The following is a 101,014-nucleotide window of genomic DNA, read 5'->3' as shown; positions in this document are numbered from 1 at the left end:
CCGCAAACTCCGTGCCAGTCCCTAACGTCCCGTTGGGACTCAGGGTCAGGGAACGTCGTCTCCCCTAGTTCGTTATACGAAATCGCAAGAAAACTTCCCTAAAATTATAAAAAAGAATTTGACTTATCTCATTTTGAGATATTTTTGGATGAAGTGCATATTATCAGCTGGAAGAAACTTGATGATTTTATAAATAAGCATCCTAATGCTGAATCTTCACTCAAAAGCTGGTTTAAAATTGTTAAAAACACATCTTTTAAAGATTTTAATGAATTAAGAAAAGTTTTTAACTCTGTTGATCAAGTTGGTAATCTTACAGTTTTTAATATTAGTGGAAATCATTTTAGATTGATCGTAGCTATTCATTACAATCGACAAAAAGTTTTTGTACGGAATATTTTAACTCATAACGAATATGACAAAGGTAAATGGAAAAAGGAGAATTTATGATTCAAGATATTGAAAAAGTTAAGAATGTTTGGCATGATGTTAAAGATATTCTCTCTGTTCCACACACTGATAAACAATATAAAAAACTTGTGAAAGTTTTAGATGAACTTATTGATGAAGTTGGTAATAATGAAAAACATCAACTTGCTCCTCTTCTCGAAACCGTTGGTAATCTGATTGAAGAATATGAAAATGATCACTTTATTCAGCCTAATGCTGAACCAGTTGAAGTATTAAAGTTTCTGATGGAAGAAAATAATCTTACTCAGAAGAATTTAAGCATTTTGGGTAGCCAAGGTGTTGTTTCTGAAATATTGAATGGAAAAAGAGATTTAAATGTTCGGCAAATCAAGGCTTTGGCTGAAAAATTCAATATTTCTCCCGCTGTTTTTATATAATCTTTTAAATTGCGACTTCGTATAACAGCGACTAACCGCTTCGCTTCGGGACTTGCGCCCTCGCTCGGTCTACGACACATAGGCTTTTGTCACTCCTCTTGCTTACGCAAGCATCGCGCCAATCCCTAACGTCCCGTTCGGGACTCAGGGCCAGCCTACGTCGGTTAGTCTAGTTCGTTATGCGTAATATCTGAAAATATTACATTTTTGAATTGATGAGCAACCACTACATAAACAAAACATAAAGTATCATGGCAGAATACGATTATATAGAAGGCAAGAAAAGAATAGATGAAATTCTAGATAACAAACTAGAAGTAATTGAAAAAGACGAACTTCCTAATGATTCCGATTTTACTTTCAAAAATTCTTATTTTAGTTGGGTTACTTCGATTTTCGTAGATATCAGGGATTCAAGTATACTTTTTTCTGATCAGGATAAGCCAAAAGTATCTAAGATTATAAGATCTTTTAGCTCGGAAGTAATCGAAATACTTAGAAAAAATGATTCTCTAAGAGAAATTGGAATTAGAGGAGATTGTATCTATGGAATATACACAACTGAATTAAAAAGCAAAATCTATGATATTTTTGAAATGTCTATGTATATCAACACATTCATGAAAATGCTAAATAAGCTCTTAACTAAAAAAAGTTTACCCACGATAAAAGTCGGGATAGGTTTATCGACATCCAAAGAACTAGTAGTAAAAGCAGGTCGTAAAGACACAGGAATTAACAGTAAAGTCTGGATTGGAGAAGCAGTCACAAAAGCATCAAATTTATCTTCATTAGGAAATAAAACTGGCTACAAACCAATAGTATTATCAAATAACACATATATCAACATAATTGACCAATTCATAGAAAAATGCGGCGACAATTCGAAATCATGGTTTGACCAAAGTACGCACAATGAATACGGAATAATCTATGACGCCAATCTAATATTAACAGAATTCAATGATTGGATCGAAAAAAATATATAAAAGAGAAACACATGAAGAAACTCGAATATTTGCATGCAAGTCTACTTAACATTCAGGAGTTAATCAGATTTACAGATCAGAAAGTAGCAGCTGTATTAGTCATATGTGGAATACAAGTCTCTGTTTTTACGGAAGCCCTAAAAAATGTTAAATTGAACTTAGATATATTAAATTTACATTTTTTTATCCTTTTTATTCTTTCATTTTTATTCTGCATCTTAATGATTTTGATACTATACTATAGTATTTTCAGAGTTCTCAAGCCTGGTTTTGCAGAAAATTATACAGGCAATGAATATTCCGTTTTTTATTTCGAACACATAGCCCTAAACAACAAAATCAAATTGGAAAACGCTATTAAAAAGCTAACTAAACAAAAGCAAGAAATTGAACTAAAAGATCAAATTTTCGAAATAGCGAAGATTTTATATAGGAAAAACAAGTCTTGCTCTTCCATCATGTACCTCCTTTTTTATAGCATACTTGATCTATCTGGGTTCTTATTCTTTTCAAAATTTAACTTAGATTTTATTTAAAAAAGCAGATACTACGCATAACAGCAGGGAAACGCTGCGCTTCGGCACTCACGGCCTCGCTTGGGCTACGCCACATTCCCTTTCTGTCACTCGTTTGCATCCGCAAACTCCGTGCCAGTCCCTAACGTCCCGTCGGGACTCAGGGTCAGGGAACGTCGTCTCCCCTAGTTCGTTATCTGCAATCACCAGAAATTAAACAGCCATGAATACAATAACAACATTAATAAGAGACTTATTTTCACCACTCGCAAGTATACTTGGAGTATTCTTAACTTTATACTTTGGTATCTTCTATGTTCCATCCTATATAGAAGAGACAAAGAACGAAAAAATCGAGAGAATGAATGAAGCCTTAATCGATAGAATACAAGAAATTGTATACAATGAGAAAAACCTAGACGAAGAATTTATTGCTACAATGATAAAAGGATTAGAACTAAAATCTAATACAAAATACCCTTTCACAACAAAGGAACTTCTTACTCAAACCCAAGAGAGCTTCATTAATAATCGATTTATACCTATAATACAAAGATATAAATATTTTAATCAAATTCAAATACTAAAAGAATCATTTATTGAAAGACCAGTTAAAGAAATAGAAAACAAGAGTGAATATGACCTCCTTAGTGTTTTTTCGACTATTCTATCTGTATTAATAACAATCTTAAGTACCTTTGGAATTTTTCTAAAAAATAAGAGAAATAAAGAAATAGAAATTGAGACTCAAATAATAAAAACAACAGATAAAATTGCTGAATCTATATTCAAAGCAGTTGAATTTGAAAAACGAATACTTGATTTACTTAATAGATTAGAGATACCCATCGAAAAACCAAACTCGCAAGAAATGGGTTATGATTGTTCCATAAACATAAGAAACACCAAATATTATGTTGAAATTAAATCGACACGAAATCCAATTTCAGTGTCTAAGGTAGAGCAAATTATTCAAAAATTGAAAATTTTGGAAGGGAATTTTATACTAATTTCAAATAGTAGATTAAGCCAACCTGCTCATAATTTAATACAAGAATTTAACAAATCAAACAAATTTAAATTCATATCAATTGCTACTGATGATTTCGAAGAAATTGAAGAAAAATTAAAAAACATTTAGTTAACTGGTGACTGCAGATAACAGCAACTTAACGCTTCGCTTCGGCACAAGGCCTCGCTCGGTCTGCGACACATAGGCTTCTGGCACTCCCCTTGCCTACGCAAGTGTCGTGGCCAGTCCCTAACGTCCCGTTCGGGACTCAGGGCCAGCCTACGTCGGCTAGTCTAGTTCGTTAATTGCAATTAGTTGATCTTCAGAAGAAAACGCGCAAATTTTTTAAGAGGGTTTTGTCGATTAACGCTTTGGAAGAGAACAATTAAAACTGTCCTCTCCATTAAAGTGCAGTTAAAGATTTTTGCTTTTTAAGATTTAAGAGAAATTTGCGCTGGATTGTAGGACCCTTTCGACTTTTATCTTATTCTATACTAACTAACTGCAATTAACAGCGCCTTAACGCTCACTCGGGCTCTTTTCCACTGCGCCTCAGATTTCTGATGAAATCTAGGCTTTGTGGGACCCTCGCTCGGCCTAAAGGCACATTCCGTGTTACGCTAACGCCTCCTACAGAGGCTCAGCTACACGGAACGTCGTTAAGGCTGATTCGTTATACGACATTTCGAAAAAATAAATTTGGAGATACAACATGTTTTTTGTAATAGGAAGACCAAAATCACTAGAAGATCTAAAGGGGATAATCGAACAAAATGTTGGTGAACTAAGAAAAAACACCTCTATTGCGGTGATCGATGATGAACCATTTATTTCAGGAAATAACTTACGGGATAGAGATTTTAACATAAAAGAAATAGGTGATATAAAAGCCATTCAGTCAATAGCATCTTATCCAGTCGTATTATGCGATATAAAAGGTGTTGGAGCTGCATTTAAATCCGAATACGAGGGAGGATATATAATTTCCGAGATTGTAAAATATTTCCCACATAAAGTAGTAATTGCATATACTGGGGAAAGATTTGATCCTACTTACAATAAATTCTTTCAACTTTGCGACTTTACGATGAAGAAAGATAGTACTTTAGACGAATGGGCTGATGCATTAGATCAAGCGATAAAAATAGCAGTAAATCCCATAAATCAATGGATAAAAACAAGAAACCGTCTACTTTCAATGGGAATATCTTCTATAAATTTAATCAAAATTGAAAATGCTTTTGTAAACAGCGTCATCACAAATGAAAATAAATTTCATAACCAAAAAGTTCTAAACATTTTGCAAGCTGATATGAAACAGATTATGTTAAATTTAATTGCGAATGTAATTACAAAAGGAATTGGTATTTAAAGAATGCTTCCATTCTATAACCGATATGATAAAAAAATATATCACGGAACTGTATTCTCATTAAATTCATACTGTAGCGAGATCTTTGGTGATAAATGCATAAGGCACTATGAAAAAATTAATAAACCAGGTATAAGTATATGTCCATATGGTTATAACACGATAGTCACAGATATCCTCAAAAATAAAATCTACAGCTCCCTCTTAATCAAAGATAAATTTAACGATAAGAAATTATCATCAATCAAAAGTAAAAACAATTTTCTCACAGAAGAAGAGGTAAGAAAAGCAATATCTGTAGAATCAAATCAAGAAGCTACATTGTTACAAATAAATGATGACAAAGCACTAATAACGGATGTTTTTCACGAAGTTCGTAAAATCAATAGAGACTTGGTCACTCAAAGTACCGAATTATCGAAAATATTACATGAACAATATAACGATGACGATGCAACAAGCCATTTAAATTTGATTCGAAATATTCTTGCATCGACGAACCTCTTATCTATCAGATTAGATTCGTATGAATATTTTCACAATCCAGAGGCGATCACGACTGCCAAATTATCAAATATATCAATATACAAGAAATTTGATAAAGTTAAAAAAATTCTCTATACAACATGCAAATTTAAAAAAATTCAAATAAACCTAAATGGATATTCAAAGATGACAATCAACGGATTCCAAATATTTGATATTCTACCATATATTCTAATTGATAATGCCGTCAAATATTCACCATCGATGGAAGAAATAAATATAACTTTTGATGATAAATTAAAAAAAATTGAAATTGAAAATATTGGTCCAGAAATAGATCCCACAGAATTACAAAAACTTTCACAGAAGGGATTTCGCCCAAAAAATTCGCTAGGTTATCAAGGCACTGGAACAGGATTATTTTTAGCAAAGCAGATTTGTAAGCTACACAATATAGAAATAAGCTTTAATAGTAAATTCGCATACAAAGTTTCAAGTATAAATGAAAATCACCATAAATTTAATGTAACTTTAGATTTTCGAAACGTCGTATAACAGCGACTAACCGCTTCTCTTCGGGACTTACGCCCTCGCTCGGTCTACGACACATAGGCTTTTGGCACTCCTCTTGCCTTCGCAAGCGTCGTGCCAATCCCTAACGTCCCTAGTATTCCCCCAAATAATTGGACATTAAAATAAAGCCTTCGCGAAGGAGCAATATGAATCGCGAAAGAAGAGGCTATCCTCATGAGTTTAAAATTGAATCGGTAAAACGTTATCTAGAAAATGGAAGAAGAGCCAAATATACTGCAGACGAATTAGGTATACCTGAATCGACTCTTAGGGAATGGAGAGATAAATATATGACTGAAATCAAAAAAGAAACTAGTCCAGTTACAGTTAAACAGGGGAAAAAAGAATTTGAGTCCATTCTTAAAGAAAAGGAGAAACGAATCCAGCAACTTGAAGAAGAGGTTCAGATATTAAAAAAGTCAATCGGCATTTTCACAAAGGACTCACGACAAAAATAGGAAAGTATCAGTTTATCAAAGATAACAAATCCTGTTTTAAAGTGGTGAAAATGTGCAAGGCGTTAGAAGTCTCAAAGAGTGGTTTTTATAATTGGAAAAATCGAAAGTTAAGTAGAAGAAAAGTATTTAATTTACTCTTACTTACTGAGATAAAACAAATTCATACGGAGTCATTTGAAATTTATGGAAGTCCTAAGATACATAAAATTCTGTTATCAAAGGGGTATCTATGTAACAAGAAACTAGTTGAACGTTTGATGAAAATAACTAATTTACGTAGTAAAACTGTCAAAAAGTTTCATCCCACTACCACTAAGTCAAATCACGGTAAAAGTATATCACCCAATTTATTAAAGAGGAATTTCACAAGCAAAATGCCTGGCTGTGTTTGGTGTTCAGACATTACCTATCTAGAAATTAATGGTAGATGGTTTTATCTAACAACTATTATAGATTTGTATAATAGGGAAATAGTCGGCTGGGAATTAAGTGAGAGCTTAGAAACAAATTCTTTAATTTCGTGTTTAGATAAAGCGGTTAAACTTCATAAACCAAAACGAAACTGTATTTTTCACTCTGATCGGGGAATTCAATATGCCTCGAAAGAATTCAGAATGAAATTGAATGACAATAAGATGAAGCAAAGCATGAGTAGGAAAGGTGATTGTTGGGACAACGCAGTTTCTGAGTCCTTTTTCAAAACGTTAAAGTCTGAATTAATTAGGCATGTTAAATTTAAAAGTATAGAAGAAGCAAAGAAGAATCTCTTCTTTTATATCGAAATATTCTACAATCGAAAAAGAATCCATTCTACTTTAGGCTTTACTTCCCCTATTGCATTTAGAAAGTTATATGAAAAGCGATGTGCTTAATTTACTGTCCGAAATAAACGGGGAATACCACAGGGTCGGGACTCAGGGCCAGGGAACGTCGTCTCCCCTAGTTCGTTATACGAAATCTCCAAAAACCATCCCAAAAGGGACAATTAATGAATTGCATTCATATCGGATCGGCTCAAAATATGATTATCCGATATGAATCTCACCCTACTAAAAAGCATTCAGGGAAAGAAGAAAGAACTCGATAAACTACGACCTTTACCCGTTGCCATTGTAGATAAACTTAGAGAACAATTTTACCTAGAATGGACATATAACTCTAACGCTATCGAAGGAAACACACTTAGCTTACAAGAGACTGATTTAGTTTTAAGGCAAGGTATTACGATTGGAAATAAAAGTCTTAGGGAACACTTCGAAGTCATCAACCATAAAGAAGGAATTGATCATATAGAGAAAATTATAAAGAAAAAGACATCAATTTCCCTTAATTTAATTCGTGAAATTCACGGTATTATTCTAAAAAATATTGATGATGAAGAAGCAGGAGTTTTCAGAAGAACAAATGTGCGTATCACTGGTGCTACACATATTCCTCCAAGTGCTGCAAAAGTTTATAATCTTGTTGATGAGCTTGTCGAATGGTATTACATCAATAACAAAAAATTATCTATTCCTGAACTTGCTGCTTGGTTTCATTATAAGCTAGTTTTTATTCATCCATTTATTGATGGAAATGGAAGGACTGCTCGATTACTGATGAATTTAATTTTAATGCAAGAAGGATTCCCGCCAGCAGTTATACTCCATCTTGATAGGAAAAAATATTACAGAGTTCTTCGAGAGGCAGATAATGGAAAAACTTCGGGCTTTCTAGACTTTGTAGGTAAGTCTATAGAAAGATCTCTAATCATTTACTTAAACTCGATTAGAACCGATTCGCCAAAAAACAAACAAGGATATATTACTTTAAAAGAAGCTACAAAATATTGCGATTATTCATTAGAATATCTTTCGCTACTTGCAAGAACAGGGAAACTTTCCGCTGTTAAATTCAATAGAAATTGGATGACTACAATTCAAGCAATTGAAACTTACTTGGAGGAAGTCAGCCCAAAAAACGAATAAGATTCAATAGAATGGAGACTTCGTATAACAGCGACTAACCGCTTCACTTCGGGACTTACGCCCTCGCTCGGTCTACGACACATAGGATTCTAGCGCAATGTTAAAAAATATGCGATAAAAACTATTTAAAATCCTGAAAGAAATAATAAGATGGAGAGTTGAATTTATTGATAAGACAGGTAAATCTGATACTCCGATTTGATAAAATTAAAACAAGACTCATTAACTGCTCATTGAGACCAAAGATACCCAGATCCTCTGAGCAACAAGGAAATGAAATTTGCGATCACAAAAAAAACCTCTAGAAACTAACAGAGACAAATAGTCCATAACAAATCCAACCCAAAGGATATCAAATTCATTTAGAGCGAATTTATTTTTTACAGAAAGGGAGTGACGAAAATTTAAATTTTATTATAGTTTCCCAAGTGAAATCAATTTCTATTCCTAATTTCACTGTATAGATATCTACGAAGGAATCTAAAACGATGAATAATAAAAGAAAACTGTCTCAGAAACAATCTGAAGAAATCATCAAAGAGTTAAAAATTCGTTTTGATAAAAATAAAAGCCGGCATCCAGATATAGAATGGAACAAAATAGAAAGTAAGTTAGAAACCAATCCAGACAAGTTATGGTCTCTCTATGAAATGGAAAAAACAGGAGGGGAACCAGATATTGTAGGTTATGATAAAAAAACAAATGAGTATATTTTCTACGACTGTTCTCCTGAAACCCCCAAAGAGAGAAGAAGTATTTGTTATGATCGTAAGGCATTGGACTCAAGAAAAGAAAATAAACCCAAAAGTAGTGCCTTAGAAATGGCTGCTGCTATGGGAATCCAATTATTAACTGAAGAGGAATATAAAGAGTTACAAAAAATTGGAACCTTCGATGCAAAAACATCTAGTTGGATATTAACCCCTTCTAATATTAGGAATTTGGGTGGGGCATTATTTGCAGACTTCCGTTACGGAACGGTATTCATATACCACAATGGTGCAGAATCGTATTACGCTGTTAGAGGGTTTCGCGGTTCTCTTCGATTGTAAAAGAATTCAATGTCAAATTTATTTATAAACAGGTTGATTGCTCTTGAAGAACATCAAAACCGATGGGAAAATTTTTCAGTTATTGATACTAACTATGAAGAAACATATCGTAAATATTCTCAAACTGGACTTGCGATAAAACCAAATGATATTGTTTGGTTCCTACGACAAATAAATAACAAAATCTCACTTTGCTCTGGAACATGGGGAACCAAACAATCTTTTGCCAAAGATCGCTTAATTACAACCACTCAATCTGAACATATACTTTCTTCATCCTTTTGGGAAAAATATTCAGACAATCGTTGTTTAATTCCAGTAACAGCTTATTTTGAATGGCAAATGCAACGTAACGGCAAAAAACATAAATTTAGAATTGAGTTTAAAGATAAAAACTCTTACTTTGCAGGAATCTGCGGAACAAAACCCGATGGATTACAAAATTGGGTTACGATCGTCACACAAGTAGCCAACGAAAAAACAGCAGAAATCCATAACTATGGAGATAACAAACATAGGCAACCAGTTGTGATTCAAAGAGGAAATCAAATCCTATGGTTAAATTCTAAAATAACAAACAACTTTGATTTACAGAAACTAATAACGCAATTTCAGTCAGATGAAATAATCACCGAAGATTTAGATTATGAACAAACGTTATTTGGATGATACTAAGTAAATAGTTTACTTAGTATCATCGCCAATTCCTGCCACTATTCCGGTCTAGTTGCATGGCAAAGAAATAAAATATCAGTCTTTTCGATTGATAAAGATGGGTTCATACGAACCCTTCTTTATTTGATTCAATTCATATCATCGATCTTAATATCATCGGGTGACGGCCGTCCAACACCGAGTTCGACAAACTCACGTAGACTGAGTAAAAAAGTCGCCCATTTCATACTACAATGAGCTGTGAACTCGTTTTCCTCTCTCCAATCCCGATGACGAAAATACAGAATTGTCATTTTTTCTCCATCTGGTGTTTTTCCAGAACTCAATTGAAAATCGATATGAGAACCAATCCAATCCTCTGGACCAGAATTACATTCCCATAACAATTGTTTGGGATCTAATTTTTGAACTTTCATTTCGATCGCATTTCCATGTCCAAATCCAAACTGGATGGATTCACCTACGGAAGAAATACCTGTAACAAAACTTCCATTCACCTCCCTAGTCCACCAACTACTTAGCCCATTTTTTGTGGTAAGCGCTTCCATCACCTCCCTTTCTCCAGCCCTAATTCCTACTTTATGGTAAATCCCATTCATAAAATTCTCCTTAATTTTCTTTTTCTATTTGTTATGTTTTTATAAAACTATTCTAAAATTGATTTCATCCAATGACTCAAACCGTCGAGTATACTTCTCCAACCATGGTTATGCATTTTAATTTGAAGTTCACTGCTTAGGTCTTCATGAATCAAAGTAACTAAGGTTGTTGTTTTTTGTTTGTTATTTTTTGTTTCAAGTTTATTATCCTTTACTTCTTCAAAGGTAACAGTAACAAGAGTATCGCGGTTTTCCGTGGCATGAGAGCGCCAAGTAAATACTAACTTATAAGGTTCTTCAATAGTAATGTATTCGCCATAATGTGGAAGGATTTTGCCATCAAGTTCCATGTTAATTAAAAATCGACCACCTGGCCTCGGATCCATAGTTACGGATTCAATACCAATACCTTCTCCCGATAAAAACCAAAGAGAAAAATCTTTAGCGTTCAGCCAAGCTCTGAAAAGTTTTGTTGGATCGGCACTAATTCTTTTTTCGACTCTTAGAACTTTTTGGTTCATTTTCTTTTTCCTCTAAAAAATTTTCCAGCCTTGCCAGTTTGTTTGTCCAAAACTCTTGATGATATTTAATCCAATTGGTTGCTTCTAAAAGAGTTTGGTTTTGTAATTCCAGACGGAAACTACGCCCATCTTCGGGGGCACGAATTTTCCTTACAAGTTCCGCGTCGGTAAGCACTTCTATATGTTTCGCAACACCCGCAAAAGACATTGCAAAGGGTTCTGCCAGTTCGGAAATACTGAGCGAACCCTTACGAAGCCGAATCAACATTTGCCTTCTCGAATGGTCTGCCAAAGCGGCAAATACTCGATCTAAAATTTGTTCCTTTTTTCTCAATTCAACCATTTAGTTGAATAAATCAGTTCGTTTTTTTTAGTCAAATATTAAACCATTTGGTTTAATATTTTTTTTAAGAAATAAATACCGGTCGAAAGTATATTTAGAGAATTAAATATAAGTTTGGTAAAAGAAAGCTGCCAAGAATACAGGTTTGTTTCCTCAAGGATTTATTTTATATAAGATTTACATTGGAAGATAGAAAAGAAAACCTATCCTTTAGGAAGTGGATATGAACTGGATTTTGCTCTTGGTTGCTGGTCTTTTTGAAGTAATGTTTGCTTTTTGCTTAGGAAAGGCAAAAGAGGCTACTGGAAATGAAAGTTATCTATGGTATTTGGGATTTTTTATCTCATTAACCCTTAGCATGGTATTACTCATTATAGTAACGAAAGAATTGCCAATTGGTACAAGTTATGCGGTCTGGACAGGAATCGGAGCTGTAGGAACTGTGCTCATTGGTATTTTATTTTTCAAAGAACCAACCGAATTTTGGCGACTTTTTTTTCTATCTACCCTCGTTTTATCGGTAGTTGGATTGAAATTCGTGTCTCACTAAAATATCTAACATTATCAATCAAAATGGCTAAAAATGTGAACAAAACGGAATGGATTCCTCTTTTTTTAAAGGACACAAAAGAGAAGTTATTTGATAGATTTGAATTACCTCTGACAAATGTTCAGATAGAATCAGAAAGTAATGAATATGATGCCTGCCATTTCCAAGTTAAAAATATCAAAATAAGATACCGTAAAGCAAAAATTACTCCAAAAAAAACTGGGTTATTCGTAACTTTATGGAAAAGAAACCAATTAGGTATAACGGAACCTTTCGATAAAAAAGATAATACAGACATTTACTTAATTTCAACTAACCAAAAAGGTAAAATAGGATACTTTATTTTCACTAAACAAGTATTAAATGAAAAAGGAATCCTAACAGGTAAATATGAAGGCAAACGCGGATTTCGTATTTATCCATCTTGGGACAAACCAAACAACAAACAGGCAATAACGACACAAAACTGGCAAAAACTCTACTTCGCAGACCTAACTGAAAAAGACACGGATTTAGATTCGATTCGAAAGTTATTCAGTTTATCTAAATAGAAGTTCAAATTCCTTTTCTTATTGATTAAAAGTCAAAAATCATAATTTAAAAAAAATTAGTCTTTAAGAATCAAATAAATTTAGAATGGTCGGTATACCTTGAATTTTTCTTTACCGCCAATTTAGAATGAAGAAAACGGTGGTATGAGTCAAATTTTTCGTAAAAACTTAACCACACACCATTTCGATTTGGACTGGAACCGCCATGTCACAAGTAGAACATACGAAAAATTTGGTTATGATGCGAGATGCGATGTTTTAAAGGAATTTGGATATTCCATAGAACTAATGTTAAACTCAAATATTCGTTACCTTCCAGGATCAACCTATGTTAGGTTTTTAGACCAACAATTTGCAGATTCGGAGGTCACAGTAGAATCACAAATATTCCGCCTGGATACAGGAATTCTATTGTGGAAACAAACCATATTAGGATCGAATGGGAAAAAAGCCTGCGAATTAGAAACAACATCTAGTTTAGTTCAGGATGACAAAATCATTCAGATTTTAGCCATTCCAGAAATTGATATAGATCCTCACAAGTTTACCATCCATCCAAAACCAACCAGACAAAATACGGCCGAACACAATTATTATATTCCTTTTAGCGATATGAACTGTTTTTGGAATTTACCTTCTGATTCAATATGGAAAATTTTTGAAGAAGGTCGTTTTTTATTTTTTAAAGAAATTGTAGATTTGAGTTTAATCAAAGAAACAGATGCTACTACATTCTTTATGGGTGGAGAAATTTTAATCAATAAACAACCCGAGCCAGGCTCACATGTAAAAATTTTAAGTTGGATTGAAAGTTTTGAAAAAATTCGTTTTTACTTTAGACAAGATATCATCGATTTAAATGGAAACTTATTAGTCAGCATGAAAGACGAACAACTGTTTGTATCTCTTTCAAAGTCTCGTCCTAGAAAAGCACCGGAAGCATTCTTCAATAAAATTGAAAGGTTTATTGAATGATTGGAGTTTTTTGTTTGAGGAGGATTTCCTCATCTGTTGTTAACTCCCGATAATTGCCTATCGGTAAAGTTGGATCTAATACCAACTGTCCCATTTTCATTCGTTTGAGATAAACTACTTCTTTTCCCAAACTTTGAAACATTCTTCTAATTTGCCTATATTTTCCTTCTTTCAACCAAACTGTAACGATTGTGGGAGAATCTAAATTGGGAATTTCAAGTTTTGCTGGTAAAGTTTTGTATCCATCATCCAGTAAAATTCCTTTTTCAAAACTAAGTATGTCTTCGTTTGTCACTGGATCTGAAATTTCTGCGTAATATTCTTTTTCAACAAAATGTTTCGGAGAGGTGTAATGGTGAGCTAGTTCCCCATTAGTAGTGAATAATAACAAACCTTCTGTTTCTTTATCTAGACGACCCACTGGAAATAGTTTCATATTCCTATGTCTTTCACTTAAATAATCCATGACTGTTTTTTCACGCAGATCTTCTGTTGCCGTGATACAATCTGGTGCTTTATTCATCATAAAATAATAAAATTCTTTTCGGGTTAGTTTCTCTTCATAATAAATGATTTCATCAGCAAGTGAAACCTTAAAACCAGGATCTTTGATCACTACTCCGTTGACTTTAACTAGTCCCTGGTGAATCTCTTTTTTGACATCGGAACGAGAACCTAGGCCAAAATTTCCGAGAACTTTATCCAATCGATCTTTTGTCATATATAAAAATCAAACTTTCTGTTAGAAAGGTAATTTGCAATCAGTAATTCGTCATTCTGAGTTGGATTCCTATCAAAAAATTGTATCGAAAACAAAAGGGAAAAACAATCTAACAGGTATGGCCAATACCATTTTAAGAATTTTAAAAACTTCTCGAATTGCCTTTGATTTAGCTTATAAAAGTTCCCCACTTTTAACTGCACAAATTTCTATTCTCACTATATTTAACGGATTGTTTCCATCGTTACTGGTATGGATCGGAAAACTAATCATCGACTCTATCTTAAATGCAAAATCGAATTCAAACAATTGGTCAGATTTATTACAATCGGATGCCGTACAATTAGTATATTTAGAAGCATTACTCACTATATTGTATTTTGGTTCACAAAAATTCTATAACATCTCTTATACATTACTCCGCATTCGTTTAGGGCAAGAAGTGAACGAAAGAATTCTTTCGAAGGCCATTCGTTTAGAACTCACTCATTTTGAAGATTCAGAAACTTACGACAAAATGACGCAGGCAAGGACAGAGGCTTCTTCAAAACCATTATCGATGGTAACAAGATTTTTTACAATTATCCAATCCTCAGTTACCATTATTAGTTTTTTTGGCCTTCTTGTTAAACTATCTCCGCTTGCTTCTTTTATCTTAGTGATCGCGGCCATCCCTTCCTTTATTGCAGAAACAAAATTTTCAAATAATAGTTTCCGACTATTCCGATGGAAGGCAAAAGAAACGAGAGAACAAGTTTACCTAGAAACACTGATGGCAAGAGAAGACAATGCTAAAGAAATTTTATTATTTAACTTAGGAAAAGAATTTTTAAATCGATATAAAAACAACTTTCAAAGAATTTATAAGGAAGATAAAAAACTAACAATCTACAAAGGAGTTTTCAGCTTCCTTCTTGGACTACTAAGTCAATTTGCTTTTTATGGATCCTATATTTGGATTGTATGTCTTGCTTTGTTAAACAAGATTTCATTGGGCGAGATGACAATGTATCTTGTCATTTTTAGGCAAGGCCAAAATACTTTCTCTAATGCACTTTCTGCCTTTGGTGGAATTTATGAGGATCATTTATATATCGAAAACCTGAGAGAATTTTTGGATTTACCAATCCTCAAACAGTATGGAAATGCAAAAGGAAACCACCAAAGATTAGGAATTGTTTTCGACTCTGTTTCTTTTTTATACCCTGGTTCCAAACAACCTTCTTTATCCAATGTTAGCTTTGAATTAAAACCAGAAGAAAAACTTGCGATTGTAGGAGAAAACGGATCTGGTAAAACAACTCTAATTAAACTTTTAACACGTTTGTATTCACCTACATCTGGTAAAATCTATTTAGATGGAATCAATTTAGAAGATTGGGATGAGGAAACTTTACGGAAAAGGTTCGGAGTCATTTTTCAAAACTTTGTTCAGTATCAATTCAAAGTGGGTGAGAACATTGGAATGGGTGATGTATTAAAAAATCAATCAGAGGCAGAATGGATTCCTGCCGCAAAATTAGGTATGGCGCATGAATTTGTAACCAATTTAGAAAATGGATACGAAACTAGACTGGGAAAATGGTTTAAGGATGGACGAGAACTCTCTGGAGGACAATGGCAAAAGGTAGCTCTTTCTCGTGCGTTTATGAGATCCTCAGCAGACATCTTAATTTTAGATGAACCTACTTCAGCCATTGATGCAGAAGCAGAAATGAAAGTCTTTGAACATTTCAGAGAACATACACAAGGAAAAACAGTAATCCTTATCTCACATCGTTTTTCAACTGTAAGAATGGCTGATCAAATTTTAGTTCTTGAACAAGGAATAAAAACAGAATGGGGAAGCCATGAAGAACTTCTAATCAATAAAGGAAAATATGAAAAACTTTTTCGATTGCAACAAGCTGGATATCAATAGCTGAATCAAACTATCCGATATTATATGTAGGTTTATTTCGAACAATAAGGATAAGATATGGAAGACAGTTATTCTAACCTAGGGATGCGAAAACTTAAAGATCTTATCGATTCATTTGGAGACAGATCCAAAGAAATTGGATCTGTTGCTGGATCTATCCAACAAATTGCAAAACAAACTAACTTATTGGCACTCAATGCATCTATAGAAGCCGCAAGAGCAGGAGAACATGGGCGAGGATTTGAAATTGTAGCTAATGAAGTCACAAAATTATCCTTTCAAACATCCGAAGCTACAAAAAAAATCTCTGAAATATTATCTCGCATCAATATCGAAAATTCTTCAGCCAATGCAGATGTTTTTGAAATGGAAAAACAATCGATCATAGATTACGCCGAACTTTGGACAAATAACATCGCCAAAGAACTTGAATCTAAATTTTATATCATGGCAACTTCACTTTACGGTCTCAAATTTTTAATTCAGAGTTTAGTTCATGCTAATATTGGAATGAAAAGAGAACATTTACTTCTCATTTTACAAGAATACTTAATACAGAACGAACAACAGCTGGCATATGCAATCTGCTGTGAACCAAATGTTATTGATTTAATGGACTCTGAGTATACAAACAAAGAAGGTCATGATTCCAAAGGTAGATTTGTTCCTTATTGTCATAGACATACTGGACGAATTTCCATTGAACCGTTACAAGGTTATGATACTGTCGGGGAAAACGAATGGTATACTCTCCCCCGTGATTTAGGAGAGGATGTCATGATGGAACCTTATGATTATCCAATCGAAGGGAAAACAGTAAAGATGACAAGTCTTATGACTAATTTATTTTTACGTTCTAAATTTGCAGGAATATTGGGAGCTGACTTTTCCTTGGAACAATTACAATCAGAGTTATCCCCTAAAAAACTTTTTGGATTTGGCAAAACATCTCTCATCACTTTCAACGGGACCTTTGCATCTCATCCAGAGATAGCATTTTTAGGAACTCCCGCCGACTTTCTCAGCGATGAAGCAAAACGAAAAATCCAAAATGGCGAAAGTTTTACCTTTATCGACAATTCAAATACAGCAAGGATTCTAAAACCCGTGCGCATTGGTCAAAGCAAAAGACCTTGGAGTATTCTTGTGGAATTCAATTTACTTTCTGCTTTAAAAAAATAATCATTCCTGAACTTTCCAAGCCGTGAGATTAGATACTTGATTCGTCATCGCGAACCAAAACTCTGGTTTTATGGACATCGATTCCTTGTTACAGGATTTAAAAACACTTTTGGATTCCCCGAAGGAACTTGTAACTATCTCCGATGAAAAACGATTGGAACTCATGATCCTCTGCGGGAAAATTTCTCGTCCAGATCGTAACGAAGTAAGGAAAAGAAACCGCACGATTCGCGTCGAAAAAAAACAAACTCTCAAAGTTCAGGAAAAACAAAAAACTGCCCTAACTGGAATTAGACGAGCCAGAGAAACAGCAGTATTCCAAGCACCTCTTCAAATTTCCAATACTGCTGGATGGTCTTGGGACAAAGCAGAAGAACTATCGAATCCCAAACCTTGTTATATTTGCAAAACACCGTTTACAAAACTTCATTTTTTTTATGATTCCATGTGCCCTAGTTGCGCAGAACTCAATTATTCCAAAAGATTTCAAACCGCAGATCTTCGTGGGACAGTCGCAGTCATTACCGGATCCCGACTAAAAATCGGATACCAAGCCACCTTACTTCTATTACGTTCTGGGGCTCGTGTCATAGCTACTACAAGGTTCCCGAATGATTCAGCAATTCGTTTTTCCAAAGAAACCGATTTTCACTTATGGAAAGACCGGCTGCAGATTTTTGGACTCGACTTACGACACACACCGAGTGTAGAAATCTTTTGTAAATTTTTAGAAAATCATTTAGAACGATTAGACATACTCATTAATAATGCAGCACAAACGGTAAGACGCCCCCCTGGTTTCTACGGCCACCTTCTCGATACAGAAAAACTATCCCTTTCTGAATTACCAATGGAGGCCCAAAAACTACTTAGTTTTTATCAACATTGCAAACAAGAATTAGATTCTTACAGATCTGATTCGGAAATGAGAGACACTGCCACGGCACTTGCTGTGAGTTGGAATCACAAAACTCCTGGTGTTGGAATTCGTTCTTCTGCAGCCCTTTCCCAGATTCCCTATTCACACGATAATTCCCATGAACTAGAAGCAGTATTCCCTGAAGGAGAATTGGATGCTGATTTACAACAAGTTGACCTTCGCAAAACCAATAGTTGGCGACTAAGGCTTGGAGAAATCAATACTTCAGAAATGTTAGAAGTTCAATTGGTAAATGCAGTGGCACCATTTGTATTATGTAACCGTCTTGTTGGGATCATGCGTAGAGACAATACGGGAAAAAAACATATCATCAATGTGTCTGCAATGGAAGGAAAATTCCATAGATTTAAAAAAGAAGACCGCCATCCACATACGAATATGGCCAAAGCAGCTCTGAATATGATGACTCATACCTCAGCAGAAGATTTTGCAAAAGACGGAATTTTTATGAATGCAGTGGATACGGGTTGGGTGACTGATGAAGACCCTATCGAACTTGCAAAAAGAAAACAAGATCTCCATGATTTCCAACCGCCATTAGATATAGTCGATGGCGCTGCGAGAGTCATTGATCCCCTGTTTGACGGTGTCAATACAGGGAAACACTGGATTGGAAAATTTCTGAAGGACTACTTCCCTATTGACTGGTAGGAATCTGTAACGTCAGGATTTGTTCCTTCGGCGAAAACTTCTTTAAAAACTGCGTAAAAGATAACAAGTTCCCTTTTTTAAATCGAAACTTAAGAAGTGTAGCGGCTGGTGATTTCAACCGAGTCAACATTTCTTTCCAATCTTGGGAATTTAGTTCCACAATTAAATTGGTATCTTCGAATAAACCAGGAATCACTTCTGCTATCCCTTTTCTCAGATGGATGGTGTAAGATTCCTTCGTATCAAAAAAAACAAATCCAACCTTTTCGTCTGTTTCGATACTTAGTTTCGGATCCAAATTGGTAACAAAACTACTTAAAATTACTTTTACCGGATAACGCCTTAACAATTCAGGGCTCGGTCTTACCTTAATTTTAGCAACAAACCGGTTCCGTAACTCCAAGGCTTCTGTAAGATAATAGTGTTTTGCATTGGCATTGGATTCTGATGCTCCCAATTTTTCAAGGGCCTCAATTCGCAAAGGAATTGCATCTGTTAACTTTGGATCATGGCGCAGTAGATAACCTGATAGTGTCAATACTGTTTGATATTCTTTTGATTGAAGTTTACTTTTTGTATACTTGAGTAAATTCTCGCTTCCACCGGCTAAATCCACAATCAAATCGGCATAAACCTTTCGGTCTAAGGGATGTAATTCTGCTGCATCGCCACTGAACCAACCCAAATTTCCGGTAAATGCAGAGCGCACAGACCAAGATACTTTTCCATAAATTTCTTTAAGATAAGGAGATTTTTTTAAATGTTCTGGTAGTTGGATCAATTCCACCAAATCATCAGGATGGTAACCTGAATTGATACCACGTAACGACTGATCATGTACAAATTGTACGGCATCACGATAATCAGTCACTATATCATAAATATTTGATTTTCCTGATATCGGTTTTCCATGGCTTGGGACTAAATGTTCTGGTTTTAGTTTTCTGATGATATCCAGTGACTCATACCAATGTTTCAAACTACGAAACCAAGTTCCACGGATTGTATATAAATTGGGAAATGCTTTATAAATATTATCACCTACAAATAAGATATTTTTTTCTGGATGATAAATATAAATTTGATCATCGGTTTCACCCGGTGCATGGATGAGTTTCAGTTTTATCCCAGACACTTCAATGTCGAGTGTGTCAAGAAAGGTTTTTGTTGGAGGAACAAAATCTAATTTTGTATCCGCATTGTATCCTTGGTAGGGTCCAATTCCTACATTGACTAAATCACTTTTTTCTAAATAATTTCCAAACATTCGAGCACTTCTTGTTCCAATGATGGGAGTAGTTTCACTGGCTAGTTTTTGAACGGTAGGAAGTAAACTCTCATGTGCATAAACTTCCGGTGATCCATCAGTAACAAATGACCCAGAACCAAAAATATGATCAGGGTGACTATGTGTGTAAATGATAGCTTTGATTGGCAAAGAAGAAATTTTTCTAAAGTCTTCTAAAACTTGTTTTGATGCTTTTAACTCATCTAACGTATCAATAATGACGAGGCCATCTTTTCCAACGACTAAGATTGAGTTGGCAATTCCATAACCAACGGCAGAATAAACTCCAGGAGCTACTTCATAAATTTTTTTTTCAAACTCTGTGTTAAACTCTTCTAAATGAACATGGCTGGAATCATTTAAAGCAGTTTTTGATTTTGTAGAATGACAATAGGCCAATAGAATTAGAAAAAAACATAGGATTAATGATTTAACTTTCATATAAATTCATAGTAATCCAACCAAACTCTAAGGAATAAAGATAGTTTTGTATTCAGCCTAAGGAACCTTTCCATTTAAACCCACTACATTGTGCGAATTGTATAATCAATCGTTTGCCACGTATTTTATTGATTGTTATTGTTTAATTTGAATTACAAATCCAAACAACTAACACGAAAAAGGTGAATACAGATTGTTAACATACTAGCGAATAAAAAAAAAGTATGATTTTCATCTATGTACTAAGCAATAAATACAATATACTGGAAATATATCTGCAATAACGGATTTCTGCCTACTCAATGTGGGTCTTTAGAGAACAGTGTCCAAAACACTACCGAGAGACCCCATGAAACAAATCCTATGGATCCTATCCCTTATCCTGTTCGTAATATCACCTCTTTTGGCACAATCTACGACAAAAGAACCCGCAATCCTCTCCCAAACTAAGGCAGAGGCTCAAAATTCCAAACCTGAAGAAGAGGCGACCGAGAAGGAAAGGTGGCGATTTCTCTTCTACGCTGGCGCAGGAAAAGCCGATATCCAAACCAATCCGAACATCCCTTTTGCACATAGGGATCCAAATTCAGGACTACTCATCAATCCAGGAATTGGTAAAAGAACAGGGCTTACAAGTGCTGGCACGACTAATTTCCCTTCCGACGGATCAGGAACCAACCAAGGAACTGTTTTCACATTGGCTAACGACAAATGGTTGTTTGCTTATGGATATACTTCTATCGATTTAAAAATGTCACCTGCAAATCAAGGCACTGTTCCGATTCGTTCTTTTGATTCTTCTTCCGAACACATTGTTCGAAATATCCGAGTGGATTATACACAAAAAATTTCTGATTTAGTATCTGCCGTTTTTTCTGTTAGGCAATTTTTAAGAACAGGGAATTACGAATGGAACAATGTGTTAGAAACAACAAATGTATCAAACTACTATGTAGCCTTTCCTAAATTTCAAGTGAATGATAATATGAAAATCAATATCTATTCACTCGGTTTTAAATTCAATTATTTCAAAAATTTGGAAATTGAACCTTACTTTCAATACCGCGATGCCAGATTTTATGCCAATGTCTTTTCTACAGTAGGAGTGATACAAAGATCAGACAATTTACTTTTGCCATCCGATCCTGCTGCGATTGGCGGAGCTTGGGCTTACCAAGGGCTTGGTAGTGCTTATGCTCTCCCATTATACAATGCCATAGATAAAGAATTTGGAAACGTTGGTTTACGTTTACAATACCATCCCTATAAGTTTTTATTTCTAAGGTCTGATGTGAGACGAAATCCCGTCCTTGCCGCTTGGGAAGTGAGAGGGTCTGCCACAGTTTTTTTTAACAAATATTTTGGCATTACCTTAGGTGGTATCTATGCCGAAGCGGAAATCAATCCACTTAGTTTACGTGGTTGGGAAATTGGCCCTACATTTACTTATTTGTTTTAATTTAGGACCAAACACCCCTCACATAGTTACAAATCGATATCAATCATGGTAAAGGAATTTCAATTCTTTTACCATCGTGAGCAATGATTAATTCTCCATGAAACACTTTCTGAATAGGATCTTTATAAATGGCCTTGGTTTGCACATATCCTTTTACAAAAGGAATCATATGAGTTAAAACTAAAGTTTTTACCTTTGCGGCTTCTGCCAAATTTCCTAGTTCTGTTGCATCAATATGGTATAATTGGATATCCTTCATAATTTTGGCAAGTCTTGGATTTTCAATGGATTCATAAGCCTTTTCAACTTTTGCAATCATTGACTTATTCATGACTTCGGAAATTAAATAATCAGCACCAAACGACTGTTTCTTTAAAAATTCCGAGTTAGCAGTATCACCGGAAATCACAATGGATTTGCCTTTATATTCCACTCGGTAACCCACTGCTGGTTCCACTGGTTCATGATTGACAAAGAAACCATGGACAACAACCCCATCTTTCTCATAGATAATTTTAGAGGATCCATCTGATTTCGGAGAAAATTCATTTGTTTTGGCCCCTTTCCACTGTGATGGCATAACCGCCTCTCCATGGTGTTTGGTGCGGTAATGATATTCCAATTGATAACTCTTTAAAAATCCATTTACAAGATCCGAAATCCCTTTAGGCCCATGAACTGTAAGCGGTTTTTGCCTTCCCAGTAACCAACTGCGATCAATCACCTCCCCTAAATCTGCAAAATGATCCGAATGAAAATGGGTAATGAAAACAGCACCGATTTCAGAGACAGGCAGATGTAATTTTTCCATCGCCATGGCAACTCCATCTCCCGCATCAAATAATAAAAATTGTCCGTTCACAAATATGGCTGTGGAATTTTGAATGCTCTCCGAAGGAAGTGGGGAACCTGTTCCCGTGAGAACAATGGTAATTTTATCTTTGTCCAAAAGTTCTTTTGCCGCTTTGACTTTTACTGTTGTGCTTTCGTTGACACGGCTGAGGACAAAACGATCCCAAGAACAAGAAAGTGTGAGTGAACATACAGACAAAAATAAGATCTTGAAATAGAGTGATTTGGTTTGATTTGACTTCATAAATTTTCCTTTAGTTTTTAATTGAATCAAAATGAGTTCGTTTTATAGTTCGAAACCCAATATGGTTACTCGCCAATTGGTCTTCTTGAGGTTGTTTTGCTGCTGATCTATATCGTTTGCAGTAATTTGGCGAACAAAGATAAGATCCACCTTTGATCGTATGGTATTTTGTTTTGTCTAAAGTTTTGTCCACAGGCCAAGGATCTGCAGTATACTCCCAAACATTTCCGATCATATCATATAAACCGAATTTATTTTTCGCAAAACAACCAACAGGTGAAATTCCAACAAATCCATCTTTCCCTTCATCTAAGTAAGGAAATTCACCTTGCCAAGTATTGGCGTTTTCCTGACTTCCATTCGCTGCGGCCCATTCCCACTCCACTTCTGTCGGTAAAGTACGTCCCTTCCATTTTGCATAAGAATTAGCATCTTGATAACTTACTGCGACTACAGGATATGATCCCTTCCCTTCGATCGAAGAATTTGGCCCATCGGGATGACGCCAATTCGCTCCTGGCACGTAACGCCACCAATCAAAAGCTGAGTTTGGTTTAAAATCCTCTTTCGGTTTTTGAAAAACGACGGCTCCTGGTTCATTCAGTTCCAAATCGTTCGGTTGTATGTTTGATAACAATTTAGTTTCGGCTTCCGTTTGATAACCTGTCTCCCAAACAAATTTAGCAAATTCATCATTGGTAACTTCTGTTTCATCCATCCAAAATCCAGAAACTGTTACGGAATCAATCGGTGATTCTTCCGGATATACATTGGATCCCTTTTCAAATTTTCCAGAAGGAACCCAAACCATTCCGGGGAAATTTGGATTCGCATTGGATTTCTGATAGTGACAAATATGTTTAGTTCCCCATTGACTTCGAACCAACGAACAGTCACAAAACATAATAAATAAAAGTAAAACCGTATATTTCATACTAGGTGATAAAAATTAATTCACCCAATATGTATATTCATCATCTGCTTCTTGTTTTTGATCCAGAGTTTTATCTATGGAAACAGGAAATTCAATAAATGACGGCCAAAGTGGTCCAGGCATTTGTTTGTTATAATGATCTAATAAACTTTCTAACTTTGCCAATCTATCAGGAAATAGAGAAACAACATTTTTCTTTTCCAAGGGATCAACTTCTAATTGAAACAACCATTTCTTTTTCGGACGTTCTGTCCGAATTAATTTCCATCCATCTGCCTGCACTGTTTGGTAATACCCGTCACTCCAAAAGAGTGGTCTTGGTTTCTGAACCACCTGGCCTTTTAAATAAGGCAAAAGATTCTCACCATCAATTTTTCTATCTAATGGTAGTTTTACGCCAGCGGCTCCCGCTACCGTAGGCAAAATATCAATATTCGTAATCGCATTTTGGTATTTTGTTCCTGGTTTGATATGGCCTGGCCACTTTGCAACATAAGGAACACGAATTCCACCTTGGAATAGTGTCAATTTCCAACCACGATAAGGCGAATTCACATCAGGTAACCCGATATAATTCGGGGCTCCGTTATCACTTGTAAAAATCACAATTGTATTTTTATCTAACCCTTCTTCTGACAATGAATCTAAAATTTTTCCAACACTTCGATCTAAAGAACGAATCATACTCAAATACACTCTTTTTCGATGATCTTTGATATGCGAAAGTGCATCATAATCTTCCTTACTTGCTTGTAAGGGAGTGTGAACAGCCCAGTGAGCTAAGAACAAAAAGAAAGGTCTATGTTTATTTGTTTTGATTACCTTCACAGCTTCATCAGTAAAATAATCTGTCAAATACCTACTGGGTTCAAACCACTTACCACCATTATAACTCACGCCAAACCGCATATTCGGCCACAAAAAACGATCAATCGGATCAAAATCCTGTTTTGAATTATAAACATTTGGATCATCGACAGGAAGATACAACCCACTCTCCATAAACAAAGTTTCGTCAAACCCTTGTTTGTTTGGACGCATTTCTTCTGTACTTCCCAAATGCCATTTTCCAATGTGAACCGAGTGGTATCCTCGTTCTTTCAAAACTTCAGCAATGGTAATTTCCGAACCAGGCATCCCTAACTCATTAAAACTTTTGGATTTTTCGGCTTTTTCTTTATCAATCACAACGGGATACAATCGGTTCGGATCTGCATATAAATCAGCACCCACTCTTGCGAGTGCTCCTGGGGTGGGAGTATATTCCACTCCAAATCGAGAAGGATATCTTCCGGTCAGTAACGCTGCACGAGAAACCGTACAAACAGCACTCCCTGAATACCCAGAATCAAAACGCACACCATCCTTCGCTATGGAATCAATATTAGGTGTAGGAACTCCTAAGTCCGCATAACCACCACCATACGTAGTGACATCATTAAATCCTAAATCATCTGCCATAATGACAATGACATTCGGTGGGCGACTCGTGAGTGGTTCTTTGGAATGATCCGGCCCAGTTTGCCAAGGTACAGGATGGTTGGGTTCCCTCGGATGACGGATGTCAGTAATCCAACCCAGAGAATAACGAAGTAAAAGCAATCGATTGTAATAGAGAACACCTAAAAGGATAAAAAGAACAAAAACGGCTGCGATTAGTTTTTTAAAAAGTTTCATTTGAAAATAAAAGTCCCTTGTATGAAACTAAATTTTCTCGAAGGAAAACGCCAAGATCTAAGTGGTAAGTGAGTTTTTATAAAAATGAAAAACTGCCAAATCCATCCAATCCAATGAAAAATCGAACAATGGATTAAACAAAACAAATTCGAAGAGCTCCTCCCTTACTTATCGCAATGCATTGCAAGGGCGAGTCCCGAAAGTAAAACCCATAATCAAAAATAAAAACCGTCTGACGGCCACTTTTTCAATGTTCGTCGGGATCAGGCTACTCTGGGGTGCGCGTTCGCTCCCGTCGTCGGAGGCCAGCGCCTCCTCCGACCAAGCCCGCCGTATCCTTCTCGCGGGTGAAGATTTAATTTAAAAAAACTATTCCAAAGTCAACGTAGTGATATACTCTAATATTTCATTTTTAACGGAAGTCATACTCATTTGTTTATAGGATTAAGGTAATTTCTATCTCAGAATAGACTACTGCATTTTATTTATAACATAGGTCCATTACTCCCGCTTGTTTTGGCATTCGCTAAACACATTAAATATCCAGTCAAAAGTCCTGTCACCGCCTGATTTAACTCCTCTTCTTTTGTTACACCCGATGCTGCTATTACCAATGGCAAATCTTCACTGTATGCTCTTCTGCATTCTTCCCGCATAACAGACACACTACGTGATCCGCAATTAAGTAGCATTACTAACACCAAACCCAACAAGGAATTCTTTTTTGTTTTTTTCAAGGGATATATCCTATTTGCTGAATCATGAAAATTTGAATTAATCTTTCGTTATATTTATCAGGGCTTATACCTCGCATAGAATTAAGAATGTTTAGGGCTATCATGTAATTGCTTTTTTTTGTACCGGCACCATATCCAAAAGTCCCAGCTCGTTTATCCGCATCATTCTCCGATTCTAACTCAGGATAATTCAGTAAATTTCTCAATGGAGAAGATCCCAAATTACCCATATATTTGTGAACACCCCATTCTCTATATTGCTGCAAATGTGCTGTTTCGTGACGCAATGATTCTTCATCTGTTCCACCAGTCACAGCAAATTGTCCTATTGTTATACCAGAATAGGCAAGCGGTCCACCTTGTACCACATATCCACCATTTACTTTCTTGAATTTAGTATCACGCTGCAATACTTTGCCTGCTACATAATTTGTAATCGCATATAATGCACCAACAATATTTATAGGATTTAATGTATTGTATATCTTACCAAAATCACTTCTCATAAACGCACTACCTCGGTGTTTTCTAATTTTATAGAGTGCTTTCTGCCCTGCAACTTCTGCCATAAATTTAAGCACTGGATTATCTGACTTAGAAGCAACTTCCGCTATCACAAACTTTGCCAAATCCTGTAAAAAATTCTTCGAGCTAAAGTTACCAGTATTATCTCTAAAAGAAATCGGATTCCCTTCCACATACATCATTCTATTTAAGCCTTGAATGCTACTAGGCATGGCCATACCATCATTACTTGCAAATCTACCCAAAGCAGCATCATAATACCGCGCCTTGTAGTAATACAATCCACTTTCCTGGTCTTCTTCTTGTCCCGTATATTTGAATTTAGTAATGTCTGGGCCATACGAGTCTGTCCTTAATATTTCTCCATAAGGTTTGTAAGTGATATGGCTCTTACCACCCCTTTCTCCACCTGCTAGAACGTTGCCATTCCCATCGGTAATCATGGTAATACTTCCTAAATGATCGGGATGGAAAAAATACATTCCAGATACTCTCGCATTTCCTGTGGAGGAACCTCCTCCACCACCGCTTCCACCTTGACCTGGTTCGTCTCCAACAGACTGAGTATCACTTGGTATACCAGTCCCTAGGCCTAACATCCAAATTGGGGTCCCCGATTCACCCTCCGCACCACCCAGTAACAAGGGAAAACATCCTGCTGTTGTGGTAAAAGTAAATAGAACGACAAACAAGGCTGTTCCATAACGAGGAATTTGTTTTTGGAAACTATTGGTTAAATCAGGTAAGATAGAGATTCCAAATAAGTCAATGGTTTGGTTTTCTGGGTTAACCTCATCTATTTGGTCTTTTGTTTTGTATACCACCCAGAACAAAAGTCCAAGAATTACCACCCAAGGTAAGACTCTGTGACCTTCTCTAATCTTTCCATCCACATACAAATTCGTATCTTCTAAAAAGCTAACTAATGCAAAACCAACTCGGTTCTTCCAGTAAGTATCACAATCGATGTTTACATCCTTGCAAAAGGGATTTACTAACCAATCGTTCGATGCCATCTGGTTCAGTAAAATCGCATCCCCTCGGCTATACTGAGCCACCATATCTCCTTCCGCTCCTACCACATACAACGTATGTTTCTCTTGTGCTCCTGGTGAGCGATGGATCTCGTAATAGTTACCAAAGCTATAAGTTGTTGTATTCGAATTCTGTAAGGACTTTTTAATCCTCATCCCCGAATGGTCATAAGTGTATTCGAACCTGTCCCCACCATTTGTTTCAATTCGTTGCAGTTTGTTTTGTGCATTATAGACAAGTGTATCCCCATTGCGTGTGGTCATATTCCCCATCGCATCGTAGGTATAACCAACAATCCCTGTATTCGGACTATTCACTCTTGTCACTGCATGGATATGGTTTCCATTGTCATAGGAATAAGTAAATGCTCCCTTATTGAGTAAGTTTCCATTCCTATGATAATTGTAGTTCTCTTCTCCATACTTACCAAGCGCTTTCTTCACTCGGTTCAAGTGGTCATATTCAAAACTTTGGGATCTTGATTCATTCATGAGATCCGTAATTGCAGATATGTTTCCACGTTTGTCATAATCATACTTGATACTTTGTTCGACAGAGCTGTCTTTTAGGTAAGTCACAAGGCTTTGTGGTCGCATGCGAAGTGGGTCGTAGCCAATCTTTGTAACAATCCCATTCCCTGTTTTTCGTTCTATATAATATTTATCATCAGCGATCTTTGGGCCTTCATAACTCACCACTGTATGGTTAAGGCTATTCCCATCATGAGAGTCCATTGTCAAAAAGGCAAGTTGTCCGGTTCCTGTGTAGTGGTTACGAACCAGTGTCCCTTCCGGATAGGTAATGGTTTTCACACGACCAAACGCATCGTAAGATCTTTGGAAAAGCACCTGCAAATCGTCAATGGTGCGTTTTTCACCAATTACATTCCCTTTTCTATCATATGCAAGTTCAGTAACCCCAGAACTATCTGTCACTTTCGTTAACTTTCCTATCACATGGGTGCTTGCGATAGAATTTCCAGAATCATATTCATAGATTGTTGGAATGTCATTTCCCGGCATCACCTTCGTGACCCTTCCCATTCCATCCACTTCCTTACGTACAACAATCCCTCGTGCATCAGTCTGGATTAGCAAATCACCCGCTACATTGTAGGTGTAGGTAATGGTTCCTGAATTGGAATCGCTATACCTAGTTTTTCTCCCACCAATATCATAATTAATTTCTGTAATCCCATTCCCTGGATCAGAGATTTGAACCATACGATCGGCATTGTCATATTGGTATTCTAATGTTTCCCCTTGGCTTGTTTTGGTAACAAGCCTACCCCAACTGTCCTGATTTTGTGTTTCTGTGCGAATCACGTCCGATTGATTTGTAGTTGTGACAGACGTAGTGCGAAGTCCATACACCATTCGAGAAATTTCTCCGGTAGCCGCTATGGTTTCCTTCGGTCGTTCCCCTGTGTCTTCCGCTTGGGTATAATAATAAGTATAAGACCATCGAGGAGACTCGCCAGTAAAATAAGAATTAGATTTCTGGATCTCCCGGCCAAGAGAATCATACTTCGTTTCAACCGTAGAAACAATTCCATCCACAACGAGAGATTCTTTTTTAACAACCTTTCCCTGTAAATCAGTTGTTTCCTTTGTCCAAACCTCGCCCTCATCGGAATGTGTTGTTTGTTTTGTGGTAAAATAAGATCCATCAAAAGAATACTCAATGGATTCTTGTTTTTCCCCGTCCAAGTAACTAGCAGTCTTTCTTCCATACTCATCGTATTCGAAAGTGACCACATTCCCGTTAGGATCTTCCAGGCGGGTTTCCATATCCAGTTTTGCATCGTAAGTTTTTTTGGTAGTTTGCCCCAGTGCATTCCTTGCCACTGTAGGTTTACTGCGGGTGATGTCCCCATATTCATAGGACAAAGTCCTACCGAGAGAATCCGTTGAACTTGCCACATTCCCAATGGCATCATAAGAATAATAAACGGAATACCACTGCCCTGAACTCACTAGTTTACTTTCCGAAGCCATATCAGCACCGTTGTAAGCCCATTTTTTATGTTCCACCAAACTACCGTTCACTGTTTTTTTAGATTCTGTCGGCATAGCGAGTATCTTCATGGCTGAATTATTTTGGTAACTCATTTCCATCCGTGTGGTTCGCCCGTTGTGAACTGCTTCAGAAACACTTGGTGAGTAGGCATAGGCTGGATCGTAAGTCACAGAACTTGTGATTTGGTCTTTGAGCTGTCCGTTATCGTACGTTTCTTTTGTGGTCAAGTTTGAAATTCGTAACCTTGTCCCAATATGTGGATGATAAAGTGAATAACCATATGCTGTCCTCTCGACTAAAGAGTTGTTAGCGGTAAAACTTTCAGTTTTTGCGAGAAGCCCTGCACTAGCACCTGAATGGATATAAGTGGAAACCGTGCTTCCCTTTAGTTCTCCATTCGCATAATTTCTTTCTGTAAATGTTTCAAAACCTAAGTTCAAACTTGTTTCCAAATCACCTGGTTTATATCGCGAGTTTGTATAACCGTATTCTGATTTGTATTCTGCTAAACCAGCACCGGCTCGGGAAGTCACTGATGCCACAAGCAGTTTAGGCGAGCCATTGGGAAGAGATGTAGCGTAACTTCCTGTTCCCTTCTGCACTGCCCCTGGCACGCTATTTTTCCAAACATACTGAACCGATGCCTCAGCACCATTGACGTTGTTCGTAACCTTACTAAGCATTCCTCCAGTAGCATTTGGAGTAACTGCCGATATTTGTTTTGTAACTAAGCTCTTGCCATATTGGTAATAAAAATCAGGGATTCCGTCTTCATTGCGGTCTTCAAACCGGCTGTCGGCAATTTCAGCGGATTCAATGGAAAATTCACTCGTTCGTAAAAAACTTCCTTTGCCGTTTCCTGAATAAATATGATAGTATAAATTATTAAACTCCTTAACAACAAAATCATATTGTCCATCCTCATCTACATCTACAAAATCAAAACTAGCGGCCGCATTTAGATTTGGATCATCCCTTTCTGCAAATCTGTCTGGTTTGATAGTTGTAGGCATGCCGGAAGATACAATTTCACTTGTATCAAAATACCCCCCTTTATTGAAAACAACACTGATCGTAGAAGATAAGGCGGCTGGATTCTCCACCCCATAGTCATAAGGATTAAAGTGACTATTTAGATTGGTTAGTGTCACTAAATCGGGCATTCCATCTCGATTGATATCAACAAGCCAATTTTTCCCCATATAACCAACAATGGACTTGGGTAAATCGATCGCAGTTTGCGAAAGACTATTGTTTGCTAAATTAATTTTTGTGGTGATTAACTGATAATGAGAGGCGGCTAAGTTGACATTTCTCATCCTACTAATCTCAATATCAATTTCGTTTGCTTGCCTTTGGACAAGATCCTTGTACTTCACTTCAAAAAACTGTCTATCAATTGCTTCAATGAGTTGCGATTTTTCAGTCTCTGTGGCTGTTCCCGGTCGACTAAGAAGTTCCCAATACAGCCATCGCCAATCCGCAATGATAGAACTTTCAATATAACGCACATGAAAAAAATCTCCCCATCCTCCATTGATAAGAAACAACATTTGTTCCTTAAAATAGCCAACCTCTGCTTCAGCGGCAGCTTGTTCTTGTTTATGACGCTCTTTGACTGCAAGTAAAATACTTTGTTCAGGAGGAGGGTTTACATTGACTATTTGCAAATGTTCAGGAATTCCATCTCCATCGACATCAACAAATTGATTCATTCTATGTGCGACAAAGGGGTTTGTATCCAAGGTTTCTTGAACCAAACTCCTATTCCCACCATACCAAATGACTTTCTCTGGTAAAAAACTCTTACCTTGCGAGATATAAATTGACATCTTGTCACTGGATAAATGGATAAAATCAGTACGTCCATCTCGGTTGATATCGACAGTATAATCTACACGGTGGTAATTTTGTGTTAAACGGTAATTCTGAGAAGAAGGGTTTAGGTTGATATTCGAATAACCAATTGGATTTCCAAGTCCGCTACCATTGGAAAAGGCAATATATAACTTACTATTGTATTCATATAGGAAATCAGTAGTTCCATCACCGTCCATATCAGCTAACGAAAAGTATGTATTATATTTGATTGGAAAACGAGGAGACTCAAAGTTTTTCCCATTTTTTAAGTCATCCGTTCGCAGATATACTTGGTTATTATCCATCCGGCCCAATAAACGAGAAGATTCCGCGATCCCATCGCCGTCAATGTCAGTCGGTATTAAAATTTTACCCGGAGACACAACCCCATCGTTACATCCTTCAGCATTAAAGACAAAATATTGACCACAAGCCGCAAAGGCAAAGTCAGGACAGCCAGGGAAAGCAGTACATATACAGGCTATCACCCCTATATCACAAGCTTGTCTATATTTATTACCAATAGGATACCTGCCAAGGAGTTCAACCTCAGAATAATATTGATTGGCTTGAACCAGTTCTGCATTAGCATTGAAACCTTCAACAGTCCCATTCCCACTAACGATTCCGAAACTTTTTATAGGCCTAAATTGGGCAGCATAATTGTTTAGTTCCTGCTTCGCGTCTGCTCGTATACTTGGTTTACCTAGAAAAGCTGCAAGTACGTTATAAAGTAAATTTCTATCCATAAGAAAAGCACGATCAATGATATCACCTTGCGCATCGTAACCACCGGACAACAAACTACTTCCTGCATTCAGTTTAGATATCACCCCCTCATGGCTAGGGGTATAGGAAAACTCTAATGGCAAGTGCGTAGCCAATGAGAAAAAGTTATCTTTTTCGAACTCCAGCTTTGTTAGCAAGCTAACCTTAGTTTTTATATCATTCGCATAAAAAAATTCATAACTATGAACATGTGAATTTTCTGAATAAAACCGAATGCGCTTCAAAAGCCAATCCCTTGTGGTCTGAGCCTTTTCGGAATAATCGGTTTCTACATCGATTCGATCCGTATACTCAAAGTTGATATTTCGAACGCCACCTGCGTAGATAATTTTAGAAAGATAAAGTTCGCCTTTCCTAATCTCCCATTCGTATCTTATCGTTTCCCCGTGAGGTTCACGAGTTTCACGTAAAGCCCAAGTCCGAACAGCACCATTGGGGTGCAATAACTGAGCACCACTCCCACCATAAGTGAATTGATTTCCTTCTTTATCATAAGCAATAAATTCTGTAGGGCCTTTACCAGAGTCTCCTTGAGGGAAAAAACTAACGAAACTCTCTTCTTTTGTATAATATACTGATTTATTCCCATTGGAATCAACCAACTGTCCATAATCGGAAGAATAATAGCTATCGTTTGAATTATAATTAATACCGTAAGATAGATCCCTTTTGATAAAACTTTGCCCGGAAAGGCCAAACCCTCTTCCGAGTAGTCCATTGCCGCCACCAGATGAATAGGACAAACTTAATGAAGGCGTCAATCCTCCCGTTCCATCAGGAACTTCCAAAGGAATCGAAAAATTTGCATTTCCATTTTGGTCAACTGAGACTTCCGGCATCGCCAAAGGAAGCCTTTGTCCACCCATAAAAGAGACAGTTGTGATCGTAAGAATAATTAAAAGAAAAACTAAAAAGAAATACTTCCTCATATTGAAGCCAACTAACAGATAGATTTATTTGTCTTGCCAGTATCATAAAAACCAAAACTGATGTCAATGGAATCCGAATCAAACTACCATGTTTTTAAATAATAATTTTTGAATATTATATTTTCTACTGTTATACGCCACAATTCAACCGTTACTTGTAGTAGAACTCCAGTTCAAAAACGGTGATGTCTTACAAGCCGAACTCGTCTACGATGATGAGCGACTACTCATCATAAAATATAGAGGTTATGACTATAAAATCCCCAAAAAAAATTTAGAATCATTTGATTTAAGCAAAAAACAATCGCCAAATACCTCTTATAAGATAGGATTTTTCATTTAAAAAATGGAAGTATGATCAAAGGCCTCATCGCTGAAGAAAAAAGAAGAGTTTGTAGTATGCCTAGAAGTAGATTTGGACACAAAGCAGTAATCCTAAGCAGGTAAATATGAAAAAGGTAAGTTTGATGTTCTTATTTCTCATCAGCTCAATGAGCATTGCTGATTCCGTTTCGGAAGAAGGTATATTTCTTTATAGATACAACTTAAAGGAAAAAAATTCCTTGAAGCCCAAGACCTATTCAGTAAATTTCAAAATTCGAAAATTGACCAAACAAAACTGGAGTTACTTGAAACAGAATTATGGATAGCAAAAGGAGAAGGCTTATATTCAAAAAAACAATTCAAATCTGCTTTTCCATATTATAACGATGCTTATGTTAGATGGAGGACAAATCCATTGATTAAGGAAAGGTATTCAGAGCTTTCAGGAAAAATACTCCATGATGAAGAACTTCCGCAACAATCAGTAACTCAGAAAACATTTAAACTGCCGATTGAAAAAGAAAAAGAGTATATATATTTACCTTCCAATGCAGAAGCCTATTTTATTATTAATAGTTTCCGTATTCAAGAATTAGAGAATCAAACAAAATTTATTTACAGAATCGCCGGTTCCATTTCCACTCTTTTTCTCATGCAGGTAGTCATTAGTTTAATTTTACTCATCAAGAAATAGCCCCTTTTATTTAAAGGGGCAGAACTTCCCAGTAGCCCGTGCAATCCACTAATGGTTTGACTGGCATATAAACTTTATATGTCGAATCGTTGGTGTAGAGATTCAAATTTATGATTGCGACCAAATCTACTCAAACAAAACACCATTCATAAACGAACACAGAATCAGATTTCTCCCAAACCCTGCCCTCACTTATTTTTAATCCTTAGAGAACGATTCGAGATTGCAAAAACGGAAGCAAACCTACCAATTTTTAAAAATTCCATTCGTTATTTTAAATTAAATTACATTGACTGACTAGTCAGTATCTTCGTTCATGGAGAAAAGGGGGTGAAATGTTTTTTGTTATTTTTTTCATCTTTTCAGCAATTTTCGCCTTCACACTCGGTGTTCCCGACCTGCCATTCCCTCAGGGTGATGAAATCATGCACATACGTTCCATTCGGGAAAGTTTGGACTTGGGAAGTTATACTTTGCCTGTCCTTTCGGGTTTACCCAATCCCTACAAACCCCCACTTCTCTTTTGGTTAGGAATGTTTTTTGATCGAATTTTTGGTGTGAGTTATTTGGCAGAAAGGTTGGTTTCTTTTTCCTTTGGATTGGGGACATTGGCCCTTTTTTATAAACTTTATTTATCTATAAGCAAATCATTGGAAGAAACCAAACTTGCGACACTTACCTTTGCCTTTTCGTTTCTCTCATTAAAATTTTTTGGTCTCCTGATGATGGAAGGAGCCATGGTATTTTTTACCCTTCTTTATATATTTTTGTTTTTTAAGTCGAAAGAGAAAAAGAATTTAACATACGTTGCTTGGGGAAGTTTTTTTGTAGGGTTTGGGTATTTACTCAAAGGTCCAATCCTTCATATCTACATTGTTTTGTTTTTAATGAGTTATCTTTATATCAGGATGATTCATGTTCGAAAAGGGAAGTTTCAAATTTCTTTTTACCCCCTAAAGGATGAGAAAAAAACACTATTGTTATTTAGTTTATCGCTAATCATTCCTATCCTTTGGATTTCCTATTTGTATTTATTTACCAGTTCCGGAAAAGAATTACTCCGATTCTTTTTTATCACGGAAAATATGGGAAAATTTTATGCAACCAACCAATCGGGACTTAGGATTTGGGGAGGATGGCTTCTTTATACCATTCCCTTTACAATTCCTATCTTACATATCTTTTGGCTTAGTTTAAAAAAACCTTCCAATCAGAAAAATCAGATTTTTGTGATGATGGTCATAGTTTTCCTAATACTTGTTACTACCTTCCATTTATTGCCTAATCGTAAAGATCCGTATTACGTAACCCCTTTCATCACTTTACTTTTTTTACTTCCTGCAATGAAAAAAATAAGTTGGAAAACTTTGATTCTTTCAAAGATCAACCAATACTCCATACCGGTTGTCTATTTTTTATTTGTCGCCATTGCCGTTGTGTTAAGGTTACCAGGATTATTTTCCATAGCACTTCTTGGAATCATCCTAACACTTAGTTTTATTTTGTTATCAAAGAATGAAAAATTAAAATTTTACGGAATTTTAATTCCACAACTATTACTTGTCCCCATCACTATGCTTTTTCTGTTGCGACCTATGTCAGATCCAGACATTACTAAACAAAACATCAACGCAGATAAAAAGGAAGTTTGTGTCATTGCAGAAAATCCTTGGACAGCCATGGATGTACAAAACAAACTAAAGACTTCAAAGGTTAGTTTTGCGTTACCGTTAACATATAAAGATACATGTCCTAATGCTGAAATTTTAATTAATTTCAGTGATTCCACATCGTTCACCAGTAACTTTGAAAAGAAAATTTCTTGGTATCAATGGAAACAACATCTAGTTCTGGATTCTTATCAAATCGCCAATGCCCTTCTAAAAGTAGATAAACGTTCCTTCCAATCCGAAGTCAGTGTATGGGAGAAAAAAGAATTACCATGAAAAAATATGGAATCCTAATTTTACTGTTATTCGCTATTTCTCTTTGGGACTTCTCCAAAGAAAATGCACCTAAATTTGGAATCAAAGCCAAATCGGGAGAATCACAGGAATGTAAATTACTTTGTGAAAAAGCAAGTCTCTGTTTAACAGATGAACAAAAGAAATCACAAGATCCTAAAATGTATCAATTCGCTTGTGAAATTCTTTGTACCAAACAATACCAATTGTTTTCCGAATGTTCCAAGGCCATTGCAGATTCCTGTACGAATGGTGAGTTATGTATCAAAAATCAAACAAAGGGGCTTTTTTAAAAACAAAAAAAGTTAAATGACTGGTCATGCAAAATAAAACAAGTATCATCCTCCCAACCTATAACGAAGCCGGTAATATCAAAAACTGCGCTGAAACCATTTCCAAAATTTTAGAAAAAGAATCCATAGATTTCGAGATTGTGATTGTGGATGATAATTCTCCTGATGGAACCTTTGAAGTAGCCAAAGTCCTCGCACAATATGACAAAAGAATCAAACCCTTTGTTCGTACCACAGAAAGAGGACTGAGTTCTGCCGTGACTTACGGTTATGGAAAAGCAGAAGGTGATAATTTAGTCGTTGTGGATGCCGATTTCCAACACGATTATACAAAAATTCCCGATGTCATTCGCCTACTTGGTGAAAATGACATCGTTGTTGCTACACGTCGAAGTGAAAATGGTGGTTATGGAAACTTCCCCATATTACGAAAGTTAGCCAGTCAGTTTGCTACCAAAATTTCTGAGTGGTTATTTCCTGTTCCTATTTCCGATCCTATGAGCGGATTTTTTGGAATCAGAAAATCAATTTATCTAGAAACCAAAGGAAAACTCCACCCACGCGGTTATAAAATTCTTTTTGAAATATTGGGATCGGTTCGGACGGAAAAAATTGCAGAAGTGGGATATACATTTGGCCTACGCACTTGGGGACAATCCAAACTAGATTCGGGAGTCATTTTTTATTTTATTTGGGATCTAATTTCGATTAAATGGTATCAGTGGAGATCATCTCACTCCTTCCAATTCCGTTCCAAACGAAGAAATTCACATATCCATCCGTAGGGAAACTTTAGGGCGAATTGAAAAAAATGTTTGATATAAAAAATATTTCGAACCGTTTTTCTTTTCCAAACCCTCAGGTATTTTTCTCTTTTACCGTCCATTGATTTGTGAGGGACAATATGGTCACAAAAAAAGTAGAGGAAAATTGTTATCGCATCGAATCCAATCAACTGGATGTTTATTCTGCAGCAAGCCTAGAAGAAGACATGACAAACATCTTCCAAAAGGGAGTCACTTCCCTCTCCTTAGATTTTTCTAATGTGGAAGAAGTTTCTTCTTCTGTGCTTGGCCTACTTCTTTACAAAAAAATGATCTACAGAAAACAAGGTGTCAGTTTGTATCTAATCAACGTGAATCCGCAAATCCTTAAAATCTTAAAAATCTTAAACTTAAACGGACATTTACTTCCGTAAGCGAAATTCAGTAACCATTCCTGAGTGACCAGGTAGTTCCAATTTACCTTCCCTAAGATCAGCACCACCAAACGAAAACAACAAGTTAAAATTTACAGGAAGCAATTCCTTCCAACTCTTATCTCCAAAGTTTAAATAAACGGTGACCACTTTATCACCCAACTTCCTTTCAAAACACAAAACATCCGAACCACTAATTTGTTTGGTATGTAAACTTCCCTCTCTTAAAACATTCGAATTTTTCCTTAGATGGAATAAAGAACGGTAATGGTTCCAAAGAGAATTTTTTTCTTTTTTCTGTCCACTGACTGTATCAGAAGCCAAAAATTTTCCAACAGGTAACCATGATTTTCCGGTCGTAAATCCGGCTCCTTCACCATCATCCCATAACATAGGCAGACGACAATTGTCCCTATTGATATAAATTCCAAGTAAATTCGATAAAAATAAAGGCACAAATCGATTCATTTTAGCAATGGGGTCTTTTCCTAAAAAATTGGAAATCCTACCTTCTTTCCTTCCAATTTCATCTCCATAATACACAACCGGAATCCCTCGGGCCAAAAACTGAAACGCGGAAAGGACTTTTGCTTTTCGTATATCACCACCTAACCTATCAATGTAACGCCTTTGGTCATGATTTCCTAAAACATAAGTAGGAGTGAAAGGAGTCGGAAATTCTTTTTCGTTTTTATCCAATAGTTCTTTAAAAAACTGAGCATGGTAGTCGAAGTGAATTAACTCAAATTGAAATACCAAATTGAGCCCATCAGCTTTTTCCCCTAAAAAGGATTTAAGAACTTTGCCAGACCCACTCACCTCTCCGATGAGAAATGGTTTTTGTTTGTATTTGGAAATATGTTTACGAACTTCCTTAGCAAACAAAAAGGATTCTGGTAAATTTAAGTTGTAGGTTTTTTTCTGAAAGAACGCCTCATCATGGTTATCCGGTGTTGGAAAAAACCTGAGACTAAAAGGATTGTCCTTAAAACTTTCGTCTTTATAAATCGAATTGAAGATATCAAGACGAAACCCATCCACACCTTTTTTTAACCAAAAATCCAAAACACCAAACATCGCTTTTTTGACTTTAGGATTACGATAGTTCAAATCCGGTTGGAAAGATAAAAAATTACTATAATAAAATTCGTCAGTGGATTTGTCATAATTCCAACCAGATGTCCCTACCATAGAAATCCAATTGTTTGGTTTTTTATTTTTTCCCTTTTTCCAAATATAAAAATCTCTTTTTGGATTATCTTTCGAAGACTTGGATTCGATAAACCATGGGTGTTTGTCCGAGGTATGGTTCATCACCATATCCAAAACCACTTTCATCTTTCGTTTGTGGATTTCTCGAATCAGTTTGTCACAGTCTTCCATCGTTCCAAACCTAGGATCAATGGCTGTGTAGTCTGAAATATCATAACCAAAATCCTCCCCTGGACTCCTGTAAAAAGGTGAGAACCAAATGGTTTCCACACCTAAATCCTGGATTTGGTCCAAACGCCTTATTATGCCTGGTAAATCACCGATCCCATCCCCGTTTGAGTCCTGAAAGGACCAAGGGTAAATTTGGTAAATTGAAGTTTGTTTCCACCATTCCATTTTGTTTTCCATGACTTTTCTAAAACTTCCTCGTTATTTCAGTTGCTTCTCACCCAAATGCCGAATTTCTGTTCTTTATACATGCAGGTGACAATGGATAAAGAAAAAATCAAACTTTCCGGTTTCAATAATCTCACAAAAGTTTTGAGTTTTAACCTCTACGATTTTTGTATCACTCTCGATGATGAACAGAAAGGTAGATACGTAAGTTATATCCATGACAAATACAATGCTAGCAAAATTACAGAAATCTCTAAAGAGATTGTCAAACGTATTGATGCCAATATCCTTTCTGTCTCTGCACAAGATTACGATCCTGTAGGTGCTTCTGCTATGGTTCTGATGAGTGACGTCAAAGGTGGTGGCAATCCAATCCCTTCGACACAAGTCAGTATGCACTTAGACAAATCACATATCACAGTTCATACCTACCCGGACGCAGCAGATCCAGATGGAATTTGTTCCTTTCGTGTGGACATTGATATTTCTACTTGTGGAGAGATTATCCCACTAGATTCCATTAACTTTTTATTCGAAGCCTTTGAATGTGATGTGGTTTATATTGACTATGTAGTTCGCGGATACACAAGGTTAGCGGACGGTAGAAAAATTTATAACGACCACCACTTTAATTCTATTTTGGATTTTGTAAAACCAGAACTCAAAAGAAATTATACATTTTTGTCGGACATCAATATGCCTCAAGACAATACTTGGCAAACTAAAATGATGATCAAAGAACTAGGCCCAGAAAATTACCTTTTAAATCCAGAAGACATTTCCAATCCAGATGTGCCGAACAAAATGAAACTACTCAGAGAGGAAATGAAAGAAGTTTACCACATGATCCATTAATACAGATCAGTTGGTCTCTCAGAATCTATTTCATTTCGAATTTCGATCCATTCCTTTTCCCCCAATTTCGGTATTAAATACAAAACATCGCGATTGGGTGGAATTAAAAAAAACTGAGTTCCATGTTCATCTCTTTTTTTTAGTGTTGGATGGACTGGCAAATAAGCACCTAACTTTCGATAGAACCTAATTTCTTCATCCGTTTCTGGGCGAAGGGCTTGGATGTTTAGACTTTTTCTGTAATATGACAGATAGGATTCTATATCCTCTTTAGATTCATTGGGATCGGTTACTAAAAAATAAAAGGAAGTTTTTACCTCAGGAAATCTCTCTCCAAACCGGCGAAGGGCCTCTAAAGCCAAAGGACATTTTTTACCACAACCCACAAGTCCAGGATAAATCCAAATCCAGGTATCCTTTGGTTCTTTTGAAAACTTTTCCGAACAAAAGGGACAATCCACAAATCGAGTTTTTCCACTAAAAAAAGCAATGGTAAAACTAAGTAAAATCAATAGGCAGAGGCCAATACCAAATAACCCAAACCGAATCAGAAATCCATTACGATTTATCATCGTCAATGATGGCCGCTAAAGTTTCTACGGAATCCTTTAAACCATGAAATATCACATTCCCTTTATCGATGAGACCAATCATGTTACCACAAGTGCCTAAATTGGTTTGTGTTTTTACATTTAAATCAATGATGGAATGTGAAATATCATCCATACTTGTATATTGTTCTCTACTTGATACTTGCATCTCTTGGGCAATTTGGTCCAAAGTAAGCAATGCTTCTTCTTGTTTTTCAAAGGCAGAAAGCGTTCCTGTAATTTTGACTGTGAGTTCTCGCATCCCTTCTTCTGAAGATAAAATTGATTTCACAAAACTTTGAACGGTTTGGTTGATTTGATTGGATTGTTTAAAACTTACTTGGATGGCCGATTTGATTTTCCCCGAAATGGAAGAAATGTTCTTTGTAGCTTCTGCTGTTGAATCTGCAAGTTTTGAAATCTCCGATGCAACAACAGCAAATCCACGTCCGGCATCTCCTGCACGAGCGGCTTCAATGGAAGCATTTAACGAGAGTAAGTTGACCTTTTCGGCAATATCGGAAATTAAATCTAAAATTTCTTCCATTTTTTCTGAATCGTCAACAGCGACTTCCATGGATTGGTAAAGACCTGTAAATTCCGTTTCCGTTTTTTTAACACTATCAGCTGACTCTTGGATTTTGGAACGCATCACTTCCAATGAAGTCACAAACCCTTCACTGAGTCTAAATAAATTTCGATTTAGTTCCTCAACTGTTTTAACTTCACCAATTTGGCGATTGGCACCTTCTAAAATCAATTGGCTGGAAGCTGCCGTTTCTTCTGTTGCGGCGGAAATAGCTTCAATGGAAGAAGATTGGGTTTGAAAAGAAGTTTGAAATTCTTTTACTTTTTGCGAGATCAAATTGGAATTTTCAATAAATGTTTTTGTACCAGAAGATACTTCCTCTACAGCCGCAGTGACACCGGCCATCACAGTTTCCAAATGGGTCTGTGCTTCAATTTGTTTTTTCAATTCCAAAACAGAACGAATGGAAAAATAAATTAGAATTCCAGTTTCAAACACCACAAATAATGCATGGGTAAGAACAATCTCAAGACCTGTTCCATAACTGTATACAATCACCTTGGTTCCAAATATAACGGTCCCAAACTCTTGGATGTAATTTCCTACTAAGTGGTGTACGGCAATTGTCAGAGCCGCAACGAGTAATACTCTCCAGTCTTCATAAACAAATAAAATAGCAAGGGCACTAAATACATGGAAGTGCATTTCGATGCGTCCAAACTGAGCTTGGATCATAAGAGCACTAAACATCATAAGAGTTGCCCCATTCCATGCCCTAAGGAAAAAAGATCCACGTGCTATCTTATAAAAAAGAAACGAAACTAATGAAATCACCACTGCCGAAAGAGTAACAACTGTAGTAGCGCCATAACCGAGCGAGAGAAAAAAAATAAGAGGAGTGTGAGCCAAAATTGCCCAAAGAAAAAATGTATCTACTTTTTTTTGGCGTTCTGATAGAACTGCTGCCAATCTAATGTCCATATACGAGTAGACGAATAGAAACTAAGATTTGTCACTCTTATTCATAACTTATAGACAAATTTCCAGATATTTTAATCTATACATTCCATTTTGATTCATAACGATAAGAATTTGTGGTTTATCAATCACCCCCCAAGTTTTTATTGATATAAGAAACTAAGGAGTCATTACATAAAATCAGGGATTCCACCATGTGTACTTTTTTCTTTTTGTATTCCCTGATTAAAGAAACCAAGCCCAAATTTCCCTTTCCGATTCTTTCGGGAAACCCATAGAAACTAACTTTCTCTCTTGATTTACGGAAAATAGGTTTTGATACTGTTCGCAGAAGGTATATTTTGGAACCATTCTCAGATCCCATTCATTCAGAAACACCACTCACTGGTGAAACTACCGAACCTTCCTTTTTCATCCCTTTGCCAAAAAACATAGCAAGTTACTCTATGACTTCGCAGGCAATCTTAGAAGAATTACGAGTGCGTCATAGACGATTGGAAATGCATGGCAGTGCCGAAATTACTCCATCGCTGTTACTCACAGTTGATTCCATTCCAGAATTACTCTCAAAACAAGTCCAACTCACAGATTCACATAAATCACAAGCAGCCATTGTCGAAGCCTTCAAAGAACTTGCGGGACTAACAGAACATAACAGAGAAGCGGTGGTTTATTTTTATCCCTTCTTTTTACTTGTGGACCAAAAACTAAACATGCGTGTGAGTATGATTGCCCCACAAAACAAAGAAAAAACTGACATTGTTCCTTTTCGGAGAGCTTGTTTCAAATACAGTATCGATTTGATTGACCAACTTTTGAAATCAAGAGCCGGTCGGGAATTTATACTGGAAGAAGAAAACCCTGGTGCGGGTCTTGTTCGTTCTGACCAAAAAGGGAATCCATACTTTTTTCCCACCAAACTGAGTTATGAAAGCGAACTAGAATCCATGATTCGTAAAACCATGGAAACATATGGATACATTCCGATGAAAGACTTTGTCATGGATGTAATTTCTAGAGGGAAAGAAACGGCAAGGCTTGTGGAAATCATCCCAGGATACCATCTCATTTTACCAAACGGATCCCATAATCCTGAATATGCGCGTCACCTCGCAGTGCAACTTGACGGATTAAAAATATTTTCTTTTCCTTATCTGAAAAAATATTCCACTGAAAACAAATACTCTAGTTTTTTAGACAAACTCCTGGACTTAGAATCAAAAATTCCGAGAACAACAGAAGCACTTCTCAAAACAGGTGTTAATTTCGTTCCTGAAATCACTTCCCTATTAGAAGAATTTCCTTTTGAAAAAATCACAACCGATGAAGGCAAAAGGGTAAATCATTCCATTAGAGAAAGTCTTATCATTTTAGATAAACTTTCCAAACGTTTGAAAGAACAGAAAAAAGAGGATGCTGAAGAAGCCGTCACAACACTCATCAAATTTCTAGGAACAAAAATTGAAGACAATACGGCAAACACTCTCACCCTTACAAAATTAGATTTAAAGTCGGAGATAAAATCTCTTGGCCTTAAAAATGAATCAGAGGCCACAAAGACAATCTCAAAAATTGTAACTGCACTTTCCGAAACCTATGGTTGTTTAGAAATGAAAGAAGATACCTTTCATATTCTTTTTGCCTTAGACCAAAAAAAACTTTCTAAGGTAGAGGCAAATACACTAACACTCGCAAAAACCGATTCCAATTATCGAAATGAACTTCCGATCCTAGACCAAATCCGTGTGATTTTAAAAAACAGGTCAGATGAAAATATAGACAAAGACGAAGTTCCAGAAAAAGAATTAGAAGAAGAAACCGATTCCGTATCATCGGAAAAATCCGAACCAAGAATTTCTTTTTCTGCCCTCCAAGAAAAGTTTCATGTTCCCATCGGTGTATTTACTTTTTTAGCACTGGCCTCACTGACTACAGTTGTTTCATTACTCCTGGGAACTTTAGAATACATAGTGAGTGGTTTTTTTATGAGTTTCCTTGTGGGTTTATCTCTTGGATATCTCTATCGGAATGATGGAAAAAAGAAACAAGTTTCAGAAAAACAGATACTAACATCCACATCTCCTAAAGAAAATCGAACGCTAGGAATCGCTAAAGTAGCAGAAGGATTCATTTATCCCAAAAAATTCAATAGCATCGCAGAGAAGGTTTATGATTTCAAAAGGTTACGAAACCATATCGAAGATTGTGTAGAGGATATCAAAGTCCAACTGCCACCTGCCGATGGGAAAAAAGAGGTAAACAAAATTGTGGCAGAGATAGAACACGCCATCATTCAAATCTCTGTAGTGATGAAAATTCCAGAAGCCATCCAATTAAAAAACAGACCCAAGGAACTCATTTTATCCAAAGCGGACTTTCGCACCATTTTATTTAGAACGCAACTGGCAGAGTATTATAGAAAGGAAGCAAGTATTTATAAATCAGATCGTGACCAAATGGATTACATTCAGTTTATCATTCGAGAATTAGAATTTGGCTATAATAAATATCTGAAATGATAAAATTGGTTTTATGAAGTCTTTTATATACAGAACACTGGCTGCCCTATTTCTTACTGCTCTAGTTTTACAATGTAACAAAAAAGTGGTGAATGCAGAAGAATGGATTTTAGAACATAAAGAAGACCGTGTCTTTAATCTTTCCAACAAAGAATTTGGAGTATTACCCGCGTCCATTGGTAATTTAACAAAGGTAGAAGAACTCACCCTCCAATACGACTCTTTACAAGTTCTCCCTAAAGAAATTGGAAATCTCAAACAATTAAAGATTTTAAATCTTTTTGGAAACCCTATCCAAACCTTGCCAGAAGAAATCGGGAACTTAGAAAACTTGGAAGTTTTATTACTGGGAAGAACAGAACTAAAGGAAATTCCCGCTGTCATCAGTCGTTTGAAAAATCTAAAAACTTTGGCCCTAGACGAAACCAAAGTGCAACTAACAGAGGCTGATGTGGAAGTGATCGCAACCCTTCCCAACTTAGAAATTTTAGACCTCACTCTCATGCGTGAATACAAAACCCTTCCCAAAAACCTGGCAAAACTAAACCACCTAAAACATCTGGTTTTACAAAAGACCTTACTCGAAAAATCGGATGTGGTGAGACTTCGGGACGAACTCCCCAAGGTTCGAGTCAAACTCTAGGATCGTAGTTTTTTTCCGTTTTCTCTTTGGCCTAGACCCCAAACATTGGTCTTAATATGGCCAAACCAGAAACGGAAAATCCCTATTCTAAAACGGTTCTCCTACCGCAGACCAACTTTCCCATGAAAGCCGACCTGGCAAATCGTGAGCCAGGTCAAATTAAGATTTGGAAAGACAAAAAAGTTTTCCAAACCATGAAGGAGATTCGTAAATCCAAACCTTCGTTTGTATTACACGATGGACCCCCTTATGCCAATGGAAATTTCCATGTGGGCCACTCTCTCAATAAAATTCTCAAAGATATCATTGTTAAATCCAAAACCCTTTCTGGTTTCCAAACCGATATGATTCCTGGTTGGGACTGCCATGGTCTCCCGATCGAAGTACAGGTGTTAAAGAATCTTGGAAAAGAAGCAAGGAACACGAGCCCAAGTGAACTTCGAAAAAAATGCCGTGAGTATGCGGCAGAATTTGTTGGGAAACAAGGCGAAGATCTCAGCCGATTTTTATGTTTCTGGGAAGAAGATCATAAATACCTCACCATGGCTCCAGAATTTGAAGCAAGGATTGTAGAGGTATTTGGATCTCTCTTTGAAAAAGGATATATCTACAAAGGAAAAAAACCTGTGTATTGGTGTATTGATCTAGCAACTGCCCATGCAGAAGCAGAAATCGAATACCAAAACCATGTTTCCCCTTCCATTTATGTGAAGTTTGCCGTAAAGGGCGAAAAAGATACTTATTGCCTAATCTGGACAACCACTCCTTGGACACTCCCGGCAAACCTTGCGATTTGTTTTAATGAAGATTTGGACTATTCTCTTTTCCAATCCGATACACACGGAAGGCTCATCCTTGCCGATGGACTCAAAGAAGCAGTGGAACAAAAAACAGGGATCACTCTCACTAAGATCAAATCTTTAACGAGTGCAGAACTTGGAAAAATGACCTTCTTACACCCGTTTATCGATCGTGAATCTATTCCTCTTTTTGGAAACCATGTGACACTGGATGCGGGAACGGGTTGTGTTCACACGGCCCCAGGCCACGGAACAGACGACTACCGTGTGGGAACAGCGGCAGGCCTCCCTCCACTTTCACCAGTAGACGATTACGGCCGTTACACGGACGAATTCGAAATGATGAAGGGGATCAAAATTTGGGATGCCAATCCAAAAATTGTGGAACTCCTCCGTGAAAAAAACGCCCTCGTCCACTATTCTGAATTCACTCACTCCTATCCCCATAGTTGGAGGAGTAAAAAACCACTCATCTTTCGTGCGACCCCACAATGGTTTTTTTCAATCGATCATGCAGGCCTCAGAGAAGATTCTCTTAAAGCTATCGACAAAGTACAATGGATTCCAGATTGGGGGATCACGCGGATCCGTTCTATGGTCGAATCTAGACCTGACTGGTGTTTGTCGAGACAAAGGAACTGGGGAGTTCCCATCCCATCCTTTACTTGTAAATCTTGTGGATTCACTCACCTTGATGACAAAACAATACAGCACTTCATCCAAATTGTAAAAAAAGAAGGAATCGAAGTTTGGTATGAAAGAGAGGCAAAAGACCTTTTACCAGAAGGAACCAAATGTTCCAAATGCGGATCGGATGATCTCAAACAAGACAAAGATATTTTGGATGTTTGGTTTGATTCGGGAGTTTCCAGTTTTGCCGTGTTTGGCGATTCACTCGACCGCGAACCTGCAGATTTGTATTTGGAAGGATCTGACCAACATAGAGGTTGGTTTCAATCTTCTCTTTGGCCATCCATGGCCATCAGAAAAAAACCACCTTATAAATCTGTCCTTACCCATGGTTATGTGTTAGATGAAAAAGGACATGCTATGTCCAAATCTCTTGGGAACGTAATCAATCCCACAACCGACATCATCAACCAATACGGGGCCGATATCCTAAGACTTTGGGTTTCCACCCAAGATTTCCGTGACGATGTCAAAATCGGAAAAGATTCTATCAAAACAGTAGCCGAAGCGTATCGTAAGATTAGAAACACTTTCCGTTATCTTTTAGGAAATACAAAGGCAGAAACACTTCAGTGGAATCTCAAAAAAGAAGATTTAGAACCGATTGATAGGTATTATCTTCATAAGTTAGCAAAACTAAATGAAGACGTGAAAAAACTATATGAGAACTACCACTTCCACCAAGTCTATCATCGAGTTTTGGTTTTTTGTACAGTAGACTTATCCCAAGATTACTTTGAAATCATTCGGGACAGAATGTACTGTGATGCCAAAGATTCGAAAACTAGAAAGTCTTCTGAATATGCCCTAGCTCTCATTTTAGAAACTTTATCCAAACTACTTGCTCCCATCCTTTCTTTCACAACGGAAGAAGTATGGTCTGAATTTGGATTGAAAGATTCTGTATTTTATTCTGATTTTTCTGAACTCTCTTCCTTTTTGGATTCTGAACTCGAAACAAAATTGGCTCCAGTTTTTGAAACTAAAGAAGTGGTGCAAAAAGCCTTAGAAGAAGCAAGAAAACTTGGCAAACTTGGTAAGTCATTAGAAGCAGAAGTATTTGTTTCTGGTGATTCACTAAAGTCCACGGGATTAAAAAATGAAGATCTTAGTTTATTCTTTGTGGTTTCCGAAGTGAGTTTTGATACTTCTGAAATTCGAGAAGTTTTCTCGGAATGGAAAGGGGAAAAAGATTCCATCCAAATCCGAAAACCTCGCCATCATGAATGCCCAAGATGTTGGCGTCATGTATCGGAAGCGGAAGGAAAACTTTGTGGTCGCTGTGAGAGTGTTGTTTCCAAACTTTCGCCGAACTAAAACGAAAGCCCTACCGACCTTCGTTCGAGCATAAGATAAAGATCCATCGCTGTTTGTGTAAACCTAGAGCGAAGGATTTTTTTGATTCAATCAATCCTTCTTATTTCGCGCAAGTACCACACACCCACTGAGATAAGAGCAAACCTTAAATTTCTGAGAAGTTTGGTTACTATTACGATTTCTTTCGAAACCGTCTCAGAAACCTTCCAAGGATGATTTCTGATTCAGGAATTTTTGTCACACTTGCTGTGACAAAATAAATCATAACCGCTGGAAGGATTGATACCACAAGGCAAATCCTACTCCCATTGGCAAATCCAAGTCCCCAATCATTTGTTAAATAATTCAGAAGGAATGGTTTTCCGAACCATTCTGAAATGAGAAGCCAAACAAGAAGGCCAAAAAGTGCCGGTACCATTTGAATCACACGCCGCCAAACGGTTAGAAATGGAATTTTCACTTGGTGTGATTTTAAATAAAACAACAAAAACAATGAAGTAACAAAAGCAGATAAAGCCGAGGCCAAAGCAATCGCCGAATGTTTTAAAAAATACATCAGACTGATACTGACAACAACACTTAAGAAAAATGAAACTAGTTGGATTCGTAACGGAGTTTTTGTATCGGAAAAAGCATAATAAGAAGAAACCAAAACTTTATTGATACTATAAAAAGGAATCGCAAAAGAATAAAACACCAAAGGATAAAATGCAGTGATCGTTGCCAAATGATCCCAACGACCTCCAAAATAAATCGAATCCAAAACGGTTTCCCCTAATACCGCCAAACCAATGCTTGCTGGGAGTGTCAAAAAAAATGCAAACGACAAAACATCAGCAATTTCTTTGGGAACATTCTCTTCACGCCCTTCCCTTAGGTCTTTTAAAAGTGATGGTAAGATGGTAGTCGCAAGTGCCACCCCAATGATTCCCGTTGGAAGTTGGACAAGCCTTTGTGCGTAATCCAAACTCACCACGGCACCAAGTCCTGGGTTTTGGTTTTGGATGTAATTGGCTAGGAAAATATCCACAAGAAGTCCAATCTGATAGAAACTTCCCCCAAGAGCCGCTGGTAACATGAGTTTAAAAATTTTACGAATGGCCGGATGTTTTAAATTCAATCGAAAGATAGGACCAAATCCATTTTGATAAACATACCAACCTTGCACCAGAAGTTGCACCACTCCTCCGGTTACAATTCCATATGCCAAAAGAAAAACCTTATCTCTGATTTCATGATAGAACGGGAAAACAAAAATAAAAACGATCAAATAACTAAAGTTAAGGATGATGGGAGAAAGTGAAGGCACAAAATAATTATGATGGGAATTGGAAATCGACATAAAAATCGAAGACAAACTCGCTGTCATAATTAGAAAAAACAATACTAACGAAAGTTCTACGACAAGATTCCCGTATTCAGGAGATCCACCCACAAGGGCAGGTAAAAACCCAGCCGCAAAAAACCAAAAGAGAGCTACAAAAAGAGACAAACAGAGGAAAAGAAAACTTAAAACCGTTCCTGCCATCACTCGAGCTTCCATTACACCCATCTTTTCATATTCAGAAAAAATAGGCATAAAGGATTGGCTGAGTGTCCCTTCCGCAAGAAGGTTACGAAACATATTGGGAAGGCGGTAAGCTACACTAAACGCAGAGGCAACCATTCCTGTTCCAAAACTAACAGCCATAAAATGGTCACGAACAAGGCCTAAAATGCGAGATAAGAAGGTATAAAAAGAAAGAGCCAGTGACCGTCTCGCACTTGATACACTCCCTCCAGATTGTTTCGTCATAAAACCAGAATTTAGAGGGGATTCAATTTTTCAAGAAAACGGATAGAACCACCAGGGCTCATCTGGAACTGAGTCGAACAACCTGGACATTCGTGTTTTCCAAATTTATGGATTCGTAACCTTGTCCCACAAACTTCACATTGGATGATTCGTTCCACAGCTTCCAATTGTTTGGTTTTGGATTGGATGTAACTTGGGATAGTGATTCGTTTTTCCTCCGATTCCGGTGAAGATTTATAAACGGCAAACCTTCTTTCCAATTCATGATTTAGGGTTTCTTTGATTTCTAACCGCAGGCTATTTAGTTTTTCTTCCAGAACCGATTCCATAGGCGAGGAGCTGGATTTCTGTGCTACAGAACTTTCTTCCGAGCCTGGAATTGATTCTAATTTAGAAACAAATTCATTCGAACTAGAAACCGAATCTTTATCTTTAGACTTTCCTGTGAAATAAAAACGGATCCGGTTTGGATCTGGCGACTGTAAAGAAGAAGGTTCTCCTTTAGCCGCAGGTTTGGATTCTTTTGGACTCGAGCCATTCGGGTCCATTTGCAAAAGAAAAGATTCCGCTTGGGAATGGCCGCGAAAGATCGGAAGTTTATCAAATAATCCGACCAAACTCAAAACATCTTCAATTTCTTGTTTCACTCCGTAGATCGCGTATACAGCGCCTACTTTTCTAATTTGTTTGTGAATTTTCACAAGGATACTAATTCCATTCGATGTGATAAAATCCAAAGCACCAAATTGAAATAAAAACTTACGATACCCTTTGTTTAGTTGTGACTCGAAATATCGATAAAAATCCTCAGCACTGGATCCGTCCAAACCACCTTTCAACTGGATTGAAAATACTTTATCTTGGGCTTCCATAATTTATCCTAAAAAGATCGCATCGCGAATCGGTGTTTGGTGGGAATCTGGAGAAATTGTTGAAACAAGTGGGCCTTCGGAAAGGATTTCTACTTCGTTTCCCTCTTCCTTAAGTTCTACTTCCATTGGACTCATCAGATCCTGATTTGAATTTTCCGTTAGATCCAAGACTGGCTCCAAATTACTTTCTTTTGGTTCGACTGTTTTTTTCTCAAACAAAGGAAGGTTAGAAGATTCTTTTGGAGTAACCGCCGAGTCTTTTGCTACTAACATTGTATATGCGACAAACGAACCAGTCAAAATCAAACTCACAACAAAAGCAAATAATATATAATTAAAAACCATCCACTCTACAAGTTTCCATTGGTTTTCAAAAAGTAATCCTAAGTTCCCTCTTTCATAAACCAAAATCACAAGACCCGATACATCTAGGGTTCCCGGTTTGTAAAGAGGGGAAGTGAGCCTAACGGTATTGGATTTAGCTAAAGGCAAATAAGAAAGAACCCATTCAAACCCGGAACGAATTTTGGGATCACGTTTGGAATTTAAGATTGGATTTTCACCGTTTTCTGCTTCCGACCATTCCCATTTTTTCATCCGAATTCCTTTTTTAAAAAAAGGAGAATGGAGTAGTTCCTCATCCGGTTTTCTTTTTTTCAATTCATCCGGTGTATAAATGGTATCTGTAGAAACAAGAAGTATGGCATCCGCTGCGAACAAACTAATTTTTTGAATGTGAAACTCTTCTGGATCGTTTTTGGATTGTTCCACATAACGATGGAACATTTTTTCAAGTTCCAAATAACCTTCGTGATTCAACCTTTGTTCGGAACTTTTTGCAAGTGCAAGGGTTAGATCACGAGCTCTGTGATCAGAAACAAATTGTTCTTGGGTGAGAGCATTTTGTAAAGATTCATAAAAAGTCCAAACCACGGCACTGAGGGCCAAAGTTTCACAGAGGAAAAAGAAAAGGATAAAAGATAGAAAAAAACGTGAATATTTCATAGATCCCCCTTATACCTTTCGGCCAAATCCAAAGAATTACAGAGGAAAATACAAAGGAAATTATCTGAGTGAGTCTATAAATCTAGAGGCAAATTCTTCTACAAATTCCCGTCGTTTCTTCGGGAAATCCATATCTTTTCCCAACGCCAGGAGGGATGTCATATCTTCCGACTTGGCACCACAAGGATTGATGAGAGAAAAGGTAGATAGATTGTTCGCACCATTCAAAGCAAATCCAAAACTAGTGAAATAAGACTTCGCATAAATCCCTTCGGAGACTAGTTTTAATTTGGGTGCCTCCACTGTATAAAGACCCGGTGCTTTTGGATTTTCTTCCACAGAAAGATCCCAAGTTTTTTGAATGGATACCACCAAACTTTCGTTTAGTGCTCGTAAAAAATCTCCCAGACTTATATTTCTTTTTTTCAAATCAACGTGCAGGTATCCTACAATTTGACCCGGTTCATGGGCTGTAAAATCCCCACCTCTTGGCAAAGTCACAAGTTCTACCCCAAGAGCCGAAAGGTGAGTCGGAGAAACCAAAAGATTTTCCGCTTTCGCACCTATGCCCCCTGTTAAACATGGACTGTGTTCTAAAAAGAGCATGGATTCCCTTCGATTTTTCCTGGAATTTTCCTGGAAATTCACGTATCTTTTGTAAGGAACGATTGAAGGAAATAGGTAGGAAGGAAGTCCTTTTCGATGGAGAAACTTTATCATGCGGTCCTTTGGATCCTCGAAAAATCACCCAATGGTAGAGCCCGCCTGGATTTGGCGAAACTGCTTTACTATTCGGATGGTGTTCATTTCCAAAAACATGCGGAGATGATCACAAGAGGAGACTATATCCACTTAGAAGACTCCCCTTACCCCGTCAAACTGAACGAAGCACTTTTATTTTTGAAAGAAAAAGGCCATATCGACGCCATTCCCAAAATTGAAGGCAACGGTATCCAAGGTTTTACCTTACGATTCCTAAAACCAATGGAAGGTCTTGTCCTCTCCCGGGAAGACAAACGGGTGATGATGAAGGTCATAGAAACTTTTCGTGGCCGGGTGGTGGATGAAAATCGGCATTATCCGAATCTCTACGAAAACTACGTAGTCACCCCACTATTTGATTCCATCCCTTTTTCTGTGGATCGGATCAATACGAAAATCCATGTTCTCGTCCAAAAAAGCCTTTTGAATCTATCGGGCAAAATGTTTAGAGTTTTATTTGAGAGGTCAGAATGATCATCACTGTTTGCAAAGGCAAAATCCACAGAGCCATCGTCACTGAGGCCGAACTCCACTACGAAGGTAGCCTCACCGTTGACCAAGACCTGATGGATTTGGCCGGAATGAGACCTTATGAACAAGTCAGTGTAGTGAACGTAAATAACGGGGCTCGGTTTGAGACTTACCTGATTGTGGGAGAACGCGGTTCGGGAACCATTTGTTTGAACGGGGCAGCGGCAAGGCTTGGAATGAAAGGGGACAAAGTCATCATCATTACTTATGGCCAAGTGGTGGAAAAAGAGCTACCGGCAGATTACAAACCGAAGGTAGTCTTCGTGGATGAGAACAATCGCCCGAAAAAAGCCTAATTTCCCTAATTTTTCCAGGGCTTTTCTTCGATACTATCTGTATAAACCAAATTGGTAGTCGGAACATGAACAAAACAATATTCGCCATTTCATTCACCCTACTCACTTGTGCACTTTTTGCTCAAGAATCAGGGAATACACAAGGGACAACGGGAGCAGTTGCTTCCAAAGACGGTCGTGATCTGTATCCTCTTTCCATGTATGATACAAGGATTCGCCTAAAAAGTGTAAACTTTGTTAGACGACATGCTGATACAGGAAAAGGTGAATTTTTGGATGTACAAGTGGAACTAGAATCTCGGGTTCCAGACAATCAAGAATATGCAATCTATGTTCTTGCTGGATACGAGGGAGACAGAACCAATGCCGAGGAAAGAAAACTCATACCTTATCCTGCTTGGAGAAAGGCTGATCCTGAAAAAGAAGATAGAACTTTATACTTTTCCAATGTAATGCCAACTCCAGTCACTGCTAAAGAAATTTGGGGTGAAGAAACTTATGCAAAGAAAAAAGCAGAAGTAGAAAAACGCCACTACGCTGGATTTGAAGCAGAAATGCCAGAACCTACATTTACAGAAGTAGTAGATTACCTTTGTAAAAACAATGCAAAAGCGCTCCCCTTCACTCTGTTTGGTGAAACAGGACCGACAAAAGACAAACAAGTAATGTATAACTATGTGGCTCAAACAGAAGATGAGAAAAAACGCCAAGTGCATGAAACTCTTCCTAAACACACTTATACAATTTACAATAACAAGTATCGTACAAACATTACGAGCCATCACTACACACAGTACAGACCAAACTTTTTAACTTTTAACAAAGTGGCAGTTCTTGTGTTTGATACAAAAAAACCAACCAATAGCCTTCTTTTTAGAAAGTTTATTGATATCTCTGACTTAAGAATTACTTACTAATTGGTAAATCCAAGACCAGGTTTGGTCTTGGAATCAAAAATACTGACCTGAAAATCCGAAAGGATTAGTGGTCGGTACCTTCCGGGCGGATGGGGGGAAATTGTTCCGATGCCCTCACCCTCCACTCGTCTTCCGGATGGTTTAAATGCAGCCAACCATTCGCAAAATCCCAACGACCATCCAAATCCAAAAAATCCCAGAATATGGCCTGGTTCATGTATTTGTAGGTGTCGAGTAAATCGAGTAGATCCCTTTGTTTCCGTGGAGAATTGTCCATTCTATTCCAGTTTCGGTAGGATCTCCCCCTGGTCGATGTTTTTTATGGACAAAACCAGTCCCATCTGCCGAAAATGAAACCAGACTATGGCGATCACAAAGGAAAAAAAGGCAGACTTCAATGACAAACTGGTAGATTTCAAAAACTACCTAGAGGAACTGAAAAAAGAGGCCAATATCTTCAAAGTCCAAGCCAAAAAAAGTAAGGACATGGAACCTTATTTTAATATCTCCCTTGCCATTAACTCCATAAAAACCATTAACACCTGTATTGTGATCAATGAACTTTCTACTGCCATTTTAGAAATCAACAATAACAACTATCTCGAAACTGCTAGAAAAGAAATTTATAACGCTATCTCTTTTATCGAAAAAACAGTGGGGAACAACGTCGACGGTTCCCTTTCTGAAAACAAAGAGTTACTCGCTAAAATCGAAAGGTTCACACCCACACAAAGACTGAATCTTGTGAAAGGCCTACTCCAAGCCATGAAAAAAACCACGGCTGCTTTTGGAACCAACTCCAAATGGAAATGGTCTTGGCCAGACATCAATTTCAGAGTTGCGGCTTGTACGAAAAACCTTTTTGATTTTATTGCTTACGAAAGAGAACAAGATCTTGAGAATCCTTATTACTACATCCGCAAAGAACACTTCAACCTTGTCATAGAACTTGCTAACCAAGCTGCCCAGGATTATAGGACAAAATTTGAAATGTCTACACAAGATTCCACAGATTTGAAACATTCTGTAGAAATGTTGGAGATGAACCGTAAAATTTTCCAAATTACTGGCGAAAATGATGACTTGGAAAAAACAAAAACTCTGATCGAATCCTTCCAACAGAAAATTGCGGACCTCGAATCCGACGATAAAAAGAAAAAAAAGAAACAATAATCGACGTTTTTCCCTAGAATCCCCAGTCTAGTTTATAGAAAGGAGAATACCTTTCAAAAGGAGATTTCGAAATATGGCACTAACGGAAGTCACAGACGCCAATTTCAAAGCAGAAACTGCTAAGGGCGTAGTACTCGTGGATTGTTGGGCGGAATGGTGCGGACCTTGTCGAATGGTGGCTCCTGTTCTTGATGAATTATCACAGGAAATGGCTGATATCAAAATTACAAAACTAAACGTTGATTTCAATCAGAAGACTGCGCAGGAATTGGGCATCCAATCGATCCCTACTCTTCTTCTTTACAAAGATGGAGTTTTAGTGGATAAAGCAATTGGCGCTTTACCAAAACCGCAAATTAAAAAATTTATAGAAAATCACAAGTAGGAAATAAATTATCCCCTAATGGTCAGTTCTGAACCGAATGGTTTTACCGCTCTCCCTAGAGGGGGATATTTAGTCGATACATCCGAAGGGTACATCCAAATTGGATCCCCTCCGGAAACAATTAAAGACACCATGGGGCTCGAAAAGAAGACCCCTCTGGTGTTTGTCCTCCCTAATAAATTCTTCCATGTCGAAAAAGGGATCTCCATAGCGGAGTTAGAATTCCCAATTTACTTCAACTTCTTCTTTAGAGGTGGAAAAAAAACATTTATCGTTTGTTCTCCCGAACAAAAAGAACAGCTAACCATTGTTCTCGGGGAATCTTTAATGGGGCCTCAAGAATTAAACCTTGCCTCCGAGTTTATCGATGGAACTGCAAGTTTTGGTTTCCCTGATATCAAAGCGGAGATGGCACATTTCCGTAGTTATAAAACTATGGAAGAAGTGGTTGAGTTTGTTCTCTTCGACGAAAACCACAAAGCCCAGTTTGGAAAAATCACCATCGAACAACTCCCCTCCAATGAATTTCTCATTGTGGATGGAGATAAAAAAATCAAAACTCCGGGTGAAGTCGACTTTCATGTAAAGTATGACATTGGAAAGAGACTCGAAGAACCTTTCCAACCTCCCATCATTGGGATCACTTGCCTTGGGCCTTCCCATGGATTTGATCCTACAGACAACACTTCAGGATTTATCATTTGGCTAAATGGCCAAGGGATCATGGTGGACCCACCGGTGAATTCGACCGAGTGGTTACGAGAATCCAATGTCAATCCAAAGTTTATCAACTCCATCATCCTCACCCATTGCCATGCCGACCATGATGCCGGAACCTTCCAAAAGATTTTAGAAGAATCCAAAATCACGATTTATGCCACTGCCACAGTGATGGAATCTTTCCTAAAAAAATACTGTAGTTTAACAAAAATTCCGCGCCGTGAAATCACAGACCTATTTGATTTTATACCTGTTGTGATCGGAAGGCCTACCATCATCAACGGTGGAGAATTTTATTTTCATTATGCTCTCCATTCCATTCCGTCAGTTGGTTTCGAATTTTTTTTCCAAGACCAATCTTTCTATTACACTTCTGACCATTTAAATGATCCAGATGCCTTTGAAGAAATGTACAAAAAAGGTGTATTTCCGGAATCAAGATACCAGTTCTTAAAAGATTTCCCTTGGGATCGTAAAATCATTTACCACGAGGCTGGTGTTCCTCCTCTGCATACAAAGATCAGTTACCTTGCCTCTTTGCCGGAAGAAATACAAAAACGAATCACAGTCTACCATATTGCTGCTAAAGATATGCCAGAGGGGAACCACCTGACACTTGCTAAGTTTGGAATTGAAAATACTTTGTATCCGGAAATCACTCCTCCCAAACACCAAGAGGCTTTCCAACTTTTAGAAATCCTTTCTCAGATTGATATTTTTTCTGGATTCCCTATCGAAAAAGCCAAAGAGTTTTTACAAATCGTAAAGGAAGAACGTTTCCGACGCGGGGAACAAATCATCAAAAAAGGAACTCACGGGGATAGGTTTTTTATCATTGCCTCAGGGAACGTTCGGTTTGAAGGACTTTCGGGAGACCCAACGGCCGTCAAACGGTATGGAACTTACGAATACTTTGGCGAAGCATCTTTAATTTTGGATACAGCCCGCCAAGCCGATGTGTTTGCAGAAACCGATGTGTTGGCCCTTACGATTGAAAAAACCAGATTCTTTCAGTTCATCCGTGGATCTAAACTCCATGAAAACCTAACCAAACTGAATAGCATCCGAGAGACCAATACTTGGAAAACTCTCACAGAATCCCAAACCTTTCGTGGGCTTACCAGTTACCAAGTCACCCAACTGGAACTCATCCTCAAACTAGAAACTGTGAAAAAGGAAGCATCTCTCATTGAAGAGGGTCATACCTTTCACAATGCCTTTATCGTTAGGTCAGGAACCGTTGTGGTCATGCAAAACCACAAAACCATTCGGGAACTGGGCGCTGGGGACTTTGTAGGAGAAATCTATTCCCTTACAAAAAACCTTCCGTCCAATTTCAGTTTCATTGCCTGGCCAGGAACGGAACTCTATGTCCTTTCGGAAGAAGACGCCATCCAGTACATTAAGAAAAATCCTGGTGTTTACATGAAGCTGAACACTGTTTATAATTGACCTCAATTCGCCATTTTTGTAGCATTTCCATATCAAGGAGTCACAAATCATATGGAGCGTATCCTCCCCTTTACTGAAGAACACCATCAATTCCGCGAGATGGCTCGGAAATTTTTTGAAACAGAAGTAAAACCACACCACGAAGAATGGGAAAAAAACCATATCGTGCCAAAAGAAGTCTGGAGAAAGGCGGGTGAAAATGGTCTTCTCTGTCCCGATGTCCCCACTGAATACGGCGGTTCTGGTGCCGACTTCCTCTATAATATCATCATCATTGAAGAATCCTCTCGTGTGGGAAATAGTGGATTTTTTATATCCCTTCATAATGACGTGATTGCCCCTTATATCTCTACTTATGCAAGTGATGAACAAAAGAAACGTTGGTTGCCAAAATGCGCTTCTGGGGAATCCATCTTAGCTGTTGCGATGACTGAGCCTGGTGCCGGATCTGATTTAAAATCGCTACGCACGAGTGCCATCGACAAAGGTGACCACTTTGTAGTGAATGGACAAAAAACATTTATCTCCAATGGACAACTTGCGGATCTCATCATCACTGCGGTGAAACATGACAACGGAACCATATCTCTTGTGATGATTGAAGAAGGGATGAAAGGTTTTGAAAGAGGACGTAATTTAGATAAGATCGGACTCAAAGCCCAAGACACTTCTGAATTGTATTTTAACGATGTGATTGTTCCAAAATCAAACCTGATCGGCAAACAAGGACAAGGTTTCCGTTACCTCATGCAAAAGTTAGCACAAGAGAGACTTGTACTTTCCGTTGCTGCTGTGGAAGCAACTCGCCTGGTTCAAAAAATCACTCTCCAATACATCAAAGAAAGAAAAGCTTTCGGCCAAAAGATCGGGTCTTTCCAAAATACAAAGTTCAAAATGGCGGAAATGGCAACCGAACTCGAAATGGCGCAAGTGTTCTGCGATAAAGTTGTGATGGAACATATGAAAGGCGAAAACACAACGGCAGAAGCCTCTATGTGTAAATGGTATACAACAGAGATGCAAAAACGCCATACCGATGAATGTTTACAATTCTTTGGTGGATACGGTTATATGATGGAATACCCAATTGCAAGAGCTTACCTCGATGCAAGGATCCAAACCATCTATGCAGGAACCACAGAGATTATGAAAGAAATCATTGGACGTAGTTTGGGTCTGTAGTTCCCGCGTCTCAAAAATTTTCCATTTTCAAATTAAAATCAGGCGAAAGCCTTTTAGAGAACCCGGTGCATAAAGCCCGGGTTTTTTATTTACTGTTTTGGCATTTTTTGCAAAACAACAAACACAAATTAACAAAAGATATACAACATAGACAAAAAATATGATATCACCAGAAATAAGAAAGAAAATAGAAACGAAATTAACATTGATAGAAGCTGAATTTAATGTTAAAATCCTCTTTGCAATTGAATCCGGTTCAAGAGCTTGGGGATTTGAATCATTAGACAGTGACTATGATGTAAGATTTATATATAAACATCAGACGAACTGGTATTTAAGTGTTCTTCCTGAAAGAGATGTAATTGAAATACCCATTCAGGAATTGATGGATTATAGTGGCTGGGACTTGAAAAAAGCCTTCTTTCTAATGAATAAATCAAACCCCGTATTGTTCGAATGGCTACGCTCACCAATCATCTACAAAAAGAATGAGGATTTTTTTAAGATATTCTTTGAAATATCAAAAGAATATTTTTCTCCAATAGGAACTGTTTATCACTATTTAAAAATGGCGAGTAGGAATTACAGAGAATACTTAGTTCACCACCCATGGAGTTTGAAGTTTTATTAAATGAAGTTTTGACTGATAATATAGTTAAAAAGGAAATAATTGAACTACTTTTCAAAAAAAGAAATGGAATAGAATTAGGTGAAGAAAAAAGAATCGATACACTTAACCTATATATCGAAAACAACATTAATCATTTTGAAAATCTAGTTTCGAACTTTGATCCAGCACATAAACCAGAAGCAGAAAACATCAATTTAGCATTCCAGAAGATCCTCGGACTTTGATTTAATTGCCTAGTGTGGGCTTTCAGTAGGATCAAATAACAAAAAACTTCGTCTACATTCACATCAAAATAGAAAAGAAATTCTCACGTGATGAAATGAATGAAAGATAAGATTTTTTTAGATACAAATATTATTCTTTATCAGTTTAGCAGCGATACTCAAAAGAAAAACAAGGCAAAAGAATTAAGAACATATATTGAAGTCATATTAATACCTTTGTGCAAATTTTTTCCCGATCCCAGTTTTTATATCGATTCTCTTAATATTAAAGAAAAATATAAGATTAGTTATTATGATTCGCTAATTATAAACGCAGCGCTCAAACTAAAATGTTCAAAATTATATTCTGAATATCTTCAAGCGAATCAGAAAATCGAAAACTTGGAAATTATAAATCCTTTCAGATAAACTATCATACAAAAACCCGGAAGTCCCATTAAGACTCCGGGTCAATCTATATCAGTTAACTTAGTTCCGCCAAATCAAAAAATTTCAACCTAACCTGTAGAATCGTCGGCCCCTACTTCCGCCGTTTCCTTTCGTAAATCCGTTGTCAGTCGCATCGAACAAAAATGCGGGCCACACATAGAACAGAAATGTGCCTTTTTCATTCCATCTTGTGGAAGGGATTCATCATGGTAGGAACGTGCGAGTTCTGGATCAAGAGATAGTGCAAATTGGTCTTCCCATCGAAATTCAAATCGAGCTTTGCTTAGGAGATCATCTCTTTCTTTGGCACCGGGATGTCCTTTGGCAAGATCGGCCGCATGGGCTGCAATTTTATAGGCAATCACCCCGTCCTTAACATCTTGTTTGTTTGGAAGCCCCAAATGTTCCTTGGGTGTCACATAACAAAGCATAGCAGTTCCATACCATGCAATCATCGCAGCACCAATGGCCGAAGTGATATGATCATACCCAGGCGCAATGTCTGTCACGAGTGGCCCCAGCGTATAAAAGGGAGCTTCCATACAAATTTCTTCTTGGAGACGCACATTTTCTTGGATGAGATGCATGGGAACATGTCCCGGCCCTTCCACCATGACCTGGACATCATCGGCCCAGGCGCGTTTTGTCAGTTCTCCCAAAGTTTTGAGTTCCGCAAACTGTGCTTCGTCATTGGCATCATTGATACAACCAGGTCTAAGGCCATCTCCAAGAGAATAAGAAACTCCGTATTTTTGCATGACTTTAGAGATTGCATCAAAATGTTCATAGAGGAAATTTTCTTTTTTATGGTGATTACACCACTTAGCAAGGATGGATCCTCCCCGAGAAACAATCCCTGTGATTCTTTTATTTGTTAGGTGGATGTAGTCCCGTAGAACTCCCGCATGGATGGTAAAATAATCCACTCCTTGTTCGGCCTGTTCTTCCAAAGTTTCTAAAAATACACCAATGTTTAGATCTTCTACTTTCCCTTTTACCTTTTCCAAAGTTTGGTAAAGAGGCACCGTTCCAATGGGAACAGGAGAATTCCGAATGATCCATTCTCTTGTTTCATGGATATTTTTTCCAGTTGAGAGATCCATCACAGTGTCAGCACCCCAGTGGAGTGACCAACGTAGTTTTTCTACTTCGTCATCTATGGAAGAAAGGATTGCTGAGTTTCCAATATTGGCATTGATTTTTACTAAAAACTTTTTCCCAATGATCATTGGTTCAAGTTCCGTATGACGTTTGTTTGATGGAATAATGGCTCTACCGATTTTTACCTCATTCAAAACAAATTCCGGTGCCATCCCTTCTCTTTTAGCCACATACATCATTTCTTCAGTGATGATATCTCTTTTGGCATAATACAGTTGGGAAAAATTTTTATCCCCCCTTGTTTCCCGTGATTGGATCCAAGGTTCTCTGAGTTTGGGAATTCCTTTTTTATAATCGTATTCATTTTCATGGATACAAAACATACCTTCGGTTCGGTAGGATTGGAACTTGGTATTGTCAGAAAGCGTAATGGTAGTTTCTGGGATTTGAATGGGATGGTTGGAACTTGTTTCCATGATCGGTTTTCCTTGGCCGGAACAGAAACTAGTTGTGTTTGGAAAACAAAAGAGAGGAATTCTAGAAATTAAGGAAATATGATTTCCTTAAACAAGACTTAAGCACTTTTCTCGTTTCCCTTCGCAAGCATTACCAGGATCAGGTTCAAAAAGGGTATTTCTCAGCCTATTCTTTGTTACCTTAAGTTCCAAAAAAACAAGCACCCCTAACGGTTACCTATCATTTCTCATGGTTGTATTTTTTTGACAACCATTATCAAAGGATCTTATTTTAATTCGCGGCCTTGGCGCACCATGCGGTTGACGTAAACTTGTAGGTCTTGTTTGCCTTTGGGGCCAATTTCCGTAAATTGTACCCCGTAAACTCCAGATTCCTTGGATTTTTTTCCAATCTGTTTGATGATTCCTCGGGCCAGGAAATCTGCTAAATCTCCCGGAAGGGCTACGAGGATTTCGACAGTTTCATTCATATCCCATTCATCAAAGTGATTAGGAGCAATGATTCCTACACCGCCAACGCTTATGTCACTCGCTTTTAAGATATCGAGAAGGGCTGTTCCCATCAAATGGATTTCGACAGGATCGTTTTCCAGTGGTTGTACGCGGACATATTTACGTTTTTCTTGGATGGGTGCCATTGCCCTCATTTTCTACTGAAAATCTAGCTTGTAAACTAGGAAATAGAACCACCTCCATTTGTTAAGAAAGCATAGACCAATCTCCGATATTTGGTATAATAGGGGTGATATGAAATTCCGAATAGGTGTTCTTTTACTTACAATCAGTTCGAGTCTCCTTGTGAATTCCCTTCAGGCAAAAGTAACTTGTACGGGGGATGCTTGTACCATTCTCCCGACAACCATCCAATCACAAATCAACAGCGTAGACACCGCGCTCCAACTCCAATATACAGACAAAGTCCTTGCGACAATGTCTGAGGCAGCAGTCATCTCCAACATCAACTCATCCCTAATGGGCCCGGGGATTGTGAACCGGTTCCAAGTCGGTGTGGGTATGACAGTTGCTGGCCAACAAAAAGAAGATATCAACGTGGCTTACCAAAGTTTAAGTTTTCAAAAACTTCCCAATGTAGGAGCATCCCTTGCACCTAACTTTATTGTTGCGGTAAACCTTGGTTGGCTTATGGGTGGAGGGCCATCCGATACAGAACCGGAACTCAAAACTTTCCTACACAGATTTAATTTATACCTTCATGGATTCAAATTCAACTTTGCACAAGGTGATGTTCAGAAAGCAGTCGAAGCGCAAAACAAAAACGTAGAACTTGGTGGAGACATTACAAACGGTGGATTTACTTTAAGATTTCATATTATAGAAAATTACTCTGATGGAATTGGTCTTTTTGAATTTTCAGGAATCTCCATGGGACTTGGTCTCCACTACCAAAGACAAGTCATTGATGTCACTTATAACGATAACAAATCCCAAACCTTAACTTTAGGTCCTGCCATCGGAACCTGGGGTGGATCCACAACGTTTAACTATTCGAGTACGGTCACAAGTGTACCCCTAGACATTCGGACCGGTTTTCGTATGTTTTATTTTTTTACAATCTTTGCTGGTGCGGGAACCGCTATGAACTTTGGTAGTTCCACTCTCAATTTAACTCGTTCGGGCCCCTTAACTTTGGCTTTGGATTCATCTGCCATTTCAGCCTCTCTCTCTCCTGAAATTGCAGCCCTTATCCCCTCTTCTGCCCTTGGCCAAACAAAAACAGGAACCCTCACCATGGACCTCAGTGGGAAGGCACAAGCACCTAATACCACAAACTTTCTCATCGCAGGGATCGAAATCAATGCTCTCATCACCAAACTCACAGTGGAAGCTGTAGTGGCCCAAAATGTGCAATCTGTGATGCTCGGAGCAAAATTTTCCTTCTAACGAACACTTGGCATCTTTTTTGCAAATTCGTTAGGGAACGGCTATTTTAGAACCGGTTAGGGTCTTTCCTGCCACCGTTTGTTTAAGTTCTAAGCAAAATGCCGATTTTAAGGGAGAGTTCTATGGCAGAAACTATGCAAGAAATCAAAAAACCCATCCTACATGTTTCTTGTGTCCCAAGAAAAGATACAACCCTACTCAAAATCTCTCTTTCCCAAGATGATTTGGGAATCCTCTACCGCGTGACCTCAGTACTTTACAACCACGGTTGGGATATTTTAGAAGCGGTGGCAGAAACTGCGAGTGATGGTCATGTCCAAGATCTATTTGTGATTAGGAGTTGGGACGGAGGAGAAATGACAGAAGAACTTTTGTCTCAAATCCGAACCGACCTCTATTCTCTTTTTTATGAAGGGAAAACCGTGGCGATGTACTTACGTGAAAATGCAAAAGAGGAAGTTCTTGTTCGTAAAGTGGGAGATACAGAGGCAACACTCAAACTCTATAACCCCATTTCATCCGACTTTACCGTGATGGATTTACGAATGAAAGACACGCCGGGAATTTTGTTTCAAATTACAGAATCCCTATTTCATTTAGGAATCGATATCATTAGTTTTACCGCCAATAGTTTTGATGGAAAAATTAGAGATAGTTTTCTCCTCCGAACTTCGCTTACAGGTGAGAAGTTGGATGAAAAATTGATGTTTCCTATGCTTCGCGCGAAGTTAGAATATTTTCTTTAAGTTGTTTTTTCTTTTTGGGTAACGAGTAAAAATCCAAATCCAATCAGTAAAACAAAAGATACAAAAAACGCCAAACTAGGCCCTTTTTGAAAGTATAACAACGAAAATACGACTGGGGACACTGCTCTTCCGAGGGATCCAAAACTTCGGAAGAGACCAAGTGACCTTCCTAAATCCCCTTTCCCACTTTCAAGTGATGCAAAAGAAGAAAGTCCAGGGTTCACCAGAGCACTTCCAAAAGCTAAAAAGAAAAGAGAAGTAAATAGTCCCAGGTAACTGGTTCCAAAACTTACAAGTAAACCCATTCCCACCACAACAAGGATTGCCCCATAAAGCGAAATTCGTTTTTCCGAAATTTTTCCGGAAAGCCTACGAACCACACCACCTTGCACAAGTATGATGATGATTCCTATGTATAAAAAAGTAAATCCAATCTCTTTTGGGGAAAACTGGAAATGATCTGATAGAAAAAAATTCACAACAAATTCAAATCCAGAAAAACTAAGTACAAATAACAAATTGAGTAAAGAAATACGGACTAAATTTCTGGATTCTATTTTTTTCAAAGAAAGAAAGGGATGGATTTCTTTTTCTGGAACCACTTCTGGTTTGTTATGTGGTAAAAAAACAAAAACAAGAATGACTGTAAGGACAGATACCAAAATGGCAAATAAAGCCGAAGCCGGAAAAACAACGACAGACCCATCCTTGTAAAAGGAATCTAAAAAAGTCCACTGGGAACTGATTCCTCCAAGAAGTGGACCCATTACGAAACCAAGACCAATCCCTGCTCCGAGAAACCCCATCCCAGCGGCTCTGGATTTTTCATCGGTTTGGTCAGCCATTGCGGCCGATGCCACAGACAAATTCCCACCCATCATTCCTGTGATCACGCGACTGAGTACAAACATCCAAAACTGCGAAGAAAACAACCATAGAAGGTATCCAATTGTGTTTCCGAATGTGGTGAATAATAAAATGGCTCGTCTACCGGAATGGTCAGAAAATCTTCCCCAAATGGGAGCTGCAATGAACTGTAAAAAACTGTAGATACTTCCAAGTATCCCACCAAACAATACAAAGGTATATTTTGTATCCCCGCCAAAAGATAAATAGTTTGCCGCAGAATAGAACATTCTGAACAGAACATCATCCCCTTTGGATAAGAAAAATTCTAATGTTTTAGGGAAAAGAGGGAACAAAAGAGAAAAACCCATCATGTCGGTAAAAACAATGAGGAAAAGTATGAATTTGATTCGTTTGGGGGACGGACTCATCTAGACAAATCTCTAAGCACAAATAAAAAAAGCCACAGAAATCTCTATGGCTTTTTCCTAAATTCTCTGGAATTTTCTAAGATTTACTTAGTTTTTGCTTTTTCAATCAAAGCTTTCAATTCATCTAACGTTTGTTTTAGCTTTTCCTTTACTTGTGGAGGAATTGCTGTATCAATTTGTTGGTAAATGGATTGATAGTTTGTTTGAAGTTTAGCGAGAACTTCATCGTAACTTGCGTTAGTTTTACCAATAGCATCTTGTGCATCCGCAATTGTTTTGTTCAACAGGTCACGAATCTTTTGAGATTCAGCCGATTTGTCCAATTCACCTTTTGACTTCAGATCATTATAAACTTTTTCTAAATCAACAACAGCGGTTTTTAACTTTTCTTCACCGGAACGAAAGAGAGCGATTCCAGCATTGACAACATCCATAACCAATTTTTCCATACAACTTTCCTACAAAGGGCAAACGCACCTATTTTTGGATTCTAAGTGTAAGAAGAAAAAGTGGGGATTACAATTAAAAAATTCGCAAGTACGAATTTTCTATGTGACATAGTTAAGACAGGGTTCTGCCTTAACTGTTTTCGATTAACTTTTTGATTTGGTCTCTGATTTTGGCAGCTGTTTCGTAATCTTCTGTTTTCAGAGCATTTTCTAAGGTTTCTTCTAAAATTTGCAGATTGGATTTTGGGAGGGCTTGGATTTTTTTCTCTGAAGAAATACTTTCCCCTTGCATATCCTCTTCCTTCATAATGATCCCCGTCTCATCTAACACAGATTTTGCGATAAAAATGGGAGCATTTGCACGTAAAGCAAGAGCAATGGAATCAGATGGCCTTGCATCCAATGTAATGACCTCGTCCTCTTTTTGGAGTTGGATCTTTGCATAAAACGTACTATCGATGATTTCTTCTATGGTGATTTTGAGAACTGTGGCACCAAGGGAAGTCAACATGTACAACATAAGGTCATGTGTCATTGGTCTTGGGGGTTTGGTTCCATCGATCACAGTGGTAATGGAATGTGTTTCTAAAGGTCCAATAAAGATAGGAACCACACGTTTGTCTTCCGAATCTTTCGGACGTAGGAAAACAGCAAAGCCGACATTGGTCAAGCTGATATCAGAGATTTTTACTTCATAAAACTCCATAGAATATCGCTACCTTTCCTGTTTTGTGGGCCCAGAAGGGCTCGAACCTTCGACCCGCAGATTATGAGTCTGCTGCTCTAACCAACTGAGCTATAGGCCCCACTGACTTCCAATCTTTCGGGGAAATAAGTAGAGACAAGCACAAAACAAAAGATTGGAGCCTAAAGCGGAAGAAACAGGTTGGATTCGAAGAATTCAGTCAGATCTTTTCGGTCACTCTTCCATTGGATCCAGATCCATAAACCGGGACTTGAGTCCAAACCAATCCATACTTGATTACGAAGTGCGTTTTGGTTTCTCACCTGGTCTGCCTGAAAAATTTGAAAGTTTCGATCGCCGACTTTTTTTTGAAATTGTTTGGGTTCAATTCCTTTGTTAAATACGGAATCCATCCAAACGGATTGATTTTCTTTGGGTTCTTTCCATGGCAAAGTTCGAATTACCATAAAAAACCCATCTCGTTTGGCAGGATAAACTGTGAGTTTTTTACTCATAGTGGATTCAGATTTGACCACCACTGGCTCTGGAAAAACAAAAGAAAAATTTTCCCAAACAAAGTTTTGATTTGGTTCTACAAGTGTCTGTGAAAGGATAGATGAGGTAACGATTCCTAAAACAAAAAGAGTCCATAGAAATCCTTTCATACCATGGAATTATTAAACAAAGAGTCAATCTGGCAAGTCCGAAATTCGTATTTAGGTGTCTATGTCCACTTCCCCTATTGTTTTAAAAAATGCGATTATTGTGATTTTTATTCTGAAGGAATTGGAGCGGCCTCAGCTAACGATGAAAAGTCGCTTTTCCAGTCCTACAAAAAAGAAATTTTAGATAGAGTAAATCATTTTCCAGAAATTAAAAACCGCAGCATTGATACTGTGTTTTTTGGTGGGGGGACTCCTTCCAAGGCCTCCGCAAAACATTGGAAAGAACTATTAGATTTTTTACGTTCCGAGTTTTCTTTTTCAGACAACCCAGAAATATCCATCGAAGTGAATCCTGAAGATTTGAGTTCAGATCTCCTTTTCGAATACGATTCTATTGGCATCAACCGAGTGAATGTGGGAGTCCAAACCTTAGAAAAAAAAGGACTCGAATTCCTCGGGCGTCATTATGATGCAGACCGTTATCATGCACTTGTAGAGGTACTTACCAAATCTCCCATCGAACGTGTGGGAATTGATTTGATGTATGGAATTCCCGGTGTTTCGAAAGATTCATTTTTATCTGACTTATCACTTTTTCTAAAGGCAGGCCTTCCTCATTTGAGTTTGTATTCTTTAACATTGGAAAAGGGAACCAAATACTCTCGCGATGTAATCGATCACAAAAAAACAGAACCGGAAGAAAACCTACAATCCGAAATCCTAATCCAATTGCCTGAGATACTAAAGAAATATGGTTACAATTGGTACGAAGTTTCCAATTATGCAAAACCTGGTTTTGAATCTTTACACAATTTGAAGTATTGGACTTATGAACCTTATTTAGGAATTGGTCCTGGAGCTCATGGAATGATTGCAGGACACCGGTACGGGAATCCGAGGAATTCCGGTCTCTATCAGAAAAAAGAAACATCTACCAAGTATGAAACAATTGATCCATCTACGGAACTAAGTCTCACGTTATTTCGTTTGTTTTCACCCTTTCGGTATTTGGATTTTATAGAAACCTATTTGGATACAAAATCAAAATCCAAATATTTAAAAACCATTGAAGGTTGGGAAAAAAAAGGACTCTGCCGACTCGAGGATGGAGTTTTCCAATGGAATCCATCGGCATTACTCTTGTTAGATGACTTAATCTTAGAAATTTCACTCTAATTTTTTCTAGAATACTTTCTTAAAATAATCTTAAAAAAAGATTGCCCATAGACCCCTCTCGAAAAATACTGTTCGTATCCCGGGCCTGTAGCTCAGTTGGTTAGAGCACTCGCTTGATAAGCGAGGGGTCACAAGTTCAAATCTTGTCAGGCCCATTATGATACGGGGCGTTAGCTCAGCTGGGAGAGCATCTGATTTGCATTCAGAAGGTCATCGGTTCGATCCCGATACGCTCCAAAAACCCGTTTCACAATCGTCTCTGTTTAAAAAATTCTTGCTATCTCACTTCCATTCCTATAAATCTTGAGACATGTCCGTAAAAGATATTCTAAAAGACAAAGCGTCCTCTGTTCTTTCCATCGAAGAAGATAGAAATGTATTGGAAGCCACCCAGATGATGGTAGGTGCAAAAGTAGGATCTCTCATTGTGACCTTTCAGGGAAAACTGGTGGGAATTTTTACGGAACGAGATCTCATGCGAGTGGTCGCCAAAGACCATGCCAACCTAGACAAAATCAAACTAAAAGATGTGATGACCACTCAACTCACTGTGGCAGGTCCCGATGAAGACGTAGATGATATCTTAAACAATATGATCACCAAAAGGTTCCGCCATATGCCAGTCCTTGATGGTGATAAAATCATTGGTCTTATTTCCATTGGAGATGCAGTCAAAACAAAACTAACAAGAACCCAAGCGGAGATGAGTATACTCAGAGAGTATATGTACGGGCCACACTAAAACAAACGGTTTTCTGTTAGGCGATCTATTGTTTTTTCTAAAACAATTTCTAAATTTTTAGTATCTTCTCTGTTATAAGCGATTAGTTTTTCCAAGGCTTCTTTGTTATTAGTCCTTTGGTATTCAAACCAAAGGAGTGGTGCTTGTCTTCCATCCATTCCTGCTATTTCATCGGGCCGAACCAGACCAAGGATCACTTCCGATTTTTTAAGCCCTCCTTTGATTCCAATGGAATGCAAAAGATTCATTAAATCCAGTTGCGGATTTTTGACTCGGTAACGAAATTCCCTTTCTAAAAAGGGGACATCAAACCTTTTCCCATTGTAAGTCACAAGGATATCTTCAGGAGAAATAGAATCAAAAAGAAATTCTAAATCTTTCCCCCTTTCAAAAGTTAACATTCGTTTGTCTTGGTAGAGACTCACAACTGTAGTGACTGAGGATTCCGAAATGCCTGTGGTTTCAATGTCTAAAAAACAAAATCGTTCGGGAAAATTTTGCCATAACCTCCAGTATTCAAGACTCGGAAGTTCAGTCGTAAAAAAGGAAAAATTGGCTTCGGACAATTCATCTTCTAACTCTTCGAGGCGTTCCTCTAAAATGGAAACAGAAGGAAGGATCGGATCATTTTTTTGTTTTTGGTATTGGATGAGAGATTCCCAATCATAAACACCAACACCAAACAGTTGTTTCTCTTTTTTTTCACCAATCCCAGGAAACAGTTGGAGGCTAGACTTTAAATGAGATCCGTACATTCTCTCCACCGAAGAAGGCCTTCCGCCATCCTCTCTTCTCTTTCCCCAAATCCAATGCGAAGGAAACCTTCTTCTTCAAAATTAGATCCAGGAAGAACAAACACACCTGTTCTTTCAAAAAGCCGATCGGCATAAACTTCGGAAGAAATTCCTGGTTCTAATTTCAGCCAACCCACAAGCCCCCCTTGTGGTGCCGTGAAGGACTTGGTGTGTGGAAGTTCCTTCCAAAGAGAAGTAAAGCTAGTAATATTATTTCGCACCCTAGATTGGATGGCCGGTAAAAACGATTCTTTATTTTCCAAAAGTCCCAGTGCAATTCGTTCGGAAATGGGAGAAACAGTATGAGTTAAGTAATCTTTAAAGGAACGTGCCCTTGCTATAAAAGATTCTTCTGCAATAAGCCATCCTACCCTAAGCCCTGTAACTCCAAAACATTTAGTAAAGGAACCAGTTCCATAAAAAGAATGGTTTGTATCCACACCTGTCTTTCCCATAAATCCCGCACCTGGTAAAAACCGGTAGTGTTCATCAAAGAGAACTTGTTTCTTTTTTTCGCGAAACCAACCGAGAAGAGCCTCCCATTCGGAATCTGGAAACGTTTTTCCAGTAGGATTGTGAGGATGGTTTAAGATATAAAGATCAGCATCAATTTCTTTCCAAGTAGAAGTTAGGAATGCGGCCTCATGAGAAACTTTGATGATCTCTGCTCCGAGCATTTTTGGAATTTCATAGAGAGCCTGGAAGGCCGGCCAAACGAGAGCTACCTTAGTGGCTGGTTTTACTGCGAGATGAAAGGTTAGGTATAAGGCCTCCCCTGTTCCCGTAGTGACAAGGACTTGGTTTGGTGAAACACCGGGATACAAATTTCCAATTGCCTTTCGTAATTCCAGGGAACCTTGGTTCGGTGCATCATTCATCGGAATGTCCAAAAGTTCCGAGACAGAAACATTTGCCATCCCTAGCACTTCTTCTAAACGAAAAAAACCAAGCCCACTCTCCCCTAAATTGCAAAATGCCTTTAGGCGGAATCGTTCCAATCGGTCTTCTATGAAAAATTCTCTAGGTTCCAAAATTGATTTCCAGACTACTTAGCTTCAAAAGATTAGTATGTAAGCTATGTTGAAACCAGAAGACAATATCCTATCTTGGACGAAATCACCTTTTTCATCGGAAATCCAGAATGAAGCCAAAAAGGCTCTCGAAGATTGGAAGGCGGGGATCCGTTCGGAGCTCGTCGATGCCTACTCAAGTCCACTCACTTTCGGAACGGGGGGAATTCGGGGAAAAATTGGAAATGGAATCGGCAAGATGAACCTCTACACAGTAGGTCGCGCCGCTCTTGGTTTTATCAGCTATTTAAGAGATACTAAAAAAGATGCCTCCATCGTCATCGCTTATGATTCAAGAAGGCTCTCTAAAGAATTTGCAGAACTCTCTGCCGGTATCGCCGCTAAACTTGGTGTGAAAGTTTATATTTTTCCCAAGGTAACTCCTACTCCACTTTTATCATATGCCATTCGCCATTACAAAGCCAGTGGTGGGATTGTTATTACTGCATCTCACAATCCACCAGAATACAATGGATTCAAAGCCTACCTTGCAGACGGTGGACAACTCGTTCCTCCAGATGACTCACTTATCATAGGAAGGATTAGCGGGATAAGTGACTGGTCGACAATTCCTCTTGTCAAAAAAACAGATAAAGAATATAAAAAATTCGTAAAACCTGTGGGATCTGTGGTTTTTAAAACTTACTTAAAGGATTTAAAACAAGCAGGAATCCTTTCATCAGTAAAACAAAAAACAAGAAATGATCTTGGAATCGTATACTCTCCGTTACATGGAACTGGTGGAGATTATATGAAAGAAATGTTAAATTTCTTTGGATACAAATCGGTTTTCCTTGTTCCTGAACAAAAAAAACCGGACGGGGAATTTCCAACTGTAAAATACCCAAATCCAGAAGAAAAAGAAGCTCTCGCCTTATGTGAGTTTTACGCCAAAAAGAAAAAAGCAGCCACCTTCATTGCCACAGATCCAGATGCAGATAGACTGGGTGTAGGAGTTCGTCGCCCTGATGGGGAATACGAATATCTGAATGGAAACCAAATTGGTTCGATTATGGCAGCTTACCTTTCCGAAAGGAAAAAATCTAAAACCAAAATCTATCATTTGGTAAAAACCATTGTGACAACTGACTTACAAGAAGCGATTGCGAAAAAAAACGGAATCAAAATCAAAAACGTACTCACTGGATTCAAATACATCGCAGAAGAGATGAAACAAATTGAATCAAAGAAAAATAATATCTTCTTGTTTGGTGGTGAGGAATCTTATGGATACCTACCCGTACCCTTTGTTCGGGACAAAGATTCTTTATCTAGTGCTTTACTCTTTGTAGAAATCCTTGCAGAAAAGGGAGACCTCCTTTCCTACCTCGATGCGATTTATTTAAAATACGGATTGTATCGCGAAAGTTTGTATTCTTTGACCTTGGAAGGAAGTTCGGGCCAAGACAAAATTAAAAAATCCATCGAAACACTTCGGTCGGAAAACTTAATTGGGAAATCCATTGGCGGACGGAAGGTTGTGGGAGTCCTCGATTACGAAACACAAAAAGCGGATGGAAAAGCCAAGGCCTCTGTGTTCAAAGGAATGCCAAAATCCAATGTCATCCAAGTGGAACTGGAAGGAAATGCCAAACTCACCATTCGTCCTTCCGGAACAGAACCAAAGGTAAAAGTATACTCTTCCTTTGCTTCTTTAAAAAAACCAAAAAAACAATCAGAAATTTCCAGTTTATGGGAATCTCTTGGAAAAGAAATTTCCCTAGCAGAAACAGAATTTTTACAACTGGCAGGTCTAAAATGAGTAACGATACCAAAACCAAATTCGGAGAAATCAAAAAACTTTCGGACAAATTCCTCTTAAACACATACAACCGCTATCCGGTTGCTTTTGAGTATGGTGTCGGAGAGATGATTTTCGACCAAGATAACAAAGGTTATATTGACTTTCTCGCAGGGATCGCTGTTTCCAATTTAGGCCACGGGGAAGCAGACTTAATCGAAGCCATGCGAAACCAAATGGACAAAATCCTCCATTCATCTAATCTCTATTATTCGGAAGAACAAGCAAAACTTGCCGAAGTCATTATCGAAAATAGCATTCCAGGAAAAGTGTTTTTGTGTAACTCAGGAACTGAAGCAAACGAAGCGGCTTTTAAACTGATGCGTAGACATGGAGTGAAAAAAAACATCGATAAACCGGTGATCCTTGCCCTCCACTCTAGTTTTCATGGCAGAACTCTATCTGCAATGACGATGACTGGAAACGAAGCTGTTCGTTCTGGATTTGGGGATTTGGCATCTGATGTTTACTTTGTCGAAGCCAATAACGAAGACTCACTCATCCAAGCCTTTGACCAATACGGCGAGTCCATTGCCGGAATCATTATGGAACTCATCATCGGAGAAGGTGGAGTCATTCCACTCAGCCAATCATTTGTGAACTTAGCTCGTAAACTCACAGAAGAAACGAATTCTCTACTTGTTTTTGATGAAATCCAAACTGGGATGGGAAGAACAGGAAAGATGTTTTGTTTTGAACATTACGGAATGTATCCTGATGCTTTTACTCTTGCCAAAGCACTTGGTTCAGGATTTCCCATTGGCGCTCTTGTCGTAGCGAAAGAATACGAAGGAGTTTTAGAACGAGGGATGCATGGTTCTACCTTTGGTGGAAACCATTTGGCATGTGTTGCCGCATATGAAACATTCAAAATCATCTTATCGCGAAACTTACTCGACCATGTTTCTACAATCTCAGAACAAATGTTTGCACGTTTGAAAACCATGATGGAATCAACAGGAAAAATCAAACAAGTCAGGGGACGTGGTTTACACATCGGTGTAGAATTGTATTCCGAATCAAGACCCGTAGTGGAAGAATGTTTGAAACGTGGCCTTGTTGTGAATAGCACAGCAGGAAATGTCATTAGAATTATACCTCCTCTCATCTTAAGCATCGAAAAAGCGACAGAAGGATTGGATATTTTAGAATCAGTATTAAAGGATATGAAATGAAAAAAGTAGCAGTACTTGCCGGTGACGGAATTGGACCAGAAGTAATGGATGTGGCCCTATCAGTGGTCAAAAAAGCATTAGGAAACAAATCTTCTGAATTTACCTTCGAACATGCATTAGTTGGTGGTGCCGCCATTGATGCCACAGGATTTCCCCTTCCTGAGGAAACTCTAAAACTATGTGAATCATCCAGCGCCATCTTTTTTGGATCTGTGGGTGGACCAAAATGGGAAACCCTTCCTCCAGAAAGGCAACCGGAACGTGGTGCCCTACTTCCTTTACGGAAACACTTTGATTTATTTGCAAACCTTCGTCCTGCGATCATTTATCCTGAATTAAAAAAAGCGAGTCCCATCCGCGGTGACATCATCGGTGATGGACTCGATATCTTAATCCTTAGGGAACTTACTTCCGGAATCTATTTTGGAAAACCAAAAGGTAGAGAAGGAAGTGGGCCTGAAGAATTTGCTTTCGACACCATGAGATATTCTCGTCGTGAGATCGAACGCATCGCACGGACTGCCTTTGACGCAGCCAGAAAACGAAATAAAAAAGTCACAAGCATTGATAAAGCAAATGTTCTCACCACATCTGTGTTGTGGAGAGAAGTGGTAGTGGCACTTCATAAAGCGGAATACTCCGATTGCACTTTAGAACATCTCTATGTGGACAATGCCGCTATGCAGCTCATCGTAAAACCAAAACAATTTGATGTGATGCTCTGTGAAAATATGTTCGGAGACATTCTCTCTGACGAAGCGTCCATCATCACAGGATCCATTGGGATGTTGCCTTCGGCTTCCCTTTCCGAATCAGGATTTGGGCTCTACGAACCTTCAGGTGGATCCGCTCCTGACATTGCAGGGAAAGGCATCGCAAACCCTATTGCACAAATCCTTTCCGGAGCCCTAATGTTACGATACTCGTTTGGATTGGAAACAGAAGCGGTGGCAATTGAAAATGCCATTCGAACGGTTCTAAAGAAGGGTTTTCGCACGAGAGATATCGCCGAAGAAGGCACATCTGTCCTCGGTACGAAAGAAATTGGTGTTGAAATCGAAAAGGCACTTGGATAAACTACGGAAGAACTATATGCAAGCAGGCATCGGACCGACAGGCAGACCTTACCAGATTCTCATCGCTGAGAATTCCAAATTCCAATCCAAACAGCTCCAACAAATTTTGGAATCAGAAGGTTTCAAAATCATCGGAGTTGCCGAAACAGGAAAAGAACTTTTGCAAATGTACAAGGACAATCGCCAACAGATTGATCTTGTGACGATTGAAATTTTTCTACCTGAGGTCGATGGTTATGCAGCTTTCTGGGATATGAAAGAAATGGGTGTACTTCCAAGAATTCTTTTTATTTCCGAGGAAAATACTCCTTCGGTCATCAAGGCACTTCTTGAAAATGGGGCGATGGATTATATTGTCAAACCGATCAAACGAGAAAAAATCCTAGAGAAAATCAAAGAAACCCTACTTAAGATTCCCAAAGTATAAAATTCAAATTCCGGCCTTCTTCTTTGGCTCTGTGGCTAAAGTAAAGAGGGCTCTGGAAAACATTCGTTCGCAAATTCTGTATCCCTCCAATTTTTTCAAATCGTTCTTTCACTCTGGATTCAATGGCAAGGCCCACATCGAGTAAAAACTTTTCCTTTCCTGTTACGTGACAAACCCCCGTTCCTAATGGGATAAATAAATTGGCAACATCTTCTTCTACTTCATAATCAGAACCTTGAATATAAGGTCCAATTTCTAAATAAAGTTCCTCTTCCGAAAAACCGAATTCGATAGCTCTCTCAATCATTCGTTCTGTGATCCCTAAACTAGTTCCCTTCCAACCAGAATGAACTATAGCAACAAACGGTCGTTTGTTTGAATATAAATACACAGGAACACAATCTGCGGTGCGAACAATAAGAATGGAATTTGGCAATTCCGTATACAACCCGTCCCCCTCATGGACCAGACCCGAATTTTCGTCAACTGAACCCGGTAAAATTTGGTGGAGAGAATCTCCGTGCACTTGGTTCAGCGTAAAAACGGTGGGCGTTGGTGATTTATATTTCTCTTTCACCCAAACTTCAGTATAATCCTTCCAGGTTTTTGCATCTTTAGGATAAGATGGGTATTTTTTTTTCAAACCGTCTAAACTTTGTTTGCCGGCAGTTCCCAACTTTATTTTTCCATAAGGAAGGGAAATTTCTCTATTAAATTCCATTGGTCTCCAGAAACGTTTTTGGTTTTGTTTTATCCCAGTGGTTGGTTTGAAATGATTGGTATAAATCTTTACAATTCCAATCACTTCGGCTACAAAGAGAATTTATTTTTACGGGATCATAGGATACAAGATAAAACTTTAAAGGAATGTTTCGCCAAGTGTATTGGATATGCGGTAGATATGTATCATGTAGTCGGTTATCCAGTAAAATATCTACTTTTCGGTCGAGTAAATCTTTTAACTCTAAATTGCTTTCGTGACCGATCCTTCCCCTTACTTCAATTTTCTTTTTAGCAAATTCTCTATCGGTCAAGCCCGATTCCGCTTCAAAGGCAAAGGCTGGTCTTAGGTAATAAATAAAATGAGCCTGCGCACCAAAAAAAGCCACTCGAAACAGAGAAAGCGCTTCATTGTCGTATCTGGAAGTGTCAACCAAGTGATCTTCATAAAACATCCGTTCTTCGACAATCCCATGCCAATCGGCAACTCTAGATCCATTTATTTTTAATGGATCGATATAAACGGCAGCAGACAAAATAAAGAAAAAAGAAACTATGATTTGGTTCTTTGTATAAAATGAAAAAAATAAGGATGATCTTTTAGATTCAATTCTAGAATCCAAATCCCAATCATGAATTTGACGAAATGCCAAATAAGATAGATACGGCAAAACAGGAATCCAGAACCGAATTCCCATAAAATCCCCACCAACATACAATACGTAAAGAATGTATAAAAGAATTGAAGGAAGTAAAAGTCGGAACTTTTTCTGATTCAAAAACGACTTATAAATTTGAATCCCAGCAATTACCAATACAAAAAGGTAAAGCGGATATGACTTTAGAAAATATAAGAGATAATAGAGCCCTTGCGAAAAGTAAGCTCCCTTATTTCCCTTCGCATAAAAGGTATTTGGTAAAATATCATCATAATAAAAATACCGAAAACCTAAAAATCCAAGGAACAAAATTCCTGAAACGATTGGAATCCAACTTCGTTTCCGAACCATTAAATCCAGGGATGCAATAGATAAAAAAAGAGCACCTTCTGGTCGAACCAATGCGGAAAGTAAAAATACAAACAAAAGTAAGCTCTTATCTTTTTCCCATAAGAGGAGTCCAAAAGATACTAAAAAAGTAAAAAGAGAAGTTTCTAAACCCGAGGTAGCAAAGATATGAAGGTGAAAGAATAAAGCCAAATGAACAACAAGAAGAGGATAAATTTTGCCAAAGGAGATACGATTTTCTTCGTTAAAAAATAAAAAAAGAGTCATCAAATAAAAGAAAATGCCAAGGATCAAAGATAAAATTTGGGGTTCTATTTTCAGTAAATAACCTATGGAAAGTAAGATGGTCCAAAGGAAATTTGTATATCCCTCGACCCTTTCTCCTAAATTAAAAACAAGTCCTGAACCTTCGTATAAATTGCGTGCATAAACAAAACTGATATACGCATCATCACAGATCCACTTCCATCTAAAACTTTGGTAACACGCGAATGCAAAAAAAAGAAAAGAAAGTATATAAAAAGAAAATAAATTTCGTTTGAAAAATAACATAAATCAGTCCAATTCAAACGATTTGATAAATTCTTCTATGATTAGAATATGATCCATCTCAGGTGTTGGGTTTTCTTCGGAAGGTTCATACAAATAGTCATCAAAAACGTGGAAATCAAAAATTTTTAACTCAAAATCGGGCAAAGTGATGATGATATTTTCAGCATGGATATCAAAGATTAACTTTTCTTCTTCTGCTAGAAACTTTGTGACTTCAATCACACGATTAAAATCCACTGCAATTTTTTTAAGTTTCGATTTAGAAATCACACCAAACCGATGAGAGTCAAAATTCAATTTCCATTTGGGAAAAAGTTTGTCCATTATGGGATTTTGGTCCAACTTCTCGTTTCGTATGGTGAATTCTTTTAGATGTTTCCCAGCAAGTAACGGTTGTTGGTCGCAAGGTGTAAGAGTGACATTGGGAACTCCAAATGGATTGTTTCTCACTCGCATCCCCATAAAAAATCGCGTGGGAACCACGAGATCAGGAATGAGAGACTTTAGTTTCCAATAATGGAGTCGCTCCAATCCCAAACGTTTGAATTTAAAATCAATTTCGTCTTTTTTAGAATCCCTAGAGGTTTGGTTTCTTAAAAAATCACGTAATTCCAACTCTTCTGGTTTTAAAAACCGAGAAAGGTCTTTGCCAACTTCTTTAAATAAAGTTCCAAATATGGCATCAGAAGGTAACTTTGATTTTCCAATTTTTACCACTTGGTTCCAGGGAAGTTTATAAACAAACTTATAAGAACCCCTACCGATGTAGCCGTCCTTAGAGAGTGGCATAAAGTTATCCAAAAATTCACGATCATATCTATATGTGATTCGGAAAACATGGGAAACAGGAAAAAGTTTTTCATACAAATTACGAAAGAATCCTGACTTTCGTAATACTTCATCAACAGGAAGGTCTTCGATGGGAATGGGGATTTCTTTTTTATCAGGATCGACAAACAGCTCTTTGTCGAGACCTTTCTCAAGTAACTCCAGAAACTGGGGTATTTTTCCCCAGTTTGGATATTGGTTCCAGAGTTGGCTGATCCGATCGCGAATCCCCTTGATCGGGCCCTTTTTTTCAGACACGATTAGATTCTACTTCCAACGTACAATTGCTTCGTAATCTGTAAATTTTTCCTTCTTGGAAACGGCTTTTGATAGATTTTTATCTTTCTCTTCATCATACCACCAGTAGTCAGAAGAAAAACTTTCATCTCCATACTTACCTAAAGGTAAATTCGGAACGCCATATTTTTGCCAATACAGAAGTCTCGTACTTGGTAAATGCCATAACAAAACATAAGGATATTCTTTATAAACAATGCGATCGATTTGTTTCAAAATTTCATTACGATTGGATACAGAAAATTCTGTTTTTTGTTTTCCAATGAGTTTGTCAACTTCTGGAATTTTTAGTCCGGGCAAGTTGGGTTGTCCCTCTTCATCTGCATATTTAGAAAGCCATTGTGATTCAGGATCTTTGAACACTCCCGATCCCCAAGCAGCCCAGGTCATATCAAAGTCGTATTTATCCACTCGTTCGCTCCAGGCAGCTAAATCCAAAGTGTCAATAGATGCGCGAATCCCCACTTCTTTTGCTTTTTCTAAAAACAAGGTGAAATACTTTTCTGTTTTTTTATCTCGATCTAAGATAGAAAACTGGAATGGTTTTCCATCTTTTTCCAAGATCCCTTCTTTATTGGGTTTCCAACCTGCTTCTGCTAAAAGTTTTCTAGCCTTTTCAATGTTAAATTCCGTTGGTTCGTTTGGATTTTTTTCACCACCTAAATAAAAATCAGGGTAATAACTGTTCGTTGGGTCGTATTCACCATATGCTAGTTTATCGATCATTAATTTACGATTCACAAGCAGGTTCATTGCCTCTCTCACTCGTTTGTCAGAGAAAATAGGTCGTCTCGAGTTCATCGCCCAACCTTGGAAACCAATCGGTTTTAAATTGAATATCCTTTGTTTGGCAATCCAATTTTTATCAAAGGCATCCCCCTTAGCCTCTTCTACCCAAACAAAAGCGGAATACACTGGATAAATATCAATGTCTCCTTTTTTAAAGGCTTGGAGAGCAACTGCTTCTTCGTTATAAACTTTATAAACAATTTGATCAAAGTTATTTCGTCCTTCGTTAAAAGGATAGGCCCTTTGCCACCAGTCCCCTCTTCGTTCTAATTTGATATAACGATTCTTTTTAACCTCTGTGATTTTATAGGGACCAGACACAACCGGGAACTCCATATTTTCCTTATTAAAATCTTTTCCTTCGAAATGATGTTTCGGCAAAATAAAAATGGAAGAAGCAATATCATTAAAATTATTCCAATGAACTTCCTTTGCTTCAAAAACAACCGTTAGATCACCCAACTTCACCGGTTTTAAAAATCTAGATAAGGATACACGGAACACGGCAGTTCCATTTTTGGGATTCATGATGGTATCATAGGTAAAGATCACGTCATCTGCTGTTACTGGTTTTCCATCAGACCAACGAGCGTTCGGATCTAAGTAGAAAGTAAATTTCTTTTTATCAGGAGAGATTTTCCAATCCCTTGCTAAATGAGGAATGGTTTCCAAAGTCAGTGGGTGGTACCCCGTGAGCGGTTCATACAAACTGGTAAAGATCCGTGCTGTGGTTGTAAACTGATCCAAATAATAATTCAAAGATTTTGGGAACTGGTGGGAATAAATGCGAATCCTACCTCCTTTTTTGGCCTTAGGATCTGCCACTGGATTTTTGATTCGAAGGGCATTGGGTATGGAATTCACATCACCTTCCCAAGGAAGATCATTTACCTTCGACAAGGATTCTTTTGTATCTTCTTCCGAACAATGGAGGAAAAAGCCCATTGACAAAAGTCCTGTCAAACCAACCAAAACTATCTTGCGTAAGAAGGAACTATACTTGAATATTTGAACTTTGTTATGAAACATCCCTTCCATCAAATCCATTTGTACGAGATAGGCTCAAGGCTTTTTTGTACAAAAATGAAGGAACCTCTGGAACGGGCTCTCTCTTCCAATCAAAATTCCCTTCCCATACTTTGGGCCGATGAAATTTGGCTGATGGGTGTCTGGAAAAATAGCCCCAAATCCCAAACCATTGCACGCAGAATGCCTGAACTTCAGCCAGGATTCCAAGCGACCAAACACCCACTGCTACCAGAAGATGTTTATGGATCCCCATATTCCATTTTTTCTTACACTCCCGACCCTTTGGTTTCCGAGTATGACAACCTAACAAACGTATATAAACTCATTCAAAAATGGAATAAAAAGCTAATTTTAGACTTTGTGCCAAACCATATGGCCATTGATTCCCCAATTGTGGATTCTAATCCAGATTTTTTTTTGAAAGCAGATACATCTGCTAAGTCGAAAAACTCATTCCAACATCCTAATGGAAATGTATATGCTCATGGAAGAGATCCTTACTTTGATGGTTGGACAGATACCATCCAATGGGATTTTTCAAATCCAAATGTGGAAAACAAACACATTCAAATTTTATTTGAAATCGCAAAACAATGTGATGGTGTTCGTTGTGATATGGCCATGTTACCTCTTCCCGAAGTATTTGAAAAAACTCATGGGAAAAAATCTGTTTATGATTGGGAACGTGTGATTCGTGCTGTGCGGAAAAACTTTCCGCATTTTAAATTTTACGCAGAAGTTTATTGGGGTATGGAAAATCGATTACTCGAATTAGGATTTGATGCCACTTATGATAAATCCTTTTATGATGTTCTGAAAGAAAACCAACTCTCTTCTGTTTCTCAAAGTCTCAATGATAATTCTAATTTAAGAAAAATTCGATTTTTAGAAAACCATGACGAAGATAGAGCAAAACATATATTTGGTGAAAATTCAGAATCCTATTTTAGTCTACTTGCGACCTCAGAGTGTATTTTGTTATTTCATGAAGGACAAGAAAAGGGACTCACTCGAAAAATTCCTGTCCAAATGATTTGCACCGATTTAGAAATACCAAATCCTCATTCAGAAGAATTTTACAAACTAGCACTGGGAACAATCGCCAAAAGAAATGCGGATAGTAAGTTTTATTTGCCGAATTACAATGAGTTTCGTGGTGTTTCTATATTTATGAAAGCCATTCAAACAGGAAATCATACAGAACTGGTTTTATGGAATCATACAAATTCGGAAGTATCGGGAAGAATTCCCTTCCAAGAAGGAATCCAATTCCAAACGAGTTTAACCGACCTTGTCTCAGGAATTGAATACCCACAAACAAAATCCGAAGAAGGGATTTATTTCAAACTGAGACCGAACCAAGTGCAGTGGTTTATTTTTTAACCCTTTCTGCAAATACCACACCTTGGATCATTCTTAAGTTTTCCAAAATTTCTTTGAGTTGGTCCAAATGATCAACTTCTAACATAAATTTGGCGGTGAGTGTTCCATTCGGATGTGATGAAGCTCCGGCTTCCAAAATATTTGTTTCTGTGCTAGAAATGGATTCCACCATAGATAAGTAGATCCCTTGAACGTCTTTGGCACGCACTTCAATTTGAATTGGAATGGGTTCCCCTGGGCCTTCCCAACGAACAGGAATGGTTTTCATCCATTCGAGTTGTTTGGTTGCCGTCGTACAATCTTTTTTATGAACACTCACCCCACGTCCTCTGGTAATAAAACCAATGATCTCATCACCGGGAATGGGAGTACAACAAGAAGCAACACGAACCGGTACATCGTTCCAACCCGCAACAGAGATACCAAATTCTTTGGATTCTTCTTGGTGTGGATTTGTTTTATGTGGTTTTTTGATTTTTACTTTTTTGATTTCTTTGATCGTGTTTTCATCAATCGCAGGTGATTGCGTTTCTAAAACAGAACCAATGGTTTCTCGTTGTGAGTCTTCTTGTAATTTTCGAAAATAAGCCCGTAACTTCTGACGTGCGCCAGAAGTTTTAACAATTCGTAACCAAATCGGAGATGGTTTGGAACTTTTTTCCGTAATGATCTCAACCTGGTCTCCAGACTTTAATTCCGTACGAAGTGTAACCATCCTTCCGTTGACTTTACCACCACGAGCATGAAGGCCTACATCCGTATGAATTCGAAATGCATAGTCAAGAACTGTCGCTCCTTTTGGCATCTCGATGATCTCACCCTTTGGAGTAAAAACAAATACCTCATCTTCATGGAGGTCATATTGAAGTTCCTCCATAAACTCTTTGGAATCAAGACTTGGGTCTTGCCAAGATTTCAAAATTTCCAACCACTTCATACGGAAGGCATTTTCCACACCATTCTGCAGTATAACCGAAGTTTTAGAAAGGTTAGTGGATTCTTTATATGCCCAGTGGGCTGCCACTCCATTTTCCGCAATGGCATTCATATCTTTGGTTCGAATTTGCACTTCCATTGGTCGACCATCTGGCCCAAAAACCGTTGTATGTAATGACTGGTATAGGTTCGTTTTAGGTGTGGCGATGTAGTCTTTAAACCTTCCTGGAATCGGTGTCCAGAGAGTGTGTACAATTCCAAGAACCCCATAACAATCTTTAATTTCATTTGTAATGATTCGGACAGCACGAAGGTCAAAAATTTCAGAAAATGATTTTTCTTTTGTGACCATCTTTCTGTAAATCGAATAGAAATGTTTTGCTCTTCCATCAATCCGAGCATCAATACTTATCTCAGCTAACCTTTGTTTAAGGATAATTTTAATTTTTTCTATGTATTCATCACGTTCGGATTTTTTAGCTGAAACTCGTTTTTTAATTTCTTGGTATTCTTCTGGATGTAATGATTGAAAAGCCAAATCTTCTAATTCAAATTTAACTTTATAAACACCCAAACGACCGGCAATGGGTGCGTAAAGAGACAAAACTTCTTTTGCAATTCGTTTCTGTTTTTCCTCAGGTTGGAACTTTAAGGTGCGAACATTATGAGTTTTATCAGCAAGTTTGATGAGCATCACTCGCACATCTTTGATGGTTGCAAGTAACATCTTTCGAATATTTTCAGCCGCTTCTGTTTCTTTGGATTGGGATTTGATTTCAGAAATTTTGGTCACACCTTCTACAAGGGCGGCAATGTCTTCACCAAACTCACGGGCCATTTCCTCTTTGCTGTAACTTGTATCTTCTACAACATCGTGCAAAAGTCCTGCCGCGATGGCCCTTTCATCCAAACCAAGTTCATCCAATACAGAAGCCACATTCATGGGATGGATGATATAAGGTTCCCCGGAAAGGCGTTTTTGGCCTTCGTGCATTTTATCGGCGATATGATATGCCTTCTCAATTAATGTGGCTTTTTCTGGTCCAAGCCTTTTCCCTACTGCGTCAAATAACTCCTGTTTGTCTTTGATGTCCTGGTATAATCCCATTATTTTATATCCAAACTTATATCTAAAAATTTAACAGTATGAGTTAAATAACCCATACTCACACCAATGTCCTGAAATTTAGATAAAAATTTTAGTTTGTCTGGAGTGATTCCACCAGAACATTCAATGCGAATTCTTGGTGCTTTCTCTTTGATGAGTTCAATGGCTTTAGTTGTATCTGAATCAGAAAAATTATCTAACAAAATTATATCAGGATTTGAAGTGATAGCTTCATTCAATTGAGAGAGGCCGTCGATTTCTAGTTCTATTTTTTTTCCTGGATTAGCATTTCGAACAATTTGTACAGCGGATTGGATGGATCCAGCTTTTGCTACATGATTGTCTTTTAACATGGCCATCTCAGACAAATTTAACCGATGGTTTGCACCACCTCCCATATACACTGCGTACTTGGCCAGTTTTCTATAACCAGGAAGGGTTTTTCTTGTATCTAAAATTAATAGATTTGGAAATTCTTTTGTCACCTTACTTGCATTTGTTGCAATCCCCGAAAGGTATTGGATAAAATTTAACAAAATTCTTTCCATTTTCAAAACACTTACCAGTGATCCTTCCAAGGATCCGATGATGGTTCCTTTGGAAAGGATCGCTCCATCAGAAAGCGTAGGAGTCCATTTCACATTGGACTTTGTTTTTTGAAGTAGGCATGGAATTACCGCAAGTCCACATAAAACCCCCTCTTCTTTAGCAAGGAGGACAGCTTTACAATTTTCATTCGAATCAAATAAAGAATCGGTTGTGACATCTCCGGCAGGTAAATCTTCTTCGAGGGCAAGTGTGACCAGTGCCTCAAAGTCTTTTTCTGAAATTTCAGTGACAGGTGTGGTGTATCCTCTGGTCATATTTTCCTACTATTTAGACAAAAAAAAAGCTGTCCTTACGACAGCTTTTTTTTCCTTTCACCTAAGTCTTGTTTATTCCTTAGGAGCAGTTCCGATTTTCCCTGTTTGTGGAGGGATGTTCAGTTTTTGTTTTGGGTAAATTAAGTTTTTGTTACGAATCGATTTACGGTTGGCTTCGAAAATTCTTGGCCAGAGTTTTGCATCGCTGTAAATGTCTTCTCTGTCAGCAATTCTCCAAAGGCAATCAGCAGGATTCGATTTTTCAACAGTATATCTCTTCCAACCACCTGAAAGTTCTTCCACTTGAGAAGAAGAAACTTTGTCATCTTTCGTTTCGTCAGTTTTGGTTGTAGTGGTTGTGTCGGTTTCTACAGTTTTGCGATCTTTTTTCGCTACAGTGTTTTTACCTTTTAAAGTTTCGATTTGATCAATCGAAATCTCTGCCAAACGAATGGCTTCTTCTGACTGGGCAATCGAATCATCAAATTTTTCTTGTTCTAATAGGTTTCCAGATGCTTGTAAAGATTCATTGGAAGCTCCTAAGTTTTCTTGGGTGCTTGCATAAGATTCTTTGGCATTGGATTTAAGGTAAGTTTCTGCACTGAGTTCGCCGAAACGTGCATTCGCATCTTCTACCACTTCACGAGCTTGGGCATTGCGATTTTTTGCATGATCTTTGACTGCAGTCGCAAGGATTGAGGCAGATGCCAATCGTGCCGCTTTGATTTTTTCGTCAGCCGTTTTCAAACGACCTGCTTCAATGTCTTCCCGTGCAGACGCCACACGCGCTTTTTCTTCATCAATGGCAGGATTGCCGCCCTTGGAATATGTATAAGCTTTTTCTAATAGAGCATCCACTTCATCAGCAGACTGACGAATCGAACCAGATCTATCCAGAGCTACTTTTTTTGCATCTTGGCTGATTTTCGCAGCTTCCAGAAAACTATTGTGTGCATCTTCATATTCTTGTAAGGCTACAGTTCGTTTTAGTTCTTTTGCAGTTTCATCTTTGTCTTCGCGAAGGTAAGAAGCAAGGCTTGCATCTGCTTGAGCTAATTTAGTTTCACCAGCATCACGTGCTGCTACTGCTTTTTTAAATTCTTCAGGAGTGTATTCAGAAGCGTAGGCTTCGTCAGCTGCATCAATAGCAGATACAGCTTCTTCACGAGACTTTGCTGCAAGTTTTGGTAGGGTTTTTTCTAATGCATCATAAGCTTTAGAAATTGCATAATCAGCACTTTTTTTAGAATCAGAGGCTTTCTCTTCTGCGGCAAATTCATTGGCAGAAGCTAAGCTCTTCTTTGCCTCCGAATATTCTTCTGGTGCAAATTCTTCGGCAGAAAGTCTTTCTGCTCTTTCTACCTGTGACTTTGCGAGAGCCAATTCTTTGAGCGGTAGTTCTTGGGCACAGTTAACAAATCCAATGGAAAACAATACCAAACCAGAGAGAAAGACGGCTGTCTTTTTCTTTCTTAACATAACAAACTCCTTAACTTTTCTTCGGGGGGTTTTGTAAGAGAGAAGCGCAAAATACGCTTCCCGTTTACTTGAAAGCAGTGACTGCTTCGTCTTCGCTATCGAAAATCTCAAAAAATGAAGTCAACTTAGTCAGTTCAAAAACTTTACGAACGGAACCGGCTACGTTGATGATTTTAAGCCCACCTTGGTATTTCTTCAAGTTGGACAAACTTGAAATTAAAGCTCCAATTCCGGAAGAGTCGATGTAGGATACCTTCTCGAGATTGATGACAATGCAATATTTTTGTTCTTCGATCAATTTGGCAATTACATCCTTGATCTCAGGCGCGTTATAAAGGTCGATTTCCCCGTTAATATCGAGGACTACGATTTTATCTTTTTCCCTTCTGGTGATTTCCATGTGTGTCTAGAGACTCCTCAATGAAGCTACAATCAATGTAGAAATGACGGTACAATTGCATTCAAAAAAATTAGGTACGTCAACCTAATAATTTTAGCTACCAAACAAATTTTTCCAATGTTCATAAAAGCCCTGAAAATTGCCTATTTCTATAGACTTTCGCATCTTTTCCATGAAGCTCTGCATAAAATATAAGTTGTGATACGTTGAGAGCGAGAAAGCAGTCAGTTCCTTCACCTTATGAAGATGGCGTATATAGCCAAGACTATATGTTGTACAAACCTTACACCCACATTCAGGGTCAATAGGACCTTCTGCCAGTCTATGGCTTTCATTCCTTAAATTGATTTTCCCAAGTGAGGTGAATACCTGCCCGTTTCTCGCATTTCTTGTTGGCAAAACACAATCAAACATATCGATTCCATTCTTAACGCCTTCCAATATGTCTACAACGGTTCCCACACCCATTAAGTATCTTGGACGTGCCTGGTCAAAAAAGGGAGCCATACATTCTAAAATACGAATGTAATCAGGCCTCGGTTCCCCAACACTCAGACCCCCGATGGCAATTCCTGGAAAATCAATATTTTGTAATGTATCAAGACTACGTTTCCTGAGGGATTCGTTGACACCTCCCTGAACAATAGGGAATACATTTTGTCCACCTGGGTTCTCCATCCAATAATCATAGGATTCTTTGGCCCAGCGGTGGGTTCTGTCCAATGCCAACTCCAATCGTTTCAAATCACTTCCAAAAGGAGCACAATCATCCAGAACCATCATGATGTCTGAACCTATGGAACGTTGCATTTCGATGACAGAGGCCGGAGTGAACTTATGATGGCTCCCATCAATGTGAGATTGAAACCGAACCCCGTCTTCCTCGAACTTAAAGAGACTGGCGAGACTAAAAACTTGAAACCCACCGGAATCAGTAAGTAAGGCTCTCTTGTAAGACATGAAATTTTTTAGACCGTGAAAGTGATCTAAAACTTCTTTTCCAGGTTTTAAATATAAATGATAGGTATTGGCAAGAATTAGATTGTACCCTAATTCATCAATGTCTGAGGAAGAAAGGGATTTGATACTCCCTCTGGTTCCCACTGGCATAAAGATGGGAGTTTCAATTTGGATTCCGTTTAAATGAAGGGTGCCGGTTCTTGCGTAAGAACCGGAGTCTTTTGTTTTTTCTTTAAAAATAGAAGACACTATTTTTTGATTTTATGTTCACAATTTGCAAAATTCAAACAATTACCAAATATATTCAAACTATGTCCTGTGATGGTAAACCCATTTTCTGATGCGGCTTTGTTTTGTAATTCCTCAATCCTTTCGTCAATGAACTCAACAATCCGACCGCACTGCATACAAATGATGTGATCATGGTGTTCATGACCAATGATATGTTCATAATATTTATAATCTTTACCAAAATCATGTTCTTCGAGTAAACCCGCCTCCACCATAATGGCGAGGATTCTATAAATGGTTGCTTTGGAAATACGATCCTTATTGTCTTTCAGTTCATCCAAAAGACCTTCTGCGGTAAAATGATTGTGAGAAGAAAAAATCTTTTGCGCAACTAACAAACGTTGGTTGGTAATTTTAAGTCCTTTTTCTTTGAGATACTCTTCAAAGGCGAGCATCTCTTTTTTTGTGTCTTCAGCGGAAATGGGATCGTTTTGCAAGGTTTATCTCCTTATGATTCAACTTAGTTCAGTACACCAGAAAGAGAATAATACCAACCTCTTTCTGCTTCTTCTGCAATTCGAAGCGCCATCACCCGAAGGAGACGATTCTGAGCTTCCAATTCTGATTCCCGAAATCCAATTTGAGTAGAAAAATGAACTCGTCCAGGAATTTCGCTCCGTTCCATAGGAATTTTATTTCCCGTCTCTGCTTCAATGATTTCTACACGAGTGACTACAAATAGTTCGGAAGTAATTTGTCTATCGGCAAGATCCATAAGATCTCCGACTTGTTGGTAGTGGACAATCTCTGCATACAACCGGTATTTCGCGAGAGTTTTTTCTCGGGTTGTAATAAACCTTCCCCGTCTGTCAATTTCTTCCATAATCATTTGGGTGAGACGAGTGTGCATTCCAGGGGAATACGTGTTGTTTCTTACATTTTGGATATAAATCAAACGTTTGGAATCAGGGACAGGAACCCCATCAATTTTAGGAGGTCTTCCCGGTTCCTTTGATAAAAAGGCACAACCAGAAACTGCTAATAATAGGAAGGATACAAGGCCTAGTTTCATAGAGAAATGTTCCCTGTCATCTTGGACCCTAAGTCTAGTTTGTCAAGGGAATCGAATCGAAGGGAATTTCATTCGATTTCGGGAAAGGCATGACAAAGGAAGTGGCCAGATTCTGATTCTCCCATGGAGATCTCTCTTCTTCGCAAATTTAGTTTCCTCCTTTGTTTTTCATCCGGTGTTTTATGGGGCCAGAGTAAAATCCCTGAGATTCCCGCAAACGAGGTGGGATTTCCCCTCCCCTATTATTCTCCTGTTTCCGGTACTTTTGCAGAAATCCGTAACCACAATTTACATTTAGGTTCTGATTTCAAATCTTATGGTTTGAACGGTCACAGCATCTTAGCTACGTTCGATGGATATATTGAAGAAATCAGTTATTCTAAAACGGGGTATGGACTTTCCCTCAATCTTTACAGTCCTAAATACAAACTCAAATCCAAATACGCCCACTTACATTCCTTTGGTGGTAGTTTGTATGATTTAGAACTTTTACGTAAGGCTGTTCTTCTGATGGGTGATCCCGCTGGGTTCCAATTGAAACTCCCACCTGGAATGTTTTCTGCCAAAAAAGGAACAGCCCTTGGGAAAACTGGCGAATCGGGATCTGGAATTTCTCACCTCCACCTCGAATTTCGATCTGAAAAAGGAATCATCAATCCCCTCTATTTTCCAGAAATCCACCAAAAGGATACCACTCCCCCGACTATCCTTTCTTTGTATTTAGAGGGAGACAATTTAGAAAATCCCATCCTACTCACAGCCAAAGAAAAATCGAAAGGCCACTATGAACTTTTTACGGATACGGGAGATCTTTTTGAATCCATTTCTTTAACAGGAAAGGTTCGTATCCGGATGAGTGGGTATGATTTCATTCGTTCACGAAACAAAAACAATGTATATGGAATGGACTTATTTGTGAACGGAAAATCGATTTTTAGTCGTAACTTCGATTTTTTGGCCTATGAAGATGGTTCCAAAAAACACCAGTTCTACGATATCAATCGGTCATCACTCGCCCCACCCGTTTACTTTTATCATATATATGAACAGCCTAAAAACTTTAAAGAAGAAGGTTATTCTTTAGATTTAAACGGATACAAACCAAAAGAAAAATTACCTCTAGAAGTTTCCCTTCGAGATGCCACGGGGAATAAATCATCCGTATTTTTTACCATCATTCATGATAAAAACGAAAGTGATAGTTCGCGGTTTTCCAAAAAACAAAAAAATGGAAACAAATTTAGCTCGAATGACGGTAAGGTGAGTGTCGATTTATCCAAAGCAGAAGTTTCAGGTGAAGGGATTTTACTCATTACCGAGGTGAATGAAAAAGACATTCCCTTCAAAATACCCGCAGGCCTTCCCCTCAAAGGAAAAATCTACCAACTGGATACAAAAAAGATGAGTTGGAAAGGAGAAGGAAATGGGGAATGGAATTTAAATCATACAACATCCATAAAAGAATCATTATATTTTTATGATATTTCCATTGGAAAATTCCAATCCATCTCTCAGAAAAGAAAATCAAATGGGTTTAGTTTCAAACTTACCAAATTAGGGTATCTGATGGTTTTGTCTGATGAAACTCCCCCTACTATTTTTCCTATGACTGCTCTGGCTCGTTACATTGAACTTCCAGAAGTAAGAAACCATTGTTTTGAAGAAAGATATTATGTTTTAGGAGATACAGGGAGTGGATTTCGAACGAGCGTTGAACTCTTGATAGATGGACAATCCTTTCCCTATGAATATGATCCAGACAGACGTGCCATTCGAGTTCTCATTCCGAAAAGCCTACAAAAAGAAAGGCCTTATCTTCTTTTGGAAGTTAAGGCCTTCGATTTCGCTGGAAATGTTTCCGAACCGTTCGTGGATTTAATTTCTACTCACGGTTGGAGTGAAGAAGTTCAGGCCTCTTGTCCTGTCATGGAATAACGAGTTATATCCAATACTTCGTAAACAGTTTCTGTAGATCCAAACACAAGGGTTGCTTCGTTTCCAGTGTGTTTTCCAAGAAGTGATTTTGCGAGCGGCGATTGGTAAGAAATGATATTCTTTTCCGTATCCGCATCCCAAGCACCAAGGATTGAGTAAGTCACGATTTCACTAGTTTGTTTGTTTTTCAAACGCACTGTGGTTCCGATTCCCACTTTATCCGATTTAACGTCACTTAGGTCAAGGATCCTTGCACTTTTCAGTTCTGCTTCCAATCGTTTGATTGCCGCTTGTAACTGCGCTTGTTTCTCCATAGCCGCTTTGTATTCTGCGTTTTCTCTTAAGTCCCCTTTTTCTTGGGCCTCTCCGATATCGCGAGAGTTCTCAGCCATCTCTACGTTCACAAGGTGTTCAAACTCTTGTTTTTTCGCGTTAAACGCACGACGGGTAACAAGAACCACATCACTAGGAAGGTTTGCTAAAGGATCATCATCTGCATCTTCTTCTGAATCATATTCATCCCAAACTATGTTTGGTTTGAGTTCGTTGATCAGAGCATAAAGTTGGTCTTTTTCCAAATCAGTTACATACGGCACTTCTTTGAATAGAGCAAAGAGTTTACGAACATATTCATCATCTGCATTGGTTAAGATGTCCCGAAGAAGGCTATTGTCCTTTCCGAACAAAATGTCCATTGCTTGGTTTTTGAGTTTGGTTCCTTTGTCTTCAATCTTCGCGAGAGGTTTTAAGATACGGAACACACGAAGGACTAAATCTTCTTCGCTGACTTTTAACCAATCGAACTTCCAAGTATGTGATAAAATTGATTTGGCAACCCAAAGGAAAACTTCTGGGTTCTCTTTAGATTTGTTACAAACTGTTTCCACAAACAAATTGAGTTCTGCAAATTTTTCATCCGAAACCAAGTTTTGGAAAACCGAACGGTTTACTTTTACTGGAACTTCAAACAACAACCCAATCAGGATATTGATTGCTTCCGGATGGTGGCTACGGATCAAATCTTTAAAACCTTTTTTGATATCCGTGTTTTCCAGACCTTTGGAAATTTTTAAAGCATCCTCTTTGGTAAGAGATTGGATGATGGCCTTTAGTTCAGGCTCACGAATTTTGTGAGAGAACTCTTCCATTGGCCAAGCCTTTGCTGCTTCTTCCAAATACAAATAAGCAGAAAGTTTTCGAATGGAGTCTCTTGCGGTTTCTTCTTCACTGTAATGAGAGATAAAAAAATCGCCTGCTTCCGCTGCTTCATCAGCATCACGAACCGCTTCCATAGCAATTTCCAGTTTCTTATTAACGTCAGTAATCGCTTGGAATTTCTGTGTGAGAGTTTCCGAGTGCGTGATTGGTTTTTCGTGGTAAACCACTTCATCCTTTTTCTTAGGATTCATTCCAATATTCGCTTCTTTTTTAAGAACCGATTTTACCTTCGCCCACCATTTTGACCACTCGTCTGCCTTTAAGAAGGTTCCGATGAGTTCGTTCTTCATATCAGCAATGACCATACGGTTGTCGTAAGATTTCAGAAGTTGTTTTAAGAACTCAGCTAAGTTCTCAGCAAACATTGTACTTATGGCTTGTTTGTCTTCGTAGTGTTGCACCCAAATATGGTCTTTCTTCAAAGGTTTGAGTGAAGTGATGGCCATTTGGATGGAAAGTTTATGATCTTTCTTTTCTTCAAAATCAACAAAGATAGAATCTCCGGTTTGGGAGATGGATGTGATTTTACCTACACCCCAGTTTCTATGCATAACATAGTTACCGGTATCAAATACGATATTTCTTTCAAAGTTAGTGATACAAAGTTTTACCGGCTTACGGTTGTTACCGAGTTCACTCATTTTTAGGAAATCTTCCAAAAGTGAGTGAGCTACGTATTTTTGTTTGTATGCACGAATGAGTTCGTTTCTTGCTTTTTGAGAGGCTGGTTCGTGTTCTAAAATCTTCTTTAAGAAATAGATGACATGATCCCAATCTTCCATTGCCTTAAAAGGCTCAACGATTGGATAAAGAAGTCCAACTAGACGAGTTTTTTCTCTTTGGCCAAGAAGGATCCGTTCAATTTTATCAAAGAAAGATACGTCTTCGTAATTGTTTTGTACGATGGTAGGCCAGATTTCTTCCATCTGAACGTATTCTTTATTCTTTGCATACATCTCAACGGCAAGTTTGAGATAGGAAATTGCTTTTGGTTTGTCCTCTTCCATAATGGAAAAACCGTATTTTTTAGCAATCTCTGGGTTTTTACGATCTTGTTTGGCAAGTTTTTCTAGAACGGTTTTGAGTTCTTTGTTTTTCTTGAGTTTATCAAGAGCCTCCGCTTTCACACGGAGAGCAAGTCTGTGGTCACCAAATCGTAAAATAGAATCAGTAATGTATTCAATGATCGTCCATTTTGCATGAGCTTTGAAAGCATCCAAAATGTTCTTCACCAAATTTGCATCTCCCATGGAATCTTCCATGAAAGAAATAATCATTAACATGTATTTGGCGGAGATAGACTCAGGATGTTCTTTGAAATGGTCTTCAATTTTTTGTTTAGCTTCCGCTAAACGATTTTCTGCCTTGTATGCATCAATGACATCGTCAAAGATTTTGAATTTAGAAACGGGAACCGTTCCTGCATCAGCACGTACATAAATTTCCTCATTAAAGAGAGGTGTTAGTTTGTCGTTGTCGGCGATTTTGTTTGATTTGTCTTCGGTAATAGTATCAGGCATGAAAAGAATCTCCCTCTTCGTATTTCCAATAAAGGGTGTTCATTGTTCCTATAAAGTTGTTACGGTAAATTTAGCGATGAATCCGCGAAAAGAACAGTCCTAGAGTTCATTTTCCAGGTCCGTTCGATTCTGTAAAGCCAAAAAACCCAGCCGATTGGCTGGGTTTTCCTGGTTCCCCGAGGAACCTTCCTTTAGTGAGTGAGGATTCTATTTGTTTTGCGAAGAACCGTTACTTCCACCACAATCGCGGATTTTCGCACCTGTGGAGATCGCTCCGGACTTCTGAAGCATTTGCTCCATCTTAACTTTGTTTTTACAATCTTCTTCATCAAAGTCTAAGTTTGCCCCATCAAAGTGAACTTCGAAAGTATCAGCAAGCACACGGAGTTCATCAAAGAAAAGGTAAACGGCCTCAGGTCCAGTGTTGAGTCTGGAACGGATTTTGAACTGTTTGAAGATTAGGTTCCTTGTCGCAGGGAAGGCATTTGCTTCTTGCGGGATTCCTGGAGGGATTGTGATATGAAGCGGTCTCCAACCCACAAAGTCCAAGGATCCAAAAGGGAAAATATGGCTATTGCCATTGTAGTCTTCCAACCAACCTTCTAAATCGTATTCGTTACCACGACCTAGAACCCAAACAGAAATGGCTTTTACGTTTCCAGGAGTTTCAATCCCATAAACTTTTTCCAACTTCTTTTTGTTGTCAGCATCGATATATGGTCTTGCACGTGTGAGTTCATATTCTGGAGCACGTGGTGGACGAACTGTAACTACGTTGTTTCCTGGAAAAGTAAATTGGAATTTTACAGCCAATACTTTTGCATTCCCAGCATCCACGTTTTTTACGTCGCCTGGTTTGCCAGGAACTAGTTTTACTTCTCTCAGCACAAGAGGAGACTTCACAGGGTCATTGAGAACTGGAGAATATTTATTGTTCTCATCGTATTTCATATCACCTGTGCCGTCTTTGTTCACACCATCTTTGTCAGTGAATACTTCCCATCCATAAGGCGCGGAAGCAACGGGAGAGTCCCAAGATTCGATCGTAATGGCTTTGAGTTCCATAGCACCAATATCATTTCCAATTGGCGTTGCTACACCATTGGATACTTTGTATTGTGCCTGTGCAAAACCAATCAGTGCGATGGACGTTAGGGCCACTAAAGTTAGGATTTTTGTTTTATTGTTTTCCATTGTTCCTTTCTCCCGCTTACCAGTTGTCCTTAATTTCAGATCCAGGGTATTTCGCTTCGGATCTGTCGGTTCTCACTTGAAGGTCATCTACATAAAAGTAAAAGTCCCCTGCTACTTCGTGAACATCAGATGTCACAAAAAGAGAAACGAAATGAAGGTTTTTATCTAAAAGTGCAAATCTTGTACTTTGTGGAATAAATCCTGGAATGGTTGCCGTAAGTTTTCTCCATCCGAAGAAATCCAAACGACCCAAACGGATATTATGTGTTACGTCTTTATAATCTCTAAATTTTGCAAAAAGAGTATGTCTAAACTTTCTACCAAGAACCCAAACAGAGATTTGTCTTACTTTCCCTTTGATGATGTATTCATGTGGAGGATAAAGTTCCACACGATCCAAACCTTTAGCAGCAAAATGTGTTTTGACTCCTAAAATATGGTTCTTTTCGAGTTTATCACCGCCATCTTCTGGAACAGTTTTTTCATCGAATACATCTTTGATTAACCCGCGTTGAACGAGTTTCAAAGTTCTTGTTTCTCCGAGTGGAGTGGTAGCTTTGACTCTCCAATCCTCAGCCTCTTCAAAATCATCTAAAACGATTTTTCTAAGAGGGCTATCCTCATCATTTGCAGTGTTGGCTGTATTTTGTCCGCCAGTATCTGCCTGTGCGTACAACATTCCTATTGAAAGGAAGAGGCCTAACAACAGTTTGGTCAATCCTAATTTCCCCATGAAACTCACTCCTAAAAGGCTCCTAACTCCGGGTCTTTCGTATTCTCATTATCGGATATCCGGCTTTTAAATTGATTCAAGATTTCGATCATTCGATCGATCCCTTCTGCCGGAAGAAAGATCGAGGATTTTTTGCTATTCGACCATTCCGATACTTTCAGGTAGAATCCCGCCTGGTTCTTCTTCAAATCCACCAAGAAAGTCTTATTTTGCGTTACGATCTTCTCGGTTAGGATTTCGGGGTCCACCATGCATTCCTTCTCCCTGCCTACGTAAATAGTATCGGATTCCGAAACCCATTCCTTAGCTGTAATAAGAAGAAACTGAGGAATGGAAAAGGTTTTTTCGAAAGGGGTCGATAAAAAATCCTAAATTGTTTGAATTTTGTCTTTTTTCGTCTTTTACGCGAATCGTTTCCGAAGTTCCCGGGCATACGCCAAATCGTGGGTCAACTTTCGGAGTCTGCGGATGTAATAATGGGTCACTTCCTTATAAAATTTGAGCTCCATTTCTTTGTTTTTGGAAAACATATCATGCAAATCAGAATAGCGAAGTTCGTATAATTCAGAATTTTCTTTGGCTTCTACTTTCGCAGAGCGTTTTTCATCATCAAAAAAAGGCAATTCCCCAAAGTGATCCCCTTCTCCGAGAGTGATGAGGTTCACATCGTCTCCGTGACTAGTGGCAGTGGAAATTTGTAACGTTCCATACTTAACGATGAACATGGACTCGGCTTCCTCGCCAATATCATACAAAACATTCCGAGGAGGAAGGTGGACTTCCCGGATCTTTTCAGCAATGTGTAACAGTTCGTCTTGGTTTAACTTTTGGAAGAGATATATTTTTTTGAGACTCTCTACTTTAGTATTCATTCATACTCCTAGGATTTCTCTGAAAATGGGGGAAATTCGCGAATTTGCAAGAGAAAATTAAGTGGATCGAACCACGAATTTTTATGGACAAATGGAACGGAATAGTACTAATATTTTCAATTCTCCTCGTCTACTAGGGGGAAACGCTAGGGACAAAATGTTCCTGGTTCCAGAAAAAGGGAAATTTATGACACCTAAAAAGAAGGTATTACTTGTGGAAGACCATGCCGTGACTCGAGTCGGGGTCAAACACGTCGTGAACTCTTCAGCCGATTTTGAAGTTGTGGGAGAAGCAGAACATTCCTCTCAAATTGTAGCCCTCTTAAGTGAAACAAGGCCTGACTTTGTCCTTCTTGATTTGCGAATTCCGGGCGAAAACGTGCTCAATATGGTGAAGGATTGGAAAAAAGAACATCCAAACCTCAAAGTGGTCACTCTTACCATGCTCGATGAACAGCCGATTGTTCATTCTGCGATTGAAGCCGGTGTGGACGGATACTTATTAAAAAGTGATGATCTAAGCAGCCTCACCAAAAATTTAAATGAGATTGCTTCGGGTAAAACGGTTTATTCCAAAAATTTAAAACTCAGTTTCAACCGCAAACCCCAAGATGGGAAAGTCGCCAATAAAAAGGAAAAACAAATTTTGACCCTTCTTGGCCACGGGAAAACCTACCAAGAAATTGGAACCGAGATTGGTCTCTCCAAAAGAACTGTGGAATACCACGTGGGTCGTTTGAAAGATCGTTTTAATGCAAAAACCGTAGCAGAACTCATCGGCCGAGCCAAAGAACAAATGTTAATCTAGGTTTCTAGATCTAACAGTCGTTTCACTAGTTCCACCAACTTTATATCAGGGGATGTTTTTGTTAAAAAAGCATCTCCACCGATTTCAATCACTGTGGCTTCCAATTTGTAACCCGTATTGGGATCGGTATGAGAACTAGAAACCAAAATGGAACGAATTTCCTCCATTTCGGAATTGGAATACAAATCACGTAGGAAATCCACACCTGTTCTTTCTGGCATGGAAAAATCCACAATGATCAGATCCGGTTTCAAACGGCCGACAGAAAGAAGGGCATGATCGGGATACTCTTCTTCCCAAAGGATACACGGTAGGTCTTTTAGGACTTTACGAATTTGTTTTCTATAACCTGGATTGTCATCCAATACCAAGACAATTTTCTCAAAGTTAGGCAATAAAAACTCAACCGAACTTCCTTTCTCTTCTTCGGAACGGACTTTGAGTTCAGCACCGTGTCTTTCGGCCACCTCTTTACAAAAAGCAAGGCCAACCCCTGCTCCCATCTCATCAGCTGTTCCCTTTCGAACAAAAAGAAAACCCTCTTCCAAAATATGTTCCGCCCAATAAGAAGACATTCCGATTCCGGTATCGACCACTCTCAGACTCCAATGTTTGTCTTTCTCAGAGAGAGAAATTTCGACAGTCCCGGATTCTTTAGTGAATTTGACTGCATTGGTTAGGAGGTTCCAAATCAAATGTTCAATTAGATTCGGATCCCCAATTCCAATAGAAGATTCTTCGATATGGGTGATGATGGATATATTTTTGGGTTTTGCCATTTCCTGAACTCGTTCGATGAGTTGGTCAGTGATTTGGCGGAAATCAAAAAGTTGGTAATCAGGAAATACGGAGGCATTTTGGAACCTTGAGTATTTGATCAGTTCCTCAACCATACTGAGAATGTTTTTGAGTCCTGTGGAGGCTTCACCAAGCACTTGTTTGGCTCTTTCCGGAGAGAGAGAGGGAGGAGATTCTGTTAGTAAATTGAATACAGATGAGATTCCAAAGAGTGGAGAACGAATGTCGTGCGAAACGATGGAGATGAATTTATCTTTCAGTTCCCCTGTTTTTTCCGCTTTTTCTTTTTCTTTCCTGAGTTCGATGGTTTTCCATTCCACTTCTTTTCGTAAATTGAGTGTTAGATACTCTGCTGTTTCCCAAGTATGTGCGTTTTGTTTGGAAATCACGATGGCAAGACACATACAAAAAATAGCAAAAGCAAGTTCTGTTAACATGGGCAAATCCCAACGTTTGAAAAATACAACAGAATCGTAGATGGTTGCGGAAAGAATCACAACGGTTCCAAACAAAATGATACTTCCGATGTATCTGGTTTCTCTCTGAAAACAGGAACGAAAGGCTGCAACCATGGCAATCACAAGTATGAAAGCCATATAAGCTTGGCTAAAAATCAAAAGTTTAGTATACACAGCGTACGGTGTGGTGGCGATGACTAAAAACTCGAGTAAAATCGGAACAAGAAGATACCTTTTATATTTATCTGGAAAAAAGTTTGTTTGGTTTTGAAAGAAAAACAGAAGACTAAAAACTTGAATCCCACAAAAGGCAATGTATTCCAATCGAATCTGAAACATCTCGAGCCAATCGGAAGCAACAAACCAATCCCTTGACACTCGATCAAAAAGTAAAATACGAATGAGCCAAGAAATACAAAGTAAAGAAAACCAAAGAGGTGATTTGTCCTTTCTTCGGTGGATAAACAAAAACAAATGAGAAATGGCAAGGACAAGGAAAGTGGCAAAGAAAAATGCTTTTTTTCTTTCTTTAAACCGTAAATACAAAACAGTTTTCCCCACTTCACCTAACACGGGCGAATAATATGGGCCACCACGGGAATAGAGATAGTTAGAAATTTGTAAGTATATGACTGTGGAAGGTGTTGCACGAAAAGACCTTCCTGTTTCTAAAAAATAACCAACAGAGCCCTCTTTGGTTTTGGAAACTTTTCCTGCTGAGCCAAGGAGTACAAGACCTCTTTCTACATTATGGTAATAAGCCCTGTATGCTGAAGAAGTTTCCCTAAGATAAAACATTAAATTGATGTGGTCTTTGACCTTTAACTTCAAACGGTAAGTGACAAACCCATGGGCTGGAAGGTTTTGGTTCACCCAATAGGCAGGTATGGCGAGCCTTGTAGGTTCTTTTTGATCGAGAGCCTTAAATTCCTCTTCAGTTTCCGGAAGTTCTCCAGGGAAGGCATCCCACTCACCTGCAAGTGGAAAAGGATCCAAAGTTTTTGGATCTTCTTCAGAAAGATCGAGGATTCCTCCGACAATGGTTTTCGCTGGTGCCAAAGAAGGAATGGTGCGATTGCATTGGAAAAAAACGGTAAAGAGAAGGAGGAACAAAATAGATCGAAATAAAGAGGAAATCGAGAAACGTGCCACATCCAAACCTTAGTAGGAATTTCCAAAAACTCAATTCATATTAG

91 protein-coding genes, 3 tRNA genes and 1 pseudogene are annotated in these 101,014 nt (G+C 38.1%); 51 read left to right on the top strand and 44 right to left on the bottom strand.

The annotated features are described in order from the left end of the window. Positions 1–153 precede the first annotated feature (153 nt). From EHQ24_RS01615 to EHQ24_RS01565, 12 genes are all read left to right on the top strand, one after another. Positions 154–450: a type II toxin-antitoxin system HigB family toxin gene (locus EHQ24_RS01615; protein ID WP_135599969.1), complete on the top strand. Its 297-nt coding sequence runs from the start codon at positions 154–156 to the stop codon at positions 448–450. Further along, on the top strand, positions 447–848 hold the full coding sequence (locus EHQ24_RS01610) for a helix-turn-helix domain-containing protein (protein ID WP_135599952.1): 402 nt from the start codon (positions 447–449) through the stop codon (positions 846–848). The genes EHQ24_RS01615 and EHQ24_RS01610 overlap by 4 nt, the downstream gene beginning before the upstream one ends. Before the next feature lie 251 nt (positions 849–1,099). After that, entirely contained in the window at positions 1,100–1,837 is a 738-nt protein-coding gene (locus EHQ24_RS01605) for an adenylate/guanylate cyclase domain-containing protein (protein WP_135599951.1), read from the top strand. 11 nt (positions 1,838–1,848) lie between these two features. After that, a complete protein-coding gene (locus EHQ24_RS19500) occupies positions 1,849–2,373 on the top strand; it encodes a Pycsar system effector family protein (RefSeq protein ID WP_482793355.1) in 525 nt (174 codons plus the stop codon). A 202-nt stretch (positions 2,374–2,575) separates the two neighbouring features. Further along, positions 2,576–3,493, top strand: a complete 918-nt coding sequence (locus EHQ24_RS01600; protein WP_135599950.1) for a restriction endonuclease — start codon at positions 2,576–2,578, stop codon at positions 3,491–3,493. 583 nt (positions 3,494–4,076) lie between these two features. Further along, entirely contained in the window at positions 4,077–4,736 is a 660-nt protein-coding gene (locus EHQ24_RS01595; protein ID WP_135599949.1) for a hypothetical protein, read from the top strand. Between the two features lie 3 nt (positions 4,737–4,739). Next, complete coding sequence (locus tag EHQ24_RS01590; RefSeq protein WP_135599948.1) at positions 4,740–5,777, top strand: sensor histidine kinase; 1,038 nt, start codon at positions 4,740–4,742, stop codon at positions 5,775–5,777. 164 nt (positions 5,778–5,941) lie between these two features. Beyond that, positions 5,942–6,253 (top strand): transposase, encoded by a 312-nt coding sequence (locus EHQ24_RS01585; protein WP_135599947.1) that lies wholly within the window; start codon positions 5,942–5,944, stop codon positions 6,251–6,253. Beyond that, a complete protein-coding gene (locus tag EHQ24_RS19460; RefSeq protein WP_135599946.1) occupies positions 6,205–7,125 on the top strand; it encodes an IS3 family transposase in 921 nt (306 codons plus the stop codon). The genes EHQ24_RS01585 and EHQ24_RS19460 overlap by 49 nt, the downstream gene beginning before the upstream one ends. Before the next feature lie 162 nt (positions 7,126–7,287). Then, entirely contained in the window at positions 7,288–8,220 is a 933-nt protein-coding gene (locus EHQ24_RS01575) for a Fic family protein (protein ID WP_135599945.1), read from the top strand. A 488-nt stretch (positions 8,221–8,708) separates the two neighbouring features. Further along, positions 8,709–9,272, top strand: a complete 564-nt coding sequence (locus EHQ24_RS01570) for a DUF4256 domain-containing protein (RefSeq protein WP_135599944.1) — start codon at positions 8,709–8,711, stop codon at positions 9,270–9,272. A 9-nt stretch (positions 9,273–9,281) separates the two neighbouring features. Then, positions 9,282–9,941 (top strand): SOS response-associated peptidase family protein, encoded by a 660-nt coding sequence (locus tag EHQ24_RS01565; RefSeq protein WP_135599943.1) that lies wholly within the window; start codon positions 9,282–9,284, stop codon positions 9,939–9,941. A 134-nt stretch (positions 9,942–10,075) separates the two neighbouring features. Here the strand turns inward: EHQ24_RS01565 and EHQ24_RS01560 are convergent, their stop codons facing one another. The 3 genes from EHQ24_RS01560 to EHQ24_RS01550 are packed head-to-tail and all read right to left on the bottom strand — an operon-like array spanning position 10,076 to position 11,410. Beyond that, a complete protein-coding gene (locus EHQ24_RS01560; protein WP_135599942.1) occupies positions 10,076–10,546 on the bottom strand; it encodes an SRPBCC family protein in 471 nt (156 codons plus the stop codon). 47 nt (positions 10,547–10,593) lie between these two features. After that, positions 10,594–11,067, bottom strand: a complete 474-nt coding sequence (locus EHQ24_RS01555; protein ID WP_135599941.1) for an SRPBCC family protein — start codon at positions 11,065–11,067, stop codon at positions 10,594–10,596. Then, entirely contained in the window at positions 11,030–11,410 is a 381-nt protein-coding gene (locus EHQ24_RS01550) for an ArsR/SmtB family transcription factor (RefSeq protein ID WP_135599940.1), read from the bottom strand. Before EHQ24_RS01550 ends, EHQ24_RS01555 begins: the two co-directional genes overlap by 38 nt. A 223-nt stretch (positions 11,411–11,633) precedes the next feature. On the opposite strand from EHQ24_RS01550, the gene EHQ24_RS01545 reads away from it, so the two are divergent. From EHQ24_RS01545 to EHQ24_RS01535, 3 genes are all read left to right on the top strand, one after another. Further along, a complete protein-coding gene (locus tag EHQ24_RS01545) occupies positions 11,634–11,960 on the top strand; it encodes a DMT family transporter (protein WP_135599939.1) in 327 nt (108 codons plus the stop codon). Between the two features lie 35 nt (positions 11,961–11,995). Beyond that, positions 11,996–12,511 carry a MepB family protein gene (locus EHQ24_RS01540; protein WP_244310256.1) on the top strand — a complete coding sequence of 172 codons (516 nt, stop codon included), beginning with the start codon at positions 11,996–11,998 and terminating at the stop codon, positions 12,509–12,511. Between the two features lie 144 nt (positions 12,512–12,655). Then, a complete protein-coding gene (locus tag EHQ24_RS01535; RefSeq protein WP_135599937.1) occupies positions 12,656–13,486 on the top strand; it encodes a hotdog family protein in 831 nt (276 codons plus the stop codon). On the opposite strand, the gene EHQ24_RS01530 is transcribed toward EHQ24_RS01535, so the two are convergent. Continuing rightward, positions 13,476–14,207, bottom strand: coding sequence for a pseudouridine synthase (locus EHQ24_RS01530; RefSeq protein WP_135599936.1), 732 nt, complete (start codon positions 14,205–14,207; stop codon positions 13,476–13,478). The genes EHQ24_RS01535 and EHQ24_RS01530 overlap by 11 nt on opposite strands. Positions 14,208–14,241: 34 nt before the next feature. Between EHQ24_RS01530 and EHQ24_RS01525 the strand changes: the two genes are divergently transcribed. The 3 genes from EHQ24_RS01525 (at position 14,242) to EHQ24_RS01515 (ending at position 18,901) form a co-directional block, all read left to right on the top strand. Then, entirely contained in the window at positions 14,242–16,128 is a 1,887-nt protein-coding gene (locus EHQ24_RS01525; RefSeq protein ID WP_244310255.1) for an ABC transporter ATP-binding protein, read from the top strand. Between the two features lie 57 nt (positions 16,129–16,185). Beyond that, positions 16,186–17,310 carry a methyl-accepting chemotaxis protein gene (locus tag EHQ24_RS19390; RefSeq protein WP_135599935.1) on the top strand — a complete coding sequence of 375 codons (1,125 nt, stop codon included), beginning with the start codon at positions 16,186–16,188 and terminating at the stop codon, positions 17,308–17,310. Between the two features lie 70 nt (positions 17,311–17,380). Further along, the gene (locus EHQ24_RS01515) at positions 17,381–18,901 is read left to right on the top strand and encodes an SDR family oxidoreductase (protein ID WP_135599934.1); all 1,521 of its coding nucleotides are present in this window, start codon (positions 17,381–17,383) and stop codon (positions 18,899–18,901) included. Here the strand turns inward: EHQ24_RS01515 and EHQ24_RS01510 are convergent. Next, the gene (locus EHQ24_RS01510; RefSeq protein WP_135599933.1) at positions 18,888–20,630 is read right to left on the bottom strand and encodes an alkyl sulfatase dimerization domain-containing protein; all 1,743 of its coding nucleotides are present in this window, start codon (positions 20,628–20,630) and stop codon (positions 18,888–18,890) included. The genes EHQ24_RS01515 and EHQ24_RS01510 overlap by 14 nt on opposite strands. A gap of 349 nt (positions 20,631–20,979) precedes the next feature. Here EHQ24_RS01510 and EHQ24_RS01505 point away from each other — a divergent pair, with 349 nt between their 5' ends. Further along, entirely contained in the window at positions 20,980–22,089 is a 1,110-nt protein-coding gene (locus tag EHQ24_RS01505) for a hypothetical protein (RefSeq protein WP_135599932.1), read from the top strand. 43 nt (positions 22,090–22,132) lie between these two features. On the opposite strand, the gene EHQ24_RS01500 is transcribed toward EHQ24_RS01505, so the two are convergent. From EHQ24_RS01500 to EHQ24_RS01480, 5 genes are all read right to left on the bottom strand, one after another. Further along, positions 22,133–23,185, bottom strand: coding sequence for an MBL fold metallo-hydrolase (locus EHQ24_RS01500; protein ID WP_135599931.1), 1,053 nt, complete (start codon positions 23,183–23,185; stop codon positions 22,133–22,135). Between the two features lie 10 nt (positions 23,186–23,195). Beyond that, positions 23,196–23,996 carry an SUMF1/EgtB/PvdO family nonheme iron enzyme gene (locus EHQ24_RS01495; protein WP_135599930.1) on the bottom strand — a complete coding sequence of 267 codons (801 nt, stop codon included), beginning with the start codon at positions 23,994–23,996 and terminating at the stop codon, positions 23,196–23,198. A 138-nt stretch (positions 23,997–24,134) separates the two neighbouring features. Further along, on the bottom strand, positions 24,135–25,796 hold the full coding sequence (locus EHQ24_RS01490; protein ID WP_167483035.1) for a sulfatase-like hydrolase/transferase: 1,662 nt from the start codon (positions 25,794–25,796) through the stop codon (positions 24,135–24,137). Positions 25,797–26,281: 485 nt separating this feature from the next. Next, complete coding sequence (locus tag EHQ24_RS01485) at positions 26,282–26,533, bottom strand: hypothetical protein (RefSeq protein WP_135599929.1); 252 nt, start codon at positions 26,531–26,533, stop codon at positions 26,282–26,284. Then, entirely contained in the window at positions 26,530–33,690 is a 7,161-nt protein-coding gene (locus EHQ24_RS01480) for an RHS repeat-associated core domain-containing protein (protein ID WP_135599928.1), read from the bottom strand. The genes EHQ24_RS01485 and EHQ24_RS01480 overlap by 4 nt, the downstream gene beginning before the upstream one ends. Before the next feature lie 739 nt (positions 33,691–34,429). Here EHQ24_RS01480 and EHQ24_RS19335 point away from each other — a divergent pair. From EHQ24_RS19335 to EHQ24_RS01450, 6 genes are all read left to right on the top strand, one after another. Continuing rightward, on the top strand, positions 34,430–34,708 hold the full coding sequence (locus EHQ24_RS19335; RefSeq protein ID WP_244310254.1) for a hypothetical protein: 279 nt from the start codon (positions 34,430–34,432) through the stop codon (positions 34,706–34,708). A gap of 114 nt (positions 34,709–34,822) precedes the next feature. Next, a complete protein-coding gene (locus tag EHQ24_RS01470; RefSeq protein WP_135599927.1) occupies positions 34,823–35,005 on the top strand; it encodes a hypothetical protein in 183 nt (60 codons plus the stop codon). A gap of 38 nt (positions 35,006–35,043) precedes the next feature. Next, positions 35,044–36,654 carry an ArnT family glycosyltransferase gene (locus EHQ24_RS01465; RefSeq protein ID WP_135599926.1) on the top strand — a complete coding sequence of 537 codons (1,611 nt, stop codon included), beginning with the start codon at positions 35,044–35,046 and terminating at the stop codon, positions 36,652–36,654. Continuing rightward, complete coding sequence (locus EHQ24_RS01460; RefSeq protein ID WP_135599967.1) at positions 36,651–36,965, top strand: hypothetical protein; 315 nt, start codon at positions 36,651–36,653, stop codon at positions 36,963–36,965. Before EHQ24_RS01465 ends, EHQ24_RS01460 begins: the two co-directional genes overlap by 4 nt. A gap of 26 nt (positions 36,966–36,991) precedes the next feature. Continuing rightward, positions 36,992–37,750: a polyprenol monophosphomannose synthase gene (locus tag EHQ24_RS01455; RefSeq protein ID WP_135599925.1), complete on the top strand. Its 759-nt coding sequence runs from the start codon at positions 36,992–36,994 to the stop codon at positions 37,748–37,750. A gap of 119 nt (positions 37,751–37,869) precedes the next feature. Further along, entirely contained in the window at positions 37,870–38,163 is a 294-nt protein-coding gene (locus tag EHQ24_RS01450) for an STAS domain-containing protein (RefSeq protein WP_135599924.1), read from the top strand. Here EHQ24_RS01450 and EHQ24_RS01445 read toward each other — a convergent pair. After that, positions 38,152–39,783, bottom strand: coding sequence for an alpha-amylase family glycosyl hydrolase (locus EHQ24_RS01445; RefSeq protein WP_208725682.1), 1,632 nt, complete (start codon positions 39,781–39,783; stop codon positions 38,152–38,154). The two genes, EHQ24_RS01450 and EHQ24_RS01445, sit on opposite strands and share 12 nt — an antisense overlap. A gap of 81 nt (positions 39,784–39,864) precedes the next feature. Here EHQ24_RS01445 and speD point away from each other — a divergent pair, with 81 nt between their 5' ends. Next, a complete protein-coding gene (gene speD, locus EHQ24_RS01440) occupies positions 39,865–40,626 on the top strand; it encodes an adenosylmethionine decarboxylase (protein WP_135599923.1) in 762 nt (253 codons plus the stop codon). Here the strand turns inward: speD and EHQ24_RS01435 are convergent. Both EHQ24_RS01435 and EHQ24_RS01430 read right to left on the bottom strand, forming a co-directional pair. Continuing rightward, positions 40,623–41,198, bottom strand: coding sequence for a hypothetical protein (locus EHQ24_RS01435; RefSeq protein WP_167483034.1), 576 nt, complete (start codon positions 41,196–41,198; stop codon positions 40,623–40,625). The genes speD and EHQ24_RS01435 overlap by 4 nt on opposite strands. Then, positions 41,185–42,714 (bottom strand): methyl-accepting chemotaxis protein, encoded by a 1,530-nt coding sequence (locus tag EHQ24_RS01430; protein WP_135599922.1) that lies wholly within the window; start codon positions 42,712–42,714, stop codon positions 41,185–41,187. The genes EHQ24_RS01435 and EHQ24_RS01430 overlap by 14 nt, the downstream gene beginning before the upstream one ends. Before the next feature lie 350 nt (positions 42,715–43,064). On the opposite strand from EHQ24_RS01430, the gene EHQ24_RS01425 reads away from it, so the two are divergent. From EHQ24_RS01425 to ileS, 3 genes are read left to right on the top strand one after another with little or no spacing between them, the layout of a single operon-like run. Continuing rightward, positions 43,065–45,242 (top strand): hypothetical protein, encoded by a 2,178-nt coding sequence (locus tag EHQ24_RS01425; RefSeq protein WP_135599921.1) that lies wholly within the window; start codon positions 43,065–43,067, stop codon positions 45,240–45,242. 13 nt (positions 45,243–45,255) lie between these two features. After that, positions 45,256–45,885: a leucine-rich repeat domain-containing protein gene (locus tag EHQ24_RS01420; RefSeq protein ID WP_135599920.1), complete on the top strand. Its 630-nt coding sequence runs from the start codon at positions 45,256–45,258 to the stop codon at positions 45,883–45,885. A 56-nt stretch (positions 45,886–45,941) separates the two neighbouring features. Further along, positions 45,942–48,692, top strand: a complete 2,751-nt coding sequence (gene ileS, locus EHQ24_RS01415; RefSeq protein WP_135599919.1) for an isoleucine--tRNA ligase — start codon at positions 45,942–45,944, stop codon at positions 48,690–48,692. Positions 48,693–48,864: 172 nt separating this feature from the next. Here ileS and murJ read toward each other — a convergent pair whose 3' ends face one another. The 4 genes from murJ to lipB are packed head-to-tail and all read right to left on the bottom strand — an operon-like array spanning position 48,865 to position 53,084. Further along, the gene (gene murJ / locus EHQ24_RS01410; protein ID WP_135599918.1) at positions 48,865–50,487 is read right to left on the bottom strand and encodes a murein biosynthesis integral membrane protein MurJ; all 1,623 of its coding nucleotides are present in this window, start codon (positions 50,485–50,487) and stop codon (positions 48,865–48,867) included. Between the two features lie 11 nt (positions 50,488–50,498). Then, on the bottom strand, positions 50,499–51,359 hold the full coding sequence (locus EHQ24_RS01405; protein ID WP_135599917.1) for an STAS domain-containing protein: 861 nt from the start codon (positions 51,357–51,359) through the stop codon (positions 50,499–50,501). Positions 51,360–51,362: 3 nt separating this feature from the next. Continuing rightward, a complete protein-coding gene (locus EHQ24_RS01400; protein ID WP_135599916.1) occupies positions 51,363–52,364 on the bottom strand; it encodes an LIC_12071 family protein in 1,002 nt (333 codons plus the stop codon). Between the two features lie 60 nt (positions 52,365–52,424). Next, positions 52,425–53,084: a lipoyl(octanoyl) transferase LipB gene (gene lipB, locus EHQ24_RS01395; RefSeq protein WP_135599915.1), complete on the bottom strand. Its 660-nt coding sequence runs from the start codon at positions 53,082–53,084 to the stop codon at positions 52,425–52,427. On the opposite strand from lipB, the gene EHQ24_RS01390 reads away from it, so the two are divergent. The 3 genes from EHQ24_RS01390 (at position 53,067) to EHQ24_RS01380 (ending at position 54,870) form a co-directional block, all read left to right on the top strand. Further along, positions 53,067–53,600 (top strand): type II toxin-antitoxin system antitoxin SocA domain-containing protein, encoded by a 534-nt coding sequence (locus EHQ24_RS01390; protein ID WP_135599914.1) that lies wholly within the window; start codon positions 53,067–53,069, stop codon positions 53,598–53,600. The genes lipB and EHQ24_RS01390 overlap by 18 nt on opposite strands. Beyond that, positions 53,597–53,953 carry an aspartate 1-decarboxylase gene (gene panD / locus EHQ24_RS01385; protein ID WP_135599913.1) on the top strand — a complete coding sequence of 119 codons (357 nt, stop codon included), beginning with the start codon at positions 53,597–53,599 and terminating at the stop codon, positions 53,951–53,953. The genes EHQ24_RS01390 and panD overlap by 4 nt, the downstream gene beginning before the upstream one ends. A gap of 65 nt (positions 53,954–54,018) precedes the next feature. Beyond that, positions 54,019–54,870, top strand: coding sequence for a hypothetical protein (locus EHQ24_RS01380; protein ID WP_135599912.1), 852 nt, complete (start codon positions 54,019–54,021; stop codon positions 54,868–54,870). Positions 54,871–54,934: 64 nt separating this feature from the next. On the opposite strand, the gene EHQ24_RS01375 is transcribed toward EHQ24_RS01380, so the two are convergent. Next, positions 54,935–55,147: a hypothetical protein gene (locus tag EHQ24_RS01375; protein ID WP_135578674.1), complete on the bottom strand. Its 213-nt coding sequence runs from the start codon at positions 55,145–55,147 to the stop codon at positions 54,935–54,937. An 86-nt stretch (positions 55,148–55,233) separates the two neighbouring features. On the opposite strand from EHQ24_RS01375, the gene EHQ24_RS01370 reads away from it, so the two are divergent. The 6 genes and pseudogenes from EHQ24_RS01370 (at position 55,234) to EHQ24_RS19295 (ending at position 61,045) form a co-directional block, all read left to right on the top strand. Continuing rightward, complete coding sequence (locus EHQ24_RS01370; RefSeq protein WP_135599911.1) at positions 55,234–56,043, top strand: hypothetical protein; 810 nt, start codon at positions 55,234–55,236, stop codon at positions 56,041–56,043. Positions 56,044–56,116: 73 nt separating this feature from the next. Further along, positions 56,117–56,428, top strand: coding sequence for a thioredoxin (trxA, locus tag EHQ24_RS01365; protein ID WP_004786415.1), 312 nt, complete (start codon positions 56,117–56,119; stop codon positions 56,426–56,428). Between the two features lie 18 nt (positions 56,429–56,446). Next, positions 56,447–58,600: a cAMP/cGMP-dependent 3',5'-cyclic-AMP/GMP phosphodiesterase gene (locus tag EHQ24_RS01360; RefSeq protein ID WP_135599909.1), complete on the top strand. Its 2,154-nt coding sequence runs from the start codon at positions 56,447–56,449 to the stop codon at positions 58,598–58,600. A gap of 51 nt (positions 58,601–58,651) precedes the next feature. Then, positions 58,652–59,782, top strand: a complete 1,131-nt coding sequence (locus EHQ24_RS01355; protein ID WP_135599908.1) for an acyl-CoA dehydrogenase family protein — start codon at positions 58,652–58,654, stop codon at positions 59,780–59,782. A 160-nt stretch (positions 59,783–59,942) separates the two neighbouring features. Continuing rightward, positions 59,943–60,637 (top strand): annotated as a pseudogene (locus EHQ24_RS01350) (nucleotidyltransferase domain-containing protein). Between the two features lie 99 nt (positions 60,638–60,736). Beyond that, positions 60,737–61,045 carry a PIN domain-containing protein gene (locus tag EHQ24_RS19295; RefSeq protein WP_135599907.1) on the top strand — a complete coding sequence of 103 codons (309 nt, stop codon included), beginning with the start codon at positions 60,737–60,739 and terminating at the stop codon, positions 61,043–61,045. Positions 61,046–61,134: 89 nt separating this feature from the next. Here the strand turns inward: EHQ24_RS19295 and thiC are convergent, their stop codons facing one another. Beyond that, positions 61,135–62,643: a phosphomethylpyrimidine synthase ThiC gene (thiC, locus tag EHQ24_RS01340; protein WP_135599906.1), complete on the bottom strand. Its 1,509-nt coding sequence runs from the start codon at positions 62,641–62,643 to the stop codon at positions 61,135–61,137. A 266-nt stretch (positions 62,644–62,909) separates the two neighbouring features. Then, the gene (locus EHQ24_RS01335; protein ID WP_135599905.1) at positions 62,910–63,281 is read right to left on the bottom strand and encodes a PilZ domain-containing protein; all 372 of its coding nucleotides are present in this window, start codon (positions 63,279–63,281) and stop codon (positions 62,910–62,912) included. Between the two features lie 109 nt (positions 63,282–63,390). Here EHQ24_RS01335 and EHQ24_RS01330 point away from each other — a divergent pair, with 109 nt between their 5' ends. Both EHQ24_RS01330 and EHQ24_RS01325 read left to right on the top strand, forming a co-directional pair. Next, complete coding sequence (locus EHQ24_RS01330) at positions 63,391–64,545, top strand: Lsa36 family surface (lipo)protein (RefSeq protein WP_135599904.1); 1,155 nt, start codon at positions 63,391–63,393, stop codon at positions 64,543–64,545. A 122-nt stretch (positions 64,546–64,667) separates the two neighbouring features. Beyond that, positions 64,668–65,291 carry a hypothetical protein gene (locus EHQ24_RS01325; protein ID WP_135599903.1) on the top strand — a complete coding sequence of 208 codons (624 nt, stop codon included), beginning with the start codon at positions 64,668–64,670 and terminating at the stop codon, positions 65,289–65,291. Here the strand turns inward: EHQ24_RS01325 and EHQ24_RS01320 are convergent. The 5 genes from EHQ24_RS01320 to EHQ24_RS01300 form a co-directional block, all read right to left on the bottom strand. Further along, the gene (locus tag EHQ24_RS01320; protein WP_135599902.1) at positions 65,288–66,568 is read right to left on the bottom strand and encodes an MFS transporter; all 1,281 of its coding nucleotides are present in this window, start codon (positions 66,566–66,568) and stop codon (positions 65,288–65,290) included. The genes EHQ24_RS01325 and EHQ24_RS01320 overlap by 4 nt on opposite strands. Before the next feature lie 83 nt (positions 66,569–66,651). Beyond that, positions 66,652–67,017, bottom strand: a complete 366-nt coding sequence (locus EHQ24_RS01315; protein WP_135599901.1) for a phasin-related domain-containing protein — start codon at positions 67,015–67,017, stop codon at positions 66,652–66,654. Between the two features lie 130 nt (positions 67,018–67,147). Beyond that, complete coding sequence (locus EHQ24_RS01310; protein ID WP_135599900.1) at positions 67,148–67,723, bottom strand: bifunctional nuclease family protein; 576 nt, start codon at positions 67,721–67,723, stop codon at positions 67,148–67,150. Between the two features lie 26 nt (positions 67,724–67,749). Next, positions 67,750–67,823: transfer RNA gene (locus EHQ24_RS01305), tRNA-Ile, on the bottom strand. A 61-nt stretch (positions 67,824–67,884) separates the two neighbouring features. After that, positions 67,885–68,367, bottom strand: coding sequence for a hypothetical protein (locus tag EHQ24_RS01300; protein ID WP_135599899.1), 483 nt, complete (start codon positions 68,365–68,367; stop codon positions 67,885–67,887). 3 nt (positions 68,368–68,370) lie between these two features. Between EHQ24_RS01300 and hemW the strand changes: the two genes are divergently transcribed. The 4 genes from hemW to EHQ24_RS01280 all read left to right on the top strand — a co-directional run bounded on the left by hemW (position 68,371) and on the right by EHQ24_RS01280 (position 70,285). Then, the gene (gene hemW, locus EHQ24_RS01295) at positions 68,371–69,543 is read left to right on the top strand and encodes a radical SAM family heme chaperone HemW (protein ID WP_135599898.1); all 1,173 of its coding nucleotides are present in this window, start codon (positions 68,371–68,373) and stop codon (positions 69,541–69,543) included. A gap of 81 nt (positions 69,544–69,624) precedes the next feature. Next, positions 69,625–69,698, top strand: a tRNA-Ile gene (locus tag EHQ24_RS01290). Between the two features lie 9 nt (positions 69,699–69,707). Continuing rightward, positions 69,708–69,780: transfer RNA gene (locus tag EHQ24_RS01285), tRNA-Ala, on the top strand. 73 nt (positions 69,781–69,853) lie between these two features. Continuing rightward, positions 69,854–70,285 carry a CBS domain-containing protein gene (locus EHQ24_RS01280; RefSeq protein WP_004786810.1) on the top strand — a complete coding sequence of 144 codons (432 nt, stop codon included), beginning with the start codon at positions 69,854–69,856 and terminating at the stop codon, positions 70,283–70,285. On the opposite strand, the gene EHQ24_RS01275 is transcribed toward EHQ24_RS01280, so the two are convergent. Both EHQ24_RS01275 and EHQ24_RS01270 read right to left on the bottom strand, forming a co-directional pair. After that, positions 70,282–71,040 (bottom strand): ribonuclease H-like domain-containing protein, encoded by a 759-nt coding sequence (locus EHQ24_RS01275; protein ID WP_135599897.1) that lies wholly within the window; start codon positions 71,038–71,040, stop codon positions 70,282–70,284. The two genes, EHQ24_RS01280 and EHQ24_RS01275, sit on opposite strands and share 4 nt — an antisense overlap. Next, positions 71,022–72,110 (bottom strand): pyridoxal phosphate-dependent aminotransferase, encoded by a 1,089-nt coding sequence (locus EHQ24_RS01270; RefSeq protein WP_135599896.1) that lies wholly within the window; start codon positions 72,108–72,110, stop codon positions 71,022–71,024. The genes EHQ24_RS01275 and EHQ24_RS01270 overlap by 19 nt, the downstream gene beginning before the upstream one ends. A 46-nt stretch (positions 72,111–72,156) precedes the next feature. Between EHQ24_RS01270 and EHQ24_RS01265 the strand changes: the two genes are divergently transcribed. Genes EHQ24_RS01265 through EHQ24_RS01250 form a run of 4 tightly spaced genes read left to right on the top strand, consistent with a single transcriptional unit; the run spans position 72,157 to position 76,628 of the window. Continuing rightward, complete coding sequence (locus EHQ24_RS01265) at positions 72,157–73,911, top strand: phospho-sugar mutase (RefSeq protein WP_135599895.1); 1,755 nt, start codon at positions 72,157–72,159, stop codon at positions 73,909–73,911. Continuing rightward, a complete protein-coding gene (locus EHQ24_RS01260) occupies positions 73,908–75,125 on the top strand; it encodes an aspartate aminotransferase family protein (RefSeq protein ID WP_135599894.1) in 1,218 nt (405 codons plus the stop codon). The genes EHQ24_RS01265 and EHQ24_RS01260 overlap by 4 nt, the downstream gene beginning before the upstream one ends. Continuing rightward, a complete protein-coding gene (leuB, locus tag EHQ24_RS01255) occupies positions 75,122–76,201 on the top strand; it encodes a 3-isopropylmalate dehydrogenase (protein WP_135574311.1) in 1,080 nt (359 codons plus the stop codon). Before EHQ24_RS01260 ends, leuB begins: the two co-directional genes overlap by 4 nt. A gap of 16 nt (positions 76,202–76,217) precedes the next feature. Next, entirely contained in the window at positions 76,218–76,628 is a 411-nt protein-coding gene (locus EHQ24_RS01250; protein WP_135599893.1) for a response regulator, read from the top strand. Here the strand turns inward: EHQ24_RS01250 and EHQ24_RS01245 are convergent. From EHQ24_RS01245 to EHQ24_RS01230, 4 genes are read right to left on the bottom strand one after another with little or no spacing between them, the layout of a single operon-like run. Next, positions 76,609–77,349, bottom strand: a complete 741-nt coding sequence (locus tag EHQ24_RS01245) for a purine nucleoside phosphorylase YfiH/LACC1 family protein (RefSeq protein WP_135599892.1) — start codon at positions 77,347–77,349, stop codon at positions 76,609–76,611. The two genes, EHQ24_RS01250 and EHQ24_RS01245, sit on opposite strands and share 20 nt — an antisense overlap. Beyond that, positions 77,339–78,907 (bottom strand): hypothetical protein, encoded by a 1,569-nt coding sequence (locus EHQ24_RS01240; protein ID WP_135599891.1) that lies wholly within the window; start codon positions 78,905–78,907, stop codon positions 77,339–77,341. The genes EHQ24_RS01245 and EHQ24_RS01240 overlap by 11 nt, the downstream gene beginning before the upstream one ends. Positions 78,908–78,910: 3 nt before the next feature. Next, complete coding sequence (locus EHQ24_RS01235) at positions 78,911–79,972, bottom strand: hypothetical protein (RefSeq protein WP_244310258.1); 1,062 nt, start codon at positions 79,970–79,972, stop codon at positions 78,911–78,913. A 30-nt stretch (positions 79,973–80,002) separates the two neighbouring features. Then, positions 80,003–81,850 carry an extracellular solute-binding protein gene (locus EHQ24_RS01230; RefSeq protein WP_208725680.1) on the bottom strand — a complete coding sequence of 616 codons (1,848 nt, stop codon included), beginning with the start codon at positions 81,848–81,850 and terminating at the stop codon, positions 80,003–80,005. A gap of 54 nt (positions 81,851–81,904) precedes the next feature. Here EHQ24_RS01230 and EHQ24_RS01225 point away from each other — a divergent pair, with 54 nt between their 5' ends. Then, entirely contained in the window at positions 81,905–83,233 is a 1,329-nt protein-coding gene (locus EHQ24_RS01225) for an alpha-amylase family protein (RefSeq protein ID WP_135599888.1), read from the top strand. Here the strand turns inward: EHQ24_RS01225 and EHQ24_RS01220 are convergent. From EHQ24_RS01220 to EHQ24_RS01190, 7 genes are all read right to left on the bottom strand, one after another. Next, a complete protein-coding gene (locus tag EHQ24_RS01220; RefSeq protein ID WP_135599887.1) occupies positions 83,223–85,277 on the bottom strand; it encodes a RelA/SpoT family protein in 2,055 nt (684 codons plus the stop codon). The two genes, EHQ24_RS01225 and EHQ24_RS01220, sit on opposite strands and share 11 nt — an antisense overlap. Beyond that, entirely contained in the window at positions 85,277–86,140 is an 864-nt protein-coding gene (gene nadC, locus EHQ24_RS01215) for a carboxylating nicotinate-nucleotide diphosphorylase (RefSeq protein WP_135599886.1), read from the bottom strand. Before nadC ends, EHQ24_RS01220 begins: the two co-directional genes overlap by 1 nt. A 72-nt stretch (positions 86,141–86,212) precedes the next feature. Beyond that, positions 86,213–87,619, bottom strand: a complete 1,407-nt coding sequence (locus EHQ24_RS01210) for a lipoprotein LipL71 (protein WP_135599885.1) — start codon at positions 87,617–87,619, stop codon at positions 86,213–86,215. A gap of 64 nt (positions 87,620–87,683) precedes the next feature. Then, a complete protein-coding gene (locus EHQ24_RS01205) occupies positions 87,684–88,019 on the bottom strand; it encodes an STAS domain-containing protein (RefSeq protein WP_002975418.1) in 336 nt (111 codons plus the stop codon). A gap of 93 nt (positions 88,020–88,112) precedes the next feature. Continuing rightward, the gene (gene tgt / locus EHQ24_RS01200; protein WP_135599884.1) at positions 88,113–89,228 is read right to left on the bottom strand and encodes a tRNA guanosine(34) transglycosylase Tgt; all 1,116 of its coding nucleotides are present in this window, start codon (positions 89,226–89,228) and stop codon (positions 88,113–88,115) included. Continuing rightward, a complete protein-coding gene (locus EHQ24_RS01195; RefSeq protein WP_232369146.1) occupies positions 89,228–89,665 on the bottom strand; it encodes a Fur family transcriptional regulator in 438 nt (145 codons plus the stop codon). The genes tgt and EHQ24_RS01195 overlap by 1 nt, the downstream gene beginning before the upstream one ends. 65 nt (positions 89,666–89,730) lie before the next feature. Further along, the gene (locus EHQ24_RS01190; protein ID WP_135599882.1) at positions 89,731–90,282 is read right to left on the bottom strand and encodes an LPS assembly lipoprotein LptE; all 552 of its coding nucleotides are present in this window, start codon (positions 90,280–90,282) and stop codon (positions 89,731–89,733) included. A 123-nt stretch (positions 90,283–90,405) separates the two neighbouring features. Between EHQ24_RS01190 and EHQ24_RS01185 the strand changes: the two genes are divergently transcribed. Then, a complete protein-coding gene (locus tag EHQ24_RS01185; protein ID WP_135599881.1) occupies positions 90,406–92,217 on the top strand; it encodes a M23 family peptidase in 1,812 nt (603 codons plus the stop codon). On the opposite strand, the gene greA is transcribed toward EHQ24_RS01185, so the two are convergent. The 5 genes from greA to EHQ24_RS01160 all read right to left on the bottom strand — a co-directional run bounded on the left by greA (position 92,190) and on the right by EHQ24_RS01160 (position 97,754). Continuing rightward, positions 92,190–94,955, bottom strand: coding sequence for a transcription elongation factor GreA (gene greA, locus EHQ24_RS01180; protein ID WP_135599880.1), 2,766 nt, complete (start codon positions 94,953–94,955; stop codon positions 92,190–92,192). The two genes, EHQ24_RS01185 and greA, sit on opposite strands and share 28 nt — an antisense overlap. A gap of 207 nt (positions 94,956–95,162) precedes the next feature. Then, positions 95,163–96,149, bottom strand: coding sequence for a flagellar filament outer layer protein FlaA1 (gene flaA1, locus EHQ24_RS01175; protein ID WP_135599879.1), 987 nt, complete (start codon positions 96,147–96,149; stop codon positions 95,163–95,165). Between the two features lie 16 nt (positions 96,150–96,165). Continuing rightward, a complete protein-coding gene (flaA2, locus tag EHQ24_RS01170; protein WP_135578610.1) occupies positions 96,166–96,882 on the bottom strand; it encodes a flagellar filament outer layer protein FlaA2 in 717 nt (238 codons plus the stop codon). 11 nt (positions 96,883–96,893) lie between these two features. Further along, positions 96,894–97,130 (bottom strand): DNA-binding protein, encoded by a 237-nt coding sequence (locus EHQ24_RS01165; protein ID WP_002975368.1) that lies wholly within the window; start codon positions 97,128–97,130, stop codon positions 96,894–96,896. A 153-nt stretch (positions 97,131–97,283) separates the two neighbouring features. Further along, a complete protein-coding gene (locus EHQ24_RS01160) occupies positions 97,284–97,754 on the bottom strand; it encodes a cyclic nucleotide-binding domain-containing protein (protein WP_135599878.1) in 471 nt (156 codons plus the stop codon). Positions 97,755–97,941: 187 nt separating this feature from the next. On the opposite strand from EHQ24_RS01160, the gene EHQ24_RS01155 reads away from it, so the two are divergent. Next, positions 97,942–98,562 carry a response regulator transcription factor gene (locus EHQ24_RS01155; RefSeq protein WP_135599877.1) on the top strand — a complete coding sequence of 207 codons (621 nt, stop codon included), beginning with the start codon at positions 97,942–97,944 and terminating at the stop codon, positions 98,560–98,562. On the opposite strand, the gene EHQ24_RS01150 is transcribed toward EHQ24_RS01155, so the two are convergent. After that, positions 98,559–100,976, bottom strand: a complete 2,418-nt coding sequence (locus EHQ24_RS01150) for a hybrid sensor histidine kinase/response regulator (RefSeq protein ID WP_135599876.1) — start codon at positions 100,974–100,976, stop codon at positions 98,559–98,561. The two genes, EHQ24_RS01155 and EHQ24_RS01150, sit on opposite strands and share 4 nt — an antisense overlap. Positions 100,977–101,014 lie beyond the last annotated feature (38 nt).

Origin of the sequence: Leptospira noumeaensis (assembly GCF_004770765.1) — a bacterium.
GTDB classification, from domain to species: Bacteria; Spirochaetota; Leptospiria; order Leptospirales; family Leptospiraceae; genus Leptospira_A; species Leptospira_A noumeaensis.
Note: the sequence above shows the minus strand (reverse complement) of the source record. Positions and strands in the feature narration are given on the sequence as shown.

Excerpts from the sequence above, each read along its gene's own strand:
- EHQ24_RS01325 (WP_135599903.1), top strand. The coding sequence starts at position 64,668 with ATGGCAGAAACTATGCAAGAAATCAAAAAACCCATCCTACATGTTTCT.
- EHQ24_RS01600 (WP_135599950.1), top strand. The coding sequence starts at position 2,576 with ATGAATACAATAACAACATTAATAAGAGACTTATTTTCACCACTCGCA.
- EHQ24_RS01450 (WP_135599924.1), top strand. The coding sequence starts at position 37,870 with ATGGTCACAAAAAAAGTAGAGGAAAATTGTTATCGCATCGAATCCAAT.
- speD (WP_135599923.1), top strand. The coding sequence starts at position 39,865 with ATGGATAAAGAAAAAATCAAACTTTCCGGTTTCAATAATCTCACAAAA.
- EHQ24_RS01330 (WP_135599904.1), top strand. The coding sequence starts at position 63,391 with ATGAAATTCCGAATAGGTGTTCTTTTACTTACAATCAGTTCGAGTCTC.
- EHQ24_RS01280 (WP_004786810.1), top strand. The coding sequence starts at position 69,854 with ATGTCCGTAAAAGATATTCTAAAAGACAAAGCGTCCTCTGTTCTTTCC.
- EHQ24_RS01380 (WP_135599912.1), top strand. The coding sequence starts at position 54,019 with ATGAACAAAACAATATTCGCCATTTCATTCACCCTACTCACTTGTGCA.
- EHQ24_RS01490 (WP_167483035.1), bottom strand. The coding sequence starts at position 25,796 with ATGAAACTTTTTAAAAAACTAATCGCAGCCGTTTTTGTTCTTTTTATC.
- EHQ24_RS01455 (WP_135599925.1), top strand. The coding sequence starts at position 36,992 with ATGCAAAATAAAACAAGTATCATCCTCCCAACCTATAACGAAGCCGGT.
- EHQ24_RS01360 (WP_135599909.1), top strand. The coding sequence starts at position 56,447 with ATGGTCAGTTCTGAACCGAATGGTTTTACCGCTCTCCCTAGAGGGGGA.
- EHQ24_RS01310 (WP_135599900.1), bottom strand. The coding sequence starts at position 67,723 with ATGGAGTTTTATGAAGTAAAAATCTCTGATATCAGCTTGACCAATGTC.
- EHQ24_RS01445 (WP_208725682.1), bottom strand. The coding sequence starts at position 39,783 with ATGGAAAACAAAATGGAATGGTGGAAACAAACTTCAATTTACCAAATT.
- EHQ24_RS01400 (WP_135599916.1), bottom strand. The coding sequence starts at position 52,364 with ATGAAATATTCACGTTTTTTTCTATCTTTTATCCTTTTCTTTTTCCTC.
- EHQ24_RS01250 (WP_135599893.1), top strand. The coding sequence starts at position 76,218 with ATGCAAGCAGGCATCGGACCGACAGGCAGACCTTACCAGATTCTCATC.
- EHQ24_RS01185 (WP_135599881.1), top strand. The coding sequence starts at position 90,406 with ATGGAGATCTCTCTTCTTCGCAAATTTAGTTTCCTCCTTTGTTTTTCA.
- EHQ24_RS01155 (WP_135599877.1), top strand. The coding sequence starts at position 97,942 with ATGACACCTAAAAAGAAGGTATTACTTGTGGAAGACCATGCCGTGACT.
- EHQ24_RS01160 (WP_135599878.1), bottom strand. The coding sequence starts at position 97,754 with ATGAATACTAAAGTAGAGAGTCTCAAAAAAATATATCTCTTCCAAAAG.
- EHQ24_RS01355 (WP_135599908.1), top strand. The coding sequence starts at position 58,652 with ATGGAGCGTATCCTCCCCTTTACTGAAGAACACCATCAATTCCGCGAG.
- lipB (WP_135599915.1), bottom strand. The coding sequence starts at position 53,084 with ATGATAAAGTTTCTCCATCGAAAAGGACTTCCTTCCTACCTATTTCCT.
- EHQ24_RS01550 (WP_135599940.1), bottom strand. The coding sequence starts at position 11,410 with ATGGTTGAATTGAGAAAAAAGGAACAAATTTTAGATCGAGTATTTGCC.
- thiC (WP_135599906.1), bottom strand. The coding sequence starts at position 62,643 with ATGGAAACAAGTTCCAACCATCCCATTCAAATCCCAGAAACTACCATT.
- EHQ24_RS01300 (WP_135599899.1), bottom strand. The coding sequence starts at position 68,367 with ATGAAAGGATTTCTATGGACTCTTTTTGTTTTAGGAATCGTTACCTCA.
- EHQ24_RS01405 (WP_135599917.1), bottom strand. The coding sequence starts at position 51,359 with ATGGAAGCCCAAGATAAAGTATTTTCAATCCAGTTGAAAGGTGGTTTG.
- EHQ24_RS01245 (WP_135599892.1), bottom strand. The coding sequence starts at position 77,349 with ATGGAATTTAATAGAGAAATTTCCCTTCCTTATGGAAAAATAAAGTTG.
- EHQ24_RS01260 (WP_135599894.1), top strand. The coding sequence starts at position 73,908 with ATGAGTAACGATACCAAAACCAAATTCGGAGAAATCAAAAAACTTTCG.
- EHQ24_RS01585 (WP_135599947.1), top strand. The coding sequence starts at position 5,942 with ATGAATCGCGAAAGAAGAGGCTATCCTCATGAGTTTAAAATTGAATCG.
- EHQ24_RS01590 (WP_135599948.1), top strand. The coding sequence starts at position 4,740 with ATGCTTCCATTCTATAACCGATATGATAAAAAAATATATCACGGAACT.
- EHQ24_RS01190 (WP_135599882.1), bottom strand. The coding sequence starts at position 90,282 with ATGAAACTAGGCCTTGTATCCTTCCTATTATTAGCAGTTTCTGGTTGT.
- EHQ24_RS01595 (WP_135599949.1), top strand. The coding sequence starts at position 4,077 with ATGTTTTTTGTAATAGGAAGACCAAAATCACTAGAAGATCTAAAGGGG.
- EHQ24_RS01565 (WP_135599943.1), top strand. The coding sequence starts at position 9,282 with ATGTCAAATTTATTTATAAACAGGTTGATTGCTCTTGAAGAACATCAA.
- EHQ24_RS01545 (WP_135599939.1), top strand. The coding sequence starts at position 11,634 with ATGAACTGGATTTTGCTCTTGGTTGCTGGTCTTTTTGAAGTAATGTTT.
- EHQ24_RS01570 (WP_135599944.1), top strand. The coding sequence starts at position 8,709 with ATGAATAATAAAAGAAAACTGTCTCAGAAACAATCTGAAGAAATCATC.
- flaA1 (WP_135599879.1), bottom strand. The coding sequence starts at position 96,149 with ATGGAAAACAATAAAACAAAAATCCTAACTTTAGTGGCCCTAACGTCC.
- EHQ24_RS01495 (WP_135599930.1), bottom strand. The coding sequence starts at position 23,996 with ATGGTTTGGGTTCCTTCTGGAAAATTTGAAAAGGGATCCAATGTATAT.
- murJ (WP_135599918.1), bottom strand. The coding sequence starts at position 50,487 with ATGACGAAACAATCTGGAGGGAGTGTATCAAGTGCGAGACGGTCACTG.
- EHQ24_RS01315 (WP_135599901.1), bottom strand. The coding sequence starts at position 67,017 with ATGGAAAAATTGGTTATGGATGTTGTCAATGCTGGAATCGCTCTCTTT.
- EHQ24_RS01610 (WP_135599952.1), top strand. The coding sequence starts at position 447 with ATGATTCAAGATATTGAAAAAGTTAAGAATGTTTGGCATGATGTTAAA.
- greA (WP_135599880.1), bottom strand. The coding sequence starts at position 94,955 with ATGCCTGATACTATTACCGAAGACAAATCAAACAAAATCGCCGACAAC.
- EHQ24_RS01230 (WP_208725680.1), bottom strand. The coding sequence starts at position 81,850 with ATGTTTCATAACAAAGTTCAAATATTCAAGTATAGTTCCTTCTTACGC.
- EHQ24_RS01265 (WP_135599895.1), top strand. The coding sequence starts at position 72,157 with ATGTTGAAACCAGAAGACAATATCCTATCTTGGACGAAATCACCTTTT.
- EHQ24_RS01320 (WP_135599902.1), bottom strand. The coding sequence starts at position 66,568 with ATGAGTCCGTCCCCCAAACGAATCAAATTCATACTTTTCCTCATTGTT.
- EHQ24_RS19390 (WP_135599935.1), top strand. The coding sequence starts at position 16,186 with ATGGAAGACAGTTATTCTAACCTAGGGATGCGAAAACTTAAAGATCTT.
- EHQ24_RS01515 (WP_135599934.1), top strand. The coding sequence starts at position 17,381 with ATGGACATCGATTCCTTGTTACAGGATTTAAAAACACTTTTGGATTCC.
- EHQ24_RS01195 (WP_232369146.1), bottom strand. The coding sequence starts at position 89,665 with ATGCTCGCCTTTGAAGAGTATCTCAAAGAAAAAGGACTTAAAATTACC.
- EHQ24_RS01375 (WP_135578674.1), bottom strand. The coding sequence starts at position 55,147 with ATGGACAATTCTCCACGGAAACAAAGGGATCTACTCGATTTACTCGAC.
- EHQ24_RS01575 (WP_135599945.1), top strand. The coding sequence starts at position 7,288 with ATGAATCTCACCCTACTAAAAAGCATTCAGGGAAAGAAGAAAGAACTC.
- EHQ24_RS19500 (WP_482793355.1), top strand. The coding sequence starts at position 1,849 with ATGAAGAAACTCGAATATTTGCATGCAAGTCTACTTAACATTCAGGAG.
- EHQ24_RS01370 (WP_135599911.1), top strand. The coding sequence starts at position 55,234 with ATGGCGATCACAAAGGAAAAAAAGGCAGACTTCAATGACAAACTGGTA.
- EHQ24_RS01605 (WP_135599951.1), top strand. The coding sequence starts at position 1,100 with ATGGCAGAATACGATTATATAGAAGGCAAGAAAAGAATAGATGAAATT.
- leuB (WP_135574311.1), top strand. The coding sequence starts at position 75,122 with ATGAAAAAAGTAGCAGTACTTGCCGGTGACGGAATTGGACCAGAAGTA.
- flaA2 (WP_135578610.1), bottom strand. The coding sequence starts at position 96,882 with ATGGGGAAATTAGGATTGACCAAACTGTTGTTAGGCCTCTTCCTTTCA.
- EHQ24_RS01435 (WP_167483034.1), bottom strand. The coding sequence starts at position 41,198 with ATGATAAATCGTAATGGATTTCTGATTCGGTTTGGGTTATTTGGTATT.
- EHQ24_RS01275 (WP_135599897.1), bottom strand. The coding sequence starts at position 71,040 with ATGTACGGATCTCATTTAAAGTCTAGCCTCCAACTGTTTCCTGGGATT.
- EHQ24_RS01535 (WP_135599937.1), top strand. The coding sequence starts at position 12,656 with ATGAGTCAAATTTTTCGTAAAAACTTAACCACACACCATTTCGATTTG.
- EHQ24_RS01205 (WP_002975418.1), bottom strand. The coding sequence starts at position 88,019 with ATGGAAATCACCAGAAGGGAAAAAGATAAAATCGTAGTCCTCGATATT.
- EHQ24_RS01335 (WP_135599905.1), bottom strand. The coding sequence starts at position 63,281 with ATGGCACCCATCCAAGAAAAACGTAAATATGTCCGCGTACAACCACTG.
- EHQ24_RS01220 (WP_135599887.1), bottom strand. The coding sequence starts at position 85,277 with ATGGGATTATACCAGGACATCAAAGACAAACAGGAGTTATTTGACGCA.
- panD (WP_135599913.1), top strand. The coding sequence starts at position 53,597 with ATGATCATCACTGTTTGCAAAGGCAAAATCCACAGAGCCATCGTCACT.
- EHQ24_RS01460 (WP_135599967.1), top strand. The coding sequence starts at position 36,651 with ATGAAAAAATATGGAATCCTAATTTTACTGTTATTCGCTATTTCTCTT.
- EHQ24_RS01500 (WP_135599931.1), bottom strand. The coding sequence starts at position 23,185 with ATGAAGTCAAATCAAACCAAATCACTCTATTTCAAGATCTTATTTTTG.
- EHQ24_RS01530 (WP_135599936.1), bottom strand. The coding sequence starts at position 14,207 with ATGACAAAAGATCGATTGGATAAAGTTCTCGGAAATTTTGGCCTAGGT.
- nadC (WP_135599886.1), bottom strand. The coding sequence starts at position 86,140 with ATGACCAGAGGATACACCACACCTGTCACTGAAATTTCAGAAAAAGAC.
- EHQ24_RS01510 (WP_135599933.1), bottom strand. The coding sequence starts at position 20,630 with ATGAAAGTTAAATCATTAATCCTATGTTTTTTTCTAATTCTATTGGCC.
- EHQ24_RS01465 (WP_135599926.1), top strand. The coding sequence starts at position 35,044 with ATGTTTTTTGTTATTTTTTTCATCTTTTCAGCAATTTTCGCCTTCACA.
- EHQ24_RS01390 (WP_135599914.1), top strand. The coding sequence starts at position 53,067 with ATGGAGAAACTTTATCATGCGGTCCTTTGGATCCTCGAAAAATCACCC.
- EHQ24_RS01210 (WP_135599885.1), bottom strand. The coding sequence starts at position 87,619 with ATGTTAAGAAAGAAAAAGACAGCCGTCTTTCTCTCTGGTTTGGTATTG.
- ileS (WP_135599919.1), top strand. The coding sequence starts at position 45,942 with ATGGCCAAACCAGAAACGGAAAATCCCTATTCTAAAACGGTTCTCCTA.
- hemW (WP_135599898.1), top strand. The coding sequence starts at position 68,371 with ATGGAATTATTAAACAAAGAGTCAATCTGGCAAGTCCGAAATTCGTAT.
- EHQ24_RS01225 (WP_135599888.1), top strand. The coding sequence starts at position 81,905 with ATGAAGGAACCTCTGGAACGGGCTCTCTCTTCCAATCAAAATTCCCTT.
- EHQ24_RS01420 (WP_135599920.1), top strand. The coding sequence starts at position 45,256 with ATGAAGTCTTTTATATACAGAACACTGGCTGCCCTATTTCTTACTGCT.
- EHQ24_RS01560 (WP_135599942.1), bottom strand. The coding sequence starts at position 10,546 with ATGAATGGGATTTACCATAAAGTAGGAATTAGGGCTGGAGAAAGGGAG.
- EHQ24_RS19295 (WP_135599907.1), top strand. The coding sequence starts at position 60,737 with ATGAAAGATAAGATTTTTTTAGATACAAATATTATTCTTTATCAGTTT.
- trxA (WP_004786415.1), top strand. The coding sequence starts at position 56,117 with ATGGCACTAACGGAAGTCACAGACGCCAATTTCAAAGCAGAAACTGCT.
- EHQ24_RS01480 (WP_135599928.1), bottom strand. The coding sequence starts at position 33,690 with ATGAGGAAGTATTTCTTTTTAGTTTTTCTTTTAATTATTCTTACGATC.
- EHQ24_RS01240 (WP_135599891.1), bottom strand. The coding sequence starts at position 78,907 with ATGTTATTTTTCAAACGAAATTTATTTTCTTTTTATATACTTTCTTTT.
- EHQ24_RS01505 (WP_135599932.1), top strand. The coding sequence starts at position 20,980 with ATGAAACAAATCCTATGGATCCTATCCCTTATCCTGTTCGTAATATCA.
- EHQ24_RS01555 (WP_135599941.1), bottom strand. The coding sequence starts at position 11,067 with ATGAACCAAAAAGTTCTAAGAGTCGAAAAAAGAATTAGTGCCGATCCA.